The 89,684-nt window shown below is 42.7% G+C and carries 68 protein-coding genes; 59 read left to right on the top strand and 9 right to left on the bottom strand.

From position 1 onward, the window contains the following. Nucleotides 1-375: 375 nt before the first annotated feature. The 17 genes from G630_RS0112850 (at nt 376) to G630_RS0112940 (ending at nt 23,141) form a co-directional block, all read left to right on the top strand. Complete coding sequence (locus G630_RS0112850; RefSeq protein ID WP_026498808.1) at nt 376-819, top strand: hypothetical protein; 444 nt, start codon at nt 376-378, stop codon at nt 817-819. A gap of 77 nt (nt 820-896) precedes the next feature. After that, a complete protein-coding gene (locus G630_RS0112855; protein ID WP_026498809.1) occupies nt 897-1,730 on the top strand; it encodes a tyrosine-protein phosphatase in 834 nt (277 codons plus the stop codon). A 16-nt stretch (nt 1,731-1,746) separates the two neighbouring features. Beyond that, complete coding sequence (locus G630_RS0112860; protein WP_044959300.1) at nt 1,747-2,226, top strand: DNA-deoxyinosine glycosylase; 480 nt, start codon at nt 1,747-1,749, stop codon at nt 2,224-2,226. A 44-nt stretch (nt 2,227-2,270) separates the two neighbouring features. Next, on the top strand, nt 2,271-3,455 hold the full coding sequence (locus tag G630_RS0112865) for a MerR family transcriptional regulator (protein ID WP_026498811.1): 1,185 nt from the start codon (nt 2,271-2,273) through the stop codon (nt 3,453-3,455). Nucleotides 3,456-3,589: 134 nt separating this feature from the next. Further along, nucleotides 3,590-4,165 carry a hypothetical protein gene (locus G630_RS0112875; protein ID WP_044959302.1) on the top strand — a complete coding sequence of 192 codons (576 nt, stop codon included), beginning with the start codon at nt 3,590-3,592 and terminating at the stop codon, nt 4,163-4,165. Nucleotides 4,166-4,322: 157 nt separating this feature from the next. Beyond that, a complete protein-coding gene (locus G630_RS21825) occupies nt 4,323-6,275 on the top strand; it encodes a beta-L-arabinofuranosidase domain-containing protein (RefSeq protein WP_044959316.1) in 1,953 nt (650 codons plus the stop codon). Between the two features lie 130 nt (nt 6,276-6,405). Continuing rightward, entirely contained in the window at nt 6,406-7,725 is a 1,320-nt protein-coding gene (locus tag G630_RS0112885; RefSeq protein ID WP_026498813.1) for a leucine-rich repeat protein, read from the top strand. Nucleotides 7,726-7,761: 36 nt separating this feature from the next. After that, nucleotides 7,762-9,039 (top strand): leucine-rich repeat protein, encoded by a 1,278-nt coding sequence (locus G630_RS0112890; protein WP_026498814.1) that lies wholly within the window; start codon nt 7,762-7,764, stop codon nt 9,037-9,039. 321 nt (nt 9,040-9,360) lie between these two features. Further along, the gene (locus G630_RS0112895; protein WP_026498815.1) at nt 9,361-10,746 is read left to right on the top strand and encodes a uracil-xanthine permease family protein; all 1,386 of its coding nucleotides are present in this window, start codon (nt 9,361-9,363) and stop codon (nt 10,744-10,746) included. Between the two features lie 118 nt (nt 10,747-10,864). Continuing rightward, entirely contained in the window at nt 10,865-12,343 is a 1,479-nt protein-coding gene (gene pap / locus G630_RS0112900) for a polyphosphate:AMP phosphotransferase (protein WP_026498816.1), read from the top strand. A gap of 249 nt (nt 12,344-12,592) precedes the next feature. Continuing rightward, complete coding sequence (locus G630_RS0112905; RefSeq protein WP_026498817.1) at nt 12,593-15,148, top strand: beta-mannosidase; 2,556 nt, start codon at nt 12,593-12,595, stop codon at nt 15,146-15,148. A 383-nt stretch (nt 15,149-15,531) separates the two neighbouring features. Then, complete coding sequence (locus G630_RS0112910) at nt 15,532-16,884, top strand: MATE family efflux transporter (RefSeq protein WP_026498818.1); 1,353 nt, start codon at nt 15,532-15,534, stop codon at nt 16,882-16,884. A 126-nt stretch (nt 16,885-17,010) separates the two neighbouring features. After that, nucleotides 17,011-17,997, top strand: a complete 987-nt coding sequence (locus G630_RS0112915; protein ID WP_026498819.1) for a diaminopimelate dehydrogenase — start codon at nt 17,011-17,013, stop codon at nt 17,995-17,997. Between the two features lie 188 nt (nt 17,998-18,185). After that, nucleotides 18,186-19,283 (top strand): glycosyltransferase family 1 protein, encoded by a 1,098-nt coding sequence (locus tag G630_RS0112925; protein WP_081667931.1) that lies wholly within the window; start codon nt 18,186-18,188, stop codon nt 19,281-19,283. Nucleotides 19,284-19,343: 60 nt separating this feature from the next. Beyond that, complete coding sequence (locus tag G630_RS0112930; protein WP_026498821.1) at nt 19,344-20,462, top strand: glycosyltransferase; 1,119 nt, start codon at nt 19,344-19,346, stop codon at nt 20,460-20,462. After that, nucleotides 20,434-21,423 carry a helix-turn-helix transcriptional regulator gene (locus G630_RS21830; RefSeq protein ID WP_044959304.1) on the top strand — a complete coding sequence of 330 codons (990 nt, stop codon included), beginning with the start codon at nt 20,434-20,436 and terminating at the stop codon, nt 21,421-21,423. Before G630_RS0112930 ends, G630_RS21830 begins: the two co-directional genes overlap by 29 nt. A gap of 59 nt (nt 21,424-21,482) precedes the next feature. After that, nucleotides 21,483-23,141, top strand: a complete 1,659-nt coding sequence (locus tag G630_RS0112940; RefSeq protein ID WP_026498822.1) for a SulP family inorganic anion transporter — start codon at nt 21,483-21,485, stop codon at nt 23,139-23,141. 106 nt (nt 23,142-23,247) lie between these two features. Here the strand turns inward: G630_RS0112940 and G630_RS0112945 are convergent, their stop codons facing one another. After that, nucleotides 23,248-24,108: a YitT family protein gene (locus G630_RS0112945; RefSeq protein WP_026498823.1), complete on the bottom strand. Its 861-nt coding sequence runs from the start codon at nt 24,106-24,108 to the stop codon at nt 23,248-23,250. Nucleotides 24,109-24,269: 161 nt separating this feature from the next. Here G630_RS0112945 and G630_RS0112950 point away from each other — a divergent pair, with 161 nt between their 5' ends. From G630_RS0112950 to G630_RS0113065, 24 genes are all read left to right on the top strand, one after another. Continuing rightward, nucleotides 24,270-24,923, top strand: coding sequence for a sugar transferase (locus tag G630_RS0112950; protein WP_022762271.1), 654 nt, complete (start codon nt 24,270-24,272; stop codon nt 24,921-24,923). 2 nt (nt 24,924-24,925) lie between these two features. Beyond that, nucleotides 24,926-25,924, top strand: coding sequence for an ATP-grasp domain-containing protein (locus tag G630_RS0112955; RefSeq protein ID WP_026498825.1), 999 nt, complete (start codon nt 24,926-24,928; stop codon nt 25,922-25,924). A 27-nt stretch (nt 25,925-25,951) separates the two neighbouring features. Beyond that, nucleotides 25,952-27,049, top strand: a complete 1,098-nt coding sequence (locus G630_RS0112960) for a glycosyltransferase family 4 protein (protein WP_044959318.1) — start codon at nt 25,952-25,954, stop codon at nt 27,047-27,049. 54 nt (nt 27,050-27,103) lie between these two features. Beyond that, on the top strand, nt 27,104-28,420 hold the full coding sequence (locus G630_RS0112965) for a nucleotide sugar dehydrogenase (RefSeq protein ID WP_022762274.1): 1,317 nt from the start codon (nt 27,104-27,106) through the stop codon (nt 28,418-28,420). Between the two features lie 68 nt (nt 28,421-28,488). Then, nucleotides 28,489-29,292, top strand: a complete 804-nt coding sequence (locus G630_RS0112970; protein WP_026498827.1) for a DUF2334 domain-containing protein — start codon at nt 28,489-28,491, stop codon at nt 29,290-29,292. A 2-nt stretch (nt 29,293-29,294) separates the two neighbouring features. Continuing rightward, on the top strand, nt 29,295-30,566 hold the full coding sequence (locus tag G630_RS0112975) for a glycosyltransferase family 1 protein (protein WP_026498828.1): 1,272 nt from the start codon (nt 29,295-29,297) through the stop codon (nt 30,564-30,566). Nucleotides 30,567-30,580: 14 nt separating this feature from the next. Beyond that, on the top strand, nt 30,581-32,518 hold the full coding sequence (gene asnB / locus G630_RS0112980) for an asparagine synthase (glutamine-hydrolyzing) (RefSeq protein ID WP_026498829.1): 1,938 nt from the start codon (nt 30,581-30,583) through the stop codon (nt 32,516-32,518). After that, on the top strand, nt 32,515-33,768 hold the full coding sequence (locus tag G630_RS0112985) for a glycosyltransferase (protein WP_044959306.1): 1,254 nt from the start codon (nt 32,515-32,517) through the stop codon (nt 33,766-33,768). The genes asnB and G630_RS0112985 overlap by 4 nt, the downstream gene beginning before the upstream one ends. Before the next feature lie 42 nt (nt 33,769-33,810). Beyond that, nucleotides 33,811-35,319: an MBOAT family O-acyltransferase gene (locus G630_RS0112990; RefSeq protein WP_026498831.1), complete on the top strand. Its 1,509-nt coding sequence runs from the start codon at nt 33,811-33,813 to the stop codon at nt 35,317-35,319. Nucleotides 35,320-35,337: 18 nt separating this feature from the next. Next, nucleotides 35,338-36,441, top strand: coding sequence for a hypothetical protein (locus tag G630_RS21835; RefSeq protein WP_049946206.1), 1,104 nt, complete (start codon nt 35,338-35,340; stop codon nt 36,439-36,441). Nucleotides 36,442-36,451: 10 nt separating this feature from the next. Next, a complete protein-coding gene (locus G630_RS0113000) occupies nt 36,452-37,495 on the top strand; it encodes a glycosyltransferase family 2 protein (protein WP_026498832.1) in 1,044 nt (347 codons plus the stop codon). Nucleotides 37,496-37,529: 34 nt separating this feature from the next. Then, nucleotides 37,530-38,399 carry an alpha-1,2-fucosyltransferase gene (locus tag G630_RS0113005; RefSeq protein WP_022762282.1) on the top strand — a complete coding sequence of 290 codons (870 nt, stop codon included), beginning with the start codon at nt 37,530-37,532 and terminating at the stop codon, nt 38,397-38,399. A 37-nt stretch (nt 38,400-38,436) separates the two neighbouring features. Next, entirely contained in the window at nt 38,437-40,254 is a 1,818-nt protein-coding gene (locus G630_RS0113010; protein WP_026498834.1) for an ABC transporter ATP-binding protein, read from the top strand. Further along, nucleotides 40,223-41,419, top strand: coding sequence for a hypothetical protein (locus G630_RS0113015; protein WP_026498835.1), 1,197 nt, complete (start codon nt 40,223-40,225; stop codon nt 41,417-41,419). The genes G630_RS0113010 and G630_RS0113015 overlap by 32 nt, the downstream gene beginning before the upstream one ends. Beyond that, nucleotides 41,370-42,779, top strand: a complete 1,410-nt coding sequence (locus tag G630_RS0113020; RefSeq protein WP_022762285.1) for a sugar transferase — start codon at nt 41,370-41,372, stop codon at nt 42,777-42,779. Before G630_RS0113015 ends, G630_RS0113020 begins: the two co-directional genes overlap by 50 nt. Nucleotides 42,780-42,791: 12 nt before the next feature. Then, on the top strand, nt 42,792-43,826 hold the full coding sequence (locus G630_RS23690; protein ID WP_022762286.1) for a glycosyltransferase family 2 protein: 1,035 nt from the start codon (nt 42,792-42,794) through the stop codon (nt 43,824-43,826). Continuing rightward, nucleotides 43,823-44,899 (top strand): glycosyltransferase family 2 protein, encoded by a 1,077-nt coding sequence (locus tag G630_RS23695; RefSeq protein WP_022762287.1) that lies wholly within the window; start codon nt 43,823-43,825, stop codon nt 44,897-44,899. Before G630_RS23690 ends, G630_RS23695 begins: the two co-directional genes overlap by 4 nt. Beyond that, complete coding sequence (locus G630_RS0113035) at nt 44,896-46,287, top strand: DUF3329 domain-containing protein (protein WP_022762288.1); 1,392 nt, start codon at nt 44,896-44,898, stop codon at nt 46,285-46,287. The genes G630_RS23695 and G630_RS0113035 overlap by 4 nt, the downstream gene beginning before the upstream one ends. Before the next feature lie 19 nt (nt 46,288-46,306). Further along, on the top strand, nt 46,307-47,521 hold the full coding sequence (locus tag G630_RS0113040) for a polysaccharide pyruvyl transferase family protein (RefSeq protein WP_022762289.1): 1,215 nt from the start codon (nt 46,307-46,309) through the stop codon (nt 47,519-47,521). Beyond that, the gene (locus G630_RS0113045) at nt 47,521-48,435 is read left to right on the top strand and encodes an alpha-1,2-fucosyltransferase (protein WP_022762290.1); all 915 of its coding nucleotides are present in this window, start codon (nt 47,521-47,523) and stop codon (nt 48,433-48,435) included. Before G630_RS0113040 ends, G630_RS0113045 begins: the two co-directional genes overlap by 1 nt. Nucleotides 48,436-48,477: 42 nt before the next feature. Beyond that, nucleotides 48,478-49,287 carry a DUF4422 domain-containing protein gene (locus tag G630_RS0113050; protein ID WP_022762291.1) on the top strand — a complete coding sequence of 270 codons (810 nt, stop codon included), beginning with the start codon at nt 48,478-48,480 and terminating at the stop codon, nt 49,285-49,287. Nucleotides 49,288-49,413: 126 nt separating this feature from the next. Then, nucleotides 49,414-50,340, top strand: a complete 927-nt coding sequence (locus tag G630_RS21850; protein WP_049946207.1) for a LicD family protein — start codon at nt 49,414-49,416, stop codon at nt 50,338-50,340. A gap of 15 nt (nt 50,341-50,355) precedes the next feature. Next, nucleotides 50,356-51,081: an IspD/TarI family cytidylyltransferase gene (locus G630_RS0113060; RefSeq protein WP_026498837.1), complete on the top strand. Its 726-nt coding sequence runs from the start codon at nt 50,356-50,358 to the stop codon at nt 51,079-51,081. 12 nt (nt 51,082-51,093) lie between these two features. Then, entirely contained in the window at nt 51,094-52,158 is a 1,065-nt protein-coding gene (locus G630_RS0113065) for an NAD-dependent epimerase/dehydratase family protein (protein ID WP_026498838.1), read from the top strand. A 30-nt stretch (nt 52,159-52,188) separates the two neighbouring features. Here the strand turns inward: G630_RS0113065 and G630_RS0113070 are convergent, their stop codons facing one another. Next, nucleotides 52,189-53,961, bottom strand: coding sequence for a CgeB family protein (locus G630_RS0113070; protein ID WP_044959310.1), 1,773 nt, complete (start codon nt 53,959-53,961; stop codon nt 52,189-52,191). A 195-nt stretch (nt 53,962-54,156) separates the two neighbouring features. On the opposite strand from G630_RS0113070, the gene G630_RS21855 reads away from it, so the two are divergent. From G630_RS21855 to G630_RS23700, 4 genes are read left to right on the top strand one after another with little or no spacing between them, the layout of a single operon-like run. Then, complete coding sequence (locus G630_RS21855) at nt 54,157-55,386, top strand: CDP-glycerol glycerophosphotransferase family protein (protein WP_044959312.1); 1,230 nt, start codon at nt 54,157-54,159, stop codon at nt 55,384-55,386. Between the two features lie 28 nt (nt 55,387-55,414). Beyond that, complete coding sequence (locus G630_RS0113080; protein ID WP_044959324.1) at nt 55,415-56,209, top strand: ABC transporter permease; 795 nt, start codon at nt 55,415-55,417, stop codon at nt 56,207-56,209. 48 nt (nt 56,210-56,257) lie between these two features. Further along, nucleotides 56,258-57,217, top strand: coding sequence for an ABC transporter ATP-binding protein (locus tag G630_RS21860; RefSeq protein ID WP_081667933.1), 960 nt, complete (start codon nt 56,258-56,260; stop codon nt 57,215-57,217). Continuing rightward, entirely contained in the window at nt 57,214-59,559 is a 2,346-nt protein-coding gene (locus G630_RS23700) for a CDP-glycerol glycerophosphotransferase family protein (RefSeq protein WP_049946208.1), read from the top strand. The genes G630_RS21860 and G630_RS23700 overlap by 4 nt, the downstream gene beginning before the upstream one ends. Before the next feature lie 95 nt (nt 59,560-59,654). Here G630_RS23700 and G630_RS0113095 read toward each other — a convergent pair whose 3' ends face one another. Further along, nucleotides 59,655-61,352: a right-handed parallel beta-helix repeat-containing protein gene (locus tag G630_RS0113095; RefSeq protein WP_026498841.1), complete on the bottom strand. Its 1,698-nt coding sequence runs from the start codon at nt 61,350-61,352 to the stop codon at nt 59,655-59,657. Between the two features lie 200 nt (nt 61,353-61,552). On the opposite strand from G630_RS0113095, the gene G630_RS21870 reads away from it, so the two are divergent. Beyond that, entirely contained in the window at nt 61,553-62,674 is a 1,122-nt protein-coding gene (locus G630_RS21870; protein ID WP_049946209.1) for a polysaccharide pyruvyl transferase family protein, read from the top strand. A 14-nt stretch (nt 62,675-62,688) separates the two neighbouring features. Here the strand turns inward: G630_RS21870 and G630_RS0113105 are convergent, their stop codons facing one another. Then, on the bottom strand, nt 62,689-64,437 hold the full coding sequence (locus G630_RS0113105; RefSeq protein WP_026498842.1) for a hypothetical protein: 1,749 nt from the start codon (nt 64,435-64,437) through the stop codon (nt 62,689-62,691). 372 nt (nt 64,438-64,809) lie between these two features. On the opposite strand from G630_RS0113105, the gene G630_RS0113110 reads away from it, so the two are divergent. Continuing rightward, on the top strand, nt 64,810-67,719 hold the full coding sequence (locus tag G630_RS0113110; protein ID WP_026498843.1) for an Ig-like domain-containing protein: 2,910 nt from the start codon (nt 64,810-64,812) through the stop codon (nt 67,717-67,719). A 20-nt stretch (nt 67,720-67,739) separates the two neighbouring features. Here G630_RS0113110 and G630_RS0113115 read toward each other — a convergent pair whose 3' ends face one another. Both G630_RS0113115 and G630_RS0113120 read right to left on the bottom strand, forming a co-directional pair. Then, the gene (locus tag G630_RS0113115) at nt 67,740-69,626 is read right to left on the bottom strand and encodes a diguanylate cyclase (RefSeq protein WP_026498844.1); all 1,887 of its coding nucleotides are present in this window, start codon (nt 69,624-69,626) and stop codon (nt 67,740-67,742) included. 108 nt (nt 69,627-69,734) lie between these two features. Further along, nucleotides 69,735-70,541, bottom strand: a complete 807-nt coding sequence (locus G630_RS0113120; RefSeq protein WP_026498845.1) for a hypothetical protein — start codon at nt 70,539-70,541, stop codon at nt 69,735-69,737. Between the two features lie 182 nt (nt 70,542-70,723). On the opposite strand from G630_RS0113120, the gene G630_RS0113125 reads away from it, so the two are divergent. The 10 genes from G630_RS0113125 to G630_RS24280 all read left to right on the top strand — a co-directional run bounded on the left by G630_RS0113125 (nt 70,724) and on the right by G630_RS24280 (nt 81,974). Then, the gene (locus tag G630_RS0113125) at nt 70,724-71,758 is read left to right on the top strand and encodes an extracellular solute-binding protein (RefSeq protein WP_026498846.1); all 1,035 of its coding nucleotides are present in this window, start codon (nt 70,724-70,726) and stop codon (nt 71,756-71,758) included. Beyond that, a complete protein-coding gene (locus tag G630_RS0113130) occupies nt 71,751-73,409 on the top strand; it encodes a sensor histidine kinase (protein ID WP_026498847.1) in 1,659 nt (552 codons plus the stop codon). The genes G630_RS0113125 and G630_RS0113130 overlap by 8 nt, the downstream gene beginning before the upstream one ends. A 101-nt stretch (nt 73,410-73,510) precedes the next feature. Further along, nucleotides 73,511-74,272 (top strand): response regulator transcription factor, encoded by a 762-nt coding sequence (locus G630_RS0113135; RefSeq protein ID WP_026498848.1) that lies wholly within the window; start codon nt 73,511-73,513, stop codon nt 74,270-74,272. 106 nt (nt 74,273-74,378) lie between these two features. After that, on the top strand, nt 74,379-75,599 hold the full coding sequence (locus G630_RS0113140; protein ID WP_026498849.1) for an ABC transporter substrate-binding protein: 1,221 nt from the start codon (nt 74,379-74,381) through the stop codon (nt 75,597-75,599). 62 nt (nt 75,600-75,661) lie between these two features. After that, nucleotides 75,662-77,374 carry an ABC transporter permease gene (locus tag G630_RS0113145; protein WP_022762314.1) on the top strand — a complete coding sequence of 571 codons (1,713 nt, stop codon included), beginning with the start codon at nt 75,662-75,664 and terminating at the stop codon, nt 77,372-77,374. A 16-nt stretch (nt 77,375-77,390) separates the two neighbouring features. Further along, nucleotides 77,391-78,452, top strand: a complete 1,062-nt coding sequence (locus G630_RS0113150; protein ID WP_022762315.1) for an ABC transporter ATP-binding protein — start codon at nt 77,391-77,393, stop codon at nt 78,450-78,452. A gap of 29 nt (nt 78,453-78,481) precedes the next feature. Continuing rightward, nucleotides 78,482-79,168 (top strand): MgtC/SapB family protein, encoded by a 687-nt coding sequence (locus G630_RS0113155; protein WP_022762316.1) that lies wholly within the window; start codon nt 78,482-78,484, stop codon nt 79,166-79,168. 589 nt (nt 79,169-79,757) lie between these two features. After that, complete coding sequence (locus tag G630_RS21875; protein ID WP_044959314.1) at nt 79,758-80,093, top strand: hypothetical protein; 336 nt, start codon at nt 79,758-79,760, stop codon at nt 80,091-80,093. Between the two features lie 380 nt (nt 80,094-80,473). Continuing rightward, nucleotides 80,474-81,580 (top strand): phosphodiester glycosidase family protein, encoded by a 1,107-nt coding sequence (locus tag G630_RS0113170; RefSeq protein ID WP_026498850.1) that lies wholly within the window; start codon nt 80,474-80,476, stop codon nt 81,578-81,580. Beyond that, nucleotides 81,564-81,974 (top strand): hypothetical protein, encoded by a 411-nt coding sequence (locus tag G630_RS24280; protein ID WP_026498851.1) that lies wholly within the window; start codon nt 81,564-81,566, stop codon nt 81,972-81,974. The genes G630_RS0113170 and G630_RS24280 overlap by 17 nt, the downstream gene beginning before the upstream one ends. Here G630_RS24280 and G630_RS21880 read toward each other — a convergent pair. From G630_RS21880 to G630_RS0113190, 3 genes are read right to left on the bottom strand one after another with little or no spacing between them, the layout of a single operon-like run. Next, a complete protein-coding gene (locus G630_RS21880; protein WP_049946210.1) occupies nt 81,915-83,201 on the bottom strand; it encodes a DUF5605 domain-containing protein in 1,287 nt (428 codons plus the stop codon). The genes G630_RS24280 and G630_RS21880 overlap by 60 nt on opposite strands. Then, entirely contained in the window at nt 83,194-83,841 is a 648-nt protein-coding gene (locus tag G630_RS0113185) for an HAD family hydrolase (protein WP_026498852.1), read from the bottom strand. Before G630_RS0113185 ends, G630_RS21880 begins: the two co-directional genes overlap by 8 nt. Before the next feature lies 1 nt (nt 83,842). Beyond that, nucleotides 83,843-84,082 carry a hypothetical protein gene (locus G630_RS0113190; RefSeq protein ID WP_026498853.1) on the bottom strand — a complete coding sequence of 80 codons (240 nt, stop codon included), beginning with the start codon at nt 84,080-84,082 and terminating at the stop codon, nt 83,843-83,845. A 165-nt stretch (nt 84,083-84,247) separates the two neighbouring features. Between G630_RS0113190 and G630_RS0113195 the strand changes: the two genes are divergently transcribed. Continuing rightward, nucleotides 84,248-84,811, top strand: coding sequence for a rhomboid family intramembrane serine protease (locus G630_RS0113195; protein WP_022762321.1), 564 nt, complete (start codon nt 84,248-84,250; stop codon nt 84,809-84,811). Between the two features lie 290 nt (nt 84,812-85,101). Next, a partial coding sequence (locus tag G630_RS0113200; RefSeq protein WP_026498854.1) for an InlB B-repeat-containing protein occupies nt 85,102-89,684 on the top strand: 4,583 nt, incomplete at its 3' end.

Consider the following 89,684-nt stretch of genomic DNA (forward strand, 5'->3'; position numbering starts at 1 on the left):
CTGATGGAACTGGAGATTGTTTAGGACAGAGTTGTAGAAACCTGGTGTAATCGGATTGTTTTCTTCGACGTAAAGGGTTATCATTGTCTTGCATGTTTTCGTACACTTCTGTGTACGGAGTTGCTAAGGCAGGATACCAAACTTTGGTCGGGGAGGGATCCTGCCTTTTATTGTCAGTAACTTTCCCATGATAACACAAAAGGCATGGCATTAAATAATCTGGCGTATTATGCACCAGAATAAATAAGTCCACACCTTTAAATAAAGTGATTCAAAAACAGAATTTAGAATGCAGGTAAAGTAACAAACAACAATTACAGCAGGATTAAGGAAGATTTTTTATTCAAGAAAGAGCTTTTTAGTCATATTGAGGATATGAAAGGATACTTTAAGGGTATCACATATACTCCAAGTCATGGAGATTATACTTCATGTCAATTAATATGCGATGGAGATCATGTAAAGGCAGTAATAGACTTTACCTCAGCGGCAAAGCTGCCAGCAATATGGGAGATAATGAGGTCATATATACAGGCCGGAGCTTGCCGCAATGGAGAAGCCTTTGATACCACAGACTTTGCACTGTATGTGAAGGAATATATGAAGTATGCTAAGCTTACAAAAAGAGATTTGGAAGCTATGCCATATGTTTATCTGTTTCAACTATCACGTAGTGCTTATGGGTATGAGGAATATCTGATATCTAAAACAGAGAATAGAGAAGCTTTGCTGGATTTTGCTTTTTGGCGCACGGATATTTGCAGAGAAGTTTATAGGAAAGCAGATGCAATATCAAAGGCTTTATTACATTTAATTTAAAGGCGGATGCAATATCCGGTGCTTTTTACAGCTAATATAAAAAAGGGAGTATTGTTGGAGGAAGGGGAATTATATTCATGGCATCAAGCATTATACATTTGGCGGTCACAAATGAACTTACTAAAAGATGCGAATTCAAAGATGAGGGAAGACTTAAGTTTGGGGCGATTCTTCCGGATGCAGGAAATGGAAATGCAAGTCATTTAAAGAAGACTACCTGGGGATATAATAAGAGGGTTTATGACTTTGAACGTTTCAGGTCTGAATATGGAGAGAAGATAAAGATAGATGATCTGTATCTGGGCTATTATCTGCATCTTGTTCAGGATATTTGTTACAGGCATTTTGTTTTTGATAAGTATAAGTGGAATCCGACGATTCCGGGAAATGTTGAGAAGCTTCATAAGGATTATTCAATTATAAATTTCTATGTTGCTTCGCATTATGGGCTTAGTAATGACATTGAGGCACCTGCTGATTTTAACAGCGAGGAGATTACGAAGCTTTGTCCTTTTGATATAGCAAGACTCATGAAATCTATGGCTAAGTATTTTATTCCGGTGCCGGATGAGGATATTTTCTTTTTCACAAAAGAGATGGCGGATGAGTTTATATCAGAGGCGGTGGAGCTGTGCCTTAAGGAGCTGAAGGCTCTGGAAAATGGAGAGGCCTTAATCGGAAGCTACGATAATGCATGGGATAACATGCCATATTCACTACTGGAAACTACCCTGAATACAAGAGATTTAGGCGAATACAGGATTGATGAAGGGGGCAATTCAGGCAATAAAGAACGCTATACCAAATACGGCAGAATTATTCGAAGTGATGCTGCGATTACTCCGTCTGAAAAGGATATCGCATTTTTGAAAAGCTCTAATATTACAACAATTGTAGAAAAAGCATCTTAGGTTGGAGGCTGATAAAATGGTTATTCATCCAATTGAGCCGGTTTTTAATAGTGAATCAAGAGTACTGATTCTTGGAAGCTTTCCATCTGTGAAATCAAGAGAAGCTATGTTTTTCTATGGGCATCCGCAAAACAGATTCTGGAAGGTTATAGCCGCGTTATATGGTGAACAGGTTCCGGGGACTGTAGAGGAAAAGAGAGCACTTTTACTAAGGAATCATTTAGCAGTTTGGGATGTTATAGCACAGTGCGATATTGAAGGATCAGCGGATTCGACGATAAAGAATGTTGTGGCAAATGATTTGTCTGTGATTCTTGATAAGGCTGATATTAAAGCGATTTTTGTTAATGGGAAGACGGCTGAAAAATATTATAAGAAGTATATCGAAGGAAAAATAAACAGAAAGGCAATTTGCCTTCCTTCAACGAGTCCGGCGAATGCAGCATGGAGTATAGAGCGGCTGTTGGAGGAATGGCGTGTGATTTTGGAATATTGAGGGGACTAACATCATACAGTAATACTTGAAAAGGAGAGGGAAGTATGGAAAAGAGGATGACATCCGGGGAGATTGCCAAACAGGCTGGGGTGTCGCAGAAGGCGCTTCGTATATATGATGAGAAGGGACTTCTTAAGCCTGTTGGGTATTCTGAGGGGAATTACAAGCTCTATGATAAAAATTCTTTAATAATTCTGGAAAAGATTGTTGCACTAAAGCACATCGGTTTTAGCCTAGAGGAGATAAAGAGCAACCTTGAAAATGATAATCTGAGTTCGATAAGAGATATCCTGGAAAATCAGCTCGAGATGATGAACAAGAAAATATATGAGCTGCAGAAATCGGCTAAATGCATTGAGGCGTCCCTCGCAAGACTTAATGAGAATCCTGACTGGGACGATATCGCGGATATCATCAAGAAGATGGAAATGAGTCAGGGTGCTGATGAGCGAAGATGGTATGCTGCAAATCATGCTGCGGACGGAATTGAGTGGTATGAGAAGATATTCGACTCGCTGGATTTTACAGAAGAGGATACCGTCCTGGATCTTGGCTGCAGTTACGGTCTTTTGTGGAGAAAGAACTGGGAGCGTATTCCGGCAAAACTGTTAGTGGACGGATATGACATTCACGGAAACTGGGCTGACGATTTTTATGAATATCTTCATGAAAATCGCGGCACTTTACCGGGAGAAGCTGATATACAGGTGATTTTCAGTAACCTGGAAAAGGAAGAGACCTGGGAGAAAATAGCAAAGAAAAAGTATTCTAAGATTGTTGCGCATTATCTTCTTTCTTATCTTAATGATAAAGAGGCTTTCATCCAAAATGTGGCAAAGGTTCTTGCGCCCGGCGGTATGTTTTCCGTGAACTTCTACAGCGAGGACAATAAGGAATATGATTTCTGGGAAAAGACAATTGCGGATATCGGACTGGACATATCTTTTGCCATAAAAAGGAGAGCTGAGCGAAGAGATTTGGCGGCGGATTTTGTAAATCTCCTGTCTGAAAACTTTGATAAGGTTGAGATCGTGTTGCTTCCATGCCCGCTTTCTTTTGACAATGCTGAGGATTTATTTGAAAGACTCCTTAGAAAGTACCCTGACAGCAGGAAATACCTTGAAGATAAGAAAGAAATAATATTGAAGTATTTTGATGAAAAGCTATTGCGGGGCGCTTCTGTCACAGTGGATATGGAAGGTACATTCTATCATTGCTATGGTGTATAATTTTATATAATGATCGTACTTAGTATGATTATGTTTATAATATTGCAGTTTACTCCCGGAGGCGGAGATGACACAGAGGAGACAACTCAGACCGAAGAAACTGTAGATTACGATTTTTAATAGAAAGTGAGCACATGAAAAACAAGAAAATTGCAGTATTTTTTCCGGGGATAGGATATCACAACGATAAACCGCTTTTGTATTATGCAAGGAAGCTGGCGGCTGAGGCGGGATACGAAGATTGTAAAAATATAAACTATACAAGTAAGCCGAAGAAGATTCGCGGTGATAAGGAAAAGATGAAGGAGTCCTTCGAGACACTTTATCGGGAAGCAGATGAAGCTCTTCGTGGTATCCGCTTCGATGATTATGATGATATTCTTTTTATATCAAAGAGCATAGGAACAGCTATCGCAGTTTCATATTGCGAGAAGAAAGCTGTTAAAAATGTAAGGCATATTCTGTATACACCTTTGGAAGAGACTTTTAACGTGATAAAGGAACCGGAAAAACTGAATGCAATAGCATTTATCGGCTCGGCAGATCCGTGGAGTGATCCGCTTAAGGTAGTGGATATGGCAGAGGGTTATGGTATTCCCATTCATCTATATGAAGGCGCAAATCATTCGCTCGAGACAGATGATACGTTAAACAATATTCGAATTCTGGAGGATGTCATGGAGAAGAGTAAATCCTGGATTAATTCATGACAATTTCAAGCGACATTCTGTGCACATCAGACATAAGCAAAATGTCAGAAAAAATAAGCAATAATCGAATAGAAAGGAAGGGTTAAACCTTTTATATTTTAAGTGTGTCAGGCATGTTGGCAGGCACACTTATTTCTTTTCAGAAGGAGGAGATAGCATGAAAAATACCTGGACTTTAGTGGAACACAGAGCGGTAAAGGTTACTGATAAATATTATGATGAGGCACTTCATATCGATGTGAAGAATATGCTCACACTTGATGCAGACAGACTTCTTGCGGGCTTTAGGGAAACTGCGGCGATAATTGCAGGGATGGACGATGAAGCTAAGAAGGAATTTATGAAGGGTAAAGAGCGCTATGGCGGCAGCTGGGAAAATTCTCTTATTGGCGGCCATACCCTTGGACACTATATTACAGCTCTCGCTCAGGCAGTGGGGAACCCCGGACTTTCGGAAGCGGAAAAAAAGGACGTGGATGCAAGGCTTGACTACATCCTTGATGCTTTGATGGAATGTCAGAAGCTTACAGAAGGAAGTCAGTATGAGGGATATATTTTCGGATCCGATTTTCCTACAAAAGAGTTCTCGGATAATGTACTCCTGCAGTTCGATAACGTTGAAAAAGGGCTAAGCGACCTGTTCACACAGGCCTGGGTTCCGTGGTATACGATGCACAAGATTCTGACGGGATTGAACGCTGCCTTCATCATAGCAAGGAAGGAGACGGCGCTGAAGCTTGCGAACAATCTGGGACTCTGGATTGCAAAAAGAACCGAGGGGTGGTCGGAAGAGACCAATAAAACAGTTCTTAGTATTGAATACGGCGGAATGAATGACTGCCTCTATGAGCTTTTCGTTATAAACAGGGAGCTTAAAGAGAAGGGAAATGCTCTCGCCATCGAAGATCTGAAGAGAATATTTGATGCGGCGCACAGATTTGATGAGACAGAGCTGTTTGAGAAGATACTTTCGGGAAAAGAGAATGTTCTTGATAATACTCACGCCAACACGACGATTCCCAAGTTTATAGGGGCGCTTGCGAGATACGAAGCGGATACTTCGCAGGCGAAGTATCTTGAATATGCCGAGAGCTTCTTTGATATGGTGGTTAGTAAGCATACTTATGTTACAGGCGGAAACAGTGAGAACGAGCACTTCGGAAAAGATTATGTCCTTGATGCAGAGAGAACCCATGTAAATAATGAGACCTGCAATACCTATAACATGCTGAAGTTTGCAAGACGACTTTTTGCGGTTACAGGTAAAAAGAAGTATCTCGATTATTCTGAGAGAACACTTATAAATGCAATAATGGCATCGCAGAATCACGAGACCGGATTTACCACATATTTCCAGCCGATGGCGACAGGTTATCACAAGGTGTTTAATACCCTTGACGGTAACTTCTGGTGCTGCACCGGAACCGGATATGAGAACTTCACGAAGCTTCAGAGAGGAATTTACTATAGGGCAGCAGGCAAGATGCTTGTGTCAATTTATCTCGCATCAGAGCTTACAACTGATGATTATAAGCTCATTCAGGAGTGCGACCTCACCAAATCGGAGCAGGTGAAAATTATAATTACGCCTAACCAGGGTAAAAACATTGAAGATGATTTATGGCTTAGAATCCCGGAGTGGGTAGCAGATATGCCGAGGATTACTCTTAATGGAAAAGATGTCGATGCAGGCGTTCATCAGGAAGAGAAGGATTTCATTGTGATCTCAAAGGAAATTCTATCATCAGGAGGAGAACTCGTGCTGGAGCTTCCTATGGGACTTCATTATGAAAATCTCCCCGACGGAAAGACCACCTATGCATTTTTATACGGACCATATCTTCTCTCAGCAAGACTTGGGACAGCGAAGATGAAAACAAAGTCTCACGGAGTGCAGGTATCGGTTCCTGCAGAGAGAGCTGTGGAATCGGATGAGATAAAGCTCACGGATGCGGGGTCCGTGGATGATTTCCTTTCAAATATTGAGAGATATCTGGTGAAAAGGCAGGATGAGATGGAGTTCGACCTTAGAGGAACTGACCGTAACCTTGTATTTACTACGCACTACAATCAATACAGGGAGTGCTATGGAATATATTGGAAATTCTGAATTACTTTCTGCTTTTCAATATATATTGACGCGTTAGTTTCCCGGCTCTATCATGTTATTACAGCAATCAGTAAAAATGCTGTTTTGGGGGATTGAAAGACAAAAAATTGGAAAAATGGGGTGTTCTTTGATGAAAAGATTTTATTTTGCAATGATTACCATAATAATGGTCGTTGCGGCATTTAATCTTAGGTCTATCGATGCAAAGGCGGAAATTCTGGTTCCATCAGGGAAATATGTCTCTATTTTTCATCTAAAGGATGGAGATGTTTTTTATAAAGAGAGTGACAGTGAACCACTGATTTACAGAGTAATAAAAGCAAAGAAAAAGAAAAATGATCCTATCGAAATCGAAATTCTTGGCCTTGATCCCAATCCTGATCGTGTGGATTATTTCGGTGAAAAATATGATGCTGATAAATATATTAATATTAGATATGATAGCTCAGATTTAGAAGATTGGGGACCATACAGAGTTGTAGGAATAGCTGATAATGCATTTAAGGGGGATACGAATATTCGGAGCTTTTTTACTTTTGGGGGCTCCTATTTTAGATACATCGGTAAAAGTGCGTTTGAAGGATGTGCTAATTTTCAGGACTTTTCAGACAACCGAAAAGGGCTAACCACTATCAAGAGCAGAGCGTTCTGCGATTGCCCTTTGCTGGATAACATTTATTTAACTGATGATTCTTTAGAGAAGGTAGGTAAAGACGCCTTTAAAAACACTAGTCAGACCATCAGGGTTATTACATACAACATGAGCACCAAAAAGGCATCGAAGATTAACAAGCTTTTCAAAAAGGCCGGTGCAAACGATATTTACTTCAAGATGGACACGCCTAAAAAAGAAAAGGTTAAAACAAAGATACCGAATGAATCCGATTATGTGAAAAAGCTTCCTAAGGGAGCGACATTTTCGGATGACTATTATTCATATAGGGTGTTGAAATCAGCTTCAAAAAACAAGCGCGGTGAAGTAGAGGTTACAGGATTTAGTCCATCTCCCCGATATCCTGAAATGAGCTGGGTTGATCCATGGGAATATGTCGATGACATCGGCTACGAATGCTATGACATTGTTGGGATAGCAGACAATGCATTTAAGGGGAATCAGAAAATAAAATCTGTTTCAACTGATAATAAGATCAGGTATGTGGGCAAGAGTGCATTTGAAGACTGTACCGGAATTGAGGATGTTTATTTTTTTCATGCCAAAAACCTTTCTACAATAAAAGCAAGAGCTTTTTGTGGATGCACATCTCTGAAAAAAATGTGGCTGAGGGAAAACAACCTAAAGAAAGTGGGTAAAGATGCATTCCTTGATACTCCCTCGAAGATAGAGATCGAGGTTGATAAAATTGGTGCAAAAAAGATAACAAAAATAAAACAACTTTTTAGGAATGCAGGAGTGAGAAAGCTGATTATAACCAAACCTTATCATTTATAAGTGGGAGAAAATTTGAGGTAAAGGGGAAAGAAGAGTATGAAAAAGTTAATTTTACATTTGGCTGCTGTGTTTTTCATCATGGGTATGTTTAATATTGGGAGTATACAGTCCAGGGCTTACTATGATAATTATTACAAAGTTCCTAAAGGAGGGGAATTTGTATATGAGGGCTTTGTCTATAGAGTTGTAAAACCGATAAAAAATCCTGATTCATTTAAGAAATTCAGAATCGGTGAAGTTGAGCTTGCCGGTTTTGATCCTGCATGTGCCGATAAGTATACATTGGAAAATCCTAGCATTGTAGGCACGATTGAAGAAGATCTGCCTTATGATTTTGTGGGGATTGCGGATGATGCATTCAAGGGGAATACAAACATTCGCAGTTTCGGTGCTTATGGATGCACCAATTTCAGATATGTAGGAAAAAGTGCTTTTGAAGGATGTACAAAGTTAGAGGATTTTAGTACTAACCGTAAGGGACTTGCTACTATCGGTGATAGAGCGTTTTATGGCTGTGAGTCCTTGAACGAGGTCTATTTTACGGATGACTCGTTAAAGAGTGTAGGTACAGATGCCTTTGCAAATACAAGCCAGATAATAAGAGTCTATACCTACGATATGAGTACAAAGCATGCATCGAAGATAAACAAGCTTCTGAAAAAAGCCGGTGCGAAAGATGTCTATTTCATAATGGATACTCCCAAGAAGGAAAAGACAAAAACAAAGATTCCCACTGCTTCGGATTTCATGAAAAAGCTTTCAAAAGGGGAGACATTTGTATCCGGATCACTTTCGTACAGGGTAGTAAAAACTGCTACAAAGAAGCAGAGGGGTGAAGTTGAAGTCATAGGATTTAATTCATCTGCAAGTCAGGAGGATATGGAGCGTTTTGATCCATGGAATTATGTTGATGAGATCGGCTATGAGTGCTACGACGTAGTCGGAATAGCAGATAATGCATTTAAAGGAAATCAATATATCAAAGATTGCTGGATTAATGAGACTAAAATCAAGTATATAGGCAAGAGCGCTTTTGAAGGATGCACCCAGCTTGAAGATGTTAACATCATATGGTCTAAGGACTTCTCTGCGATTAAGGCGAGGGCGTTCTATGGATGCTCATCCTTAAAGGAAATGGGCATTCATGTAAATACTGTAAAGAAAGTGGGCAAGGATGCTTTTGCAGGTACTCCATCAAAGATAAAAGTTGAAGTTGAAAATATGAATTCAAAGGAGATATCAAATCTGAAGCAAATGCTTAAAAAGGCCGGAATGGAAAAGGCCCGTTATTCCCACTGTAAACGAATTGCTTAATTCATATGGTGGGTGGGGACGAGTGTCTGTTGTCGCACAGGCGTGCTGCACTCCTGAAAAATACGTTCACGACTAAAAACAGTTAATTCAGGATATGAAATGAACCCGTTATATACCGGAACAATCACGCCTATGATCGCGATGGCGCTGTATGATAAGCTTACCGGTAGAGCAGAAAACCGATCAGAAAAAAATGCAAATTCGTTCTGATGAAATTCTTTTATTGTTGACATGGACATGCTATAATCAATAGGGCTTTTGGGTGATCCCCAAAGGCCTTTTTATTTTGTAATGTGTTTTTATTTAACGGAGGAGAAGGTAATGGGAGAAAAACGACAGGCTATTTATGACGCGTCAACTCTTGGTAAGTCCAAAATGCTTATTCTTGGACTTCAGCACATGTTTGCTATGTTTGGGGCAACGATTTTGGTACCGATTCTGGTAAACAGCTATTTTCACGGTGAGGGACTTTCGGTTCAGGTTACATTGTTCTTTGCGGGAGTAGGAACGCTGCTGTTCCATCTTTTTGCTAAGTTCAAGGTTCCGGCATTTCTTGGTTCTTCTTTTGCATTTCTTGGCGGCTTTGCTACTATCGCAGAGCTCAATACAGGTAAATTCGCAAATATGACTTACGGAGAGAAGCTTCCCTATGCTTGCGGCGGAATTGTTGTTGCAGGTCTTATGTATCTTCTGTTATCTCTTTTCATTAAACTTGTGGGAGTTAAGAAGGTAATGCATTTCCTTCCTCCGGTTGTTACAGGTCCGATCATCATCTGCATCGGTTTGTCACTTGCTCCTTCAGCAGTTAGCAATGCATCGGTTAATCCGCTCCTTGCTGTGATCGCACTTGCGATTGTAATCATCTTCAATATCTGGGGAAAAGGAATCTGGAAGATCGTTCCGATTCTCATGGGTGTAGTTATTTCTTATCTTGTTGCTGTAGTAATGCATCTTGCAGGAATGACCAATCTTGACGGTAGTGCAATCCTTGATTTTGCACCTATCGCATCTGCAAGCTTTGTGGGACTTCCGCCTTTCCTTTTTGCGAAGTTCGACATCACTGCAATCCTTGTTATGGCGCCTATTGCTATCGCTACAATGATGGAGCACGTTGGTGATATTTCCGCTATATCCGCTACAACAGGTCAGAACTTCCTCGAGGAGCCCGGCCTTCACAGAACTCTCTGGGGTGACGGTCTTGCTACAGCTCTTGCAGGAATGTTTGGCGGCCCTGCGAACACAACCTACGGCGAGAACACCGGTGTTCTTGAGCTTTCCAAGGTATATGATCCCAAGGTAGTAAGAATCGCTGCCGTTTATGCGATTGTTGTAAGCTTTATTCCCAAGGTTGCAGATGTAATCGGTACAATGCCTACAGCCATCATCGGCGGTATAAGCTTCGTTCTTTACGGAATGATCTCAGCGATCGGTGTTAGAAATGTGGTTGAGAATAAGGTTGACTTCACAAAGTCAAGAAACCTTATCGTGGCAGCAGTAATCCTTGTTACAGGACTTGGTTTTTCAAACGGACTTACCTTTACTGTTGGTGGAACATCCATCACTCTTACATCACTTGCTCTTGCAGCTATTTTCGGAATCGCACTCAATGCTATTCTTCCCGGAAATGACTACAACTTCGGTGAGAATCTTAAGGGCGATATCAACCGCGGCGTAAGTTTCAACAATACTGAAAAGGAAGTTGGCTGATTCGGAAAACCGATAATAATTAAACTTTTCTAAACACGTTTTGTGACGCACCGTATGTGGTATCATTACCATATATGGTGCGTTTTACTATGCAGACCACTTAGCGAGGGGGTTAATTATGTTAAAGGATTTTATTGTTTCTGAGATGCCGGAAGAGGAAGAACTGAAAGCAAAGCTTAAGGAAGAGCGTGCAAAGCTCTCCGCTTCGCAGATGAAGATCAAGGAGGCGGGACTTCCCGTAATGGTTCTGTTTGAGGGCTGGAATGCTGCCGGAAAGGGAGCCGTAATCGGCAAGGTTATAAGAAATATTGATCCCAGATTTTTCAAGGTGGCAACGCTGGACCGCGCTCCGAGCGAGGAAGAGAAGCGCTATCCGTTTTTATACAGATATATTAAGGAGATTCCGGAGGCAGGAAAGTTCAGGTTCTTCGACACCTGCTGGATGGAAGAGATTGTGGACGGTGTCCTTCAGGGCAAGACGGATGAGGATACCTATACAAAGCGTGTGCACTCCATAAATACTATGGAGAGGCAGCTCTGCGACAACGGATATCTTGTGGTGAAGTTTTTCATGAATATATCCAAGAAGGAGCAGAAGAAGAGACTTGATGCGCTGCTTGGAGATAAGGATACCAGCTGGCGCGTAACGGATGCCGATATTAAGCAGAACAAGCAGTATGACAAGATAGAGGAGGTCTATGATAAGTATCTTTGTGATACCAATCAGTCAAGGACGCCATGGTACATCATAGACGCTTCAGATAAGAAGTGGGCTGAGCTGCAGGTTTTGCAGTTCCTTAATCAGGGGATAGATATTGCGCTTAAGAACCATGCGCTGAATGTTCCGATTTTGCAGAACACCTTCCCGATGGAGAAGGTTCAGAAGCTGTCGGATATTGATCTTGCCGGTAAGTTCCTGACAGATGAGGAATATGATCTCGAACTAAAGAAGCTGCAGAAGGAGCTGAAGGATCTTGGCAATAAGGTATACAGGAAGAAGATTCCGGTAATTATCGCCTATGAGGGCTGGGATGCTGCCGGTAAGGGCGGAAATATCAAGAGAATTACAGCGGCTCTTGATCCAAGGGACTATGTGGTTGAGCCGATTGCGAGCCCGGAGCCCCACGAGAAGGCAAGGCATTATCTATGGAGATTCTGGACCAGACTTCCGAAGACCGGCCATGTAACGATTTTTGACAGGACCTGGTACGGACGCGTAATGGTTGAGAGACTCGAGGGATTCTGCTCTGAAAATGACTGGCAGAGGGCCTACAACGAGATCAATGAGTTTGAAAAGGAGCTCTCCGATTGGGGTGCGGTGATCATCAAGTTTTGGGTTCAGATTGACAAGGATACTCAGCTTGCGCGCTTTACAGACAGACAGAACACTCCGGAGAAACAGTGGAAGATAACGGATGAGGACTGGAGAAACCGCGAAAAGTGGGATCTCTATGAGGGCGCCATCGATGAGATGATTGCTAAGACCAGTACGACCTTCGCTCCGTGGTATGTTCTTGAATCTGTAGACAAGAAATATGCGAGAATTAAAGCCCTTAAGATCGTGATAAGGGAGATAAAGAAAGCACTTAAGGGGTGAGCGTTTTCTCATATAATAAGTTAATAAACAGTGCAAAACGGCCTTCTCTCAGAAGTGGGAGAAGGCTTATTTTTGTGAGGGTTTTTGCGGACTAAAAAGGCTTAAAAACTTTTCGTAAATGTGCTTTAAAAATGTCTGTGCAGGCTTTAGAATTATATTATTCTGACAATTAAATTGTTGGGATGGGGCCGGAATTCAAGGGATTTTTGGCTTCGAAAATTTCAATTTGAGAAGGAGATAGGATTGGGAATGGTTACAACAAAGCTTGATAAAAACTGGAAGCTTCACAAGGTAGGGGATGCGAAGCTGATAAATGCGGTGGTTCCTGGAACGGTTTACACCGACCTCCTCAGAGAAGGGGAGATGGAGGATCCTTTTTTCAAGGACAATGAGGATAAGGCGCTGGCACTCATGGACAGCGACTATGAGTATGTCTGCAATTTTGGTAAGCCCGCTGAAGCCGAAGGGTCTGATGTAGTGGTGCTTCACTGCGACGGTCTTGATACTCTTGCGGATTTATATCTTAACGGAACGCTTCTTGGTAATGTCAACAACATGCACAGAACCTGGGAATTCGATATAAAGGAGCTCCTTAAGGATGAGAATGAGCTGAAGGTTTATTTTCATTCTCCGACAAAGTTCATAAAGGAAGCCTATGAGAGTAGGGAACTTCCTTCAAAGGGAAGTGAAGATGCGATGCAGGGCTTTACATATCTTCGTAAGGCGCACTGCATGTTTGGTTGGGACTGGGGCGCACACCTTCCGGATGCGGGTATTTTCAGACCGATAACAATTCAGTGCTTTAATAAGGCAAGGCTTGAATCTGTGCTTATTACTCAGAATCATGAGAATGTGAAGATCGATAAGGACGGAAATGAGAGCGGAAGCGTTGGACTTCGCATAAAGCCGGAGATCACTTCTGCGGATGAGATTTTCAGATTCAGAGAAAAGAGCGATGTGTCAGGCTATGCCATCAACATGGGCATTGAAAGTAAAAAGTGCGATTATTCGGGTTATTCATTTGATGTTAAGGTAGTGTCTCCTTCAGGAGAGGTTACTGAGAAGAGGAGCAGCGGAGAGCTTCCGGAAGAGATAGTAATTGAGAAGCCGCAGCTTTGGTGGCCGAACGGCTATGGAAAACAGCCGCTTTATACTGTGACTGTTGTTTTAAAGGACGAAGCCGGAAACCAGCTTGATACCTGGGAGAGAAAGATCGGACTTCGCACTTGCACCGTAAGTACTGAGAAGGACGAGTGGGGAAGCGAGTTCTGCTTTGTTGTAAACGGCGTTAAGGTCTTTGCGATGGGAGCGGATTATATTCCGGAGGATCATCTGTTAGGAAGGGTTAATCCCGAGGTTACAAGAAAGCTCCTTGATAAGGCTGTTTTTGCCAACTACAACTCCATCAGAGTTTGGGGCGGCGGATACTATCCGGATGACTGGTTCTTCGATATCTGCGATGAGTACGGAATCCTGGTATGGCAGGACTTCATGTTCGCCTGCGGTGTTTACGATCTTACTCCCGATTTCGAGGAGAATATAAAGGCGGAGTTCAAGGATAATCTTCTTAGGCTTCGTCACCACGCATCTCTCGGTCTTATGTGCGGCAATAACGAGATGGAGATGTTTGTTGATTATGGCGTGTGGGTTTCCAAGAAATCCGAGAAGCGAGACTACACTATCATGTATGAGTACATTATCCCGAATATGATGAAGGAATACGCTCCGGATGTTTATTACTGGCCGGCATCACCTTCGTCAGGCGGATGCTTTGATGAACCCAATGATGAAAACCGAGGAGATGTGCATTACTGGGAGGTTTGGCATGGCAACCAGCCCTTCTCAGAGTACAGGAAATTCTATTTCAGATTCCTTTCGGAGTTTGGATTCCAGTCCTTCCCTGCAGAGAAGACGGTTGAGAGCTTCACCGATGATCCTGCGGATAAGAACGTCTTTTCATATATAATGGAGAGACACCAGAGGAACGGAGCTGCAAACGGTAAGATTATGAACTATATGCAGCAAACTTACCTGTATCCGAACGATTTTTCAACAGTTATATATGCATCCCAGATGCTTCAGGCGGATGCAATCAGATACGGCGTCGAGCACTTCAGAAGAAACAGAGGCCGCTGCATGGGCGCGGTTGTATGGCAGTTCAATGACTGCTGGCCGGTAGCATCCTGGGCGAGTGTCGACTACAACGGAAGACTCAAGGCTCTTCACTATGCAGAGAAGAGGTTCTTTGCGCCTATCCTTGTTTCCTGTCAGGAGGAGGGCGAGATGACCTGCGGAGTTCCGCTCAACTGGCTGCCGAGAGAGGTAAAGCAGGAGGCAGTGTTCAATGTGGCGAACGAGACAAGAAAAGCGATAAAGGCTACAGTTAAGTGGCAGCTAAGAAACGCTAAAGCTGAGGTTATAAGAGAGGGCAGCGAAGTTCTTGATGTTCCTGCACTTACAAGCGTTTGGACTTCTAAGGTCACCTTCGAGGATGCTGGCAGATTCAATAATTATGTGAGCTATCAGGCTGAGGTTGACGGCAAGGTGGTTTCATCAGGCACTGTCATCTTCACAATGCCTAAGTACTTTAAGTATGAGAACCCGAACCTTGTGGCAAAGGTAGATGGCAATAAGATTACTGTTAAGGCTGATGCTTATGCAAGAGGCGTTGAGATTCTCAATGAGAATGAGGATCTGGTGCTTTCAGATAACTATTTCGACATGAACGCCGGAGAGATTACTGTGGAGGTTCTGTCCGGTGATGCTTCAAAGCTCAGACTTAGAAGTGTGTATGATATAAGATAATAGAACTGAGGCTGCCGTATAGCAGCCTCAGTTCAGTTTATAATATAGAATGTTAGGAAATTCAATAAACATTAGTATGACATTTACATGAATAATCAAAAAAGATTATATGTAACATTTGTTTGAATAGGAAATGAACAAAAAGATAGAAAAATATTAAGACATTCTTAATATTTTAGATGATTTCAAAAATTAGAGTGCATTTGGTAAAAAAGCGGTTGAATTATCAGAATTTAATGATATATTACTAGTATAATTTTTATAAATAGCTATGAAAAACATAAAATGTTTATAAGAATTGCACAAAATAGTATAGAAAGGGGTAAGTAAAGTTGCTTTACTTATGAGGGTGTAGAAGTAATTAGCAGGGGAACTAATCTGAAATGAAGACTATAGATATGACAGAAGGAAAAATAGCAACTAAGCTAACAAAATTCGCTATTCCATTAATAGCCGGTAATATACTGCAGCAGATGTATGTGTTTTTCGATACGCTGTTTGTGGGTAGATATATAGGAACAAATGGATTGGCGGCATTGGGAACTGTTGAATGGATTGTTTTCATAATAATCAGTGGAGCCCAGGGCTTTACTCAGGGATTTTCAATAGATATAGCACAAAGTGCAGGAAAAAAAGATAGGAAGACATTAGAGGAGGCAATTGAAGGATCAATAAATGTATGCGTGTTACTGTCAATAACAATAACAGTAGTTGGTTTGATTTTGGGCAAAGGTCTTTTGAGGTTATTAAATACACCGGATGAAATTATTGGTTTATCCTGGAGTTATTTGAGAATTCTCATACTGGGAATTGCCATAACGACTTTTTATAATATGTTTTCTGGAATATTAAGATCATATGGTAACAGCGTTACCCCTTTAAATGCTTTGATTCTATCTTCTATTGTAAATATTATTTTGGATTTTCTGTTTATTTACTATTTTAAGTTAGGAGTAGTGGGAGCTGCAGTTGCGACATTGCTGGCACAGTTAAGTTCTTTGATTTATTGTACCAAGTATGTTGTGAAGATTTTTGGGGATGATAAGCTGCATTTTTCATTTAACGTAAATCCAAGAAAAATGTATGAGTTGATCAAGCTCGGAGTCCCGTTATGCTTCCAAAACATAGTGATCGGTATTGGAGGAGTAGCAGTTCAAGCTGTCATAAATACATATGGAGCGGTATTTATAGCTGGTTACACTGCAGCGAATAAACTATATGGTCTGTTAGAAATAGGAGCATGGGGCCTGAATGGAGCAGTTGGAACGTTTGTAGGACAAAATAAAGGCGCGAACAATTATCGAAGAGTAAACAAAGGATTTAGGATATCAGTAGTTATGGCAATTGTGATGGGGGCATTTATGTCTGGAATCATGTTGGGACTGGGAGAGCCAATACTACGCCTGTTCTTAGAACAAGAAGGCACCGTAAATATGAGCACCATAACGATTGGTAAAGAATTTTTAAACTTCTTAGCTGCCTTTTTTCCTTTGCTTTATATTTTGTATGTGCTTTATGCAGTTGTGCAGGGAATGGGAAATACGTTTATGTCTATGATATCAAGCTTTGCTCAATTGTTTATGCGAATCGCATGTGCATATTTATTAACTAGCAAAATAGGATATTATGGATTTTTTGTTGGCGAAGTTATGGCATGGGTAGGATCCAATTTGATGTTGTACCTAGCATATAGAATAAAAATGAAGAAGTGGAGGTTGGAATGTTATGCCGAATAAAATAGATATTTATAAATAATAACAGCTAGAACAAACATTTCAAATGGTTAAAAATGAGGGTGGTTTTTTGCATGTATTTCAGAGTATAATGCCTTTTAAGAGTTTTTGCATACGGAAGGAGGAAGTATGAGCACTAGAATCGGTATTATCGGATATGGAAATCTTGGTAAGGGGGTAGAACTCGCAGTTAAGGCAGCGCCTGATATGGAACTTGTTGCTGTTTTCACTAGAAGAGATCCCGCTTCATTATCAATAAAGACAGCAGGCGTACCTGTTGTATCTGTTAAGGACGTTGCAGATTGGAAGGATAAGGTTGATGTTATGATCCTTTGTGGTGGTAGCGCAACAGATCTTCCTGAGCAGACACCTGAGTTTGGTAAGCTTTTCAATGTAGTAGACAGTTTTGACACACACGCAAGAATTCCTGAGCACTTCGCTAACGTGGATAAGGCAGCTAAGGAAGCAGGCAAGGTTGCAGTTATCTCATGCGGTTGGGATCCCGGAATGTTCTCACTTGCAAGAGTGTATTCAAATGCTATACTTCCTGACGGAAATGACTATACATTCTGGGGAAAAGGCGTATCCCAGGGACATTCAGATGCCATCAGAAGAATCGCAGGCGTTAAAAATGCTAAGCAGTACACAATTCCTGTAGAGAGCGCACTTGAAGCTGTTAGAAGCGGCAAGAACCCTGAGCTCACAACAAGAGACAAGCACACAAGAGAGTGCTTCGTAGTTCTTGAGGATGGCGCTGATGCAGCAAAGGTAGAGAAGGAGATCAAGGAGATGCCCAACTACTTTGCTGATTATGATACAACAGTTCATTTCATCAGTGAGGAAGAGCTTCTTACAAACCACAGCGGAATGGCTCACGGTGGCTTCGTATTCAGAAGCGGTAAGACAGGCGCTGATAAGGAGCACAACCACATCATCGAGTACAGCTTAAAGCTTGATTCAAACCCTGAGTTCACAACAAGCGTACTTGTAGCTGTTGCAAGAGCTGCATTCAGAATGCAGAAGGAAGGCCAGACAGGCTGCAAGACAATGCTTGATATTCCTCCGGCATATCTTTCAGATAAGAGTGGCGAGGAGCTTAGAGCACACTTACTTTAATATGAATGTCTGGCGGGTGGGTACGTTACACCTCATCCGTCAGCTTCGCTGACACCTTCCCCTCAAGGGGAAGGCTTTTTTTATTCTCTTCATGAGTCTGTTTGATTCCAATACACTTTTTCTTTACGAGTCTGTTTGATTCCAATACACTTTTTCTTTACGAGTCCGTTTTATGGTACAATAAAAACATGAAAAAGATTAAAGTTCTTCACATCGTGGGGGCGATGTATCCCGGTGGAATGGAAAATTTCATAATGAATATCTATGAAAACATAGACAGGGAGAAGTTCTGTTTTGATTTTGCGGTTCACAGTATGAAGGAAAATGACTATGAGCCGAGGATCAGGGAGCTTGGCGGGAAGGTGTTTTTACTGCCGAGAATGACAGGACATCCCATGGATAATCTGGCCAAGCTCAGGAAGATTGTCAATGAGGAAGAGTATGACATTGTGATAAGGCACACTGCCAATGCTCTTGTTGCGCCGCAGCTTTGGGCAGCCAAGAAGGAAAAGGCGATAACTGTTTGCCATTCCCACAATGAGACAGATCCGAAGAAGTTTGTGCATTTTCTTTTCAGACCTATGCTGGTGAGCAATGCGGATATAAGGCTTGCCTGTTCCGAAAATGCCGGAAAATGGATGTATGGAAGTAAGGACTTTCGGATAATAAATAACGCGATCGATTTAAACAAGTTCGAGTTTAAGGAAGAAAAGAAGCAGAAAGTAGTAGATGAGTTCCATCTTGAAGGAAAGCATATCTACGGGCATATTGCAAATTATATTGCTTCGAAGAATCACTCGTTTTTGATGGATATATTCTCGGAAATCGCAAAGCTGGATGATAAGGCTGTGCTCATATGCCTCGGAGAGGGTGAGCTTAAGGCTGAGACAGAGCAAAAAGCGCGTGAGCTCGGAATTTCCGAAAAAGTGATTTTTACAGGAATCAGGCATGATGCGCAGAATTTTATGTCTGCTTTTGAGACGATGATATTCCCTTCGTTCTTCGAAGGGCTTCCGCTTACTCTTGTTGAGGCGCAGGTAGCAGGCCTTCCGATTTTGATGGCGGATACGATTACCGATAAGGTGATAGTGACGAAGGGACTTGTAGAAGCCAAGGCGCTGGATGATGGTGCTGAGAGCTGGGCGAAGCGCGCAGTCGAAATTAGGGTGAAGAGTGAAGGATCAGATCGGAGCTGCCAGAGGGAGAGTATTCGGGAGCACGGGTATGATCTGGAGCAGCTTGTTGCTTGGTATGAAGAGTTCTTGGAAAGTGTTGTGAGGGAGTGACCCCTCATCCGGCGCTTCGCGCCACCTTCCCCCCAAGGGGAAGGCATAAAGGAAGATGGTATGAAGATTATTTTTCATTTAAACAGCATGGGAAGGGGAGGTGCTGAGCACGTAGTCAGCATCCTTGCCAGGAAGTTCTCGGAGGCAGGGCACGAGGTAATCGTGGCGACGCAGTGGTTTTCCGAGAATGAGTATGAGCTGGGTGAAAAAGTAAAGAGAATATCGGTGGGACTTACCGAGACAGATGATGGCAAGAGCCGCATAAGCAAGGCGTTTCTTAGGCTTTCAAGACTCAGGGAGTGTTTTAAGAGGGAGAAGCCGGACCTTGTTATATCCTTTTGCGCTAAGGCTAACTTCAGGGCGGCCTTCAGTCTGTTCGGAATGAAGACACCGCTTATAGTTTCTGTAAGAAATAATCCTGTGGAGGATTATAAGGGGCATTTTATAGCCACGAAGTATATGGAAAAAAAGGCAGCAGGCTGCGTTTTTCAGACGCCTGATGCCATGAGCTTTTTCTCAAAGGGGCTTCAGAAGAGATCGAGGATTATATTTAATCCGCTGGATGAAGAGTATCTTAATATAACAAGCGATATGGTACCGGCTGCGGGTGAGAGATCCAAGAGAATCGTGAACGTCGGACGGATATCCGCTCAAAAGAATCAGCTGTTATTATTGAAGGCTTTTAGCAAGATAGCTGATAAGTATCCTGATTACACTCTGGAAATATACGGAGATTTTCAGGAGTCGGAGCTTCTTGATGAAATAACAGCTTTTATCAATGAAAAAGGCTTAAAAGAAAGGGTTTCGGTAATAGAGCCGACAAGTAAACTAAAGGAAAAGATTATGGATGCAGCGCTTTTTGTGCTTTCATCGGACTTCGAGGGAATGCCAAATTCGCTTATAGAGGCTATGGCGATGGGGATTCCATCAATATCAACCGATTGCCCCTGCGGAGGATCGAGACTTTTGATAGACAGCAGGAGATCCGGAATTCTTGTGCCCGTCAGGGATGAGGAAGCACTGGCAGCAGCGATGGACAGGGTACTTTCCGATAATGAGCTTTCAGACAAGCTTTCGCGCAATGCCATGAAGATAACAGACAGGGTTCAGCCTGACAAAATATGCAGAGAATGGGAGGAGTTTATCGATTATGCCAAAGGGAACAAATCAGAAACTTAAACTTTATTATCTCGCAAAAATTCTGTTGGAGCAGACGGATGATGAACATGGTCTCACCATGCCGGATATCCTTGAGGAACTGGACAGGTATGAGGTGAGCGCTGACAGAAAGAGCATTTACACCGATATAGAGGCTCTTAATGATATCGGCCTTGATGTTGTGGGCGAAAAGAGCGGTAAATACTTTGTCTATCACATCGGGAGCAGAAGATTTGAGCTCGCGGAGCTTAAACTCCTTGTGGATGCGATTGGCTCTTTCAAATTCATTACGGAGAAAAAATCAAATGCTCTTATTAAGAAGCTGACGACTCTTGCCAGCACCTATGAGGCAACCCAGCTGGAGAGACAGCTTGCCGTGCAGGGCAGAGTGAAGACCATGAACGAGAGCATATATTATACGGTCGATGAGATTCACAGTGCGATTTCCGAGAATAAGAAGATCAGCTTCAAATACATGACCTGGGATACGGATAAGAAGCTTGTTCCGAGGAAAGCTGAGCCATATGTGATCAGCCCTTGGCGTCTTACCTGGAATGATGAGAATTATTATCTTATCGCTTTTGATTCCGAGTCCGGCAAGATCAAGCACTACCGCGTGGATAAGATGGATAAGATAGAGATCCTTGATGAGAGAAGAGAGGGAAAAGAGCATTTTAAGGCCTTTGACCTTGCAGCCTATACAAACAGAGCTTTCGGAATGTTCGGCGGCGAGGGAACAATGGTTACTCTTACTGTCAAGGATGAGATGGTCGGCGTTATTATCGACAGGTTCGGGAAGAATATCACGATTAAGCCTTCCAAGAAAAAGGGATGGTCAGATGCGAGGGTTGAGGTTGCTGTCAGTGACCAGTTTTTCGGATGGATATTTGGACTTGGGACGTCAGTAAAAATAACCGCACCTGCTTCTGTGGTAAAAGCATACAAGACAGAGATTAATAATCTGTCAGAATTCTACAAATAGTCAATTCTTTACTATATTATTATGTGTTATAATTTTGTCGCTTTTTTAGGAGGTTTATTATGAAGAAGGACAAAATTAAACCAATGCTTTTTTCCGTGATTAAGAAATACACGAAAAAGCAATTCACCACTGATGTAATATCAGGTATCATCGTAGCTATTATTGCGCTTCCGTTGTCAATAGCCCTGGCGCTTGCTTCAGGAGTAGGCCCTGAGGAAGGTCTTTACACCGCGATCGTTGCGGGATTCATTATTTCCTTCCTCGGAGGCAGCAGGGTTCAGATAGCAGGTCCCACCGCAGCTTTCGCAACCATCGTTGCGGGAATAGTTGCAAAGGACGGAATGGAAGGTCTTATGATGGCAACCATCATAGCCGGAATTCTCCTTATTCTGATGGGATTGTTAAAACTCGGAAGTCTTATCAAATTCATTCCCTATACAATTACAACCGGTTTTACCGCGGGTATAGCAGTGACAATCCTTATCGGACAGATTAAGGATTTCCTTGGTCTTACGTACCCCAAGGGAACCGTGACAATCGAAACCACCGAGAAGCTGGAAGCCATCGTGAAGAATATCGCAACCATCAATTATCAGGCTGTGATAGTCGGAGTGGTTTGTCTTGCCATTCTTATAATATGGCCCAGATTTTTTGAAAAGATTCCCGCATCACTTATAGCTGTAATCGCCGGAATTGTTATGGTAAAATTCCTTGGACTTAAGGTTAATACCATCGGAGATCTTTACACAATTCACGCAGGTCTTCCTAAGTTCCACACACCGACCATCAGCTGGGGACTTATCAGAGGATCTTTCTCAAATGGCTTTACAATTGCAATTCTTGCAGCAATTGAATCACTGCTTTCCGCTGTGGTTGCAGACGGTATGATAGGCTCACATCACAGATCAAACATGGAGCTTATAGCACAGGGCTGCGGTAACATCGGATCCGTTCTCTTCGGAGGAATTCCCGCAACAGGTGCTATCGCAAGAACAGCTGCAAATATCAAGAACGGTGGTAGAACTCCTATCGCAGGTATTGTTCACTCAATAGTTCTTTTACTCGTTCTTGTGGTGCTTATGCCCCTCGCAGCGCTTATTCCGATGCCCACAATTGCAGCTATTTTGTTCCAGGTAGCCTACAATATGTGTCAGTGGAGACCTTTCACACATCTGTGTAAGACAGCTCCCAAGAGCGACATTATTGTCCTTGTTACAACCTTTGTCCTCACAGTAGTATTTGATCTTGTTGTAGCTATCGAAGTTGGTATGGTTCTTGCATGTCTGCTCTTCATGAAGAGAATGAGCGAGGAGTCAACGGTTCGCGGCTGGACATATATTGATCCGGACGACGCTGACGTTAACGCAGAGGATCCTGACAGTATTGACCTCAGAGTTGTTCCTAAGCACGTTCGTGTTTACGAGATTTCAGGTCCTATGTTCTTCGGAGATGCAGATGCTCTTGCGGAAATCACCACTAAGGATTTCACAAAGAGTCTTGTTATCAGAATGAGAAGTGTACCTGCCCTTGATGCGACAGCGATGCGTTCACTCGAGATGCTTTATGAAAACTGCAAGAAGAAGGGTGTTCGTCTCATTTTCTCACATGTTAACGAGCAGCCCATGAGAACAATGGAGAAGGATGGCTTCGTAGAAAGAGTTGGCCGCGAGAACTTCGCCGCCCACATAGACGAGGCCCTTGAAAAAGCCTCTCATTGATGAGTAATACGGCCCGGAGAGTAGAGCATCTGCGATTCCTATCTCGTTGCAAAAAACGCATAATCGATAGAAATCGCAGACACTCTATCCCCGGGCCTTACGTTATTTAATCCCTGGGTTTGAAGTAGAAGTTGCCCTGAACTCTGTCGGTGCGGATTGAGTTGATAAAGGCGCCGGGGTCCAGATCTTTGATGGCGGGGATGAGCTTTCTTGTGTCAGAGGCACTTACAACGGAGTAGACAACCATTTTGTTGTTGTGCTCGAAGGAACCCTCGCCGTGCATAAGCGTGGCACCGTGGTTGGCAATCTTATAGATCAGCTCGCATACCTCGGCGGGCTTGTCCGTGATAATGAAAAGAGTTTGCTGCTGGTAGGTTCTGTACATAACGTGAAGAACCTGAGTGGCAACATACTGGAAAATGATGGAATACAGAGCCTTGTCCCAACCAAAGAGAAAGCCTGCGACTGTAAGGATCACACAGTTTCCCGCAAGGATTATGGGGAAAGCATCAATACCTTTTCTCTGAGATAAAAAGATTGAGATAAAGTCGGTACCGCCGCTGGTGGCATCAACCATGAGGCAGATGGAAAGTGACACACCTGCGAAGATGCCGCCGAAAATGGCGATAAGGAGCGGATCATTGGTGATGTAAAGCTCCGGAATCATATCTACGAAGAAACCGTTTGTGAGCACCATGATCATTGAATATAATGTAAATTTTTTGCCGATATAACGAAAACCAATATAGATGGGAATGATGTTGAGCACTACGTTGATGGGCGTATACGGAATTTTCGTATTAAAATACTTAAGCGCGATACGCTGAATTATAATGGTGAGTCCCTGGGCTCCGCCCGGGTAGAGACCACCTGCGTTTACGAAGGTCTGTATGTTAAGTGCCATCAGAAAAGCAGCCAAAAGAACTACTACAAGTCTGATGCTGCCTCTCCTGAAGTCCAATTTCATAATTGAAATCTCCCTACAAAACGTGTATTTGAAATACATTACCTATAGGTTATAATACATTATTGGAGTAGTGATTTGCAAATCGGAAAATGCGAAAAAATCATGCGTTTTGCAATTATTTAAAACAAGGTTAACTATATTTTTTCAAGAATAGGAATAAGATGACAAATTCAGTTAAGAAAGGAAGACAGGGTATCTACAGTCTTTTCATAAAAAGGCTCATAGATATCATTCTCTCACTTCTGGTGTTGGTCTGCTTTTCATGGCTATACCTGATACTCGCGATTTTAGTACGCGTTAAGCTGGGAAGCCCGGTTATTTTTAAACAGCCGCGCCCGGGTAAGGATGAGAAGGTCTTCAATCTGTACAAATTCAGAACAATGACAGACAAGAGGGACGAGAACGGCAACCTTCTTCCCGATGAGGACAGGCTTCCGGAGTTTGGTAAAAAGCTCCGTGCCACAAGCCTTGATGAACTCCCGGAGTTCATCAATATTTTAAAAGGGGATATGAGTTTTGTCGGTCCAAGACCTCTTCTCGTTAAATATCTTCCTTTATATAATGAAGAACAAAAGAGAAGGCATGACGTTCGCCCCGGTCTTACGGGATGGGCGCAGGTCAACGGAAGAAACCTTCTTAGCTGGGAGGACCGCTTTGAGAAGGATGTCTACTACGTCGACCATCTTTCATTTTTGATGGATCTTAAGATTGTCTTTATGACAGTGGCTGTTGTATTCAAACACGATGATATCAACAGCGCCACTGATGCAACTATGGAGGCCTTCACCGGCACTCCGCCCAAGAAAGAAGAGTAAAAATGAATATTTTATTTACAAGCGTCGGAAGGCGCTGCGAACTTTTAAAAGATTTCAGACAGACACTCGGAGATAAGCTAAGGATCGTTGTTACGGATAACAGTCCCTATGCACCGGCTCCGGCCTTTGCCGATACGGCTTACAGAGTGCCGCTTATTACGGATGAAAACTATATTCCGATCATTCTCGAGATATGTAAAAAGGAAAAAATAGATGCAATAACAACTCTCATCGATCCCGAGATTTCTATTCTCGCCGATAACAGAGAGAAATTTGAGGAGCTTGGAGTTACTGTCCTTGCGCCTTACAAGGAGACCGCGGATCTTTGCTTCAATAAATTCGAGATGTTTAAGTATCTTAAGGAAAACGGTGTTCCGACAGTACTTACCTTCGGAACCTTTGCTGAGTTCAAGGAGAGCTACGACAAGGGCGAGATCAGCCTTCCTGTTTTTATTAAGCCCAGATGCGGAAGTGGAAGCGTTGGCGCGAGGAAGGTAGAGAGCATAGAGCTTCTTGAGGAGCTTACAGCCAGAAGTCCCGAGCTCATTATTCAGGAGTTTATGGACGGAAAGGACATGGATGCGGATATTTATGTTGACACCTTAACCCATGAGCCGGTTGCGATTTTTTCCAAAAAGAAGATATCAACTACCATTGGAGGAGCCAACAAAACCATCTCCTTTAAGGATGAGGCCCTCTTTGAGTTTGTTAAAAAGGCCATGAAGGTGTTCAAGTTTAACGGACCTCTGGATATGGATCTTTTTTACAAGGATGGTCAGTATTATCTCTCGGAGATTAATCCCAGATTCGGCGGGGCTTATCTCCATGCTTACGGCGCGGGTGTTGACTTCCCTTCACTTATTTATACAAATGTTGTGGAGAAGAAGGCGAACGAATCGATTATCGGTCAGTACGAAGAGGACGTCTGCATGCTCATGTATGACAGCGTTGTAATAGAAAAGCTCTCCAATCTCGAGGGCAACATGCAGGAGATAAACTAAGAACCATTATTGAAGGATCGTGAAAATATGACAATACTGATTCTTACAAATTATGCAAATGGGTTATACCTTTTCAGGAAAGAGCTTCTTAAGTCATTTCTGGATGCGGGGCATATTGTTCTTATATCCGTTCCTTATGATGAGAACTGTAAGAAACTGGAAAAATACTGCACCCGGCTTATTGATACTCCCCTGGAGAGGCATGGCAGCAATCCGATTCATGATATAGACCTGTTCAACAGATATAATTCCCTTATGAGGGAGCTTAGGCCCGATGTGGTGCTTACCTACACGATAAAGCCTAACTTATATGGCGGGCTTGCCGCAAGATTTCAGAAGATCCCATATATCACAAATATCACGGGACTAGGGATGGCTATTGAAAACGGCGGTTTTATGAGTAAAGTCCTGATAACTCTTTACAGGAGTGCCACAAAAGGTGCAAAGAAGGTCTTTTTCCAGAATGAGAGAAACAGAAAGTTCATGCAGGACAGAGGCGTTGCGCTTCATAACAGCGGGCTTCTTCCGGGATCGGGTGTCAACCTTGATGAGCATCCCTTCAGAGCCTATCCGCTGGAGAATGACGGAATACACATTCTTGCGGTCATCAGGGTGATGAAGGACAAGGGAATAGCAGAATTTTTAGAGGCTGCGGATATCATTTCGAAGAAGCATGAGAACGTGTTCTTCGACCTTGTCGGCGAGTACGAGGAGGATGAGAGGCAGATCTACGAGCCTATGATAGCTGAACTTGTGAAAAAGGGCAGCCTAACCTATCACGGACATCTCGACACGGTGGAACCCATTATGGATAAGAGCCACATAATCGTGCATCCTTCTTATCATGAGGGCATGTCGAATGTGCTTCTGGAGGCAGCAGCCTGCGGAAGGCCGATTCTATGCAGCAATATACATGGGTGCATAGAAGCTCTCGATGGCGAAAACAGCGGTTTTGCTTTTGAACCAAAGAGTACAGAGGCGCTTGTTGCAGCGATTGAGCGGATTCTGGCACTTTCTGAAAAAGACAGGGTAAAAATGGGCCGGGCCGGAAGATTGTATATTGAACAGAATTTTGACAGAAGAATTGTCACAGACGCTTATAGGGCGGAACTTGAGAGCCTGTGAGTTTGACAGACATAGTATAATAGTAGAGTAAATATATTTTTAGGAGAAAGAAAAATGAGTTTGTACGAAAAACTCCTTGCAGGCGAGGAGAAGCTTTCACTTGTAGGACTTGGTTATGTAGGAATGCCCATTGCGGTAGCATTCGCTAAGAAGATAAAGGTTGTAGGCTACGATTTCAATGCTGAAAAGGTAGCACTTTACAAAAAGGGAATCGATCCCACCAGAGAGGTCGGGGACGATGCGATTAAGAAGACAGAGGTTGACTTTACTGCCGATCCCGAGAAGCTTCGCGAGTGCAGATTTCATATCGTAGCGGTTCCGACACCGGTTAATGACGATCACACACCTGATCTTACACCCGTTGAGAGTGCCAGCAGAACACTTGGAAAGTACCTGACAAAGGGCTCCATTGTTGTATACGAGTCAACGGTTTATCCCGGAGTTACAGAGGATGTCTGCGTTCCGATTCTTGAGAAGGAGTCAGGACTTAAGTGCGGCGTCGATTTCAAGGTTGGTTACTCACCCGAGCGTATCAATCCCGGTGACAAGGTTCACAGACTTGAGACTATAGTGAAAATCGTATCCGGTATGGATAAGGAGACCCTCGAGGAGGTTGCAAACGTTTATAAGCTTGTGGCTCTCGCAGGTGTTCACGAGGCAGAGACCATTAAGGTTGCAGAGGCTGCAAAGGTTATCGAGAACAGCCAGAGAGATATCAATATCGCATTCATGAACGAGCTTTCAATGATCTTCCATCGCATGGGAATTGACACCAAGAGCGTTCTTGAGGCAGCAGGTACGAAGTGGAACTTCCTCAACTTCAAGCCCGGTCTCGTAGGCGGTCACTGCATAGGTGTAGATCCTTACTACCTCACCTATAAGGCTGAGGAGCTCGGCTATCACAGCCAGATCATTCTTTCAGGTCGCCGTATCAACGATGATATGGGAAAATATATTGCGGAGTCCTGTGTTAAGAATCTTATTGCCCAGGACCTCAATGTAAGACATGCAAGAGTAGGTATTCTTGGTTTTACCTTCAAGGAGAACTGTCCTGATACACGTAATACCAAGGTTATCGATATTTACAATGAACTTCAGGAATACGGAATCTCACCTATCGTGGTAGATCCGCAGGCCGACAGCGATGAGGCTAAGCGTCTCTATGGAATCTCCTTCAATACAATGGACGATTTCAAGGATATGGATGCGGTTATCGTTGCGGTTGCTCATGAGGACTTCCTCGGAATTACCACTGAGGATATCAAGAAGTGGTACAATCCCGAGCACAAGAGAAGAGTATTCCTTGATATAAAGGGTATCTATGACAAGAACAGCTTCGATCCTTCAGAGTTCTCATATTGGAGACTTTGATGACGAGGCAGTTATAAGCAAAAACAAATGGGGGATATGCCGCCACCGCAGCGTGGCGGCGTTATTGTATGAAGATTGTAATCAGACTTGATGATTTTTCTCCGGGTATGGATATGGGGAAATTTAGGCGGTTTAAGAGGCTTCTTGATGAGTATCATATCAAGCCTCTTATTGGCGTTGTTCCGGAAAACCGGGATCCCAAGCTGGATGCCTTTCGTGATGAGCTTGAGGAGGATAATAAGAAGCCAAAGGGCAGAGAGGAGCTTCCCGATGATAAGATTCGCGAGGAGGACTATCCTTTCTGGCATCTTGTAAGGAATCTTCAGTCCGAGGGCTGGATAATTGCCATGCACGGGCTACATCATGTGTATACCACCAAGAAGGGTGGAATGCTGCCTCTCAATAAGCAATCCGAGTTTGCGGGTATTGATCTGGAGAAACAGATTGATATGATAGCTGAGGGAAAGCGTATCCTTGGTGGACATGGTATAGCTACCGACTTTTTCATGGCACCGAGCCACAGCTACGATAAGAATACTATGACTGCTCTTGCTGAAAACGGATTCAGAAGAATAACAGATGGTTTCGGAAAGAGAGCATACAGAAGATTTGATATGACTTTCTATCCGATTTCATTTAAGAAGGATGCGGTGCTTAAGGATGAATCCGAGGGATACACAACCTTTGTTATTCATACCAATACCTTAAATGGTGACGATTTTGCCTACTATGAGAAGGTATTTGCCAGCGGAAAAGTAGTGAGCTGGGATGAATGGCTTTTGGAGGAGCCTGCGGAGGCTTCTGATTTACAGGGAATTAAAGAATATCTAATGGCACGCTTTAAATATATCGCCGTGCATAAAAGGTGGTAAAGATGGCGCAACCGATAAGAATATTACATGTTTTTGGAACACTGGGACTTGGCGGAGCGGAGAGCCGCATCATGGATCTGTACAGGCATATCGACAGAGAGCGTGTACAGTTTGACTTTTTGGTGCATGCGGATGCTGATCCAACCGGGAAGAAGTGCCCCACATCAGATGAACTTATGCTGGTGAGAAAGCCGGATTATTTTGATGATACTGTAAAAAAACTGGGCGGAAATATCTATGCAGTTCCCAGATTTCATGGGACAAATGCAAGGGATTACAAGAATGCCATAAGGATGTTCTTTATGCAGCACAGGGGAGAATGGAAGATGGTGCAAGGCCATATGACAAGTACGGCTGCCATTTATCTCCCGATCGCCAAGAGCTGTGGGATAGGAACTACCATAGCACATGCGAGAAGTGCCGGTGTTGATCCCGGATTAAAGGGCGTTGTGACAAAAATAATCAGGGCACCTCTTGCAAAAGAGGATACCTGTGATCTGAGATTTGCCTGCACGGAGAACGCTGCAAGGTCGGTATTTGGCGATACCATGACTGATGAGGGCCTTGTAAGGATTATTCCAAATGCTATTGATCTCAAGAGATTTGTTTATAATCAGGAAGTAAGAGATAAGATAAGAAAAGAGCTGGGACTCTCCAATGCCATCATAATCGGGCACGTGGGGAGATTCCATTATGCCAAAAATCATGAGTATTTGCTTAAGGTATTTGCCGAATTTCTGCGAATCCTTAACCATGATGATGCCAATTCCTTCAGTATGCTCCATGGAATGAGGATAAGGCTTCTCATGCTGGGAGAGGGCTCCCTGATGGATACCATGAAACAGCTGGCGGTAGATCTTCATATAGAAAAACACGTGATATTTTGTGGTAATAAGTCCAATGCCAATGAGTACTATCAGGCGATGGATTATTTTCTCTTCCCTTCGAGGTACGAGGGACTTCCGGGAACTGTTGTTGAGGCACAGGCAGCAGGACTTCAGTGTCTTGTCTCTGATTCAATAACACCTGAAGTTGATATAACTCCTCTTGCAAGCAGGATGAGTATTGAGGAACCTCCGGCTATGTGGGCGAGGAAGATTCTAAATGACCTTATGCTCAGGGATTACTCCGAAGGAGAGGATGAAAACGCGCTTCCTATCGGGGACAGAGAGGCCTCATCAGAGCCTTTGACAGCTATGATCAGAGAGGCTGGTTTCGATGTACGGACTCAGGCAGAGCATTTGCAGAGCTTTTATTTAACGGGAAGATTTTGATAAGGTACCGGTTCATGTGCGGAATATGCGGATTTTTTTCCAAAAACAGAATAACAGAAGATGAGCTGCGTATCATGAACAATACCATGATTCACAGAGGCCCCAATGATAACGGCGTGGAGCTCTACCCGGGGAAAGATGGCTACACCATAGGCTTTGCCCAGAGAAGACTCTCGATAAACGATTTGTCGCCCTTGGGACATCAGCCGATGAATTCTGCGGATGATAGAATATCAGTTGTTTTCAATGGGGAGATTTACAATTTCCTGGAGCTGAAGGAAGAACTTAAGGGCTATCCTTTTAAATCAACCTGTGATACAGAGGTTATTCTCGCAGGATACCTTAAGTGGGGCAAGGATTTGCCGCAGCATATACATGGTATGTTTGCGATTGCTCTCTATGACAGGGAGACGGATGAGCTGCTTCTTATCAGGGACAGGATTGGTAAAAAGCCTTTGTATTACTGGTATGAAGCCGGAAATATTGTATTTGGCTCGGAGCTTAAGCCCATTATGAAGTGCCCGGGCTTTAAGGGGGATATCAGAAAGTCGATAATTCCGCGATATCTGTATCAGCAATATATAAATGCCCCTGAGAGCATTTTTGAGAATGTATGGCAGGTTGAACCCGGACAGATGCTGGTTTTCAAAAACGGTGAGGTTACAAAGACCGGATACTGGAGCATTAAGGAAGCCTATAAAAAGGGATCGGTTTCCATGATAGAAGATTACAGCGAGGCGAAGGCAGGGCTTAAAAAACGCCTTCAAAAGTCGGTAGCTGACCGAATGATAGCGGATGTTCCTCTTGGAGCATTTTTGTCAGGTGGCTATGATTCTTCGCTTATAACAGCGCTTGCTCAGGAACACAGTGATTCACCGGTGAAGACTTTCAGTATCGGCTTTAATGTTCCGGAGTATAACGAAGCCGAGTTTGCAAAGAAGGTGGCGGAGCATCTTGGAACAGATCACACAGAGCTGTATATAGATGAGGCAGAGATGCTCGAGCTTGTGGACAGTATTCCGGATTACTATGATGAGCCCTTTGCGGATGAGTCACAGATACCGACCATGCTTGTGTGTAAGCTTGCAAGGCAGAAGGTGACAGTTGCTCTGTCGGGAGATGGCGGAGACGAGTTTTTCTGCGGATATAATGTATATGAGCATGTGGCGAAGGCCAGGGAGCTTGACCTCTTGGGCGGAGTTGTGAGCGGTGTAGGGCAGATTCCGGTAGGAAAGAATAAGCTTCTTACTAAGCTTCCGATAAAAGTGCAGGCGGTTGCAAATAACCGTGATCCCGAGACCAAGACTCAGATATCTTCTCCTGCATATATTCCCGCGGCTCACGCCTTTGTTACGGGAATTGAGGAACCGGATCAAAAGCTTACCTATGAGCAGTATGTAAACCGCAGATTCGGAGAGAGCGGACTTTTTCCGTGTCAGTATCCCGTGGAGTCCTCCTATGAGGTGGATGACTGGCAGGTAAGGCGCATGCTTCTTGATATGGACACCTATCTTCCCAGTGATATTCTTGTGAAGATGGACAGAGCTTCGATGAAATATTCGCTTGAGTGCAGATGTCCTATTATGGATACGGCTGTTATGGAATACAGTTTTTCCATACCACATGGTTTTAAATATATGAACGGAGATAAGAAGCATATCCTTAAAGATATTGCTTATGACTATATACCGAAGGAACTACTGGACAGGCCCAAGAAGGGCTTTGGAGTTCCGATGGATGCCTGGCTTAGAGGCCCCTTGAGAGATAGTCTCATTGATTTAAGTAACGAGAGTTATCTTAAAAAACAGGGGATATTTAATCCCGAATACACGTCTTCTTTTATCAGAAATTATCTTGAAAAAGGTGACGGCGGTGCTTCGACGGGCGCCAACTTCTCCAGACTTTCCTGGAGTTTTCTGAGTTTCCAAAAGTGGTATGAGAGGTACTTATGACAGGTGGCGGTAAGCTGAGAAAAAAGCATATTGCTATGTATATAGGATCGCTGAACAAGGGCGGTGCCGAGCGCGTTATGTGTAACCTTGCCGAGTATTTTTACAGCATAGGTTATAAGGTTACGCTTGCGACCACCTATCTGTCCGATGACGAGTACGAGCTCCCCGATGCCGGATGGAAAGTTCTTGAGGACGAGGATGACGAGAATGCTGTTAAGGTTTTAAGTCCCGATGAAACGGAGAGGTATGTTGACCTTACGGGCGGAGTTCCGATGGGAATCGGACGTGTATTTACTGCACTTATGCCCTACGAGCAGGGAAACAGACTGCAGAATTTTCATAGGAGAATTCAGAAGCTGACAAATACCTGGGAGAGAATAAAGCCCGATCTGATACTGTCATTTCTTGGAAAAAACAATGTTATGGCGATACAATCAGCGCTGGGACTTGATATACCCGTGGTGGTTTCGGTGAGGGCAACACCTTCGGAGGAATATGCGGGAACCGGCCTTAATCTTGCTATGAAGACTTTGTTTCCGGGGGCTGCGGGAGTTGTGGTTCAGACCAATGGGGCGATGGATTATTTCGGTTCACTGATAAAGACGAAATGTAAAGTCCTTCCAAATGCAGTCAATGAAGAATTCATAGGACACGACATCGTTCCCTTTGATGAGCGTAAAAAGGTAATAGTATCAGTAGGAAGACTTGATGAAAACAAGAACCAGAAGATACTTATAAATGCTTTTTCCTATGCTGTAAAGAAATATCCGGACTACAGGCTGGTTCTCTATGGCGACGGACCTACAAGAGACCTCTTGGAGAGACTCTGCAGGAGCCTTGGAATTCTTGATGAGACCGGTAAAGGCGCTGCCGGTAAGGTAACCTTCATGGGTAGTGTTGACAGGATTGCCGACAGAATCGCGGAGGCAGAGATATTTGTGCTGACATCCAGAACTGAGGGTATGCCCAATGCACTAATAGAGGCGATGGCCCTCGGACTTTGCTGTATTTCTACGGACTGTCCCTGCGGAGGCCCGGCAGATCTCATAGTTAATGGTAGGAACGGGATACTGATTCCCATGGAGAGCGATGTAAACATGGCGATGAATATTTTCCATGCGTTGGAGCGTATAATGGAGGATCCTACGATTGCCAGAAAGATGGCGGCATCTGCCCTTGAAGTCAGGGATAAGTATAACCCGCAGGTAATAAATGAGATGTGGCGCAAATATTTTGAAGAATTGATGTAAGAGATTTTTTATAAAAAATATTGATATTAAAGGAGATAGCGGATGCAGTTTAACTCATATATTTTCATACTGTGCTTTTTGCCGCTGTCTCTTATTTTATATTTTCTTTTCCATGATATGGGGAAGAAAAAGATGGCGATGACATCACTTCTGTTGATGTCGCTTTGGTTTTACGGATATTTTAATCCCTACTATCTTGCAATTATCTGCAGCAGTATTGTCGTAAACTATCTGCTGTCCAGAGCCATGAGTAAATACAGAAGGCCATGTTTGATAGCAGGCGTTCTTTTTAATGTAGGACTGATTTTTTATTTTAAGTACTACGATTTCTTTATCGAAAATGTTAATAGCGTTTTCGGAACCGGTTTTAATCTCAGGCATATAGTATTGCCGCTTGGAATCAGCTTTTTTACCTTTCAGCAGATATCCTTTATCGTGGATTCCTACAAGGGTGAAACCGGCGACTATTCATTTCTCGAATATGCGCTGTTTGTGTCATATTTCCCTCAGTTGGTGGCAGGTCCTATAGTACTCCATTCCGAGCTCATTCCGCAGTTCAGAGATGAAAAAAAGCACAGGATTAACTATGAAAACTTATGCCGCGGAATTATGCTGTTTTCAAGGGGACTTGCCAAAAAGATGCTGATTGCGGACACCTTCGGAAAAGCTGTGGACTTTGGCTTTTCGCAGGCAGCTCTTATTCCGGTGGGAGAGGGTGCTCTGACAATTCCCGAGATAATTATTGTTATGTTATCCTACACCTTCCAGATTTACTTTGATTTCAGCGGTTACAGCGATATGGCAACGGGACTTGGTGCGATGTTCAACCTGGATATTCCGATGAACTTCAATTCACCCTACAAGGCAATATCCATCGCAGGTTTCTGGAAGCGCTGGCACATGACACTTACAAGATTCCTTACGAATTATATTTATATTCCGCTCGGCGGTAACCGGAAGGGGAAGCTTCGAACTTATATAAATACACTTGTTGTTTTTCTGGTGAGCGGAATCTGGCACGGTGCGAACTGGACATTTATTCTGTGGGGTGTATTCCACGGATTGTTTCAGTGCATCAACAAGCTTACGCACGGAATATACAAGTCGGTTTGCGATAATGCCGCAAAACTCCCGGCGGGTAAGGTTTTTGCCGGAATAATAAAGACCGTTAGCTGGATAATAACATTTGGTATATTAAATGTGCTGTGGCTTCTTTTCAGAGCTGACAGCGTAGAGCAGTGGCTTCAGATTTTAAGAAGACTCTTTGTGCTCAATCTCGATGTGAGATCTGAGCTTATCGAGGGCTTCAGAATCCCGAGATTCAGATATGTATTGTCTGCGCTTCATCTGCCTGATACTGATAACGTGGTACTTCTTACGGGATGCGCCCTTTCGATGATTGCGGCTCTTCTGATATGCCTTTGCTGCAAAAACAATTATGGGAGAAAGTACAAGACAGATGCGGTTTCTCTCGTATTTACATGGGTGATTCTCATGGTTTGCATAGTTTCCATGAGTTCAATCTCTACATTTTTATATTTCAACTTTTAATCGGAGCAGAACTTTGTTATGAAAAGCAAAAAATGGTTTTTCTCCATCTTAATATTGTCTGTGGTTTCACTGATCCTGATAGCGGGACTGGTGTTTTTTGTGGACCCGTTTTTCCATTACAGAGCACCGAATCCCAAATTCTTCTATAAGCTTTATGATGAGAGATCGCAAAACGATGGTATAACAAAGCACTTCGACTACGACGCCATAATAACCGGGACCTCAATGGCAGAGAATTTCAAGGCATCGCAGTTGGAAGAGGGACTTGGCTTTAAGACCATAAAGGTGCCCTATTCGGGAGCTACCTATAAGGAGATAAATGACAACCTGGAGGTGGCTTATAGGAGCGGACATAACCCGCGTTATGTTTTAAGGCCTCTTGACTACACGCTTCTTGTAAGAGACAAGGATGAGCTAAGAGATGATATGGGTGAATATCCCTACTGGCTTACAAACGATATTATCTGGGATGATGTGAAATATCTTTTGAATAAGGATGTAATCGTAAGATATACAATACCTGCCATACTTGGATATTTTCAGGGGAAAAACCCCGGATATACAAATTTTGATGAATACAGTTTTACCGACGGGGAAAATATTTACGGAAAAGACCATGTTCTCCTCGGGAGAAAGAAATTTAAGGAGCCCGAAAAGTATTATCTTCCATCCGATGAAGATATGAAGATGCTCGAGGAAAATATAGAGCAGAACGTCGTTGCGCTTGCCAGAAAGCACCCCGAGACTACATTTTTATATTTCTTCCCGCCTTATTCGATGGCATACTGGGGAGCAGTTAAGGAGGATGGAGAGCTCGATAATCTGTTAATATATAAAGAGAGAGCAATAGAGCTTATGCTCGAATGTGATAACATACATATTTACAGTTTTACTACTCATACGGACATCACCGCTGACCTTGACAGATACAGGGATCAGGCGCATTACGATTATGATGTGAATTGTATGGTGATGGATACTATAATAAAATATGAGAACGGCTATGAAAACACTGACATGTTCTCGGTATCCGACAGAATTACGAAGGATAATGTCATAGAATACGTGGCAGCCGAGAGCGTACTGTTGAGTGAGTTTGATTACAACTCACTGATCAAATGACGGAGCAGTTATGAAGGATATCAGCCATTTTTATTACAAGGGAATAGAACCGGAGAGGCAGCCTCTCGTTACGGTTGCCATATCCTGCTATGATGTCGAGAAGTATATTTCAAGATGCATAGAGTCCGTACTTGCGCAGACGTATTCCAACCTGGATATTCTGATTCTGGATGACGGATCCAGGGACAGAACCGGCAATATCTGTGACTATTATCAGACGCAGGATTCCAGGATAAGGGTGGTGCATCAGAGCAATCAGGGCCCCGGAACCGCAAGGAATTATCTGCTTGATATGGCTTTCGGAGACTTCATTGCGTTTCTTGACGGCGATGATTATGTTGAGAAATACATTTATGAGTACATGGTCAGTGCAATCCTTGAGACACAGTGTCCGCTGGCTATCTGTAAGTATTATGAGAATAAGGAAGAGGATCCTGTAAAACGATATCAGCTTACTGAGGACATGCGTGCAAACAGACTTAGGATAATTCCGAGGGACGAACTTATCACCGGACTTATTGAGGAATCAGATGAACTTCCTGTCAGAAGTATGGTATGGAACAAGCTTTATCACAGAAGCATTCTGGAAGAGAGACGGTTCCCGGGAGTGATGTTTTACGAAGATAAACTGTTTACACTTCAGGTTCTCGGAGATGTGGAAGAGGCTGTGTTCATTGACACGCCGCTTTATCATTATATAATAGACAGAAAAGAAGGTCTAAGAACACAGGCGGGATTTTTCTGCATTTTTTCAGAGTGGCTTCCGTCACTACGGGATGCGAGGAACTATCTGTGCAGCATAGGCAGGGAAGATCTGGCCTGGTCACAGGATTATCTGAAATATAAGCAGCTTCTCGATTACTATTCTGAGGCCAAGCGTGACAAACTTGGTGATAAAAGTAAGTATCTTCCGGATATAACAGCGGAAATCGAGAAATGCAAAGATTCCTTTGACAAAATATACGGGTGCAGGATTGCTGACCCGAAGGAAAAAAAGCGCATGCAAAAGTTTTTGGAGCATCGCTGGACTTACGATCATTTCTATCTTAGATGATAATAATACATAATAAAAAGACGCAGGGGGAAGTATGATAATAATCAGAATGATGGGCGGTCTGGGTAACCAGATGTTTCAGTACGCCCTTTATCTTCAGCTGAAGGCATTGGGGAAAGAAGTCAAAATCGATGATGTATACGGGTTCAGGGATGATCCCCAGAGAGACCCGGTACTTGAAAAAATGTACGGAATAACTTATACGAAGGCTTCTGATGCAGAAGTTGTGGATATTACGGATTCGCATCTTGATATTTTCAGCAGAATAAGAAGAAAGCTCTTTGGCAGAAAATCACATGAATATATTGAAGAGACAGGACTCTTTGATCCCAAGGTATTTGAGTTTGAGACTGCATATCTCAACGGATATTTTCAGAGTGATAAATATTTCCCGGATAAAGAAGTACTCGCTCAGCTTCGCAGGGAATTTGTGATTAAGCCCGATGATGTGTTTACTTCGGCGGACAGCTGGGAACTTTACAGACAGATACGTGAGACGGAGTCTGTCAGCATCCATGTGAGAAGAGGAGACTATCTTCTTCCCGGAACAGTGGAGACCTTTGGCGGAATCTGTGACAATGACTATTACAAGAGAGCCATTGATCGCATGGTCAGTGAGCATCCGGATGCTATTTTCTTTGTCTTCACCAGTGATAAAGAGTGGTGCGAACAGAATGTGTCAGGTAAAAAGTTCCGTATAGTCGACACAAAAGAGGAAAACGACGATGCTGCAGATCTTCTGCTTATGAGCCTTTGCAAGCATCACATCCTTGCCAATTCAAGTTACAGCTGGTGGAGTGCGTGGATGAACGATTCACCGGAGAAGACGGTTATTGTGCCCTCAAAGTGGCTCAATACCAAGCCCATGGATGATATTTATACTTCCAGGATGACAAAAATCTGAGGGTGAAGGAATAGACGATAAAGGATAGTTTATGAGTTTGAGTAATCCGAAGGAGAATAAGGCCGAGAGTCTTAATCTCCTTTCCAAAATAAATTACATTTTTGATAAAAAGCAGAAGAGAATGCTGGTAGTTCTGGGAATCATGATAATTATCGGCGGACTTTTCGAGACTCTGGGAGTAGGAATGCTTGCTCCTGTTGCGGAGGTTATTCTTGATCCCGAGGAAGTATATAAAAAGATTGAGGGTATTCCGATCGTTAACAAAATGCCGCAGCTTCTTGGCCTTGATACCAACGCCAAGCTTATATGTGCGATACTGGCACTTCTGATCGCAATATACATAGTTAAAAACATATATCTTCTGATATTGGTATACGTTCAGAACAGCTTCATCTCCAAGACACGTAATGACATGATCTCCCGCGTAATGAGGGAATTTTTGAACAGACCTTACGAGGATTATCTTGGTGCTGATATTCCGACTGTATTTCGAATAACTGACGGAGACATCCCCAAGACCTTTTCACTGATGCTGGCGCTGCTCAATCTTTGTACCGAGCTGGTTGTTTCAACATGCCTTGGTGTTTTCCTTATTTATAAAAACTGGAAAATGGCACTTCTTATCATCGTAGTGCTTGGTGGTATGACTATGATCATTACCAGAGTCTTAAAGCCCAGGATGAATGACATAGGAAGAAAAAATCAGACTATTGCATCAAGAATTGCCAAGTGGCGAATCCAGGCAATCTATGGCTTAAAGGAAGTTAAGGTGCTGAACCGAGAGGACTTCTTTATCAGAAATTATTATGAGTCCGGTAAGATTGGTGCAGATACGGACATAAGATATACATTCCTGAATAATACGCCGAGATCCCTTATTGAGACAGTGTTTATGGTTTCAATTTTCGGATTTATGATCTGGTTTATATCAAACGGTGGAGATACAAAGGTTTTGGCGGCTCATCTTACCGTATTTGCTGTTGCTGCGGTCAGGCTCATTCCCAGCGCTACACGCATAAATACTTATGTAACAGAGATTGCTTATGAAATGCCTGCCCTGGACTTTGTGTTTAATAATCTTACCGAGTCCATGAAGGCAGATAAGAAGATGGCTGCTGAGAGAAGCGCCATAGCAGGACCTGCGCTTTCTCTTAATGACAAGATTGAGCTTAAGGGAATTACCTTTGCTTATCCCGATTCCGACAAGAATATTTTCACCGGAGCGGATATGGTGATACCTAAAGGAAAGTCTGTTGGTATCATGGGTTCCTCCGGAGCAGGAAAGTCCACTGTTGTGGATATACTTCTCGGACTTTTGCATGCACAGAAGGGTGAGATACTCTGTGACGGACAGAATATTTTCAGTAATTACGAGTCTTGGCTTGCTCAGATAGGATATATTCCACAGAGTATTTACCTTATTGATGAATCTATAAGAGACAACATTGCCTTCGGTATTGATGCTGAGGAAATAGATGAGGAGAGAATCTGGAAGGTCTGCGAGGAAGCACAGCTTTCTGAGTTTATTAAATCTCTGCCCGAGGGACTTGATACCAAGATAGGTGACAGAGGTGTGAGACTTTCAGGCGGACAGAGGCAGCGTATAGGTATCGCAAGAGCGCTGTATCACAATCCTGAGATCCTTGTGTTTGACGAGGCTACAAGTGCTCTCGATAATGAGACAGAGGCAGCAGTTATGGAGGCTATTAACAGCTTCCACGGCAAGAAGACAATGATAATAATCGCCCATAGACTTAACACCATTGAAAAGTGCGACATGATCTATGAGGTTAGCGATGAAAAGATCGTGGAGACCAGTCTTGATGGAAAGATCGTTTATCATAAAGCTACGTAATATATGTTTATATGCGGCACTGACCATAGAGCTTCTTCTTATGATCTATGAGAGAAGCACGCTGCCGCTTTCCAGTCCGAAGATGATCTTTCGCGTTAGCTTTGTTCTGACGGTTGCAGCGGTGCTTCTTACGAAATATTCGTTTAAACAATGGGTTATTATCGCTATAACGGTTGCAATAAGCGTGGTGAGCTATAAAATTACAGGGAATAATGATCTTCTTCGATTTTCATTATTTGTTATAGCCTGCAAGGATGCTGACCTCAAAATTATGCTTCGCTATATCTTTGGGGTGACTGTGGTGGGAAGCCTTATCATTGCAGCCGCATCGGTTCTGGGCATTGCCGGAGACGTGAAAATAGCCCAGGATTTCGGGCGTGATGCCGGCTCCGAGGTTAGATATGCTTTTGGCTTCGGTCATCCAAACACGCTGCAGAGTGTGATTTTTTCGATAACTGTTCTTTTGATTTATCTGATAAGGGAATTTGCTAAGTTCAAAAGAAATGTTATAATGGCAATTGCGCTTGTCCTTAATGTGCTTTTGTATTATATTACCGGATCAAGAACGGGCACGGCGCTTACAGTTTTTACCATAGTTCTGGCATTTATTGTTTATCAGTTTGGGCCACTGAAGGACACAAAGATACTCTATGTGTCAGGGGCAGTGGTTATCGGTGCCTGCGTGGCTTTTTCGGTTTGGGCAGCAGCGATCAGCAAATATGCCAGAAAGAAGAAGTATCCGTTTTATTACAAGCTTGACCGGATTCTTACAGGACGTATACAGTCATTGTATTATGACACAAAGCCTCACAAGGGGGCGCTTCAGACCTGGAGTCTTTTCGGTGACAAATTTAGCGGTAATGCTTTTTTTGATATGGGGTGGGTAAGGTTATTTTACTGGTATGGAATCATACCGGCGATACTGATCTTACTTGTTATTTTATATTTAATATATCGCTTATATCTAAACAGGGATTACGGGGTGATGATAATGATAATCTCTGTCAGCTTATTTACTCTGGTTGAAGCTAGTTTTGTTTCTTCGTTTATAGGAAGGAATTATCTGCTTCCCATAGCCGGTGTATATCTTCTAGGCGATATATGGGAGGAAAATCGTGCAGGGAAAAACAAAGTATCTGATCAATTACATACTATGGATAGTTGATATTGTATCCATAGTTGTTTCTTTTGTGCTTGCTACTTATATCCGTTTCCTGAATTTCAGGGACATGGAGGATAAGGCGCTGCACTTCTATGTATGTATCGTTATGGTACTGGTATGTACAATCTATACCTTTGCCATAGATTCCAGCAGGGGCTTTCTAAAGCGTACAGTATGGAAAGAGGGTACAGTGGTATTTAAATTCGAGTTTGTTCTTATTCTCGGAACAATTGCCATCGCCTATGCTCTCCAGTTGGCACAGCCGTTTTCCCGACTTGTTATGCTGTATTTCATCATTATCAATTCGGTACTTATGCTTGCGCTTCATCAGATTGTGAAGCTTATACTGAAGCAGTACTGGCAGAGCGGTGATGCGGCAATAAAGCTTCTTGTTGTTTCCGAAAAAGAGATCATGATGCCTACCATCAGACATCTTCAGCACAGACTTGAGTTCAATTATTCAATAGAAGGTGCAGTCTGCCTTGATGAGGATATGGAAGGCGACGAGATAAGGGGTGTCAATATTATCGCTAACAGAGAGAACCTTATCGATGTGGTAACCTCTCTTGCTGTTGATGAGATATTTATCTACACTCCGAATATCAGCCAGAAGGCACTCAATGAGACTATAGCTGCCTTTGGTGATATGGGTGTGACCGTTCACTACTGTGTAGAACTTCCCAATATTGCAGGAAGTACTTCGGTTGGCAATATCGGAACCTATTCAGTTATTTCATATATTCACGGAACAGAGAGATACAGAGCGCTCATGATCAAGCGCCTTATGGATATTGTGGGAGCCTTTGTGGGACTTCTGATAACCGCAGTTGTTACACCTTTTGTTGCGCTTGCAATTTTCATTGATGATCCCGGTCCGATCTTCTTCTCACAGATCAGAATCGGAAGAAACGGACGTAGATTCAAGATTTATAAATTCCGAAGCATGAGAACAGATGCCGAGGAGGTTAAGAAGAAGCTGGAAGCACAGAATGAAATGAACGGTCTTATGTTCAAGATGAAGGACGACCCCAGAATTACCAAGGTGGGTGCTTTTATCAGAAAGACAAGTATCGATGAGCTTCCGCAGTTCTGGAACATATTCAAGGGCGATATGAGCCTTGTGGGAACAAGGCCTCCGACCGAAGATGAGTTCAATCAGTACAACCAGTATTATCGTAGAAGAATCAGTATGACGCCCGGACTTACAGGCCTTTGGCAGGTCAGTGGACGAAGCGATATAGAAGATTTTGATGATGTAGTTAAGCTTGATCTTCAGTATATAGACAACTGGTCACTGGGACTTGACCTGAGGATTCTTATTAAGACTGTCGGTGTTGTACTTTTTGGAAGAGGCGCACATTAACGAGGGTGTTGTATGCCGGAAAAATTAGTCAGTGTCATTATTCCTGTCTATAACATAAAGGAATACTTTAAGGACTGTATTGAAAGTGTTATAAACCAGACCTACCGCGACATAGAGATAATTCTCGTAGATGACGGAGCAAGTGATGGAAGTGAAGTCATGTGCGATGATTATGCCGCAAAGGATGAGAGAATCCGCGTTATTCATAAGAAAAACGGCGGACTGGTGTCTGCGTGGAGTGCAGGTGTCAAGGAAGCTACCGGTCATTATGTCATGTTTATCGACGGCGATGACTGGGTAGATACGGACATGGTTGAATCGCTTCTTGAATTTGCTAAGCCAAATGAGGGCGTTACTGAGATCATCAGTAGTAATTATATTATTGAGAAAAAGAACGAGAAGCGTAAAGCGTCCAATGGAATGCCTGTTGGTACATATTCCGGGGCAGAACTTCGAGAAGTAAGGACAAAGCTTCTTGGAGAAGAGAACAGACCGGTTATTATGTCCAGATGCATGAAGCTTATAACAAGGGATCTTATTTTAAATAACATGAAATATTTAAATTATGATATCCGTATGGCGGAAGACGTAAATATAATGCTTCCGTGCCTTCTCGATGTAGATAGACTTGTAATTCATGATGGATTCTTCTATCACTATAGAACAATCGGTACTTCTATGGCGCATGGGTATGACGAGCGGCTGCTTGATAATATCAGGCAGGATTACGATACCTTTTCCGGAATTATGAAGGACAAGGGCGTATCCAACGGGAAAGAACAGATGGACAGAGAATATGTGAGACTCCTGTTCTTTGTTATGAAAAATTTGCTCAGGGCAGATATTCCCGGAGTAACCGGGCGCGTAAGAGAAATTTTTGATACAGAGCCCATCAGGGGCATTATAAAAAATACACCCGTTACTGTATCGGAGAAATCCAATAAGCTTCTTTATTTTGGAATGAAACACCCGATTGCACCGGTGGTTCTTCTGATAAGGGTGATAATCAGGAGCTTTGACAGAGTAACGGCGGGGGCATTCTTATGAGTACTAACGGGGGCGGACCACTTATCAGCGTCATTATACCTGCTTATAATGCACAGGAGCTTATAGAGAACTGTGTGAAGTCAGTGTGCAATCAGGTGGTATCAGATACTGTCAGAGCCTTTTTTGGTATAGCAAATGATGCAGACAGCAGCCTCTTTGAGGTTGTTATAGTTGATGACGGATCAACTGACAAAACAGGTGAGATCTGTGACAGACTCTCATCAGAGTATAATTTTATAAAAACCATTCATGTAAAAAACGGCGGTGTATCAAAAGCTAGGAATATCGGACTTGAGAATTCCTGCGGAAGGTATATCGCTTTTGTTGATGCTGATGACAGCGTGGAGGATACATATTTTGATAATCTGCTGGTGGCTGTAACAGGAGGCGATGATACTGCATCCGAAGATAGAATATCTCTTGTTATTATGGATGGTAAAATGGTAACAGATGATATTATTACCGGACGAAGGTATCTTGAGGACGGCCTCTTATGTGAAGATACCCATGTATGGGGCAAGCTTTTCAGTAGAGAGGCTCTGACAGTGGGAGGACGTGAGATTCGATTCCCTGAGGGACTTACCATAGGAGAGGATATGCTCTTTCTTATGGAATTCCTGATAGGTATCGGAGACAGGCCCGGTATCAGAGCTATTGAAGGCGGCGGATATCACTATAATTACAACGACGACGGGGCTATGCTGAAGCGTTTTACGCCTTCCTATCTGGATCAGATTACCTGCTGGGAGCGGGCTGACAAGCTTATGGAGAGCATGAATCCCGGTGTGTCCTTAGAGTCTGTCAGAAGGCTCTCCGTGATCAAGATAATGGCTGCACTTTTGGTTGTAGGAAAATTTGCTAAAATCCTCAATATGAGCGAAAATAGTGGTAGGGCTATGATTCTTGCCATGAGGGAGGAAGTGATAGGTAGGGCTAAAGGGATGATCACTGCAGCGAAAGCGGTTCCGGGAGCCTTCAGAGCACTTTCATCAGGCTATAAGGTCAAGACAGTTCTGTTTTCGGTAAGCCCTGACCTTTATATGAAACTTTACGGACAATGGAAGAAAAGATGATTAAAGAGGAAAACACCAGAAAAAGACTGTTTATATTCTCAGTAATATTGTGCTTTGTGACAATCTTTATCTATGAGTCGCTGACTCCGATGCTTATGGATGACCTTCCATATAGCAGGGAGGTTAGCAGGGCAGGGAGTTTCTTCGACCTTTTTGCGCAGGAATATAACCAGTATATGACCTGGATTGGCCGAAGCGTCGCACATTTTATGCTGAGAGCCATTATGTTTATCGATATGCATACTCTTGGAGGCAGAACATTCTTCAATATCATAGCTGCAGGTGTGTTCACGCTACTCACTGTGCTGATTTATCTGAATATCGACAGCAAAATACGATATAACGTTAAGAATTATTTGTTGGGAGTACTTCTTGTCTGGATTTTTGGCGTGTCTTTCGGTCAGACAGTACTTTGGGAAGACGGTGCCTGCAACTATCTTTTTACAACAGCAATAGTTATGGCTATGGTAACGGCATTTCGAAAGACCTACAGAAGAAGTATGTCGGGGGAGAATGCTACCGGTTTAAAATTAACCTTAGGTTTCTTTGTTTTGGGATTATTTGCCGGATGGTGTAATGAGAATACGAGCGGAGGACTCCTCCTTTTAATGATAATTCTCATATGCTATTACAAGAAGGTCTTCGTATGGACAATATCTGCAGTTATCGGTACGATCACAGGATTTGCCCTTATGCTGTTTGCTCCCGGCAACAGGATCAGAATGCAGTATATGGAGGAAAAGCATGAAGGACTTTCGGCGATACCTATAAGGTTCCTTAACATTACAACTACTCTTAAGGAAGAATTCATGCTGCTTTTAATTGCACTGGTTATTCTTTTTATATTCCTGTGGGTTCAGGGTAAAAAGTTTGAGGATATGAAAGAGATGTTTCTGTTTACATTCATATTCTTCGCAACGTCCTATTGCCTGGTGCTCACTGCAACGCCGCAGGAGAGAGTTTTCTTTGCTCCGGGAATATTCCTTACGGTTGCGCTGGTTCAGGGTTATGCGAATATTGATCCCGGCATGCCTGACCCGGAGTCGGCAAGATATGTGATTTTTAAGACCCTTAAACTTGGAATTGTGGGAGCGATGCTGGTCTATATGGTATTTACCTATATAGAATGCGGCGCAAAGCTTGTATGGATATACAGAGTGGAGCGTGAAAGGTACGAATACCTTGAGGAAATGGCAGCAAAGGGCGAAGAGAATGTAACGGTTACAATGCTTTATCCTCAGTTTGAGAACAAATATACAGCTGCTTACGAAAGTGATGTCGCCGGTGACATTGATGATGACAGATACTGGATTAATGAACTTATAGCAAATTATTATGGCTTTAAAACAGTAACCGGTGTGGATCCTGACATTTGGGAAGAAAATTGATTATACGGATGAGGGACTGATGGACAGACAACTGATTTTTTATATGCACGCCGGAAGCGGCAACCACGGCTGCGAAGCCATAGCGGATGCCACACTTTTTGCTTTGAATAAGGTAAATGAGGGTAAAAAGGGGATAGCTCCTATTATTGTTACCAATAACAGGGAGCAGGACATGCGCTACGGGCTCGGAGCAAGGGTATCCGGTGGTGAGTGCAGCATAATTGAGGAAAAACATATAGCTGAGGATTTTATACCTCATGTTATGTATTATGTCTATAGAAAAATAACGGGTGATGCAGTATCTTTTTGGCGTTATCAGTTTAAAAATGTGCTTAAGACAGCAGGAGATTATATAAGACCAATAGCTGTGTCCATTGGTGGAGATAATTACTGCTACCCCGAGATGGTTAATGATCTTAAGCTTGCACACGAAGCCTTCCTGGAAAAGGGAATGCAGTCAGTGCTCATGGGATGTTCGATAGAACCCGATACAGTTTTGGGGCTAAAGGACGACCTGATGAAATTTGATCTCATAACGGTAAGGGAATCAATTTCTTATGAGGGGATGATAGAGGGCGGAATACCGGAAGAAAAGGTTAAGCTATGTCCGGACCCTGCATTTATGCTTCCGGTGGAAAAGGGAACTCTTCCCGAAGGCTTTGAGGAAGGCAATACGATAGGCCTTAATGTCAGCCCGATGGTTCAGGGTAAAGAATCCCGCCCCGGAATAACCATGGAAAACTACAGGAATTTAATAAAACATGTGTTATCTGAAATGGACGGAGCAAAAGTAGCTCTTATTCCTCATGTGGTTTGGAGCAGCAATGATGACAGAAAACCGCTTAAAGAGCTCTATGAGGAGTTCAAAGATACCGGAAGGGTTATCCTTGCAGAGGATGCGTCTGCTCAGAAACTTAAGGGAATAATCAGCGCCTGCAGATTTTTCATAGGTGCAAGGACACATTCCACCATTGCGGCTTATTCTACCTGCGTACCTACACTGGTACTCGGATATTCGGTAAAATCAAGGGGAATAGCAAGAGACCTCTTCGGGACGGAAGAAAACTATGTGGTACCCGTACAGAAGCTACAAACAGAGACGGATCTTGTAGAGGCCTTTAAATTCATAGTCGAGAACGAAGATAATATCAGAAAAAAACTAAGTGAAATAATGCCGGAGTATAGTAGCAGAGCTGCTGATAACGTGCGTTATATAAAGGAGCTTGTCAGATAATGCTGATTATACAGATAGCAGGCGGTCTCGGAAATCAGATGCAGCAATACGCCATGTATAGAAAGCTGCTCAAAGCCGGTGCTGATAGGAATATAAAACTCGATACAAAATGGTTTGATGAGGATAAGCAGAGTGGGGTTCTGGCAAAGAGAAAGCTTGAGCTTGAGTACTTTACCGGATTGCCACTTCCTGTATGCAGCGAAAGTGAGCGGGCAAGATTTACGGACAGAAGTGTGGCAAGGAAGGTGGTGGAGAAGCTTGTTCCCGGAATGGGAAGTCGATTTACCGAGAGCTGCATGTATCATCCGGAAATATTCGAATTAAAGGATAAGTATATCGAGGGTTATTTTGCCTGCCAGAAATACTATGACGATATTATGGGTGAGTTGCAGGAGCTTTTCGTATTCCCCACACATCCTGATGAAGAGATTAATATTAAAAATATGAATCTTATGAATGAGATGGAAATGGTTCCCAGCGTAAGTGTTCACATAAGAAGAGGTGATTACCTTGATCCGGAGAATGCGGCGCTTTTTGGAAATATAGCTACAGATGCGTACTATGACAGTGCGATGGAATATTTTAAAGCAATTGATCCTGACACGCATTTCTATATTTTTACGAACGATCCGGAATATGCCAGAGAAAAGTATGCCGATCCTGGTAGATATACGATAGTAGACCATAACACAGGGAAGTATTCTCTTCTGGATATTCAGCTTATGAGTCACTGCAGGGGAAATATCTGTGCTAATTCCACATTTTCTTTCTGGGGAGCAAGACTCAACCGAAGAAAAGACAAAATACCTGTAAGAACTCTTGTAATGCGTAATAACCAACCAGTGACTCCGGAACTGATGCATGAATATTGGCCGGGGTGGGTGCTCGTGGACAAAGACGGCAAAGTGCGGTAAAATAAGCATTTAGATATTGATTGAAGGAAAAGGTACAGGCGAATGCCCGATATCAAGATTATAATCGCGACGACAAAAAAATACAGAATGCCTGACGATCCTGTTTACTTGCCTATACAGGTAGGCGCTGCCATGAAGAAGGCTGCAAATACTCCGTATATGAAGGACAATACGGGCGACAATATTTCCGAGAAAAACAGCAGTTATTGTGAGCTGACCGGACTTTATTGGGCGTGGAAGAATCTTAAGGCAGATTATATAGGGCTTGTCCATTACAGAAGATATTTTGCGTCACCGGAATCAAGAGGTGAGGATGATCCGTTCAACAGAATCATAGGTGGCGAGGAAGTTAAGAGGCTTCTGGAAAAGAGCTGTATTATTGTCCCGAAGAAAAGAAGATATTATATAGAGACACTTCAGTCGCATTATGCGCACACACATTATGTGGAGCAGCTGGATGAGACGGGAAAGGTGATAAAGGATCTCTTTCCGGAGTATATGGAGTCATTTGAGAGAGTAATGACACAGACCTCCGGGCATATGTTTAACATGATGATCATGCGCAAGGATGTGCTGGACAGATACTGTGAGTGGTTGTTCGCCATTCTTCCCGAGGTTGAGAAAAGATATCCGGAGGAAAATCTCGGAGCCTATCAGGGAAGATATATCGGCAGAATCGCAGAACTGATATTTAACGTGTGGCTCGATTACCAGATTACGTCGGGAGTTATACCGCGATATCAGATACAGGAGCTTCCCTGCGTACATATTGAGACAGTCAACTGGCTTAAAAAGGGCGGAGCTTTCCTTGCAGCAAAGTTGTTTCATAAAAAATACGGTCACAGTTTCTGAGATAAAAACAATAAGTATATAGTGAAACGGAAAACCAAAGAGGATCGCTTTTCACAGGTGATCTTCTCTTTGTTTGAGCACATTGTTTTCCAAGGAAATGCGAGTACGGATTGGGAATTTCAAAATATGCAAAAAAAGACCATAGGTGCGGATGACAGAAGGCACTTTTTTAAAACCGGTTTTCGCGGAGCACCCGGCACTTTTGAATTAAGTGACATACAATTGAAAAAGCTGCAGAAGACTCTGCTGTCAATGCTCAAGGATTTTATAGAAGTTTTTGAAGAAGAGAACATTTTCTATACTCTGAGCGGAGGCTCGGTTCTGGGAGCAATCAGACATGGAGGGTTTATCCCCTGGGATGATGATATAGATATCAACATGCCGCGGAAGGATTTCGAGCATTTAAAACGAATTTTTGATGAAAAGCTCGGAGACAGATATGTTCTTTGCGGACCTGAATTTGGCAGAGGGTATGGAATGAGCCATGTTCAGATAAAGAAAAAGGGCACCGTTTACAAGGCTTTTAATGAGCTAACGATGGAAGATACCGGAATATTCATAGATATATTTGTTCTGGAAAATACCTTTGATGATCCGATTAAGCGTAAACTTCACGGAACATTCTGCCTCATGATGGGATACATTCTGACCTGTAGGAAAACAGCCCAGGATTGGAGCGCCCTGGAGCCTTATCTTTCGGTGAACGAAGTACTAAAGAATGCTTTTATAAAGAAGATGAAAATCGGCAGACTCTTTAAATGGCGAAGCCTTGATAAAGTTGCGAGACGGGTTTTTTATTGGTATTCTTATTGTGGCGAGGATGATTCCAAGCTGGTGTGCATACCGAGTGGAAGAAAACACTATTTTGGTGAGATGTACAGACGGGAGGATATGTGTGAATCCCGGGAGTCTGTTTTTGAAGGCATGAAGGTTCGTATTCCAAAGGGGACGGAGAGATATATGGAGATTCTCTACGGCCCGGGATACATGGAAATTCCGCCGATTGAAGACAGGGAAATACATTCCGCGGTAGAACTTGATTTTGGAGAATAAAGGGAGAGATAGAAAATGGCAAACATAGCAATTATTATCGCAGGCGGATCCGGTCATAGAATGCAGCAGGACATTCCTAAGCAGTTTATAAATGTATATGACAAGCCGGTGCTGATATATACACTTGAGGGATTTCAGAAACACCCTCAGATAGATGCGATTGAACTGGTATGCATAGACGGATGGCAGGATATGGTATGGGCCTATGCCAAGCAGTTCAATATAACTAAGCTTAAGTGGATTGTTACCGGCGGCGAAAGCGGACAGGAATCCATCAGAAACGGCGTATTCAACCTTGAGGGAAAAGCTGAGGACGATGATATTATCATTATTCATGACGGAATCAGACCGCTGGTTGATGAGATGGTTCTTTCAGATGTCATTGTTGTCTGCAAAAAGCACGGAAATGCAGTCACCTCACTTCCTTATAATGAGCAGATTTTTGTGGTTAATGATGAGGAAGAGGGTACGACAAAGAAATATATTCCCAGAGAGACCTTGAGGCGTGTATCAACACCTCAGGCATATAAGTTCGGCAAACTCGACTGGGCTTATCATGAGGCTTTCGAGAAAGAGATTGGAATAAAGGGCAGCGCCTACACCAACACAATGATGGTTGATCTTGGTGAAAAACTGTATTTTGCAGCGGGTTCTGACAAGAACATCAAGCTTACAACCAAGGATGATCTTGAGATGTTCAAGGCATATATCAAATCCGATAAAGATAACTGGCTGAAATAACAGAGGATACACATGAAACTACTAGACAACGAACTTTATAAAGAAGACATAAAACACGCAGCAAACCTGGAACTTCCCTGGGAGAAGCTCTCCGGTAAAACAGTTCTGCTTTCCGGAGCAACAGGACTTATCGGAAGCTTTCTGATTGATGTACTGGCCTATAGAAACAAAGAAAAAGGCAGCAAAACAAAAATAATAGCCCTTGGCAGAAGTAAAGAGAGAATCTACGACCGCTTCGGCCTTCAGGGAGATACGGATCTTTTCAAGGCTATTGAACAGGATGTAAATGATGACCTCAGCGATGAGTTCCTTTCACAGAAGGCGGACTTTGTCCTTCATCTTGCAAGCAATACACATCCGCTTCAGTATTCTACCGATCCTATCGGAACCATAATTACCAATATCATAGGACTTCGAAATATGCTTGATTATGCAGCAGATAATGAGGCTGAGCGTTTTGTCTTTGCGTCATCTGTTGAGATTTACGGTGAAAATCGAGGCGATACCGAGAAATTTGCTGAGGAGTACCTTGGATACATCGACTGTAATACCTTGAGAGCAGGCTATCCGGAGAGTAAAAGAGCAGGTGAGGCCCTTTGTCAGGCATACATTAAGCAGAAAGGCCTGGATGTAGTAATTCCGAGACTTTCAAGAACCTACGGTCCCTCGATGCTAAAGACGGATACTAAGGCAATATCACAGTTCATAAAAAAGGGTGTCGATAAAGAAAATATTATTCTTAAATCCGAGGGGAATCAGCTTTACTCCTATAGCTACGTTGAGGACGCTGTGACAGGTTTATTGTTCTGTCTCTTCTACGGAAAATGCGGAGAGGCCTACAACATTGCTGACCCGGCATCAGACATCACTCTTAAGGATATGGCAAACGTTATTGCTGAATATGCGGGAACAGAGGTTATTTTCGAACTTCCGGATGCTACTGAGGCAGCAGGTTATTCCAAAGCCACCAAGGCAATGCTTGATTCATCAAAGTTAAAAGAACTTGGTTGGAGAGCCGAGTATGATATGAAAGCCGGATTGATCAGAACGATCGATGCGCTTAGAACATTGCAATAAAAAGAACTAAAAAACTTATAAAAAAATGAGTCAGACTTTCGTCTGGCTCATTACTTTTATAATGTCTACTACTCTCTCATCAAAGGTATGCTTATTAAGAACGAGAGACTGACCCTTCGAAGCTATCTCGTTGCGCTCTTTGGGATGGGTGACATAGAAATCGATTTTATCCTTAAGATCATTTTTGTCGGTGTAGGTAACTACTGCATCTCCCAATAGTTCGTGTATTCCCGGAACATCATCACTTATCACGAAGGCACCGGCGCAGAGCGCATCAAATATCCTGTTTGAAATGATGCCGTATTCGAGCATATCATCCCAGTGATCATTAAGAAGGATAGCGGCATTGTGATAAGCCGAAGCTACTTTGGCATTATCGATGTACTCGGAAACCACATGCTTGTAGACAAGCGGGAAATCTTCCCAGTGACGGCCAAAGACCTTAAGCTCATGCTCTGTGGGAAGAAGATCCTGTAGTATTCTTCGGTATACATGGCGACTGTTTCCGACAAAGAGAAGTTCAGGACTCATTGCACAGGCACCGGAGGCGGACATAACATTCTGGTCGGTACACTGTGGTAAAACCGAAGAATAGGTGCTGATCTTTGGCCCGAATATCTCCTGCATCTTCTTTGAGGCAAAGAAAACATGGCTTGCCTGCGAAAGCTCTGCAGGTTTTATGTCTGCAGGGTGTGATATTGCCCAGAACATAACGATTCGACCATCGGCAACAGCGCTTCTGTAATATGGCTTAACGCCGCGAAGAACCAAAACATACTTTGAATCAGTGTTGTCATACCAGTGTTCTTTAGAGAGCACATTTACCTTAAAGCCGAGCTTTTCAAACGATTTCTTAAGTGCAAGAGCATAGTGATAGTCTCCCCAGAATTTGGCGGAGTCATTTGCCGGCATGGCACCGCATATATCAATGCTGTCACCGTCAAGTGCTGCAAAAGAAGGCTGCTCGCGTGAGGACAAATATCTGTACCACCTGCCTCTGAAAACGTTGCGATTATGAACTCTGGCGGCCTTATTTTTCTCTTTTGTATTTATAGAAGCGACGCAGCTGGTATTTAAATAGTTTCTGCAACCGGATGCTATGCTAAGCAGGCAGAGGTCGGAAAGAGGATATTTTAAAGATGCGCTTTCGTAGAGTTCAAAAATCCCCTTAAACTCCCTGAATTTGTCAAAACTCATAAAAAGCAGATCGGTAGATGGGATTTCTTCAAAAAGTTCCGTGCTTTTGCGCCATAGAATCTGCTCATTCCTTTTCTGACGCAGGGTGTAATATGGCGTGATACCGTCTTTTTCAAAACGCTTTTGAGTTGACAATCCCACCTGTTTTACCAGATTGGAACGGGTTCTTCCGGATTTTTTCGAATAGTAGGTAAGTGCTCCGACTATCCCGATATCAGAGAACTTATAAAGTGTTGATAACAGCACACTGTCAAAGTTCCTGGAAACGGAATAGATGTTATTAAGGAAAAGAACATAATCCGGATCAGCTTCAATAATCCGGGCATTGATAGTTCTGAAATCAGTATCCTTTTCTGCAAAGGTAATAATTTTATATTCGTAATTATTTGAAAGTCGCTGGGATATACGAGATATAGCTTTTTCAGAAATGTCTGATCCCGGCAGAAAAACAAGTGCTATGGAAACGGAATGAGGATCAGGTACCTCGAATTCCATATTCCTGATGGTACGCTCGAGTCGTATGCCCTGACCTCTTCGCACTATACCGGCCGTCATACTGTCGATCGTTTTCCTAATTTTGTTTACATATCCGGAAGTATTAGACATAGAAATAAATCACCTGTGTTTTAATTATTCACGAAATATTATAATTGAACTTTGCTGTTTTTGCACACAATTTCTGCTGACTTGTCTTATAAAAGAAATATTGATACAATAACAAGGCTATTAATTATATAAACGCATAAATATAAGTAGTCTTTCATCCAGAATTACGAATTATATGAAAGGGACCGGCGGTTGATGGCTAATTTTAAATCGACCTTGAAGAAAGTTCTCAGATTTATAACAAGGAAAATAGTTTTTCCGATTTATTATAATTTAAACACATTAAAACCTATTAAGGATGATAAGGTGGTATTCGTCGAACTAAGGCTTCCTAAGCTATCAAATAGCTTCAAGGAACTATATAAATGCCTTGAGTCCGACTACGAGCTTGATCTCAGAACACATTTTATAAGACAGGGCTTTGAGGGCAACGCCAGGAAGTACGCCAATATGTTCTCCTTTTTGAAGGATGCGGCTACTGCCAAATATATTATCTTTAATGAAGCGGCCGATATTTTCGGTCTGATGAGAAAAAGAAAAAATGCGCACATGCTAAGCACCTGGCATGCATGCGGCGCTTTTAAAAAATTCGGTCTTAGCACCAGGGATAAGGAATTCGGAGATTCGGGAATTGAGGCTACGCTGTATCCCGGACACCCCGATTATGACATGGTGACGGTGAGCAGTCCGGAGATTATCTGGGCATATGCCGAGGCCATGGGAAAAGAGAACAATAAAGCCTGCATCAAACCTATAGGGGTGAGCAGGACGGATGTCTTTTTTGACAGGGAATATATCAACAAGGCCTATGATAAGCTGTATTCGAAGGTACCTTTGGCAAAAGGAAAGAAAGTGATATTATATGCTCCGACCTTCAGAGGACAGACTAAAACAGCGTATGGGCCCGATGAGCTTGATATTGGACTTTTTTACAAAAACTTTAGTGAGGACTACGTATTACTTATAAAAAACCATCCGATTACTCACAAAAGGGCTGAAATCCCGAAGGAATATTCGGAGTTTGCAATAGATGTTACCGAGCTTTTAACTATAGAAGACGTTATTTGTACTGCTGATATATGTATTTCTGATTATTCGTCTCTTGTATATGAATACTCTCTTTTTGAGAAGCCGATGGTATTTTTTGCCTTCGACCTGGAGAAGTATTTTGACAACAGGGGATTTTATTATGATTATGAGGATCTCGCACCGGGACCGATTTGTAAGACAAACGAGGAACTGGTGAAGGCAGTCCGTGAATTGACTACATCCTTTGATGATGAGTCGCCATACAGGAAGAAGATTAGAGGCTTTAGAGAGCGTTTTATGAGTGCCTGTGACGGACATGCCACAGAGAGGATAGTGAGGGAGTTTTTCGGGGCTGATATTGAGAAGTACAGAAAGAACAGATCGGCAAATACCTGAATTAAGAAAGTGTGATAAAGGCAAAGAAATGGAAAGTAAATTGATTCGCAAATGGAGCAACAGAATAGAAGAATACAAGTTTTTGTTCAGTGAACTTGTAAAGAGGGATTTTTCACAGAAATATAAGAGAACATCCCTTGGAATGGCATGGAGCGTGCTTTCACCGCTCCTTACACTTCTTGTTATGAAGGTAGTGTTTACAGCCTTTTTCGGCAGAAACACACCGCATTATACAACATACCTTTTCAGCGGTAACCTTGTTATGGCATTTTACAAGGAAGCAACCAAAAACGGTATGGATTCTCTTATGAAGAATTCTAAGATTATTGAAAAGATAAATCTTCCCAAATATCTGTTTTTGTTATCGAAGAATGTATCTGCGCTTGTCAATTTCTCATTGACGCTGGTGGTTTACTTCTTCTTCTGTTTTCTTGATAATATTCAGTTCGGACCGAGAATGGTGCTTTTGATATTTCCTATTATCTGCCTGACAATCATGAATATTGGGATAGGAATGATACTTTCGGCTCTTTATGTTTTCTTTAGGGATATCAAGTACTTATATGATGTATTCTTGACACTGTTAACATATTTGTCAGCTATATTCTACAGAGTTGACAGATTCAAGGATCCCTTTAAGCAGCAGTTGTTTTTATTAAATCCGGTTTATGTCATGATCAAATACTTCAGAACTATAGTAATTGATATGACTATTCCGTCGGCTGCATATCATGGATTGTGTCTGTTCTACGCACTTTTTTATCTGGCTATAGGGACATGGGTATATAAGAAGTACAACAACGAGTTTATCTACTACTTATGATACAAAAGTGTTTGTTTGATTTAGATAGTTTTCATTTGGAGATTGGAAATGGCAGTTGTTAAGTGCGATAACGTGAGCGTTATATATAAAACCGGTGATTTTAAGGCGATAGGTCTTAAGGAATTTGTTATAAGACATATTACCGGTAATTATACCGTCAAGGAATTTTATGCGGATAAAAATGTCACCTTTGAGCTTGAGAAGGGCGATATGCTTGGTATTATCGGTACCAACGGTGCGGGCAAGAGTACAATACTTAAGGCTATAACCGGTATTATGAAACCTGCCGAGGGTCAGGTTAAGACCAAGGGAAGGATTGCCGCATTTCTGGAGTTGGCAAGCGGATTTGATCCGGAGATGACAATAAAGGAAAATACGTACCTTAGAGGTGCGATGCTTGGGTATACCAAGAAATATATTGATGACAGATATGAGGACATCATCAAGTTTGCGGAATTGGAGAAGTTTGAGAATTATACATTCAAGCAGCTTTCAAGTGGAATGAAGAGCCGTCTCGCTTTTGCTATTGCGAGTCAGTGCCAACCTGAAATTATTATCCTCGATGAGGTCCTTAGCGTAGGTGATGGCGCGTTCAGAAAAAAGAGTAAAGAGAAGATGCTTGAAATTCTTGAGTCTGATGTAACAGGAATTCTGGTATCACACTCCGTTAGTCAGGTACGCGAATTATGCAATAAGATTTTATGGCTTGATCATGGCAATCAGATAGCATTTACCGATGAAAAGGATTTATATCTGGATGCTTACGAGGAGTTTCTTGAGACAAAGGTGCTTCCTAAGAATAAACAGGACATAATTGATATGGCGTGCTCATACGGCATTAAAATGCAGGCCAAGCTTGAGGCGGAGAGCAATAAGGAAGCTGCAAGACTTCAGTCAATCCTTGAGGAGGGTGAGAAATCTTCCGCTATTTCCGCTGCTGTTAACATTTTAAAGAAGAATTGCCCTGAGGCACTTAACAAGAAATACCTAAAGGAAATAGGACAATGAACATTTTTAACAAAATTTATCGCAATGTTTTCAGATTCACAACAAGAAAAGTAATGTTCAAATTCTATTATTGGATTTGTTCTTTCAAGCCGATCAAAGAAGATAAAGTTACTTTTCTTGAGCTGAGACTTCCGCATTTATCAAATAATTTTCAGCTCATATACGATGAACTGACATCCAAATATGACCTGGATATACATGTTCATCACATCAGACAGGGGTTCGCAAGAGGAACGGATAAATACGGACGTATTTTCTCATTCCTTAAGGATGCGGCTACTTCCAAGTACATTATCTACAATGAGGGTTCCGATATCATCGGAGGCCTGAAAAAAAGAGAAGGTCAGCATATCATGAACACCTGGCATGGTTGCGGAGCCTTCAAGAAGTTCGGAAGAAGCACGGGAGATAAGATTTTCGGAGATACTCCCAAGAATGCAAGAAAATATCCGGCCCATCCCGACTATGACCTTGTTACCGTCAGCAGTCCTGAGGTTGTTTGGGCTTATGTAGAGGCTATGGGAAAAGAGGACACACCCGATTGTGTAAAGCCCCTGGGACTTAGCCGTACAGATGTGTTCTACGATCCGAAATTTATTGCACAGGCAAGAGAAAATGTTAAAAAGGCAGTTCCTGCCAGTGAAGGAAAAAAGATTCTTCTTTATGCCCCTACTTTTAGGGGAAGAACCAAATGGGCATTTTCTCCCAGTGAGCTTGATATTGCAAAGTTTTATGAGAATTTCCACGATGAATATGTGTTGTTTTTCAAGCATCATCCGATTACTCACGACAGACCGAAGATTCCTTCTGAGTATGCAGATTTTGCCTTTGACGTGACTGATTCACTTTCCATAGAAGACCTGATCTGCGTATCCGATATTTGTATCTCGGATTATTCATCTCTTGTATTTGAGTACTCGTTGTTTGAGAGACCTATGATTTTCTTTGCTTACGATCTTGATGAGTATTTTGACTGGAGAGGTTTCTATTACGATTATGATGAGCTTACTCCGGGACCGGTCGTTTCAACAAACGAGGAGATGATCGACTACATCAAGCATGTTGATGAGAGATTCGATAAAGAGAAGGTTCGTGCATTCAGAAAGAGATTCATGGAATCCTGTGATGGCAATGCGACCTACAAGGTAATAAGAGAGTTCTTCGGTACAGATATTTCAAAATATCGCAAAAGTTCAGGGAAAACAGAGGTTACGGTTGTAGTTCCGTCGTATAACACGGATGATTTTATCGACCAATGCCTTGATTCAATCACCAATCAGACCTTTAAGGATATTGAAGTTATCGTGGTGGATGATGGTTCCACTGATAGTACCGTAAAAAAGATAAACAAGCATATCAAAAAGGATAAGAGAATAAGGCTTATAGAGCAGGAGCATTCCAATGCTGGAGAGGCCAGAAATAAGGGCCTTAGGGAGGCAAAAGGTAAATACATCGTCTTTTGGGATGCTGATGACTTTTTTGAGCCTCAGGCGATTGAGAATCTGTATGACAGAGCCGAGGCAAAGGCGGCGGATATAGTTATCTGCTGGCATTGTAAGTACGACACGGATACAGGAGTTAAGCTTTATAAGCATGGCAATATATTTCCTGAGAAGGAAGTCTTTAACAGACATGATATTCCGAAAGATATCATGGTGGTTACGACTAATGTTCCGTGGAACAGGATGTACAGGGTGGACTTTGTACGAGAAAATGGTATTGAATTTCAGAGTATAGAAAAGGCTAATGATGCATTTTTCACTATGTCATGCATGGCACTTGCCGACAGAATTTGTATTTTGAAGGAATATCTTGTCAACTGGAGAAAAGGGCAGGGGTCTACAACAACTGATCCTCAAAAATCTCCGACCTGTGTTTTTGATGCTTTTGAGAAGACAAAGGATTTCCTTGTTGAAAAGGGTATTTACGAGGATATCAAGCAGAGTTTCATCAATAAGGCGCTCGGAAGTTACATACATACTGTTACCAGCAGAACCGGGAAAGATAATATAGAGAACTTCAGATATTCATACAATTATTTTAAGGACAAGGCTTTTCAGAAACTTGAAGCTCCTGATGATATGGAGGGATATATATATAAACCGGAACGGTATGAGTTATATAAGTCAATTATGTCAGGGGATATGATTCCTTTATTCATGGGAATGTTTGCGGAACAGCAGAAAAGATCGGAAACAATAAACAACAAGCTTAACAGAACTAATGAGAATCTTGCCAGGAAATATGACAGAATGAAAAATTCTTTTGCCTACAAAGTGGGTATGAAAGTGACCTGGCTTCCGAGAACTATTAATGCCAAGTTACATGGTGCCGAGGCCTGATTAAACAGTCTTATCTAATCAGTACAAAGTGAAGAGGGCCGAGAAAAATGATTACATTTTTCTCGGCCCTCTTTCTATATGTGTTTTGAAAATATTTACTTAACTGTTACCTTAACCTGAGCTTTAAATTTTCCTCTCTTAGCGGTAACTGTAGTGGTGCCTGAACCTTTAGCTTTAATGTTTCCTTTGCTGTCTACGGTTGCTACGGATTTATCTTCTGTGCTGTACTTTGTGGCTCCCTTCTTTCCGTAAGCATCTATCTTTGCACCCTTACCCTTTTTAAGAGTAACAACTGAATTGGTAGCGGCAAAGAATACACCGTCTCCGCCATAAGGTCTTACACCGGCCTTTTTAACAACATTAGCACATGTAGCAAATACCTTGCTCTTCTTGTCCTGGCAGTTAATACCGCAGGTCTTCGGCTTAGTGATCTTATTTTCTGCAACCAATGTACAAGTGGATTTCTTCCACAGATTGATACCGGACTTTTTCGGCTTCGTAATTGTATTTCCTACAATAGTCTCGTTTGTTGCTCCTTCGAGCGCTATTCCATGTTTTTTTGCATCAGTTATAGTGTTTCCACTTACAGTATCGTTGGTGGAATTAATCAGGCATATGCCATGACTCTTTGTTTTGGAAATGTTGCTGTTTGATACTTTAACTCCGGAACAGTTCTCAACACGGATTCCGTTCGATGTAGCTCCGGAAGATGTTACTTCATCTATAAGACTGTCAGTTACATCTCCTGCATAAACTGCATAAGCATGAGGCCCTGTTACGGTTGTTTTTGTAACTTTGAAGCCACTGAGTTTTGTGGATCCGTTTCCTGAAATGCGCACACCACAGGTAACCTTGCTCGAAGATTTTGTAAGAGCAATTTGGTTGTCGTTAAAAAAATTGTTAGTATTATATGTTCCGGGATCGCTTATGATCTTAGAACTTGAAGGTTTGCAGTCTATACCAAAGCCTACCTGATTAAATTTATTACCCTCTATAACGGAGTTCTTAAAGCCAACTGCTTCAAGTGCAGTACCGCTAATATTATTGAATTGACAATTTTTAACTATGATATTATCAAAAAGATGTCCGGATACAACTCTGTGTCCGCCAAATGCTCGACGTACATTGGAGAATATACAATCGGTTACAGTTACATTTTCACAAGCATAATTGTCAGAAGGACCTACAGGGAAGTTAGCAGAGTTAGATATATCCATAGAAAAGGCTTCATACTCACCCTTGTCTTCATTGGAGGAATAGTGGCCATCCTTGAACGTACAACCTGTAACTTTTACATCCTTGCAGGCACCTATTTCAAGCATGTGCGCATCATTAGCATCTGAAAAAGTAACTTTTTCAAAGGTTACATTGGTGGCATGTCCGATAATTACCAAGCCATCTTTAGCGGAGCCGGATCTTTTGATGGTGCCGTTTTTGATTGTGATATTTTTGTAACCGTCATATTTGCCGGCAGGGGCAGGACCTTGTGTCATAAGTATGGTTCCGCTATCTTTTTGGATAGTGCCGCCATTTAGATCTATTGTCAGATTGTCTCTTAAAAAAAGAATTTCTGTAAGTTGATATGTTTGTCCCTTTTGAAGAACGATGTCTGTTTCGGTTCCTTCATTGATTTTTTTCTGTAAATCTGCTACGTCAGTAACAGTAGGGTTTGCATCATTCAACACTGATGGACTAACAGAAGCTTCACTTGCTTTTCCTGTGATAGTGGGGGTAGCAAGAACTGCTGCTCCCATCATTATAAGAGATAGCAAAATTGTAAATTTTCTTTTCATAGATTGCCCCTTTCATAAAATACATTAAAATTGTAAATTCTAAGCGGTATTATTATTATATATGAGGAAAGTTATATAAAAATTACTAAACTATAAAGAATGCATTAAGAATACTAAAAGGTGGTAATTAAGCCCTTATTTCGATATAATAGGTAGGATAGAATTTATAGGATTTTTATATTTTTTGAAGGAGAGAAGTATTGAAATACGGAGTTTTGTGGAGAAAAACGACCAAGAACATCGGTGATGATATGCAGAGCTATGCAGCCAGCTTGTTTTTGCCGAGTGTTGACTATATGGTTGATATTGAGGAACTCGATTCATTTGTTGCAGAGGATGATGAGCCGGTTGCGACCATTATGAGCGCATGGTACATGTGGCATAAATGGAATTGGCCGCCGACCAAGTCTCTTTATCCTATGTGGCTCGGGTTCCATTATGACGACCTGCAGAGAGCCCGCAAGAGAGGCATGCCCTGCCATTTCGAGTATCTTGAGAGTGGTCCGGGGTTTGAATACCTTAAGGCCTATGAGCCTATCGGATGCCGCGATCCCTATACTATGGAGCAGCTTGACAGAATTGGTATTAAAAACTATTTCTCGGCTTGTGTGACACTTACACTTCCCAAGCGTCCTATAGTTAAGCCTGAGAAAGAATATATTGTTTGTAATGACGTCGGCAAAAAGGTGCTCAAGGCTATCAAAAAGCAGCTTAAGGGGCAGGATGTCGAGATTAAGGTTATACCTCCTACGAGAAAAGTACCTTCTACTGACATGCCTTGGGAAGAGAGAAAGAAGGAAGTTGAAGACTATCTGGATATCTACCAGAACGCTAAATGTGTTATTACAAAGCGTCTTCACTGTGCACTTCCCTGCCTGGCACTTGAGACACCGGTTCTCTTGGTGAGAAAGAATTTTGATTCTCCCAGATTTGCACCCTATAAGGATTGGATGAAGTCAACCACTCAGGACAGAGTAATTGCCGGTGAGTTTAAATCCTTCATGATTAACCCTGAGCCTAATCCTACAACTTATCTGGAATACAGAGATTCAATTAACAAGGCGGTTACAGAATTTATCGATAACGCCAAGAAAGAAACCAGAAAGGCTTCAGAGCTTGTTCGTACTTCATACACTCCTGAGGAGGTTATGAAGTGGCAGAATGAGACCATGAAGATGACTCTACACAATTTCCACAAGGAAGAGCATATCGATATATGGGAGCTTGCGTGGTACCACAATTCAAATGTGATATCCAAGTATATTAAATGGCGCAAAAAGCTCGGTATGGAGCTTCCGCCCAATAAAGACGACGAAGTATAAAATTACAGCCTGCATCACGAAGATGCAGGCTGATTTTTAATTTCCGGTGTTTTATTTAATAAGAAATTAAATACATATCCACATAGCAGAAGCTTTACAATATCCATAATAAAGTACGCTACCGGACAATAGGCAACAAAGGCTGAACCGGCGGGCTCAGCAGAAAGCCATGTACCAAATAAAGCGGTGATATATACTGCGCAGAAGGCTGTCAGAAGAAGTGCTATGGTAATAAGCAGAATTCTTCCGGAGACTATATTCTTTTCTTTTATTGTTTTGAAGATAATTAAAACAAAACCTGACAATGAAACAGGTATTAACAGTATCATCGCAAATCTGTATATTTTGTAGATGAGAGTGGCAATTGTGATGAATAAATACCGCTCTCTGACAATATTATTATTTGTCATTTTATAAATTGAACTATCAATGCCAAATTCAACCAGCTGCTCATCAGTTAATGGCATATTAACCTTGAATAAATTCTCTATAGCACCAATTTTATTCATATCGCCATCGGCATAAAAGACAGAGTCGCTTACTTTTACATTTTTATAGATTGAAAACCTACCTATGGTCTTGATGGCAATTACAGCGTCTTCTACCAACTCTGAAAATTTATATCCACGAATATAACCGGTAAGATAAATGCGGTTCTTCTTATGCAGTATTCCGGTATCAAATGCTTCTTCAAGTTCAGCTGCAGCAGCACGGCAAAACTCCTGAGCTGTCTGCTCGGACTCATAACATCCGTTATCTTTCATTGATTCCCGAAGTGCCCAGGTGAACATATCGCCTCTGGGCCAACCTGAAAAATTGCTTGCGCCACGGTTTCCCCAGTCTACGAACTCTTCTTCAAGACCATTAAGACTTGCCAGATGAGGACTGGCTTCTACAGCTGCATGAAAAGCTCCTTTGCTGAACCAGGTATCCTGATCCTCGTCAGCATCAGAGGAATCAATTCTGTATAACATCCCGCAGAGCCTTGCAAATTCACCTTTGGATCTGTCGTTAGTCAGAGCGATACCGTAATGATTGGCATTCATTTTTGAAACAAAGGTAGTTGATGTATATGCTCCGATAAAGGCCAGCAAAAGAGCACACGTAACAAGGATAAAGGCTTTAATACTGCTATTTTTTTTGATAAGCAAATATAGTTCCCGGCAGAAGCAAACTGCAGAAGCGCAAATGAGGAAGGGTAAGAGCCAGATAGCATCCTCTTTTAATATCCAAAACCATGCTGTATATATAAATCCGGCAAAGCCGAATATGAGGCTGTATATGTACTTTCCGTTACAGCTGTAGAGATATATACCAAGAACACATGCAATTACTGCAAGAGGAATAAGACCCAGCAGAGCAGCACGATATAGCTTTAAGGTCCCAAAACCGGCAGGATTAAACAGAAGAAATAAATAAACAATATTGGAAAATTTATTTGAAAAGAGAGGCCTTAAAGCAGCAGCGCATAAGGCGGAAACGGCAATTATTAAAAGACCGCATCCGACTCCGTATGAAATATGAAGTTTGTTTAGAATAAAGCAAAATAGGGGATAACCTATTTCCTTGATATAGGTATGGTAATCGAACTTTCCAAGCCACTTTCCGGATGACAAGGCAATGGCTTGTTTTATCTGATGCCAATCATCAGCGCCACCACCCCTTATTGCAACATCAATGTTTTGAATCTGTGCGAGCCAAACTCTAAATACTGTAATGAATATGATGAAAAATATACCGGATTTTTTTGCGATTTTACTCATGATCTTTATAGCGTCCCAATTTCTGTAAAATGATGTATGCTGTTCAGAATATCATTATCCGTTTTTTTTGAAACACTGTCAAAATATAAAAATGGCATGCTCAATATTGAAAATAGTATACGGAGACGAATAGATGGTGATTAAAGTGATGAAGAGATATGAAAGTTATGAAAAGTTATGAAAGGTTATGAACGAATATAAAAGTTATGAAGAAATATGAAAAGGATTGCTATGAAACATAAAGTATCAGCCTGCATCGCGAAGATGCAGGCTGTCTTCATATATTCTGTGTAATGGAATGCGATAGGTTGGCAATTTTGTGGCTTATCGGCTAAAATAGAAAAGTGATTAATTTTTTAGTGAGGACGGGTAATGAAAAGAAGCTATATTAAGAGAATGCTCGCTATGATGAGCATGGTTGCAGTGACAGTTAGTTTTACAGGGGAGCACGCACTGGCAGTGTCCGAAGAGACATTGATGGCAGAGAATGAGAACCTGCAAACACAGGAATCAGAAACTCTTTCGGAAAACGGTGAAGGAGAGACAAGCGGGGGGAATGCTGAAAGTAGCCAGATTCCGGATGAGGAGAGTAATAACCGGGAGAGCGGCGAAGGCGCTGAGGATGCAGCTAAGGCTGCTGAAGCTGAAAATAGTGATTTAAACGGCGAGAATGCTGAAAAGGCGGAAGAAGGCAGCAATGCTGAAGAATCAACCAATGAAACAGCAGAAGATCAGGAGACAGAGGAACTGAATAGTTCTGCAGAGGACGAGGCAAATCCCGCGGTCTCCGATGGAGATGCAGCCCAGGCTGATGAGGCTTCTGAAGATAAGGAGCCTTTGGTAAGCGGAACTTTCCACTATGAGACCGAGACGGATGGGTACCATTTTGTATTCAGTGCGGATGAGAATGTGGTTCCTGATGGAACGAAGGCTGAGGTAAAGCTGGTTCAGGAAGATGAAAATACCGGTAATGAGATTGACAGTGAGATTGATGGAGAAGCGATAATCGCAGACGTTTTTGACATAAGGTTGTTTGATCCGGAAGGAACAGAGATACAGCCCGAAGAAGGCGGCGTCCATATTTCTTTGAAACTCTCGGAAGAATCAATGATCAGACAGGAAGAGTATGAAGGCTATTCTGATCTTAAGATGATTCACGTACATGAAGAAGAGATCAAGGAGCTTGAGAGCAAAGAGAGTAAGGAAACCTCCGGCATAGAAATACCGGCAGATAGTGATGTTGAGACCTATGTATCAGAGGATATGATAGATTCCGATACTCAGACTTTGAAAGATAATCTGCTTCCCCAGACGGTTGTTTTGGGAAGCTCCAAAGAAAAGGAATACTATCAGAATATTACATTGGATTTTGATACTGATTCATTTTCAGAATTTGCTTTGGTGAATGTTTTGAAATATGAATATGATCCGTTGATAACAGTTGAGGGCGATGTATCAGTTATCGACCTTACGCCACTGAAAGCTGACCTTGATGCTGATTTTTATGGTGTATTGCAGGGAGCTTTGGGAAAGGCCTGGAAGGTTACCAAAGCGGATCGAACAAAGTTCTATAAGATCATTGTTCCCGCCGGAACTTATTATCAGAAGAGCGATGCATCTTCTTTGAGATTTGGAAATAATACTACTCTTGTGATGGAGGGTGTTACTGTAATCAATCAGCGAGATGGTCTGATGTTTACTACACGCCAATTATATGATGATAAAGGTGAAGTGAAGGGAAAGTACGACGATTATTGCAACATCGCTCTCGTCGGAGGAGTCCTCGTTGCAAATAGTGCGTGTACAGAGCATTCAATGGTGAAACTCGCACATATAACAGGTCTTCAGTTCAGTGGCGTGACTTTCCAGGGCGGAGCATCTCCTCACATGTTTGAGATAGCTGCCTGCAAGGATGTAAAGGTTTCAGGTTGTACCTTTAAAGATACTTTGCATGGAAATAATGAGCTTGAGGCATTTCAGATTGATGTACAAAAAGAAGGTATGATGACCTATGATGTTGATCCTGCCAACGATGACTATCCTTGCACAAATGTAGAGGTTTCAGGGTGTACTTTTTCGAATCTTTACAGAGGTTTCGGAAGCCACGGTGCAATCGCCGGTCCCGTGTACTATACCAACATCAACGTTCATAATTGCACTTTTGATAACATAATAAATACCGCAATAATGTGTACGATGTGGAAGGATTCCAATATCGCCAATAATGTAATCACTAATGTAGGCAGAGGAATCGATACCACCACCTACTCCTGGTACACGAATTATCCAACCGATGAAGATGATAATCCGGGTAGTCTTTCATATAATTCAAACACGACTATTTCCGGCAATCAGATTTCTATCGGCGGGGCTGACAGAAATAGTGGTATTTGGGCAGGAATCCTCCTTTCCGGTTATTACAGTGCTACTGCGGGCGAGAATTATCCGGCAGGACTTTATCCTGTAAGCGGATTCACAGTAACTGGCAACACTATTTCAGGATATAAAGATTGGAATTACTTTAAACAGGATGACATTTTTGCTGATATCTATACCCTCTATGCGAAAGGTGTTAGCATCAGCTCTAATACGCTAACCGACAACTGGTACGGAATTCAGGTTCAAGGCAGCGGAGAAGCGTCGATGCTGAGCGCAAACCATTTTGGCAGTGAGAAATATGCGAGCATAGCTGTTAAAAATGGTGGTAATGTACAGGATATGTCCGGAAACAAGCTCACTATGGATTGCCCCTTCGGAATTTATGTTGATGATGAATCTATCTGTAACGGAACCTGTGAGACAAACGCTTATGTAATGGGAGCAGGTGAATCAAAAAGCGTAAGAACCGGAGTGTTTTCATTATTCACCAATGATTGCAGCAACCAGATTGCCGGAACCTATAAATCTAGCAAAAAATCTGTGGCTAAAGTAACGCAGTCCGGTAAGATTAAGGGAATCAAAAAAGGAAAGGCAACAGTTACAGCTTCCTGGGACAGAGGCGGCGGAGTAGTTAATGTAGTGCTTACTGCCAACATAAAGAAAGCCCCAAGTAAGATCAAGCTTGCCAAGAAGAAAAACCTTAAAAAGGGCAGGACATATCAGCTTAATCCCAAAGTAAATAAAGGGGCGCACTGCGAGAAATATAAATATAAGAGCAGTAACAAGAAGGTTGCAAAGGTTTCATCGACAGGACTTGTTACGGCCAGGAAAAAAGGAAAAGCAATAATAACTGTAAAGGCCTATAACGGCGTTTCGACAACAATACTTATAAATGTAAAGTAAAAAATACTCCCGAGAATGAATCAATTCTCGGGAGTGTTATTTTTCTTATTCTGTTTATTTCTTTTTTTCATCTTGTACATCTGTTCATCGGCCATGGCAATGATCTTATCAAGATCTAGGAACTCATCGAATATCGTCGAGTATGCGCCATAGCTTGAAGATACGGTGTAGCCAAGCTTTTCGCTTTCTTCCTTAAGTTTTTCCTCCATCTTCGCTATAATATCGCAGCTGTTGCACTCGCCGGGCACCAGGGCAAGCATTTCATCACCGCCGAATCTGACACAAAGAGAACCTTTAGGACATACGGATTTAAGCACCTTAGCAACTGTAGCTATTGCACGGTCGCCTGCAGCGTGACCGAGATTGTCGTTTATCTCTTTCAGGCCGTTTAAGTCGGTCATGATGATTGTGAGCTTCTGGCCGGAATTCTGAGGAGCATCTTTGAGCTCTTCAAGCTTTGAAAGAAACGCCAGTCTATTGTAGAGACCGGTGAGGGCATCATTTTGATACATCCTCTGAATCTTATCACGAAGATATTTCTGGTAGCGGATGGTTACATAACCGCCAAAGCCCATTCCGAGACAGTTTGTAAGGCTCGGAGTTCTCGAATAATCTATGAGGTCGTACCGGTTGAAGGAATAGCATACAAAACCGATATCTTTTCCCATATACTCAAGAACATTGAAGATAATGGGATAACCTCTCTCCATGATATCATCGAGATTTGGGATGATATCCTCTTCATTGTACGGGAAAATCTCGTCAGTGTCGCTGTAGGAGTTATAGATGACGCTCCTGGTGGTCTTTTCCATGTCTTCGAGGAAATAATTGTTCTCGATGTTAAAGCAAGCATCTTCCACAATAAGGCACATATTTTTGGTGATGGAGTTCGTAACTGAATTGGAAAGGTGCCAAATGCAGTCGGCCATCGTGTCACTAGCCATGATGTTGGAAGTGAGATCCTGCATAATATATACGTCATCCTGATGATGGTAGAATCTGTTGTTAAAGCCCTGAACAGTAGACATCCAGTTAATCTGGCAGCGAGGACAGCCGCAGGACTCGTTGGCCATGAAACTGGGAGTTATCCACTCGGTAATGTTTTTTTCGCCGCGAAGAACGCCGTTTATAACTTTCATGACGGTATTTGCAAGAGTTGCACTGTCACAGATAGCGGTCGTGATTCCGGGAGAGGATAAAAAGGCCTCATCCAGTCCGTCAAATCCGGATATCAGAACCTGATCGGGAGTATTAATTCCGTGAGAACTAAAGACATCACAGACATTTATCGCCATGATATCGTTGGCACAGATAACAGCGTCCGGAATGACATCCCTTTTAAGCAGCTCCTTGGCAGCAGCTCTTGAAGGAATCGACCAGAAATCCCCGTAGCTTACCATGCTGTTATCAAAGGTGAAACCATTTTCCTCAATGACTTTTTTGAAAACTTCAAGCCTCTCATTTGAGAATTCGCTGTCCGGTTTTCCGGCCATAAAATGAGGATGTTTAGGCTTGTGGAACTCAATTATGTGCCTTACTATGGCTTCAAAACCCTTGGCATAATCAAATTTTACATGGGAAACATTATCATATTCGCCGTCAACGATGATGGCGGGAACCTCATGACTGTTAGCCTTGTCGATGATTCGTTCGACGAGCTCACGACATTTGATCTTTTCATCCATGATAATAATGGCATCGACTTTGTCATAAGGAATAAGGTCAAAAACAGATGCTTCTGCGAGATGGGCATTGCCGACATTGCCTATTTCGGCATTCATGGCATAGATAAACAGACGGCTGTCAGCTGCCTTCAAGAGCTCATTGAGTTCTGCTGTAAAACTGAAGACCTGAGAGTCGTATATTCTATATGTGCATAGAGCTATTATCTTCTTGCCAGCTATCATATGCCCTCACAAAAGTTACGCTGATAATCGGAAAAAATCATTTTTCCATTTAATATATTATCATATAAAAATCTGCATAGTATCAATATTTATTAGATTTTAATTATTTTAGCGTTTTTTTATAACCAAATACAGAATGTGGCTGTGATGGAAAACGAAAACCGCCGCAAGCAGGAACAGATGGGTGTAAAAAGCTCCCACTATGTAGTAATTGCGCTCAAGCAGGTAACCTGCCTCAAATCCAAAGAAGCAAAGGAGTCCCGACAGCGTAAGTCCCAGCATCAGAAGCGGGAGTTTCATGAATATGTTTCGCATCGCATGCAGGAAATCCTTAAAGGAAGCGTCGAAGTAAACGAAACGACCTATCATAAGACCGAGATAGTACATCATAACAGGGCTGTACTCACTTTCGTCGCCGATGACATTAAGAAACATCAAGATAATTATCACATAAAACATGCCGAGCATTCTGACACAGGCGATGTCATCTCTGGAAATCCTTTTTAAAGGGATGATAAGCTTATCCAAAATTGTGTTTAAAACGCAGGACAAGCAGATAAGAAGCAGAAGTACGAAATCTTTCCAGTTTTCCCAGATATACATGAACTGTCCGAGGAATCCTGTCTGTGTGGTGCCCTGAATCAGGCTGTACACATGGTTTAGAACCACATAGGCACAGGCAAAGGACATGACTGAGGTCGCGGAGATGATCATCTCGTACAGGAGCTGAACCGAGTTATGAAAACGCTCGCTGATAAGTGTTTTCCGCTCCTCGCGGTCCCTGCTGGAGGTGACTATTTCTGTTCCGCCGAGGATCAGGAAGTCACAGATGATTATTCCCACCAGTGCCAAAAGAAAGAATATGAGCTTTTTTATCAAAGTGAAATCCGGATTAATATATGCTTCTATTGTCATGTTTTTTTCTCCTTAAATTATTTAACAACCTTTATATTTTAATGACTTCTCCGACCTTTTTTCAACCCCCGCCGCGATCAAATTGCGCGCCCCCGAAAATAATTTTCCACATGATATAATCAGTGTATTATATTTCCAAAACTATTAGTTTTAATTGTTTTAGAACAAAGGATAACGGTTGTATGAAACAGCGTGAAGGCTTGCCGATTTGGGCGATAATTGCAGTTCTGCTCGTAATGGCTCTTTTGGGCGGAATTTTGCTTAATCTGAATAAAAAGAATACAGAAAGCAGCGATAAGCTCGTTGTTGTTTCACCGCATCCGACGGATTTCATGATTCCTCTTATTCAGGAGTTCGAAAATGAGACGGGGATAGAGGTGGACCTTCGCAGCTGCGGTACTTCCGAGGCTATTCGAAGCATGGTGGACGATGAAAATATCGATGTTTTGTGGGGAGGATCGCTTTTGTCCGTCGGTGCATACAGTGAGTTCTTTTACCCGTACAAAACCGTGAACAGGGCTATGTTCAAGGATGATTTCAAGGATATTGACGGGAGGATCACCTGTTTTTCCAACGTTCCCAGTGTGATCATCGTGAACGAAGATATTATAGGAAACACGCAGATTGAGGGCTATGAGGACCTTCTTGCCGAGAATCTCAAGGGTAAGATCGCTTATGCGAATCCCGGTAAGTCATCTTCTGCCTTCGAGCACCTGGTTAACATTCTCTATGCGATGGGGGATGGTAATCCGGAAGCCGGTTGGGATTATGTGGAAAAATTTATCGATCAGCTGAATGGTATTTTGCTTGGAAGTTCTTCTGAAGTTTACGAGGGCGTTGCTGCAGGAAAATATGTGGCAGGCCTTACTTTTGAAGAAGCTGCGGTTACTATGCTCGGAAAAGGGAAGCATATAAGGATAATCTACATGGAGGAGGGTGTCGTTTCGACGCCTGACGGAATCTATATCAGCAAGAATTCTACGAATATACTTAAGGCGGAGAAGTTTGTCGACTTCATGACAAGTGCGGGAACCCAGGAATTTATGGCGGGTAACCTCGGAAGACGCTCTGTTAGACGCGATGTATCTGCATCGGAGCTTGTTATCCCCGATAATGAGATTACCGCAATCGATGTCGACAGAGATGAAGTAATCAGCAAAAAGGATGAATGGAATTCCAAATTCCTTGCACTTTTCGGGGAGGATAGCGATGAATAAGGCTCCCGCATCTTTTCAGGAAAACATAAGAAAAACCTTCATCAGATTTTCAGTTGTGCCCGTAGCGCTTGTTTCCGTAATGGCTTTGATTCTCTTTGTATTTTCCTTTGCCTTGATTATGGCGATCTCGAATCGCGGAGAGAATGAGGCTGTCAATGAAAAGCTCACTAAGATGACCAACATCTATTATCAGATGTTGGATGATGTGGGAGAATCCCTTGAAAATAACCATCTGACAGTTTCGAGGAATGAGGTTTTCGGAATTTTGTATGACAGGACCTCGGAATTTGAGGATATCGGAGATCTTATTATCCTCTCAAAGGATCAGAAGGTGCTGTTTAAGAGTAAGAGTAGTGTTCCGCAGTTTTTGACGGATGGAACAAGCTCAAACTGGGGCATTTTGAAGGCTTTGAAGAAGGCGAGGGGCAAGACCGCGTCGATTTTGTACGATAAGAAGCTGTGCATAGGAAAAGGCGTGTATCGCGGCGAGAAACTCAGGTTCATGATCGTCTATATCGTGCCTTCGGATGTGCTCAGCGTGGCGTCGGAGATTCAGAGCAGATATGTGCTCATTACAGATAAAAACGGTTGGATTTACGCGGCAAACACGAATAAACTCCGAGACAGCTACGGACAGATAGATTCGAGGATTGCGCAAAACACAGGATTTATCATGGTCGACGGCGGACTGTTCTATGTGCATAAGTCGGTAACCGACAAGGGATTTGGGGTATATACCATAACCGACATGGGTTGGAGTGTTCAGTTGATTATCGTGCTTATCGTGATTTTGGCGATTGTATTTCTGGCAATTGCGTTTGTTACAGTCAGAAGTACTGCAAAGAGCTCAGAGGAATACACCCGTGACATCAGGAAAATCGAGAACGCCCTTGAAGAGGTTCAGAACGGCAATCTTGATGTGAGCCTCAGAATAGGCAGCAGCAAGGAGTTCATGACTATCGGAAACGATTTCAATGATATGCTTAAGGGTCTTCGCGAGCAGATAGAGAGGAACAACGAACTAGCACAAAATGCGGCTTTCGCGCAGGTTAAACAGCTGGAGAGCCAGTTTAATCCGCACTTTTTATTTAATACTCTTGATAATATAAGATTCATGGCTAAGATCGATCCCGCGGCAGCTGATAAGATGATTGTGTCTTTGTCGGGGATTTTGCGATACTGCATCCGTGATATGCGAGAGGAAGTTACGGTCAGGGAGGATCTTGATAATCTGCAGTTTTACCTGAATATATTGCAGATACGTTTCAACAAGCGTTTTGCCTATAATATCGAGGTCAATGAGGACATCATGGACTGCCTCATTCCGAAGCTGATGCTGCAGCCTCTTCTTGAAAATGCTATCAAGTACGGCTTCGGTGACCGTGAAAAGCTGACGGTGAATATCCGCGGCTATCAGATGCAGGATGAGCTTGTCTTTATCTGCGAAGACGATGGCGCCGGAATTGATGAGGAGCAGCTGTGGGTAATTCAGAATTATCTTAAAGAGGATGAAAACCGCACCAACCATTATGGGCTGTATAATATTCACCGCAGGATCAGGCTGCTTTATAAGGGCAACTACGGCCTGGATGTTACAAGTAAGAAGAATGAAGGCACGTGCGTGAGGATGATTATTCCGAAGCATACTTAAAGCCTTCTCCCGAGGGGCGCACGACGTCCGGGGGACGTCGGCTTTGCGCGGACCGGAGCGGAGCGGAGACAGGTGGCGCACAGCGCCGGATGAGGGTAAGAATGTACAGAGTACTTATTGTAGAAGACGAAGATATCATAAGAAAAGGCATCGCCTACACCATGGACTGGACCGGCATGGGCTGCACCATAGCAGGCGAAGCCGCTAACGGCAAGGAAGGCCTTGAGAAGATTGAGGAACTTTCACCGGATATAGTTCTTGCAGACATAATGATGCCTGTTATGGACGGCATTGAGATGATCAGAAAAGGGCAGGAAATCTCTGACTTCAAGGCTATCATAATGACCAGCTATGCCGATTTTGAATACGCAAAGCAGGCGATTGACCTTGGAGTATCAGCGTATCTGATGAAGCCCGTGGATGAGGAAGAACTGAGGAAAAATGTTGCGAAGGTAACTTCCGAGATCGAGAAGGATAAGCAGATAAAGCAGCTTTCGGAGAGAAAGAAGTCCGGAGATGACCTCGATGTGGCCTTCATCAAGTCGGACAAGGATAATGACTATATTCAGCATATAATTGAGAGGACGCGTGAGCGCTATTCTGAGAAGATCAGTCTGGACATGTTTTCAGAGGAACTGGGAGTGTCTTCAAGCTATCTTTCGCGCAAATTCAAAGAGGCCACCGGCCAGACCTATCTTGATTTCCTAAACCGCTACCGCGTAAGCCAGGCAGTAAAACTCCTTGAAACCGGCACCTACAAAGTGTATGAAGTCTCTGAACTTACCGGCTTCAGCGACTACAAGTACTTCAGTACTGTCTTTAAGAAGTACGCTGGAAGTTCCCCCTCTGACTTTGTGAAGTGAAGTTCAAAATATTGGATAATTAAACAGAATTTTAGGTATAGAAAAACGATTTCCTTCGGTATCATCTTCTTATCAAATGTATTTAACATTTTGAAAGGAGAGGAAAATGAGAAAAAAGTTAGCATTGGTTTTAGCAGGACTTATGACACTCAGCGTAGTTGGCTGTGGCGGATCTAACGGAGGATCTACAGAGGCACCCGCTGCTGAGACAAAGACTGAGGAGGCTGCACCGGCTGAGACAGCTACAGAAGAGCCCGCAGCAGAGGAGACAACAGAAGCTGAAGAGGCAACTGAGGATGCAGGTGAGGCTACAGAGGCCGGCGGAATGGATGCTCTTATTGAGGCAGCTAAGGCTGAGGGAGAGCTCATCGTTTACGGTTCATGCGAGGAAGAGTACCTTGCAGCAGCTTGTGAGAACTTCGAAAAAATGTATGGCATAAAAGTTCAGTATCAGCGCCTTTCTACCGGTGAAGTTCAGAGTAAGATCGAAGAAGAGAACGGAAATCCTTCAGGTGACGTTTGGTTCGGCGGCACAACCGATCCCTATAACGTAGCAGCAGGCGAGGGACTTCTTGAGGCATATGAAGCACAGAATGCTTCTCATCTTATCGGTGATAAGTATCGCGACAAGGATGGTTACTGGTATGGAATCTACAAGGGAATCCTTGGTTTCATGGTGAACAGAGACGAGCTCGAGAGAATGGGCATCGACGAGCCTAAGGACTGGCAGGATCTTCTTGATGAGAAGTACAAGGGACTTGTATGGCTTTCAAACTACAACACAGCAGGAACAGCTAAGCTTGTTATCAACACAATGATCCAGAAGTACGGACATGATGAAGGTATCCAGTACCTCGTTGACCTCGATAAGAACATCGAAGTTTACACAAAGTCAGGTTCAGGCCCTTCCAAGAACGTTGGAACAGGTGAGTGTATCGTAGGTATCGGTTTCCTTCACGATGGCATCACACAGATCGTTGACAACGGTTATGGCAATATTGACCTAGTAATTCCTTCAACAGGAACATCCTTCGAGATCGGTGCAACAGCTATTTTCAAGGGATGCGCACATCCCAATGCAGCTAAGCTTTGGATCGAGTATGCACTCAGCCCTGATTGCGTTGAGCTAGCAGCACAGAACGGTTCTTACCAGTTCCTTGTTATCGACAATGCGAAGCAGCCCGAAGTAGCAGCAGAGTTTGGACTTGATCCCGAGAACGTTATGGATTATGACTTCGAAGATGCAAAAGAGAATACAGAAACTTACATTGAGGAAGTTATGACCGCACTCGGAAGCGCAGCAGACGATCGTTTCCAGACCGAATAATATAACTATTATGGGCGGATGTGTATTTATCCGCCCTAAATTTTTAGAGGAGGAGTTGAAAAATGGCAAAGAGTCAAAGTGCCAGCCTTGACAGGAAAAAGCTCATGGCGGATCCCATCATGGTTTCTACCATTATTCTTTTGGTGGTTTTTCTTACAGTATTTATTCTTTACCCGCTGGCTATACTGCTTGTTGACAGCTTTGTATCTGAATCGGGGTTAACGCTTGATACATTTAAGAGAGTTATGGGACTCTCAAATTTCAGACGCGCGATTACCAACACACTTAAGGTTGGATTTTTGGTAGGTATCGCGTCAGCTCTCATAGGCCTTTTATTTGCTTATGTTGAGGTTTATGTAAAACTCAGAACAAAATTCATGGAAGGTCTTTTCAAAGTCGTTTCCATGCTTCCGGTGGTTTCACCGCCGTTCGTGCTTTCACTTTCGATGATCATGCTTTTCGGAAAAGCAGGTATCATTACACGTTTTATTTTACATATCTACGACAACAGCGTGTATGGATTCTGGGGCATCGCCATAGTCCAGACACTTACATTTTTCCCTGTGTGCTACATGATGCTCAAGGGACTTTTGAAAAATATCGATCCTTCACTTGAGGAGGCTGCCAGAGACATGGGCGCTTCCCGTTTCAAGGTATTCATGACGGTTACTTTCCCGCTTATTCTTCCGGGACTTGGAAATGCCTTCCTTGTAACCTTCATCGAGTCTATCGCAGATTTCGCTAACCCCATGATTATCGGTGGTTCCTACGATACACTTGCGACAACAATTTACCTTCAGATCACAGGTGCGTATGATAAGCAGGGCGCGGCTGCCATGGCGGTTGTACTTCTTGCAATCACACTCGTGATGTTTATCATTCAGAAGTATTATCTCGAAGCCAAGAGCACAGCTACTCTTTCAGGAAAAGCGTCCAGAGAGCGTATGCTCATCACAGATAAGAGCGTTACAATCCCTCTTACAATCCTGTGCTCAGCGCTCGCGATTTTCGTAATAATCATGTATATCTGCGTTCCCTTCGGCGCTATGTTTAAGACCTGGGGATACGATTTTCATCTGACCTTCAAGTGGTTCGGCCAGGTGTTCACAAAGTACAAGGGACTAAAAGCATTTAAGGACAGCTTCATTCTTTCCTTCATATCGGCGCCTATCACAGCGCTGCTGTCCATGATCATCTCTTATCTTGTTGTTAAGAGAAAGTTCAAGGCAAAGGGCTTTATCGAGGCGGTTTCAATGTTGGCTATGGCAGTTCCCGGAACTGTACTCGGTATCGGATATATCAGAGGATTTTCAGGCGGTATCTTCGGAACAGGAATCCTTCAGGGACTGTACGGAACAGGTGCTATTCTCGTAATCGTATTTATCGTTCGAAGCCTTCCTACAGGAACCAGAAGCGGTATCTCCGCCCTCAGACAGATTGATAAGAGCATTGAGGAATCCGCTTATGATATGGGTGCCGACAGCTTCAAAGTGTTTATGACAGTTACACTTCCGCTTATCAAGGACAGCTTCCTTTCGGGATTTGTAACATCCTTCGTAAGAAGTATCACAGCGATCAGTGCAATCATCCTTTTGGTTACACCTTCGTATCTTCTTATTACGGTTCAGATCAACGAGTTCGCAGAGAAGGGATCCTACGGAATTGCCTGCGCTTTTGCATCAATCCTGATCCTTATCACCTACAGTGCGGTTCTTGTTATGAACCTTGTGATTAAACATTTCGGAACAAGTCGCCAGGTTAAGACTACAGATTGACGGGAGGAGAAAAATTATGTCAAAGGAGAAAAAGGGCGTACGCCTTGAACATATTTCAAAGATTTACAAGGATCCCAAGACCGGTAAAGATTTCTATGCAGTTAAGGATGCAAATATCGAGATCGAACCCGGAAGTTTCGTAACACTTCTTGGACCTTCAGGATGCGGAAAAACAACAACTCTTCGTATGATCGCCGGCTTTGAGAGCCCGGACGAGGGAGAGATTTACCTTGGAAATGAGCCGATAAATGCGCTCACTCCCAACAAGCGTGATACGGCTATGGTTTTCCAGAGCTATGCGCTTCTTCCTCACTACAACATTTTTGATAATGTTGCATACGGACTTAAGCTTCGTAAGATGGATAAGGAGACTATCAGGAAAAAGGTTACTGACATTCTCGGACTCGTAGGACTTGAGGGCATGGAAAACAGAATGACTAACCAGCTTTCAGGTGGACAGCAGCAGAGAGTTGCTCTTGCTAGAGCGCTTGTAATTGAGCCCGGCGTGCTCCTTTTCGATGAGCCTTTGTCAAACCTTGATGCAAAGCTTCGTGTTTCCATGAGAACAGAGATCAGAAGAATCCAGCAGGAAGCAGGAATCACAGCTATTTATGTAACTCATGATCAGAGTGAGGCTATGGCTATCTCCGATAAGGTCATCATCATGAAGGGGGGTCTTGTGGAGCAGATTTCCACACCTCAGGAAGCATACTACTATCCGAACAACAAGTTTGTCGCAGATTTCATTGGCGAAGCAAACTTCCTTAAGGCTATTGTCAAGTCACAGGATATTGTCGAAATAAATGGTGAAGAGGTTAAGTGCTCAACAGGAAGTCTTGGAAACGGAGCTGAGTGCAGCATCGTTCTTCGTCCCGAGGGAGCAACCCTTGGCGACAACGGTTCTATAATGGGCGAAGTTGAGTATTCATGCTTCATGGGTGCTTATCAGGATTATCACATTAAGATCGGTGATGAACTTGTTAAGATCCAGGAGTACAACCCGAAGAACAAGAAGATTTATGGTGTAGGCGACAAGGTTTATCTGAACTTTGAAGAAAATACATTATATGCGCTTTAAAAAGAACACGAAGAAAAGGAGGGCGCTGAATGGGAACGCTCGAATTTTTTGAAAGCAGTGCCGATCTTGCGGTCGCACTTAGACTTGTGATAGCAACTCTTTTCGGTTGCCTCATTGGCTGGGAACGTGTGGTAAAGCGTCATACCGCGGGTATCAAGACTTTTGCTCTTGTGAGCCTTGGTTCAGCGGTTGCGACATCCCTGAATATATATCTTGCAATGTTGCCGGGGCTTGGGGCTGATGTCAGCCGAATTCCCGCCGGCGTAGTAAGCGGTATCGGTTTCCTCGGCGCAGGTACTATCCTCGTCACAGGTAAGAAACAGATAAAGGGACTTACCACAGCTGCTTCTCTGTGGGTTACTTCCTGCATGGGAATGGCTATTGGCGCAGGATATATCGTTATCGGCATCACTTGCTTTGTGCTGGTCATGATCGCCAACGTAGTGCTTATGAATCTTAGCAATGTTGTTGAAGAATATAGTAAGTACATGAGCATGTATATTGAAGTGAATAAAGGCTCAGTCACTAAGCTCTCCAAGTATCTGTCTGAAGAGGATCTCTCAATCAGCAGTATGACCAAGAGCAAGGAGAAGACACTTCAATCCTCTGATGTTGCACTTCTGATCGATATCGACAGCTCCAGAAGACGCTCCCACAGGGAAATCATCAGAAGACTCCAGGAGCTGGAGTATGTTAATTATGTGGAAGAGATTTGATGGATATAGCATTATTTATAGGCTTGTCGTAAGTCAATTCGCGAAGAAATTAGGAATGGACTTACAGCTGGAGTCCTTTTTCTGTGGAATAGGAGTTTTGTGCAAAACCACAGATGTGTAAATCGGATTAATCTGCGTAATAGAAATTTTGTGCTAGAACACAGATAAAAAAATTGGTCAAATCTGTGAAAAAAATAATATGTGTAATATCATAGATGATTTTGAATTTTTATAGTTAAATTTATCTGTGAAAATTAGTATTGCGTAAGGAACACAGAAATATCTGACACAAAACTGGGTGGATAAAGGAAAAATATCTGTGAATAAAGAGTAGAAGCCCATAACACAGATTTTGGCAGAAAAATAATCTGTGGAAGAATTAAAAAAGTGGTTTTCACAGAAGATGAATAAATCCTATGGACATAATGTGGAAATGCTAAGTATATAAGATGTTAATCACAACAAAGAACATTGTGGTTCAAAATTAAGACACATTTGTGTGCTAGCATCAAAAATATGTGGATAATCAAGGCGCAATCAAACACAGTGTTTATCCATACCACATCAATTATCAATTGGGAGGAAAAAAATGAGTCAGGAAAAAGTTGATGCTTACAAAATCGAGAAGAAGGGGAGAAAGGCAAGAATCGCAAAACATAAGAGAAATGTAAAGATTGCAAAGTGTGTAAGTCTGGTGCTTCTGCTTGCTGTATGTTCTCTGGTAGGATGGAGAGTTTATGCTGCTAAACATCCTGCAGCAGATGCAGCTGCAACAGAAATTTCAGAGGATGTAGTACCTGCAGCAGAGACAGTTGATGGAACAGAAGCTACATCAGATAATGCAGAGGAAACTACTACAGAAGATACTACTACAGAAGATACTACTGAGGATGCTGCAGCGGAAGACACAACAGATGCTAACTAATCCGTGATATATTTCATGACTGATTAAGATAATCAGTTTCAGGCTGAATTTTTTATTTTAGCATTTAGTTTCAATTTAGGTTAGAGGTATATAGTGTAATCATCGAGAGGAGCAATCCTTTTGGAAATAGCATACACACACTCTTTCTTCATATTAGTTGGCCGGGCTTCTCGAGGAGCCCGGCCATTCCTCATTAATATCGCAAAGCTTTATTCAGTCAAGCTTTCAAATCAGGAAAGGTTCTATCTAATCATATACTAAAAAATCATAGCATCCTTTTTAAACCTTTAGGTTGCATTTAGGTTCATTTGCAATAATACCCAATAAAGAAAATAAGCTGAAAAAGCTATTATGAAAAATACATTGAGGAAGGAAAGAAAATGAAAAAACACGCATGGGCTGTTTTGTACACTATCGCCCTTACTGCTTTTACCACATATATATCACTGGATACTTTTGTGTTGGCAAAGAGTTACAACACTAATGCAACTGATATAAATACAGCAATGTTTTCAGGAATGGAAGTCAGTTCAGGGATTAGTGACAGCATAAAACAGGACAATACAGATCAGGACACCACAGACGGGTCCGAAAAAATAGAACATTCAAGACATAAGCATCCGGGAGGATGGTCCAAAGATTCCGGATTCCCGGAAAAATTCAAGGACAGAAAAGCGCCTGACGATAGTGAATCAACTGAAGACAGCAATGCCCCAAGCGATAACGAATCCGCCAACAATAGTGAATCAACAACCACATCAGAATACACAGGAGAGACATCTTATAAAGATGAGAATGTGACCATAGAGCTCACTACTTACGATGAATATGACACGAAAATATATGTGGCAGACGTGACTCTGACATCCGCCGAGTATCTTAAGACAGCCTTTGCTGAGGATACTTACGGAAAAAATGTAACTGATATCACCTCCGATATTGCAGAGAAAAATGGCGCAATTCTCGCTGTAAACGGAGATTATTACGGTGCTCGTGAAAGCGGATATGTGATCAGAAATGGCGTGGTTTACAGGGATAGCGTTAATGGCTCTGATGTTCTATGCATATATGCGAACGGATCGATGGAGGTAGTAAAGGACAGCGAATATACGGCAGATGAACTTTTGGAAAAGGAAGTATGGCAGGCGTTTTCTTTCGGACCGGCACTGGTGGAGGACAGCGAAATAGCTGTAAGTACCAACACCAAAGTTGACAGAGAAATGAGCAGCAATCCTAGAACTGCCATCGGAGTGATCGATGAAAATCATTTTGTTTTTGTTGTATCGGACGGAAGAACTTCGGAAAGTGAAGGCTTGAGCCTATATGAGCTGGCAACCTTCATGGAAAAGCTTGGTGTGGAAACAGCTTACAATCTGGATGGGGGAGGATCATCAACAATGTATTTCAACGGTCAGGTTGTTAATAATCCGACCACAAGCGGAAAGATAAAGGAAAGAGAGGTAAGCGACATTGTATTCATTTCGTAGCATAAGAAGAAGTTTATTTGGAAATCTCGCAGGTACGATCTTTTTGGCTCTGTTTGGAGCAATTTATGAAATGTACAGCCATGGAGTATATTCGTATTTCATGATATATGCATTCGCGGTACCGCTTATAATGGGCGTTTTACCCTACATGATCATGCATACACTTGGAAAAACGGCGAGCCCGATATTCATCAATTTATGGAATTCTGCTATTGCAACATTAAGCGTAGGAAGCGTGTTCGCCGGGGTTCTTGCCATATACGGAACAACAAACAAGCTTCTGATCATTTATCCGATAGCCGGAGCAGTACTGATTTTGGGAAGTGTTATTTCCCTAGTGTGCAATCACAGCCATATAGGGCTTGCCGGGCAGAGCAACAGTAACCTTTCCTGATGCATTCTCGAGGACAACTTCCCTGGTCATGTTCCAGGTGTCGATTACTTCGACTTTGTACTTTTTATCTGCGGGCAAAACCAGAGTATCCCTGGCACAGCACCTGAGATAATAATAATTGATGATAGCAGAGTTATCGGCGCATCTGCCGCTGTAGCAGTGTTCTGCGTAGAAATGCATATGACGGTTCTCGGGAGTCATCAGTTCTATGGCATTCATGAAACTGACAAAACCGGGATCCTTTTCTTTTTCGCGGCGCTCCTCATCGGAGAGCTCAGAGAAGTAAGGAATACCGCCCGCCGGAGGTTCAACCGGTCCCGGAAGACTTTCAACAATTTCTTTAAGAAAAGCAATACGCTCGGGAGATGTTCCTTTTAAGCGGCCGCCCTTCGACCACCACAGCACATCGTCGGGATCAAGAAAAGTCTCTCCGTGAGTACAGTAAGCCCCGCTTACGATGCTCATCCAGAATCTGGCAGTCATCTCTTCGCCGGAAATAGAACCCCAGAAATCGGGAATATTTCCCTCATAACAGCACTCGTCAACCATAATCGGTTTTCCGAACTTCCTAACGAGACCGCCAATATCGGGAAAACGCTTGGTCTGATAGGAACCGTGAGTAATATTCGCTCTCGAAGTATCCCAGGGAACAAAACAGTTATGGTTGGAAATAAGATGATGCCTCTTATCATGAGATGCTAGATACTCCTCAATCTCATACCAATCCTCCATGCTCTTTCTATGAAGCAGAAGATCATACTCATTCGCAAGGCTCCACCAGATATTATCAAGATGTCCCAGCCTGTCTATGCAAAGCTGCAGATATTTTAGATTATCTTCCTGTAAAAACTGCGAGAATCCCCATCTGTCGTAGGGATGGAAAAGAATGAGATCGCACTGAATCTCCATATTATCAAGGTGCTTAATAATGCCTTCCAGATGATTCCAGAATCTCTCATCGGGTGAATCTACATCCCAACACCCGGAATCAGTCTTATGGAACGGATAGAACTCCGGCTCATTTTTATTATAGGTATAGTCCTTGGGAAAAACGCACATTCTGACCTTATTAAAAGGAGAGCCGGAAAGGCTCTCAAAGGTCTGCTCGATTATTTCCGAAGTTTGATGCGCGAAGGCATAGATAGTTGTACCGAAAGGATAGAAAATTGTGCCGTCCTCATATTCGAAGTGAGTACCGACAGCTTTTACCATTCCATGTTTACTCATGAAGTAAAATCTCCTTAAGTTCCTCTGTGTCTTTTGCAAAGAGCTCCGCACCTGCTTCTATAAGCTCAGGCTTATCGCGAAATCCCCACAAAACAGTAACCATTGAAAGCTCTGAATTCTTTGCGGTGGCAACATCAATATCAGAGTCTCCGACATACACGGCTTCCGATTTTGACACACCAAGCTCAGAGAGCGCGATATCCACAAGCTCCGGTGAGGGCTTTCTCGGAACACCTTCTCTTGCGCCTACAGCCACTGTGAAAAGACCGTCAAAATAACTCTTTGCCAACCTGTGTACATTTTCATCGGTTTTGTTGGATACTACCGCGGTTTTAATTCCCGCATCCTTTAGAGACCTAAGTAGCTCGCAGATTCCGGGATAGGGCTTCGTCTTCTCCGCGCAGTGAAGAGGGTAGTACTCCTTGTGCATGGCAAGAACCCTGCTCTCGGTCTCGGGATCCGTGCCCTCGGGAACACATTTATTCACAAGGTATACCATACCTTTTCCGAGAAAAGCGCGAACCTCCTTTGTTGAACGCTCGGGAAGACCGTTCTCACGAAGAGCATGATTCACGCTGTCTCTTAAATCATCAAGACTGTCGAGGATGGTTCCGTCCATATCAAAAATGACTGCTTTCATATTATTGCTGCCTTCCCATATCCATCATGGTTCTGAAAAGATCGATATCATTCTGTGTAAGCTTGATATTACACTGCTTTGAAGCTCCGTCCGGAGTTGTGATTTTCATATCAAAAATGGTGCCCTCCTGAAGGGATGAGTCCTTTACCGCATTGAAAAAAGGGAATACGCGCGGGTGCTCAGCCTTGAAGGTGTTAAATTTCTGCTGCAATTCCATAATTGCCATAGGATTAATATTCATAAAAACCTCGCTAAAATAAATAATGCTTGCGCCGCAGCACAGCATATTTATTCTAAGAAAAAACAGGGTATCTTGTCTAGTACCGGCCTTGGTTTATCTGATATTTAGGAGAAAAATGTGATATGATTACATAAAATCATTGCATAATTAAGGGGATTTGGGAAAATGAAAAAACTAAAGATAACATTTAACGCACCTGTTGTACTTGGGTTTGCACTGCTTAGTTTTGCAGTCCTTCTTCTGGGAATAGTAACGCATGGAGCCAGCACACAGACATTTTTCACAACCTACAGATCGGATCTTCGATCGCCGCTCACCTATCTCAGATTCTTCACTTATACGCTGGGACACTCCGGCTGGGAGCATTTCATCGGCAACATGTCCTATATACTTCTGCTTGGACCTGCGCTTGAGGAAAAGTACGGATCAGCAAAACTTGTTGTTGTTATACTTGTTACCGCTCTTATAACGGGAATCGTAAATTCAATGTTTTTCCCTACTGTTGCACTATGCGGAGCTAGCGGAATTGTATTTGCATTCATCGTAATGACTTCCTTCACAGGCTTCAAAGGCGGAGAAATCCCGCTTACTTTCATTCTTGTTGCAATCATATTTATAGGACAGCAGATAATAGACGGGGTTTTCATAAACGATAATATCTCTAACACAGCACATATTGTGGGTGGAATTGTCGGAGCTGCAATCGGATATATTTGGAATAAGAAGTAATGGCTGACAAAAGTCCTGAAAAAAATGTCAATCATTTTCTTGCAATATTTTTTCAAAAACAAATTAAAATAATTATCTGAAAATAGTACAAATTGTTCTTTAAGAGCTGCATATGGCAGCTCTTTTGCATGCAATAGAAACAATATAGACCTATTTTCACGAAATTCTCAACTTGTCAAGTACGAATTATGAATTGATTATTTCATATTTGGTAGTTTATTTTGAAAGAAAATTTCATATAATAATATATATTGCACTAGTTAACTTTTTTATCGAGGGGAGAAAAAGTCATGCGTAAGAATATCGCACGTAAACTTGCTGCATTTATGGCTCTTGTAGTCCTTCTTACGACCTTTGGGTCAGACTACAACAGCATTGGCGCTCGCGCTAATTCAGACGTAGATGCAATCGAGCAAGGTCTATCAGACGAAAACGGGCTCTGGGAACCCCAGGGCGCAGAACAACAGAATGTGCAGGAGGCTGAAGAGCCGGCACCGGAGGTGGTAGAGGAACCACAGGTAGAGGAGCCACAGGTAGAGGAGCCTCAAGTAGAGGAACCACCGGCAGAGGAACCTGTACAGGAAGAACCACAGGTAGAGGAGCCTCAAGCAGAGGCACCGGCAGAAGAAGCTCAGGTAGAAGAGCCTGCTGAAAATGTGGAGAATCCTGATGCACAGCCCACAGAGGAAGTACAGCCTACAGAGATTCCCGAAGAGGAAACTCCTGCAGCAGATACTCCCGCTGAGGAGACACCTTCAGCAGAGACACCAGCAGAGGATAACGGCGAAGCAGTAGTGCCTGAAGAGGCACCTGCCGAGGCTGGAGAAGCTGAAGCACCTGCAGCTGAGACACCTCAGGGTATCGTGATAAGCTATGTTGCAGCTGAAGGCGGTAAAGTATCTGTAGAAACTGAGACAGTTACAGAGGCTGCTGCCGGATCTACAGCTATAGCTGATGAAGGCTATAAGTTTGCAAACTGGACAGATGCTGCCGCTACAGTAGTAGGAGAGGAAGCAACTTTTGTTCCTTCAGCAGAGCAGACCGTTGAGGGTGCTGTTTTCACAGCTAACTTCGAAAAGCTTGTGGTAGAGGCTGAGCCCGAAGTTGATATGCCGGCTGTAACCTTTGATGATGAGGCCGGAGATATCAGCGTTCACGTTGAAGCCGGAGAAGGAGCTTTTCCTGAAGGCACCATAATGAAGGTTACTGCTGTATATGATCAGGCTATTCTTGATGCAGCTGCACAGGCAGCAGGCGTTGAGGCTGACAGCACAGCAGCTGTTGATATCACTTTCTACTACAAGGATAAGGATATCGAGCCCGAAAAGCCTATCAAGGTACAGCTTCACAGTAAAGTGATCACAGAATCCGATGAAGCTCAGGTAGTTCACATTTCTGATGACGGAGATGCGAATGTTGTTTCTGATGCAAGTATGAACGGCGATACAGCTGAATTTAATTCCAGCGATTTCTCAGTATATGTAGTTGTCGGAAAAGATGATGATAACTGCCGTGTAAAGGTTGTTTTCAAGAATGGTGATGAAGAGATTGCTTCAATGTATGTCAAGAAGAATGACAAGATGGAGCAGGTTCTCTATGATCCTGGAGTTGGTCAATTAGCAGCCGGCGTTAATTTTGCAGGATGGACAACTGACAAGAATTATGAACCTGATGCAACCGGACTTACTATTCAAGAAATAAGGGATACAGTTAACGGTATGCTTCCACCTGCAATCGATGCTGATGAAGAAGGCGGAACAGTACTGGAATACTATGCAATGTTTCTTAAGCAGTACAAGGTAAAATATCTTGAAAACGAAGTTGTACTTGGAGAGCATGCAGTTAATGTACGTGCTGATGCTACAGGAGATGCTTCAATCAGACCTTACACTGTAAATATGGCATATACTGTGCCTGATGATGAGCATAAGTTTGAAGGCTGGCTTGTTGCTGAAGGCAATGGGAATATTGTAGACAGAGGGGGAGTAGAAACTGATAAGCCTTTCCCTAATCCCACGGACATAACAATAAAAGGTGATGTAGCCTTCTCTGTAGATGCTCCTGCAGGACATTGGCTTGTTTTTGATGAGAACGGAAAAGGAGCTACTTACTGCGCACCGATATTTGTTAAAGCAGATGAGGTTACAAGAAAATCCAGACCGGATGAGGAGATGACCAGAAAGGGTTATTCTTTTGGCGGTTGGTTCAAAGACAAAGCATGCACAGACGGAAATGAATTTACATTTGGTAACCCGCTTACTGAGAAAACAACCATCTATGCAAAATGGACTCCTAATAACGAAGCGCCCTATACAATTCTTATCTGGAAGCAGAATGCGGCCAAAAACGGCTATGATTTTGCAGGGTCTGCTGTAGGAAAAGGACGCGTTGGAAAGAAGATAAAAGAAGATGAAAAGGCTATCGAAGAAAAGACAATTGGAGATGTTAAATATGCAGTGATAGCCAAAGAACAGTATGGCGGAGTTAAATCTGCCGATGCAGAAAATCTTCCCAATATTAAGCATCCTGAGTTTGTCGGATTTACACTTAAGAATGTTGAAGATGCAACAATAACCGCCGAGGGTACCGGCGTAGCAAATGTATACTTTGATCGTGTTCAGTATACACTTAAGATGTATTTAACAAGGAAGACCGGTAATAATACTTACACGGGATCACAATATGCAGGTAACGGTGCGTATGGCGGAGCCTGGAACCTACCCTTAAATGGTATTACCAAGATTAAAGGTACTGCACCCGGTACAGCTGACGGACAGTACTACTATTATCCTATCACTGCCTATTATGGTGATGATATCTCGGGCCTGTGGCCTACATACGAAGAAGTACAACCTAGCGGACAAACTTTTGTAAGCTGGCTTCTTCGCAAAGGAGCTAAGTCCTATACCAGTAGCGGTAATGGTGGAAATACTGTCAAAGGTGTTATTGGAATAATGGATGAGTGCGTTCTTGCAGATCTTACTTCCAAGGATGGCAACTATGTAGTAGCCCGTTATGACAGCGATCCTTATAACTGGACCTATAATCTCTATTTTGCGGATGCAAATGGAGAATATCCCGCTGAACCCAGCAAGAAGGTTACAGTAAGATCTAATCAGAGTGGTATTGACTCTCAGCATGCTCCGCCAATAGACGGATATGAATATGTAAAACGTGATGGGTATAGTGTAACTGAGCGTCCCAAAACAGGTACTATAAACTATTATTATCAGCCTAAAGCATTTGCTATCAACTATATGGATGGTAAATATGCTAATGGTTCAGACGGTGAAATACAGAATAATAGCGGCGTTCAATTAACTGAAAGAGATGATATCAAATTTGGTGCTGATATTAGTGGATATAATATAACAGTAGATTGCCCCGAGCCTGGATATGTATTTGAAGGCTGGTACATGGATAAGGCATGTAATTCTAAATACGACTTTAACACCACAATGCCTATGGGAGGTGTAACAGTATTTGCAAAATGGCGTCAGATCCAGTACCGTGCATTCCTGCATCCCAATATGGAAGGTGCAGATTGGGGTAATAATCAGGCCATGGATTTCCGTGTAGATTACGGCGCAAAAATCAGTTCACCTACAGGAAGAAAAGCAGGATACCGTTTTGTTGGCTGGTATACAACTCCTGACTTTAAGCCGGATTCAGTATTCAATGGAGACGTATATGTCCTGAATGAAGATACGGTTACCACTCCGTATACTGATAAGTTACCTGAGGATGCGAATAGATTTTGGATTACCAAACAGTTCGATATCTATGCTGAGTGGAGAGAGGTTCTCGACGGTGCGGAAGGAATTAACGTTGTTTACAGCCTGACCGATCCTGATATTGATGGCAAGGGACATCCCGGAACAGGAACAGGAACTGCTGAGGATAAAGGATTATACGTTGATAATTCACGTGCGATAGCAGTGCCGGCAGTAAAGGCTCCTGAAGGATATGTTTTCTCGAACTGGGTAGTTCAGAAATACATTTCAGGGGATAAATACGAGGATGTGCAGGATGTATTCCCCGGTGGATCATATGATATAAAAGCAGCATATGCTAAGGTTACTTCGCTTGGAGGAGGCAAGAATTCTTATGTAATCCAGCTTCGTGCTGAGTACAAGCTTAAAGAAGAAGCTACACCTACCTACATACCGTGGTATGCAAACGATAATACAGCTGCATTCACAATTGATAAGGTTGACGCCGGAGAAACCACAGATAAGAGCACACTGCAGATCAATGAAGCAGTTGAAATTAAGACAGTTCCTGATACCTCTTCCTACAAGTCCAAGTATGAATTCAAGGGCTGGGCAAAGGTAAACATGGGTAATACTGACGAAGAGGCATCTAGATTTATGAATAATTCAGCCAATTGGAAAAAGAGCGGGCTGAGTCTATTCATACCATATGAAAACGGCGCATTCACTTATGAAGGCAAGGCGGCAACAAAGGTTGCTGCTAATGAGGCAATGCCTTATCAGGCACTGTTTGCAGTTTGGGAAGATAAGCTGACTTATCATTCTAACACAGAGGATGATGAGACGTTTGAACAAACAGGAGATCCTGAATCAACTCTTACTGTTGCGGCCAACAGCTTCGAAAATGGTGAGTATACATTCCTTGGCTGGAATACTAAGCCTGATGGAACCGGTACGACATACCAGCCGGATTCATCTTATACACTTACTGAGGATGTTGATGAGCTCTTTGCTATGTGGGAGGATACCCTTACCTATAAGGCAAATACAGGTGCAACAGTTGAGGATATTGTTGATAAGGGAGAAATCGGCGAAGGACTTACAGTAAGAGCAGCCGATACATTCACAAACGGCACCTACAAATTTAAAGAGTGGAATAC

This window comes from Butyrivibrio sp. WCD2001 (genome assembly GCF_000424485.1).
GTDB lineage: Bacteria > Bacillota > Clostridia > Lachnospirales > Lachnospiraceae > Butyrivibrio.

What these genes read in the sequence shown, in the direction of transcription:
- G630_RS0112850 (WP_026498808.1), top strand. Translation starts at nt 376, where the DNA reads ATGAAAGGATACTTTAAGGGTATCACATATACTCCAAGTCATGGAGAT.
- G630_RS0112855 (WP_026498809.1), top strand. Translation starts at nt 897, where the DNA reads ATGGCATCAAGCATTATACATTTGGCGGTCACAAATGAACTTACTAAA.
- G630_RS0112860 (WP_044959300.1), top strand. Translation starts at nt 1,747, where the DNA reads ATGGTTATTCATCCAATTGAGCCGGTTTTTAATAGTGAATCAAGAGTA.
- G630_RS0112865 (WP_026498811.1), top strand. Translation starts at nt 2,271, where the DNA reads ATGGAAAAGAGGATGACATCCGGGGAGATTGCCAAACAGGCTGGGGTG.
- G630_RS0112875 (WP_044959302.1), top strand. Translation starts at nt 3,590, where the DNA reads ATGAAAAACAAGAAAATTGCAGTATTTTTTCCGGGGATAGGATATCAC.
- G630_RS21825 (WP_044959316.1), top strand. Translation starts at nt 4,323, where the DNA reads ATGAAAAATACCTGGACTTTAGTGGAACACAGAGCGGTAAAGGTTACT.
- G630_RS0112885 (WP_026498813.1), top strand. Translation starts at nt 6,406, where the DNA reads ATGAAAAGATTTTATTTTGCAATGATTACCATAATAATGGTCGTTGCG.
- G630_RS0112890 (WP_026498814.1), top strand. Translation starts at nt 7,762, where the DNA reads ATGAAAAAGTTAATTTTACATTTGGCTGCTGTGTTTTTCATCATGGGT.
- G630_RS0112895 (WP_026498815.1), top strand. Translation starts at nt 9,361, where the DNA reads ATGGGAGAAAAACGACAGGCTATTTATGACGCGTCAACTCTTGGTAAG.
- pap (WP_026498816.1), top strand. Translation starts at nt 10,865, where the DNA reads ATGTTAAAGGATTTTATTGTTTCTGAGATGCCGGAAGAGGAAGAACTG.
- G630_RS0112905 (WP_026498817.1), top strand. Translation starts at nt 12,593, where the DNA reads ATGGTTACAACAAAGCTTGATAAAAACTGGAAGCTTCACAAGGTAGGG.
- G630_RS0112910 (WP_026498818.1), top strand. Translation starts at nt 15,532, where the DNA reads ATGAAGACTATAGATATGACAGAAGGAAAAATAGCAACTAAGCTAACA.
- G630_RS0112915 (WP_026498819.1), top strand. Translation starts at nt 17,011, where the DNA reads ATGAGCACTAGAATCGGTATTATCGGATATGGAAATCTTGGTAAGGGG.
- G630_RS0112925 (WP_081667931.1), top strand. Translation starts at nt 18,186, where the DNA reads ATGAAAAAGATTAAAGTTCTTCACATCGTGGGGGCGATGTATCCCGGT.
- G630_RS0112930 (WP_026498821.1), top strand. Translation starts at nt 19,344, where the DNA reads ATGAAGATTATTTTTCATTTAAACAGCATGGGAAGGGGAGGTGCTGAG.
- G630_RS21830 (WP_044959304.1), top strand. Translation starts at nt 20,434, where the DNA reads ATGCCAAAGGGAACAAATCAGAAACTTAAACTTTATTATCTCGCAAAA.
- G630_RS0112940 (WP_026498822.1), top strand. Translation starts at nt 21,483, where the DNA reads ATGAAGAAGGACAAAATTAAACCAATGCTTTTTTCCGTGATTAAGAAA.
- G630_RS0112945 (WP_026498823.1), bottom strand. Translation starts at nt 24,108, where the DNA reads ATGAAATTGGACTTCAGGAGAGGCAGCATCAGACTTGTAGTAGTTCTT.
- G630_RS0112950 (WP_022762271.1), top strand. Translation starts at nt 24,270, where the DNA reads ATGACAAATTCAGTTAAGAAAGGAAGACAGGGTATCTACAGTCTTTTC.
- G630_RS0112955 (WP_026498825.1), top strand. Translation starts at nt 24,926, where the DNA reads ATGAATATTTTATTTACAAGCGTCGGAAGGCGCTGCGAACTTTTAAAA.
- G630_RS0112960 (WP_044959318.1), top strand. Translation starts at nt 25,952, where the DNA reads ATGACAATACTGATTCTTACAAATTATGCAAATGGGTTATACCTTTTC.
- G630_RS0112965 (WP_022762274.1), top strand. Translation starts at nt 27,104, where the DNA reads ATGAGTTTGTACGAAAAACTCCTTGCAGGCGAGGAGAAGCTTTCACTT.
- G630_RS0112970 (WP_026498827.1), top strand. Translation starts at nt 28,489, where the DNA reads ATGAAGATTGTAATCAGACTTGATGATTTTTCTCCGGGTATGGATATG.
- G630_RS0112975 (WP_026498828.1), top strand. Translation starts at nt 29,295, where the DNA reads ATGGCGCAACCGATAAGAATATTACATGTTTTTGGAACACTGGGACTT.
- asnB (WP_026498829.1), top strand. Translation starts at nt 30,581, where the DNA reads ATGTGCGGAATATGCGGATTTTTTTCCAAAAACAGAATAACAGAAGAT.
- G630_RS0112985 (WP_044959306.1), top strand. Translation starts at nt 32,515, where the DNA reads ATGACAGGTGGCGGTAAGCTGAGAAAAAAGCATATTGCTATGTATATA.
- G630_RS0112990 (WP_026498831.1), top strand. Translation starts at nt 33,811, where the DNA reads ATGCAGTTTAACTCATATATTTTCATACTGTGCTTTTTGCCGCTGTCT.
- G630_RS21835 (WP_049946206.1), top strand. Translation starts at nt 35,338, where the DNA reads ATGAAAAGCAAAAAATGGTTTTTCTCCATCTTAATATTGTCTGTGGTT.
- G630_RS0113000 (WP_026498832.1), top strand. Translation starts at nt 36,452, where the DNA reads ATGAAGGATATCAGCCATTTTTATTACAAGGGAATAGAACCGGAGAGG.
- G630_RS0113005 (WP_022762282.1), top strand. Translation starts at nt 37,530, where the DNA reads ATGATAATAATCAGAATGATGGGCGGTCTGGGTAACCAGATGTTTCAG.
- G630_RS0113015 (WP_026498835.1), top strand. Translation starts at nt 40,223, where the DNA reads ATGGAAAGATCGTTTATCATAAAGCTACGTAATATATGTTTATATGCG.
- G630_RS23690 (WP_022762286.1), top strand. Translation starts at nt 42,792, where the DNA reads ATGCCGGAAAAATTAGTCAGTGTCATTATTCCTGTCTATAACATAAAG.
- G630_RS23695 (WP_022762287.1), top strand. Translation starts at nt 43,823, where the DNA reads ATGAGTACTAACGGGGGCGGACCACTTATCAGCGTCATTATACCTGCT.
- G630_RS0113035 (WP_022762288.1), top strand. Translation starts at nt 44,896, where the DNA reads ATGATTAAAGAGGAAAACACCAGAAAAAGACTGTTTATATTCTCAGTA.
- G630_RS0113040 (WP_022762289.1), top strand. Translation starts at nt 46,307, where the DNA reads ATGGACAGACAACTGATTTTTTATATGCACGCCGGAAGCGGCAACCAC.
- G630_RS0113045 (WP_022762290.1), top strand. Translation starts at nt 47,521, where the DNA reads ATGCTGATTATACAGATAGCAGGCGGTCTCGGAAATCAGATGCAGCAA.
- G630_RS0113050 (WP_022762291.1), top strand. Translation starts at nt 48,478, where the DNA reads ATGCCCGATATCAAGATTATAATCGCGACGACAAAAAAATACAGAATG.
- G630_RS21850 (WP_049946207.1), top strand. Translation starts at nt 49,414, where the DNA reads ATGCAAAAAAAGACCATAGGTGCGGATGACAGAAGGCACTTTTTTAAA.
- G630_RS0113060 (WP_026498837.1), top strand. Translation starts at nt 50,356, where the DNA reads ATGGCAAACATAGCAATTATTATCGCAGGCGGATCCGGTCATAGAATG.
- G630_RS0113065 (WP_026498838.1), top strand. Translation starts at nt 51,094, where the DNA reads ATGAAACTACTAGACAACGAACTTTATAAAGAAGACATAAAACACGCA.
- G630_RS0113070 (WP_044959310.1), bottom strand. Translation starts at nt 53,961, where the DNA reads ATGTCTAATACTTCCGGATATGTAAACAAAATTAGGAAAACGATCGAC.
- G630_RS21855 (WP_044959312.1), top strand. Translation starts at nt 54,157, where the DNA reads ATGGCTAATTTTAAATCGACCTTGAAGAAAGTTCTCAGATTTATAACA.
- G630_RS0113080 (WP_044959324.1), top strand. Translation starts at nt 55,415, where the DNA reads ATGGAAAGTAAATTGATTCGCAAATGGAGCAACAGAATAGAAGAATAC.
- G630_RS21860 (WP_081667933.1), top strand. Translation starts at nt 56,258, where the DNA reads ATGGCAGTTGTTAAGTGCGATAACGTGAGCGTTATATATAAAACCGGT.
- G630_RS23700 (WP_049946208.1), top strand. Translation starts at nt 57,214, where the DNA reads ATGAACATTTTTAACAAAATTTATCGCAATGTTTTCAGATTCACAACA.
- G630_RS0113095 (WP_026498841.1), bottom strand. Translation starts at nt 61,352, where the DNA reads ATGAAAAGAAAATTTACAATTTTGCTATCTCTTATAATGATGGGAGCA.
- G630_RS0113105 (WP_026498842.1), bottom strand. Translation starts at nt 64,437, where the DNA reads ATGAGTAAAATCGCAAAAAAATCCGGTATATTTTTCATCATATTCATT.
- G630_RS0113110 (WP_026498843.1), top strand. Translation starts at nt 64,810, where the DNA reads ATGAAAAGAAGCTATATTAAGAGAATGCTCGCTATGATGAGCATGGTT.
- G630_RS0113115 (WP_026498844.1), bottom strand. Translation starts at nt 69,626, where the DNA reads ATGATAGCTGGCAAGAAGATAATAGCTCTATGCACATATAGAATATAC.
- G630_RS0113120 (WP_026498845.1), bottom strand. Translation starts at nt 70,541, where the DNA reads ATGACAATAGAAGCATATATTAATCCGGATTTCACTTTGATAAAAAAG.
- G630_RS0113125 (WP_026498846.1), top strand. Translation starts at nt 70,724, where the DNA reads ATGAAACAGCGTGAAGGCTTGCCGATTTGGGCGATAATTGCAGTTCTG.
- G630_RS0113130 (WP_026498847.1), top strand. Translation starts at nt 71,751, where the DNA reads ATGAATAAGGCTCCCGCATCTTTTCAGGAAAACATAAGAAAAACCTTC.
- G630_RS0113135 (WP_026498848.1), top strand. Translation starts at nt 73,511, where the DNA reads ATGTACAGAGTACTTATTGTAGAAGACGAAGATATCATAAGAAAAGGC.
- G630_RS0113140 (WP_026498849.1), top strand. Translation starts at nt 74,379, where the DNA reads ATGAGAAAAAAGTTAGCATTGGTTTTAGCAGGACTTATGACACTCAGC.
- G630_RS0113145 (WP_022762314.1), top strand. Translation starts at nt 75,662, where the DNA reads ATGGCAAAGAGTCAAAGTGCCAGCCTTGACAGGAAAAAGCTCATGGCG.
- G630_RS0113150 (WP_022762315.1), top strand. Translation starts at nt 77,391, where the DNA reads ATGTCAAAGGAGAAAAAGGGCGTACGCCTTGAACATATTTCAAAGATT.
- G630_RS0113155 (WP_022762316.1), top strand. Translation starts at nt 78,482, where the DNA reads ATGGGAACGCTCGAATTTTTTGAAAGCAGTGCCGATCTTGCGGTCGCA.
- G630_RS21875 (WP_044959314.1), top strand. Translation starts at nt 79,758, where the DNA reads ATGAGTCAGGAAAAAGTTGATGCTTACAAAATCGAGAAGAAGGGGAGA.
- G630_RS0113170 (WP_026498850.1), top strand. Translation starts at nt 80,474, where the DNA reads ATGAAAAAACACGCATGGGCTGTTTTGTACACTATCGCCCTTACTGCT.
- G630_RS21880 (WP_049946210.1), bottom strand. Translation starts at nt 83,201, where the DNA reads ATGAGTAAACATGGAATGGTAAAAGCTGTCGGTACTCACTTCGAATAT.
- G630_RS0113185 (WP_026498852.1), bottom strand. Translation starts at nt 83,841, where the DNA reads ATGAAAGCAGTCATTTTTGATATGGACGGAACCATCCTCGACAGTCTT.
- G630_RS0113190 (WP_026498853.1), bottom strand. Translation starts at nt 84,082, where the DNA reads ATGAATATTAATCCTATGGCAATTATGGAATTGCAGCAGAAATTTAAC.
- G630_RS0113195 (WP_022762321.1), top strand. Translation starts at nt 84,248, where the DNA reads ATGAAAAAACTAAAGATAACATTTAACGCACCTGTTGTACTTGGGTTT.